Annotated in this window: 93 protein-coding genes and 1 tRNA gene (2 of these 94 cut by a window edge); 35 read left to right on the forward strand and 59 right to left on the reverse strand. The window is 64.6% G+C overall.

Annotated features, from left to right (window positions below; genetic code table 11):
- The 5 genes from nusA to AC07WS_RS16095 form a co-directional block, all read right to left on the reverse strand.
- A protein-coding gene (nusA, locus tag AC07WS_RS16075; protein WP_494730061.1) for a transcription termination factor NusA crosses the window boundary here: on the reverse strand, positions 1-47 show its start. Its footprint begins 1,519 nt before the window's first position; 47 of the gene's 1,566 nt are visible here — the first part of the coding sequence; it begins with the start codon at positions 45-47; its stop codon lies beyond the left edge, outside the window.
- Positions 44-532 carry a ribosome maturation factor RimP gene (gene rimP, locus AC07WS_RS16080; RefSeq protein WP_117013340.1) on the reverse strand — a complete coding sequence of 163 codons (489 nt, stop codon included), beginning with the start codon at positions 530-532 and terminating at the stop codon, positions 44-46. The genes nusA and rimP overlap by 4 nt, the downstream gene beginning before the upstream one ends.
- Positions 533-885: 353 nt before the next feature.
- Entirely contained in the window at positions 886-3,087 is a 2,202-nt protein-coding gene (locus AC07WS_RS16085; RefSeq protein ID WP_494730062.1) for a pseudouridine synthase, read from the reverse strand.
- Positions 3,074-3,853, reverse strand: coding sequence for an SMC-Scp complex subunit ScpB (gene scpB, locus AC07WS_RS16090; protein WP_494730063.1), 780 nt, complete (start codon positions 3,851-3,853; stop codon positions 3,074-3,076). The genes AC07WS_RS16085 and scpB overlap by 14 nt, the downstream gene beginning before the upstream one ends.
- A gap of 320 nt (positions 3,854-4,173) precedes the next feature.
- Complete coding sequence (locus AC07WS_RS16095; protein WP_494730064.1) at positions 4,174-5,199, reverse strand: glucokinase; 1,026 nt, start codon at positions 5,197-5,199, stop codon at positions 4,174-4,176.
- Positions 5,200-5,461: 262 nt separating this feature from the next.
- Between AC07WS_RS16095 and AC07WS_RS16100 the strand changes: the two genes are divergently transcribed.
- Positions 5,462-5,935, forward strand: coding sequence for a hypothetical protein (locus AC07WS_RS16100; RefSeq protein ID WP_494730065.1), 474 nt, complete (start codon positions 5,462-5,464; stop codon positions 5,933-5,935).
- Here the strand turns inward: AC07WS_RS16100 and AC07WS_RS16105 are convergent.
- The 5 genes from AC07WS_RS16105 to AC07WS_RS16125 are packed head-to-tail and all read right to left on the reverse strand — an operon-like array spanning position 5,932 to position 12,463.
- Entirely contained in the window at positions 5,932-6,888 is a 957-nt protein-coding gene (locus AC07WS_RS16105; protein ID WP_494730066.1) for a VTT domain-containing protein, read from the reverse strand. The two genes, AC07WS_RS16100 and AC07WS_RS16105, sit on opposite strands and share 4 nt — an antisense overlap.
- 25 nt (positions 6,889-6,913) lie before the next feature.
- Positions 6,914-8,641, reverse strand: a complete 1,728-nt coding sequence (locus AC07WS_RS16110) for an ABC transporter ATP-binding protein (RefSeq protein ID WP_494730067.1) — start codon at positions 8,639-8,641, stop codon at positions 6,914-6,916.
- Entirely contained in the window at positions 8,641-9,747 is a 1,107-nt protein-coding gene (locus AC07WS_RS16115) for an ABC transporter permease (RefSeq protein ID WP_494730068.1), read from the reverse strand. Before AC07WS_RS16115 ends, AC07WS_RS16110 begins: the two co-directional genes overlap by 1 nt.
- Complete coding sequence (locus AC07WS_RS16120; RefSeq protein ID WP_494730069.1) at positions 9,744-10,682, reverse strand: ABC transporter permease; 939 nt, start codon at positions 10,680-10,682, stop codon at positions 9,744-9,746. The genes AC07WS_RS16115 and AC07WS_RS16120 overlap by 4 nt, the downstream gene beginning before the upstream one ends.
- A gap of 2 nt (positions 10,683-10,684) precedes the next feature.
- On the reverse strand, positions 10,685-12,463 hold the full coding sequence (locus AC07WS_RS16125; RefSeq protein WP_494730070.1) for an ABC transporter substrate-binding protein: 1,779 nt from the start codon (positions 12,461-12,463) through the stop codon (positions 10,685-10,687).
- A 520-nt stretch (positions 12,464-12,983) separates the two neighbouring features.
- On the opposite strand from AC07WS_RS16125, the gene AC07WS_RS16130 reads away from it, so the two are divergent.
- Both AC07WS_RS16130 and AC07WS_RS16135 read left to right on the forward strand, forming a co-directional pair.
- The gene (locus AC07WS_RS16130; protein ID WP_494730071.1) at positions 12,984-15,809 is read left to right on the forward strand and encodes a TonB-dependent receptor domain-containing protein; all 2,826 of its coding nucleotides are present in this window, start codon (positions 12,984-12,986) and stop codon (positions 15,807-15,809) included.
- Between the two features lie 438 nt (positions 15,810-16,247).
- Entirely contained in the window at positions 16,248-18,917 is a 2,670-nt protein-coding gene (locus AC07WS_RS16135) for a TonB-dependent receptor (RefSeq protein WP_494730072.1), read from the forward strand.
- A 67-nt stretch (positions 18,918-18,984) separates the two neighbouring features.
- On the opposite strand, the gene AC07WS_RS16140 is transcribed toward AC07WS_RS16135, so the two are convergent.
- From AC07WS_RS16140 to AC07WS_RS16160, 5 genes are all read right to left on the reverse strand, one after another.
- Positions 18,985-21,906: a TonB-dependent receptor domain-containing protein gene (locus AC07WS_RS16140; protein WP_494730073.1), complete on the reverse strand. Its 2,922-nt coding sequence runs from the start codon at positions 21,904-21,906 to the stop codon at positions 18,985-18,987.
- 268 nt (positions 21,907-22,174) lie between these two features.
- Complete coding sequence (aroG, locus tag AC07WS_RS16145; RefSeq protein WP_494730074.1) at positions 22,175-23,254, reverse strand: 3-deoxy-7-phosphoheptulonate synthase AroG; 1,080 nt, start codon at positions 23,252-23,254, stop codon at positions 22,175-22,177.
- Between the two features lie 252 nt (positions 23,255-23,506).
- The gene (tldD, locus tag AC07WS_RS16150; RefSeq protein ID WP_494730075.1) at positions 23,507-24,967 is read right to left on the reverse strand and encodes a metalloprotease TldD; all 1,461 of its coding nucleotides are present in this window, start codon (positions 24,965-24,967) and stop codon (positions 23,507-23,509) included.
- Positions 24,968-24,997: 30 nt separating this feature from the next.
- Entirely contained in the window at positions 24,998-25,795 is a 798-nt protein-coding gene (locus tag AC07WS_RS16155; RefSeq protein WP_494730076.1) for a carbon-nitrogen hydrolase family protein, read from the reverse strand.
- A 23-nt stretch (positions 25,796-25,818) separates the two neighbouring features.
- A complete protein-coding gene (locus AC07WS_RS16160) occupies positions 25,819-30,012 on the reverse strand; it encodes a YhdP family protein (protein ID WP_494730077.1) in 4,194 nt (1,397 codons plus the stop codon).
- Between the two features lie 197 nt (positions 30,013-30,209).
- On the opposite strand from AC07WS_RS16160, the gene glnE reads away from it, so the two are divergent.
- The 3 genes from glnE (at position 30,210) to AC07WS_RS16175 (ending at position 36,654) form a co-directional block, all read left to right on the forward strand.
- Positions 30,210-32,957 (forward strand): bifunctional [glutamate--ammonia ligase]-adenylyl-L-tyrosine phosphorylase/[glutamate--ammonia-ligase] adenylyltransferase, encoded by a 2,748-nt coding sequence (gene glnE, locus AC07WS_RS16165; RefSeq protein ID WP_494730078.1) that lies wholly within the window; start codon positions 30,210-30,212, stop codon positions 32,955-32,957.
- 121 nt (positions 32,958-33,078) lie between these two features.
- Positions 33,079-33,540, forward strand: coding sequence for a cache domain-containing protein (locus tag AC07WS_RS16170; protein ID WP_494730079.1), 462 nt, complete (start codon positions 33,079-33,081; stop codon positions 33,538-33,540).
- Positions 33,541-33,834: 294 nt separating this feature from the next.
- Entirely contained in the window at positions 33,835-36,654 is a 2,820-nt protein-coding gene (locus tag AC07WS_RS16175) for a TonB-dependent receptor domain-containing protein (RefSeq protein ID WP_494730334.1), read from the forward strand.
- 76 nt (positions 36,655-36,730) lie between these two features.
- On the opposite strand, the gene gap is transcribed toward AC07WS_RS16175, so the two are convergent.
- Entirely contained in the window at positions 36,731-37,741 is a 1,011-nt protein-coding gene (gene gap / locus AC07WS_RS16180) for a type I glyceraldehyde-3-phosphate dehydrogenase (protein WP_116993371.1), read from the reverse strand.
- A 48-nt stretch (positions 37,742-37,789) separates the two neighbouring features.
- A complete protein-coding gene (gene tkt, locus AC07WS_RS16185; RefSeq protein ID WP_494730080.1) occupies positions 37,790-39,784 on the reverse strand; it encodes a transketolase in 1,995 nt (664 codons plus the stop codon).
- 154 nt (positions 39,785-39,938) lie between these two features.
- Between tkt and AC07WS_RS16190 the strand changes: the two genes are divergently transcribed.
- The 4 genes from AC07WS_RS16190 to AC07WS_RS16205 all read left to right on the forward strand — a co-directional run bounded on the left by AC07WS_RS16190 (position 39,939) and on the right by AC07WS_RS16205 (position 48,972).
- Entirely contained in the window at positions 39,939-40,673 is a 735-nt protein-coding gene (locus tag AC07WS_RS16190) for a 16S rRNA (uracil(1498)-N(3))-methyltransferase (protein WP_494730081.1), read from the forward strand.
- Between the two features lie 516 nt (positions 40,674-41,189).
- On the forward strand, positions 41,190-44,000 hold the full coding sequence (locus AC07WS_RS16195) for a TonB-dependent receptor domain-containing protein (protein ID WP_494730082.1): 2,811 nt from the start codon (positions 41,190-41,192) through the stop codon (positions 43,998-44,000).
- A 192-nt stretch (positions 44,001-44,192) separates the two neighbouring features.
- On the forward strand, positions 44,193-45,833 hold the full coding sequence (locus AC07WS_RS16200; protein ID WP_494730083.1) for an NAD(P)/FAD-dependent oxidoreductase: 1,641 nt from the start codon (positions 44,193-44,195) through the stop codon (positions 45,831-45,833).
- 379 nt (positions 45,834-46,212) lie between these two features.
- Positions 46,213-48,972, forward strand: a complete 2,760-nt coding sequence (locus tag AC07WS_RS16205; RefSeq protein WP_494730084.1) for a TonB-dependent receptor — start codon at positions 46,213-46,215, stop codon at positions 48,970-48,972.
- 46 nt (positions 48,973-49,018) lie between these two features.
- On the opposite strand, the gene corA is transcribed toward AC07WS_RS16205, so the two are convergent.
- The 5 genes from corA to glnA all read right to left on the reverse strand — a co-directional run bounded on the left by corA (position 49,019) and on the right by glnA (position 54,777).
- Positions 49,019-49,987, reverse strand: a complete 969-nt coding sequence (gene corA / locus AC07WS_RS16210; protein WP_494730085.1) for a magnesium/cobalt transporter CorA — start codon at positions 49,985-49,987, stop codon at positions 49,019-49,021.
- 91 nt (positions 49,988-50,078) lie between these two features.
- On the reverse strand, positions 50,079-51,578 hold the full coding sequence (gene ntrC, locus AC07WS_RS16215; protein ID WP_494730086.1) for a nitrogen regulation protein NR(I): 1,500 nt from the start codon (positions 51,576-51,578) through the stop codon (positions 50,079-50,081).
- Between the two features lie 69 nt (positions 51,579-51,647).
- Positions 51,648-52,754 (reverse strand): nitrogen regulation protein NR(II), encoded by a 1,107-nt coding sequence (gene glnL, locus AC07WS_RS16220; protein ID WP_494730087.1) that lies wholly within the window; start codon positions 52,752-52,754, stop codon positions 51,648-51,650.
- Entirely contained in the window at positions 52,751-53,236 is a 486-nt protein-coding gene (locus AC07WS_RS16225) for a DUF4124 domain-containing protein (RefSeq protein WP_494730088.1), read from the reverse strand. Before AC07WS_RS16225 ends, glnL begins: the two co-directional genes overlap by 4 nt.
- 125 nt (positions 53,237-53,361) lie before the next feature.
- On the reverse strand, positions 53,362-54,777 hold the full coding sequence (glnA, locus tag AC07WS_RS16230) for a type I glutamate--ammonia ligase (protein ID WP_494730089.1): 1,416 nt from the start codon (positions 54,775-54,777) through the stop codon (positions 53,362-53,364).
- A gap of 311 nt (positions 54,778-55,088) precedes the next feature.
- Between glnA and AC07WS_RS16235 the strand changes: the two genes are divergently transcribed.
- Positions 55,089-55,547, forward strand: coding sequence for a rhodanese-like domain-containing protein (locus AC07WS_RS16235; RefSeq protein ID WP_176361104.1), 459 nt, complete (start codon positions 55,089-55,091; stop codon positions 55,545-55,547).
- Here AC07WS_RS16235 and AC07WS_RS16240 read toward each other — a convergent pair.
- The 7 genes from AC07WS_RS16240 to AC07WS_RS16270 all read right to left on the reverse strand — a co-directional run bounded on the left by AC07WS_RS16240 (position 55,544) and on the right by AC07WS_RS16270 (position 65,213).
- Complete coding sequence (locus tag AC07WS_RS16240; RefSeq protein WP_494730335.1) at positions 55,544-56,908, reverse strand: TAXI family TRAP transporter solute-binding subunit; 1,365 nt, start codon at positions 56,906-56,908, stop codon at positions 55,544-55,546. The genes AC07WS_RS16235 and AC07WS_RS16240 overlap by 4 nt on opposite strands.
- A 161-nt stretch (positions 56,909-57,069) precedes the next feature.
- Entirely contained in the window at positions 57,070-60,189 is a 3,120-nt protein-coding gene (locus tag AC07WS_RS16245) for a transglycosylase domain-containing protein (RefSeq protein WP_494730336.1), read from the reverse strand.
- Between the two features lie 365 nt (positions 60,190-60,554).
- The gene (locus tag AC07WS_RS16250) at positions 60,555-61,340 is read right to left on the reverse strand and encodes a competence/damage-inducible protein A (RefSeq protein ID WP_494730090.1); all 786 of its coding nucleotides are present in this window, start codon (positions 61,338-61,340) and stop codon (positions 60,555-60,557) included.
- A 15-nt stretch (positions 61,341-61,355) separates the two neighbouring features.
- Positions 61,356-62,171, reverse strand: a complete 816-nt coding sequence (locus AC07WS_RS16255) for an EI24 domain-containing protein (RefSeq protein ID WP_494730091.1) — start codon at positions 62,169-62,171, stop codon at positions 61,356-61,358.
- Entirely contained in the window at positions 62,171-63,178 is a 1,008-nt protein-coding gene (locus AC07WS_RS16260) for a sterol desaturase family protein (RefSeq protein ID WP_494730092.1), read from the reverse strand. Before AC07WS_RS16260 ends, AC07WS_RS16255 begins: the two co-directional genes overlap by 1 nt.
- Positions 63,175-63,963, reverse strand: a complete 789-nt coding sequence (locus AC07WS_RS16265; protein ID WP_494730337.1) for a polysaccharide deacetylase family protein — start codon at positions 63,961-63,963, stop codon at positions 63,175-63,177. The genes AC07WS_RS16260 and AC07WS_RS16265 overlap by 4 nt, the downstream gene beginning before the upstream one ends.
- A 278-nt stretch (positions 63,964-64,241) precedes the next feature.
- Positions 64,242-65,213, reverse strand: coding sequence for a YVTN family beta-propeller repeat protein (locus AC07WS_RS16270; protein ID WP_494730093.1), 972 nt, complete (start codon positions 65,211-65,213; stop codon positions 64,242-64,244).
- Positions 65,214-65,353: 140 nt separating this feature from the next.
- Here AC07WS_RS16270 and AC07WS_RS16275 point away from each other — a divergent pair, with 140 nt between their 5' ends.
- Positions 65,354-65,710: an FKBP-type peptidyl-prolyl cis-trans isomerase gene (locus AC07WS_RS16275; RefSeq protein WP_494730094.1), complete on the forward strand. Its 357-nt coding sequence runs from the start codon at positions 65,354-65,356 to the stop codon at positions 65,708-65,710.
- Positions 65,711-65,720: 10 nt separating this feature from the next.
- Here the strand turns inward: AC07WS_RS16275 and AC07WS_RS16280 are convergent, their stop codons facing one another.
- A complete protein-coding gene (locus tag AC07WS_RS16280; protein ID WP_494730095.1) occupies positions 65,721-66,479 on the reverse strand; it encodes a hypothetical protein in 759 nt (252 codons plus the stop codon).
- Between the two features lie 204 nt (positions 66,480-66,683).
- Between AC07WS_RS16280 and AC07WS_RS16285 the strand changes: the two genes are divergently transcribed.
- Positions 66,684-66,971 (forward strand): HU family DNA-binding protein, encoded by a 288-nt coding sequence (locus AC07WS_RS16285; protein ID WP_008445676.1) that lies wholly within the window; start codon positions 66,684-66,686, stop codon positions 66,969-66,971.
- A 184-nt stretch (positions 66,972-67,155) separates the two neighbouring features.
- Positions 67,156-67,407 (forward strand): acyl-CoA-binding protein, encoded by a 252-nt coding sequence (locus AC07WS_RS16290; protein ID WP_494730096.1) that lies wholly within the window; start codon positions 67,156-67,158, stop codon positions 67,405-67,407.
- Between the two features lie 27 nt (positions 67,408-67,434).
- Here AC07WS_RS16290 and AC07WS_RS16295 read toward each other — a convergent pair whose 3' ends face one another.
- Positions 67,435-67,716 carry a polyhydroxyalkanoic acid system family protein gene (locus AC07WS_RS16295; RefSeq protein WP_494730097.1) on the reverse strand — a complete coding sequence of 94 codons (282 nt, stop codon included), beginning with the start codon at positions 67,714-67,716 and terminating at the stop codon, positions 67,435-67,437.
- 263 nt (positions 67,717-67,979) lie between these two features.
- On the opposite strand from AC07WS_RS16295, the gene fdxA reads away from it, so the two are divergent.
- From fdxA to nth, 7 genes are all read left to right on the forward strand, one after another.
- Positions 67,980-68,303, forward strand: a complete 324-nt coding sequence (gene fdxA, locus AC07WS_RS16300) for a ferredoxin FdxA (protein WP_494730098.1) — start codon at positions 67,980-67,982, stop codon at positions 68,301-68,303.
- A gap of 111 nt (positions 68,304-68,414) precedes the next feature.
- Positions 68,415-69,482 (forward strand): NAD(P)/FAD-dependent oxidoreductase, encoded by a 1,068-nt coding sequence (locus AC07WS_RS16305; RefSeq protein WP_494730099.1) that lies wholly within the window; start codon positions 68,415-68,417, stop codon positions 69,480-69,482.
- A gap of 217 nt (positions 69,483-69,699) precedes the next feature.
- Positions 69,700-70,935: a polyhydroxyalkanoate depolymerase gene (locus tag AC07WS_RS16310; protein WP_494730100.1), complete on the forward strand. Its 1,236-nt coding sequence runs from the start codon at positions 69,700-69,702 to the stop codon at positions 70,933-70,935.
- A 116-nt stretch (positions 70,936-71,051) separates the two neighbouring features.
- On the forward strand, positions 71,052-71,480 hold the full coding sequence (locus tag AC07WS_RS16315) for a MarR family winged helix-turn-helix transcriptional regulator (protein ID WP_494730101.1): 429 nt from the start codon (positions 71,052-71,054) through the stop codon (positions 71,478-71,480).
- The gene (locus AC07WS_RS16320; protein WP_494730102.1) at positions 71,470-73,233 is read left to right on the forward strand and encodes a chloride channel protein; all 1,764 of its coding nucleotides are present in this window, start codon (positions 71,470-71,472) and stop codon (positions 73,231-73,233) included. The genes AC07WS_RS16315 and AC07WS_RS16320 overlap by 11 nt, the downstream gene beginning before the upstream one ends.
- Positions 73,234-73,298: 65 nt before the next feature.
- Positions 73,299-73,982: an electron transport complex subunit RsxB gene (rsxB, locus tag AC07WS_RS16325; RefSeq protein ID WP_494730103.1), complete on the forward strand. Its 684-nt coding sequence runs from the start codon at positions 73,299-73,301 to the stop codon at positions 73,980-73,982.
- Positions 73,979-74,626: an endonuclease III gene (gene nth / locus AC07WS_RS16330; RefSeq protein WP_494730104.1), complete on the forward strand. Its 648-nt coding sequence runs from the start codon at positions 73,979-73,981 to the stop codon at positions 74,624-74,626. Before rsxB ends, nth begins: the two co-directional genes overlap by 4 nt.
- 99 nt (positions 74,627-74,725) lie before the next feature.
- On the opposite strand, the gene proB is transcribed toward nth, so the two are convergent.
- The 4 genes from proB to rplU form a co-directional block, all read right to left on the reverse strand.
- The gene (proB, locus tag AC07WS_RS16335; RefSeq protein ID WP_494730105.1) at positions 74,726-75,844 is read right to left on the reverse strand and encodes a glutamate 5-kinase; all 1,119 of its coding nucleotides are present in this window, start codon (positions 75,842-75,844) and stop codon (positions 74,726-74,728) included.
- Between the two features lie 181 nt (positions 75,845-76,025).
- A complete protein-coding gene (gene obgE / locus AC07WS_RS16340) occupies positions 76,026-77,135 on the reverse strand; it encodes a GTPase ObgE (RefSeq protein WP_161092578.1) in 1,110 nt (369 codons plus the stop codon).
- A 112-nt stretch (positions 77,136-77,247) separates the two neighbouring features.
- Positions 77,248-77,505 (reverse strand): 50S ribosomal protein L27, encoded by a 258-nt coding sequence (rpmA, locus tag AC07WS_RS16345; protein ID WP_008445659.1) that lies wholly within the window; start codon positions 77,503-77,505, stop codon positions 77,248-77,250.
- A 39-nt stretch (positions 77,506-77,544) separates the two neighbouring features.
- Positions 77,545-77,856: a 50S ribosomal protein L21 gene (rplU, locus tag AC07WS_RS16350; RefSeq protein WP_008445658.1), complete on the reverse strand. Its 312-nt coding sequence runs from the start codon at positions 77,854-77,856 to the stop codon at positions 77,545-77,547.
- A gap of 272 nt (positions 77,857-78,128) precedes the next feature.
- Here rplU and ispB point away from each other — a divergent pair, with 272 nt between their 5' ends.
- Positions 78,129-79,118, forward strand: coding sequence for an octaprenyl diphosphate synthase (gene ispB, locus AC07WS_RS16355; protein ID WP_494730106.1), 990 nt, complete (start codon positions 78,129-78,131; stop codon positions 79,116-79,118).
- A 76-nt stretch (positions 79,119-79,194) separates the two neighbouring features.
- Here the strand turns inward: ispB and arsC are convergent, their stop codons facing one another.
- Both arsC and AC07WS_RS16365 read right to left on the reverse strand, forming a co-directional pair.
- Entirely contained in the window at positions 79,195-79,542 is a 348-nt protein-coding gene (arsC, locus tag AC07WS_RS16360; protein WP_494730107.1) for an arsenate reductase (glutaredoxin), read from the reverse strand.
- Positions 79,543-79,583: 41 nt separating this feature from the next.
- On the reverse strand, positions 79,584-81,920 hold the full coding sequence (locus AC07WS_RS16365; RefSeq protein WP_494730108.1) for a TonB-dependent receptor: 2,337 nt from the start codon (positions 81,918-81,920) through the stop codon (positions 79,584-79,586).
- Between the two features lie 206 nt (positions 81,921-82,126).
- On the opposite strand from AC07WS_RS16365, the gene AC07WS_RS16370 reads away from it, so the two are divergent.
- Positions 82,127-82,203 (forward strand) — tRNA-Pro (locus AC07WS_RS16370).
- A gap of 15 nt (positions 82,204-82,218) precedes the next feature.
- Here AC07WS_RS16370 and AC07WS_RS16375 read toward each other — a convergent pair.
- The gene (locus tag AC07WS_RS16375; RefSeq protein WP_494730109.1) at positions 82,219-83,808 is read right to left on the reverse strand and encodes a methyl-accepting chemotaxis protein; all 1,590 of its coding nucleotides are present in this window, start codon (positions 83,806-83,808) and stop codon (positions 82,219-82,221) included.
- Between the two features lie 252 nt (positions 83,809-84,060).
- On the opposite strand from AC07WS_RS16375, the gene AC07WS_RS16380 reads away from it, so the two are divergent.
- From AC07WS_RS16380 to AC07WS_RS16390, 3 genes are read left to right on the forward strand one after another with little or no spacing between them, the layout of a single operon-like run.
- Positions 84,061-84,741 (forward strand): gluconate 2-dehydrogenase subunit 3 family protein, encoded by a 681-nt coding sequence (locus AC07WS_RS16380; protein ID WP_494730110.1) that lies wholly within the window; start codon positions 84,061-84,063, stop codon positions 84,739-84,741.
- Between the two features lie 11 nt (positions 84,742-84,752).
- Positions 84,753-86,519 (forward strand): GMC family oxidoreductase, encoded by a 1,767-nt coding sequence (locus AC07WS_RS16385; protein ID WP_494730111.1) that lies wholly within the window; start codon positions 84,753-84,755, stop codon positions 86,517-86,519.
- Entirely contained in the window at positions 86,512-86,871 is a 360-nt protein-coding gene (locus AC07WS_RS16390; protein WP_494730112.1) for a c-type cytochrome, read from the forward strand. Before AC07WS_RS16385 ends, AC07WS_RS16390 begins: the two co-directional genes overlap by 8 nt.
- Before the next feature lie 31 nt (positions 86,872-86,902).
- Here AC07WS_RS16390 and AC07WS_RS16395 read toward each other — a convergent pair whose 3' ends face one another.
- Positions 86,903-87,793 carry a LysR family transcriptional regulator gene (locus tag AC07WS_RS16395; RefSeq protein ID WP_494730113.1) on the reverse strand — a complete coding sequence of 297 codons (891 nt, stop codon included), beginning with the start codon at positions 87,791-87,793 and terminating at the stop codon, positions 86,903-86,905.
- A 107-nt stretch (positions 87,794-87,900) separates the two neighbouring features.
- Between AC07WS_RS16395 and AC07WS_RS16400 the strand changes: the two genes are divergently transcribed.
- Complete coding sequence (locus AC07WS_RS16400; RefSeq protein ID WP_494730114.1) at positions 87,901-88,230, forward strand: NIPSNAP family protein; 330 nt, start codon at positions 87,901-87,903, stop codon at positions 88,228-88,230.
- Between the two features lie 182 nt (positions 88,231-88,412).
- The gene (locus AC07WS_RS16405; protein ID WP_494730115.1) at positions 88,413-89,096 is read left to right on the forward strand and encodes a hypothetical protein; all 684 of its coding nucleotides are present in this window, start codon (positions 88,413-88,415) and stop codon (positions 89,094-89,096) included.
- 40 nt (positions 89,097-89,136) lie between these two features.
- Here the strand turns inward: AC07WS_RS16405 and AC07WS_RS16410 are convergent, their stop codons facing one another.
- Both AC07WS_RS16410 and AC07WS_RS16415 read right to left on the reverse strand, forming a co-directional pair.
- Positions 89,137-90,663, reverse strand: a complete 1,527-nt coding sequence (locus tag AC07WS_RS16410) for a tryptophan halogenase family protein (protein WP_494730116.1) — start codon at positions 90,661-90,663, stop codon at positions 89,137-89,139.
- A gap of 102 nt (positions 90,664-90,765) precedes the next feature.
- The gene (locus AC07WS_RS16415; RefSeq protein WP_494730117.1) at positions 90,766-93,888 is read right to left on the reverse strand and encodes a TonB-dependent receptor; all 3,123 of its coding nucleotides are present in this window, start codon (positions 93,886-93,888) and stop codon (positions 90,766-90,768) included.
- A gap of 410 nt (positions 93,889-94,298) precedes the next feature.
- On the opposite strand from AC07WS_RS16415, the gene AC07WS_RS16420 reads away from it, so the two are divergent.
- Positions 94,299-95,609, forward strand: coding sequence for a TonB family protein (locus tag AC07WS_RS16420; RefSeq protein WP_494730118.1), 1,311 nt, complete (start codon positions 94,299-94,301; stop codon positions 95,607-95,609).
- On the opposite strand, the gene AC07WS_RS16425 is transcribed toward AC07WS_RS16420, so the two are convergent.
- From AC07WS_RS16425 to AC07WS_RS16450, 6 genes are all read right to left on the reverse strand, one after another.
- Complete coding sequence (locus tag AC07WS_RS16425) at positions 95,588-96,043, reverse strand: DUF6691 family protein (RefSeq protein WP_494730119.1); 456 nt, start codon at positions 96,041-96,043, stop codon at positions 95,588-95,590. The two genes, AC07WS_RS16420 and AC07WS_RS16425, sit on opposite strands and share 22 nt — an antisense overlap.
- A 10-nt stretch (positions 96,044-96,053) precedes the next feature.
- Positions 96,054-96,485: a YeeE/YedE family protein gene (locus tag AC07WS_RS16430; protein WP_494730120.1), complete on the reverse strand. Its 432-nt coding sequence runs from the start codon at positions 96,483-96,485 to the stop codon at positions 96,054-96,056.
- Between the two features lie 25 nt (positions 96,486-96,510).
- On the reverse strand, positions 96,511-96,867 hold the full coding sequence (locus AC07WS_RS16435; RefSeq protein WP_494730121.1) for a carboxymuconolactone decarboxylase family protein: 357 nt from the start codon (positions 96,865-96,867) through the stop codon (positions 96,511-96,513).
- Between the two features lie 12 nt (positions 96,868-96,879).
- A complete protein-coding gene (locus AC07WS_RS16440) occupies positions 96,880-97,071 on the reverse strand; it encodes a YgaP family membrane protein (RefSeq protein WP_494730122.1) in 192 nt (63 codons plus the stop codon).
- Positions 97,072-97,236: 165 nt separating this feature from the next.
- Entirely contained in the window at positions 97,237-98,562 is a 1,326-nt protein-coding gene (locus AC07WS_RS16445) for a sigma-54 interaction domain-containing protein (protein ID WP_494730123.1), read from the reverse strand.
- 3 nt (positions 98,563-98,565) lie between these two features.
- On the reverse strand, positions 98,566-100,158 hold the full coding sequence (locus AC07WS_RS16450; RefSeq protein ID WP_494730124.1) for a methyl-accepting chemotaxis protein: 1,593 nt from the start codon (positions 100,156-100,158) through the stop codon (positions 98,566-98,568).
- A gap of 185 nt (positions 100,159-100,343) precedes the next feature.
- On the opposite strand from AC07WS_RS16450, the gene AC07WS_RS16455 reads away from it, so the two are divergent.
- A complete protein-coding gene (locus AC07WS_RS16455; RefSeq protein ID WP_494730125.1) occupies positions 100,344-101,156 on the forward strand; it encodes a hypothetical protein in 813 nt (270 codons plus the stop codon).
- On the opposite strand, the gene AC07WS_RS16460 is transcribed toward AC07WS_RS16455, so the two are convergent.
- Positions 101,148-102,038, reverse strand: a complete 891-nt coding sequence (locus AC07WS_RS16460) for a LysR family transcriptional regulator (protein ID WP_494730126.1) — start codon at positions 102,036-102,038, stop codon at positions 101,148-101,150. The genes AC07WS_RS16455 and AC07WS_RS16460 overlap by 9 nt on opposite strands.
- 105 nt (positions 102,039-102,143) lie before the next feature.
- Between AC07WS_RS16460 and AC07WS_RS16465 the strand changes: the two genes are divergently transcribed.
- Positions 102,144-102,956 (forward strand): pirin family protein, encoded by an 813-nt coding sequence (locus tag AC07WS_RS16465; RefSeq protein WP_494730127.1) that lies wholly within the window; start codon positions 102,144-102,146, stop codon positions 102,954-102,956.
- 24 nt (positions 102,957-102,980) lie between these two features.
- Positions 102,981-103,397 (forward strand): DoxX family protein, encoded by a 417-nt coding sequence (locus tag AC07WS_RS16470; RefSeq protein ID WP_494730128.1) that lies wholly within the window; start codon positions 102,981-102,983, stop codon positions 103,395-103,397.
- Here the strand turns inward: AC07WS_RS16470 and AC07WS_RS16475 are convergent.
- Both AC07WS_RS16475 and AC07WS_RS16480 read right to left on the reverse strand, forming a co-directional pair.
- Positions 103,372-103,545, reverse strand: coding sequence for a hypothetical protein (locus tag AC07WS_RS16475; RefSeq protein WP_494730129.1), 174 nt, complete (start codon positions 103,543-103,545; stop codon positions 103,372-103,374). The genes AC07WS_RS16470 and AC07WS_RS16475 overlap by 26 nt on opposite strands.
- Before the next feature lie 81 nt (positions 103,546-103,626).
- The gene (locus tag AC07WS_RS16480) at positions 103,627-103,980 is read right to left on the reverse strand and encodes a winged helix-turn-helix domain-containing protein (RefSeq protein WP_494730130.1); all 354 of its coding nucleotides are present in this window, start codon (positions 103,978-103,980) and stop codon (positions 103,627-103,629) included.
- 64 nt (positions 103,981-104,044) lie between these two features.
- Here AC07WS_RS16480 and AC07WS_RS16485 point away from each other — a divergent pair, with 64 nt between their 5' ends.
- Positions 104,045-104,599, forward strand: a complete 555-nt coding sequence (locus AC07WS_RS16485) for a hypothetical protein (protein WP_494730131.1) — start codon at positions 104,045-104,047, stop codon at positions 104,597-104,599.
- Here AC07WS_RS16485 and AC07WS_RS16490 read toward each other — a convergent pair.
- From AC07WS_RS16490 to AC07WS_RS16505, 4 genes are read right to left on the reverse strand one after another with little or no spacing between them, the layout of a single operon-like run.
- Positions 104,580-105,380, reverse strand: coding sequence for an isocitrate lyase/PEP mutase family protein (locus AC07WS_RS16490; RefSeq protein WP_494730132.1), 801 nt, complete (start codon positions 105,378-105,380; stop codon positions 104,580-104,582). The two genes, AC07WS_RS16485 and AC07WS_RS16490, sit on opposite strands and share 20 nt — an antisense overlap.
- A 12-nt stretch (positions 105,381-105,392) precedes the next feature.
- Positions 105,393-107,765 carry a DNA polymerase II gene (locus AC07WS_RS16495; protein ID WP_494730133.1) on the reverse strand — a complete coding sequence of 791 codons (2,373 nt, stop codon included), beginning with the start codon at positions 107,763-107,765 and terminating at the stop codon, positions 105,393-105,395.
- Between the two features lie 52 nt (positions 107,766-107,817).
- Positions 107,818-109,050, reverse strand: a complete 1,233-nt coding sequence (locus tag AC07WS_RS16500) for an acyl-CoA dehydrogenase family protein (protein ID WP_494730134.1) — start codon at positions 109,048-109,050, stop codon at positions 107,818-107,820.
- Positions 109,051-109,060: 10 nt separating this feature from the next.
- On the reverse strand, positions 109,061-109,765 hold the full coding sequence (locus AC07WS_RS16505) for a histidine phosphatase family protein (protein ID WP_494730135.1): 705 nt from the start codon (positions 109,763-109,765) through the stop codon (positions 109,061-109,063).
- A gap of 92 nt (positions 109,766-109,857) precedes the next feature.
- Between AC07WS_RS16505 and AC07WS_RS16510 the strand changes: the two genes are divergently transcribed.
- On the forward strand, positions 109,858-110,766 hold the full coding sequence (locus AC07WS_RS16510) for a LysR family transcriptional regulator (protein ID WP_494730136.1): 909 nt from the start codon (positions 109,858-109,860) through the stop codon (positions 110,764-110,766).
- Between the two features lies 1 nt (position 110,767).
- Here the strand turns inward: AC07WS_RS16510 and AC07WS_RS16515 are convergent, their stop codons facing one another.
- The 5 genes from AC07WS_RS16515 to AC07WS_RS16535 form a co-directional block, all read right to left on the reverse strand.
- Positions 110,768-111,172 carry a type II toxin-antitoxin system VapC family toxin gene (locus AC07WS_RS16515; protein WP_494730137.1) on the reverse strand — a complete coding sequence of 135 codons (405 nt, stop codon included), beginning with the start codon at positions 111,170-111,172 and terminating at the stop codon, positions 110,768-110,770.
- Entirely contained in the window at positions 111,169-111,432 is a 264-nt protein-coding gene (locus AC07WS_RS16520; RefSeq protein ID WP_117013127.1) for an antitoxin, read from the reverse strand. The genes AC07WS_RS16515 and AC07WS_RS16520 overlap by 4 nt, the downstream gene beginning before the upstream one ends.
- A 102-nt stretch (positions 111,433-111,534) precedes the next feature.
- Positions 111,535-112,134, reverse strand: a complete 600-nt coding sequence (locus tag AC07WS_RS16525) for a PqiC family protein (protein WP_494730138.1) — start codon at positions 112,132-112,134, stop codon at positions 111,535-111,537.
- Positions 112,131-113,762 carry a PqiB family protein gene (locus AC07WS_RS16530; RefSeq protein ID WP_494730139.1) on the reverse strand — a complete coding sequence of 544 codons (1,632 nt, stop codon included), beginning with the start codon at positions 113,760-113,762 and terminating at the stop codon, positions 112,131-112,133. Before AC07WS_RS16530 ends, AC07WS_RS16525 begins: the two co-directional genes overlap by 4 nt.
- Complete coding sequence (locus AC07WS_RS16535; RefSeq protein ID WP_494730140.1) at positions 113,755-115,011, reverse strand: paraquat-inducible protein A; 1,257 nt, start codon at positions 115,009-115,011, stop codon at positions 113,755-113,757. Before AC07WS_RS16535 ends, AC07WS_RS16530 begins: the two co-directional genes overlap by 8 nt.
- A gap of 85 nt (positions 115,012-115,096) precedes the next feature.
- Here AC07WS_RS16535 and AC07WS_RS16540 point away from each other — a divergent pair, with 85 nt between their 5' ends.
- A protein-coding gene (locus tag AC07WS_RS16540) for a substrate-binding periplasmic protein (RefSeq protein WP_494730141.1) crosses the window boundary here: on the forward strand, positions 115,097-115,343 show its beginning. It continues 479 nt past the right edge of the window; the window shows 247 of its 726 coding nt (coding positions 1-247); the start codon lies at positions 115,097-115,099; its stop codon lies beyond the right edge, outside the window.

A 115,343-nucleotide genomic window follows, 5' to 3' on the forward strand; every position in this document is an offset into this window, starting at 1 on the left:
TTTTCACGCGCCAGCGCGTCTACCAATAACAAAACTTCGCGACTCATGCTTTGCGTCCCTTAAAATCCACCTGTGGCACCAAGCGTGCCTTATCCACATCGGCGAGCGTAAACTCCAACAGCGCCGGACCATCATTGCTTTCAAATTCCAACGACAAATTGTCGCCCTGGGGTTCTTGCAGAACGCCCTGGAACGACTTCCGGTTGTTCGTACCCGGCATTGCGGTGCGCAGCTTGACGATTGCTTCGCAACCGGCAAAACGCACGAAATCTTCCAGCTTGCGCACCGGGCGATCTAGCCCTGGCGACGAGATTTCGAGACGCTCATAGTTCACGTTCTCGACCGTCAGCACGTGCGACAGCTGGTGGCTGACCGTAGCGCAATCCTCTACGGTAATCGGGCCTTTTTCCTCGGCGTCGGCTGCGCTGAAATCGATAAAGACGCGCAGCAGTCCGCGCTCGGCCCGTTCGACATCAACCAGCTCATAGCCCAGACCGGTAACGGTCTTTTCAATTAATTCCGGCAGCTGCAAGAAATTCTCCAGATCAAGGCCTGTTTCCACTTATTAAAAACAGACCGTTCAAAACGGTTCACCAAAAAAAAAATGGGCATCTGCCCATCTTCTTGTAATACCTAGCCAGATGAAAGCATTCTCAGGGGACTACCCCGTGAAGAACTTTTACTAGGCTGGTTATTATAACCTTATATGGACTGCGCTGCAATGCCGCATGGCGCGGATAAGCAGGCTTACAACAGTTCATAAAAGGCCAGAAGCCCCGGAAACAGGGGCGATGCACTGCCTTAACCCGCACTGCGACAGAGGGATCTGACCCCGTACAGGGTCAGACCCCGCGGCGTCGTTGCCGTGCGGGGTGAGGCATGCAATTAACCCTTGCGGCGGCGCGGCATGCCATGGTCGATGGCGCCGCCGCGCGGCGGCTGGTTGCGGCGCGGCGCGCTGGCGTTGCCGAAACCGAAAGTGGTCTGCAGCGGATCGGGCTGGCGCGGACCACGGCTAGGCCCTTTGGCCGACTGGCCGCCGCCCTGCCCTTGCCCGCCCTGGCCGCGCCCCTGGCCTTGCGGACGCGGACCCTGGCCTTGCGGACGCGCCGGGCCTTCGCCCAGCGGACGGCCGCCGGCGTAACCGCCGATGCCTTGCGGACGACCGCCGGGACGGCCCGAAGTCTGCGCGCCACCGGCCGGACGGCCCTGGCCGTTGCCGCCTGGACGGCCGCTCCCCTGGGCGCCGCCCGGACGTCCCTGGCCATTGCCGCCTGGACGACCCTGGCCGCCGCCGAAACCGCCCTGGCCACGGCCGTTGCCGCGCGGGGATTTTGCGAACGGCATCACGTTGTCATTGCTGACGTCGGCGCGGTTGAAGTTCGGTTCGTCGTGATCGTCCTCATCATCGTCGTCGAAGTCGCGGTCGTCGCCGCGGCCGCGCTGCGGACGCTTTTCCGGCCCCTTGTTCTGGGCCGGCTTGGCTTGCTGCGCTTGCGGACCCTTGCCGCGCGGCGCAGGCGCGTCGCCACCCTTTTTCTCGACACCGTAGGCGCTCATCATGTCGCGCACGGTGTTCTCTTCCAGCTCCTCCCAACGGCCGCGCTTCAGGTTGCTTGGCAGCGTCATCGCGCCGTAGCGGGTACGGATCAGGCGCGACACGGTCAGGCCGATCGCCTCGAACATGCGGCGCACCTCGCGGTTGCGGCCTTCGCCGATGATCACGCGGTACCACTTGTTGATGCCCTCGCCGCCGCCGTCGGCGATCTTGGAGAACTGCGCCAGGCCGTCTTCCAGCTCGACGCCGGCCAGCAGCTTCTGGCGCATGCCCTCTTCCAGCACGCCCAGCGTGCGCACGGCGTACTCGCGGTCGATGTGATAGCGCGGGTGCATCAGACGGTTGGCCAGGTCGCCGGAGGTGGTGAACAGCAGCAGGCCTTCGGTGTTGAAGTCCAGGCGGCCGACGGCCAGCCATTTGCCGGCCTTCATGGTCGGCAGGCGGTCGAACACCGACGGACGGCCTTCCGGATCGTCCATCGAGACGATTTCGCCGGCCGGCTTGTGGTACACCAGCACGCGCGGCGGTTTCTTGCTCACGCGGCGCTGGATCAGTTTGCCGTTCAGGCGCACCGCGTCGGTCGGCAGGATGCGCTGGCCGATGTGGGCCGGCTCACCGTTGACCGACACGCGGCCGGCAACGATCAGGTCTTCCATGTCGCGGCGCGAGCCCAGGCCAGCTTCGGCCAGGACCTTGTGCAGCTTGGGCGCGTCGTCGTCCGAGGTCAGGTCGCGGCGCACCACTTTCGGCGCGGCGTGGCGGCCCTTGGCCGGCTCGTCGCTGTCGAAGGCGTCCGAGGTGACGTAGGAAAACGCGGCGTCCGCATCGCTGAGCTTGGCGCCGCCGGCGTTCTGGCCGCCGCGCTGCTTGCCGTTCTTGCCTTTGCCGCCGGCGGCATGCGCCGGCTTGCCGTTGCGCTGGCCGTCCGGACGCGGGCCGCGCTCGTGACGTGGCTTGCCGCCTTCGACTGGCGCTGCGCCGTCCACTGCCGGGGCGGCTTCGCCTTCGGCCGCCGCGACAGGCTCGGGACGCGGCATCATCGCTTCACGCACGGCGCGCTGTTCGCGCATCTGGCGCGGGCCACGCGGACCACGCGGGCCGCGCGCTGCGCGCTCGCCGTCGGCAGGAGCGGCTTGCGCTTCGACTGCCGGGGCGGCAACTGCGTCCGGGGCGACCTGCACTGCCGGCGTGGCCTCCGCGGCGACCGGCTTCTTGGCGCGCGGCGCCTTGGCCGGCGCTTCAACCGGCGCTGGCGCGGCAGCCTGCGGCGCGGCCTCGGCGGCATCGGCGGACTTGGCGGCCGGCTTGGCGCGCGGCTTCTTCACCGGGGCCGGCGCATCGGCGGCGGCTTCTACATCGGCCTTGGTCTTGCGCTTGGCCTTGGCGGCGACTGGCGCGTCGCCGGCTGCGCTCGGCGCATCCGCCTTGCCTTCGGCTTCGATCTGGGCTTTGGTACGGCGTTTAGGCTTGGCGCTTACTTCTGCCGGCACCACGTCGTTGACTGCATCTGGGGAATTAGGATTGTTCATTATTCGTTTCTTGGTTGTGCTCAGCGTCAACCGTTACATCGGGCGCGGATTGTGTTTGTGCTTCTTGGCCGGCTTCCGGGCTAGTCGCGGCTTCTGCTTCGGCCACTGGCAACTCGCTCTCCGTACCATCTGGTTGTTGCGCGGCTTGGTGCGCCGCTTTGTCAAAGTTTTCCTGCAGGGCCGCTTCCAGCGCTTCCATGTCTGGTCCGCCGCCCTGCGAGTCGCTGATTTGCTGCAAAGGAGGCAGCTGGGACAACGAATTCAAGCCCAAATCATCCAAAAACTGCTTGGTCGTGCCCAGCAATGCCGGGCGGCCGACGACGTCGCGGTAACCGATGGCGTCTACCCAACCGCGGTCTTCCAGCATCTTGATCGTCTGCGAATTGACGGCTACGCCGCGTATCTCTTCAATATCGCCCCGGGTGACCGGTTGCCGGTAGGCGATGATCGCCAGTGTTTCCAGCGTCGCCCGCGAGTACCTGGGCGGCTTTTCCGGGTTCAGACGGTCGAGATACAACTTCATCTCGGGGCGGCTCTGGAAGCGCCAGCCGGTCGACAGGCTGATCACTTCCACACCCTTGCCGGCCCAGTCCAGCCTTAATTCTTCGAGCAATTCCTTGATCGTATCGGAACCGACTCCGGGACCGCGCGGCCGGTCTTGATCGTCCACTTCGACAAACAGCTTCTTCAGACTGTGGATCGACAATGGCTCACGAGCGCATAGCAAAGCGGTTTCGAGGACTCTTTTAGCCTCAGCTGTATCCATAGCAATCTTGTGGTTGCATTTTTATGCAAGAAAGAATTCAATCACATTCAGTGAGGCAATGGCCAGCACCCATGGCGCTGACAGCTGGAATACTCGCTGAAGCTGTTTTTCCGACGCCCGGGCCGATGCGCGCCAGGCGGGAGAGAGGGACATGCCGGCAATGGCCGAGGCCCTTGCTTTCTACGTAAAACGTACTCGGGAAGCGCAGTTTTCGGGCGAAAACATACGTGACCGATCAGAGACGTTTCATCCAACAAGCCGAATTGTACCCGATAAAACGGTAAAAAGCGCATTTCGACTTCATCGAAATGTAACTAGCCTTACGCCGCAGCAAGTCTTTCCGACAAGATTGCGGAAACGCCTACAAACGCCGGGTATTCTGCCGTGATCACCCAGGTCGGCACGGCGGACAGGTATTGGTTGAAGCGGCCCTTGGATTCGAAGCGGGCGCGGAAGCCGGAGCGGTCGAAACGCTCGCCCAGGCGCGGAACGATGCCGCCGCCGATATAAATGCCGCCCTGCGCGCCGAGCGTGACGGCGACGTTGCCGGCAATGGTGCCCAACATGCAGCAGAAAGCCTCGATGACTTCGTCGCACAGCGTGCACTCGCCGGCCAGCGCGCGGCGCGAGATTTCTGCGGCGCTCAGCTTTTCGGCCGGCATGTCGGTGTGGTGGGCCAGCGCGCGGTAGATCAACTCGATGCCGGCGCCGGACATCAGGCGCTCGGCCGAAACGTGCTCGAATTCCTTCCATGCATATTGCAGGATGGCGACTTCAGTGGGATTGGCCGGCGAGAAGGTGACGTGGCCGCCTTCGCTCAGCAGCGCGGTCCAGCCATCCTTGCCCGGGATCAGGCCGGAAACGCCGAGGCCGGTGCCGGCGCCGATCAGGCCCAGCGGCGTGCCGGCGATGGCCGTGCCGCCGCCGACCTGATGTTTCTGCGCGGCCGACAACTGCGGCAGCGAACTGGCCAGCGCGGTGAAGTCGTTGACGACGACCAGCGTGTCGAAATTGACTTCGCGGCGCAGCGCCTCGATCGAGAATTCCCAGTGGTGGTTGGTCATGCGCACCATGTCGCCGGTGACCGGATTGGCGATAGCGATCGCGCCATTCCGGATGCCGGTGACGCCGGCCTGGGCGACGGTCGGCGAGGCCAGGTAGGCGACCAAGGCGGCGGCCAAGGTCGGATACGCGGCGCAAGCCAGCACTTCGATCGCCTCAATCTTGCCCGCGGCGGTTTCCAGCGCAAACCGCGCGTTGGTGCCGCCGATGTCCGCCAGCAGACGCGGGCCACCCGGGAATGCAGTGGTCAGGGAGGGAGGCGTTTGGAGGGACTGAGCTGTCATGATAGATCGAAAATAGTTGAGGCCTAAGCTTAAGGTATTTTCACTATCCGAAGCAAGCGAAGTTTGTAGTTTTAGTACACATGCAGCAGCTTTGCCACATGAAATTACAATGTGGAATATTTTTTGCGTAGTATGACTACGGTTTTAGCAAGCCATATCGGCAGAAACAGAGCGGTTGCGCGGGCTCAAAACCGACGCGGAAAAACGCATGCAATCTTGAACTTGCACTGTTTTTCAGGACCGCGAAGACTCCACACCAGCCATGAAACCTTCGTTTTTCCTCACAACGATGCTTGTCCTCTGTTCCGCTATCGGAGCGGCGAAGCCCGAATCATTGTCATTTTCCCGGTTCCACACCAACGAGCACTACCTTGGCCCTGTCGCAAAACCTGTGTTCCGCACCGAGATGGACCGGGAATTTCACAGCAGGCTCAGTGCAGCGGCTAAGCAGCGGGTTAATTTTGCCGGGCACTATGTGCTGAGCGCCTGGGGCTGCGGGGCGCAATGCTTGATGGGGGCAATACTGGATGCGCGTAGCGGCAAGGTCGCCTGGCTACCATTTACCGTTTGCTGCGGCCTGGATAACGACGCGGAACCTATCGAATTCCGGCCCGACAGTACGCTGCTCATTATCCGAGGAATGCGCAACGAGCAGGAGCCGAACGGCACGTTCTACTATCAATACGACCATGACAGCCTGAAGCTGATAGAACAGCAGCTTCCCGCCAAAGACTAGCCCACTGACGCGGCGTTGCCCTCGTCCACCTCGCGGGGCGTGCCGAAGGCGGCGTTCCAGGCGTCGAGGCCGCCGTGCAGGGGCTGGGCGCGGGTGTAGCCGTGGCTGATCAGCTCCTTCGCCACGTGGGCGGCGGTGACGTCGTTCGGGCAGCTGCAGTAGACGATGATGTGGTGATTCTTGTCCAGCGCGATCAGCTCGGGAATCGGCTCGCCGCCGTTGAACAGCAGCGCGCCCGGCACCGCCGGCTCCAGCATCTGCGCCGTCGTGCTGCGGGCGTCGATCAGCACCGGCTGCTTGCCCTGCTCCAGCAGCTTCTTCAGGTCGTCGATGGTGATGCGCTCGATTTCCACCGACTGGCGGAAGCGCTTGCGCTCGACATATTTGAACGCGACGAACAGCAGCAACAATACGCCCAGCACGATCAGCGCGGTGGTGCCCATGGTGCTCAGGATGTCCAGCACCTGGTCGATCTGGGTGTGGAAGCCGGCGCCGATGGCGATGCCGGTGCCGCTCCAGACGATGGCGCCGGCGATGCTGAAGCCGAGGAAGGTGGCGTTGGTGGTGCCCAGGGCGCCCGCCAGCGGCGGCGCGATGGTGTTGAATCCGGGAATGAACTTGGCCACCACCAGCGCCTTCGGGCCCCAGCGGTTGAAGTTGTCCTCGGTCTGGCTGACGCAGTAGTCCGGCGACAGCGAAATCTTGCACAACAGGCGCAGGATGCGCTTGCCGTAGTAGCGGCCGGCGCGGAACCAGAAATAGTCGCTGATCAGGCAGGCGATCACGCTCACCGTCAGCACGGCCAGCCAGTTGCTGTCGCCGTTGACCGTCAGGGCGCCGGCCACGATCAGCAGCGGGAACGCGGGAATCGGCAAGCCGATCTGCTCGACCAGGACCACGGCGAACACGATCAGTACGCCATATTCTTGCAATAAAAGGATTAAGTTCGCCATTCGGATATCTTATCTTAAAAAACGCTTAACCGTGCCGTGGTATGGCCGCCAGCAGCGCGCGCGTGTAGGGGTGCGCGGGATTGCGGTACAGCTGGTCCGAATCGGCCAGCTCGACCACCTCGCCACGGTGCATCACCATCACCTGGTCGGCGATGTATTTCACCACCGACAGGTCGTGCGAGATGAAGATGTAGGACAGCCCGAACTCGTCCTGCAGGTCCTGCAGCAGGTTCAGCACCTGCGCCTGCACCGAGACGTCCAGCGCCGACACCGATTCGTCGCACACCAGGATCTCCGGCTTCATCGTCAGGCAGCGGGCGATGGCGATGCGCTGCCGCTGGCCGCCAGAGAATTCGTGCGGATAGCGCTGGAAGGCCGCGGCCGGCAGGCCGACTTTTTCCAGCAGCTCATGCGCGATGGCGGTGCGCTCGCGGTCGTCGGCGCCGATGCGGTGGATGCGCATCGGCTCCAGCAATATCTGCCCCACAGTGAAGCGCGGGTTCAACGAGGCGTACGGGTTCTGGAAGATGATCTGGATACGGCGCTTGTAGGCATGGAATTCGCGCGGCGTCATGGCCAGCAGGTCGCGGCCGTCGAACATGGCGCTGCCGCCGCTGGCCCGGTGCAGCCGCAGCAGGGTCAGGCCGACGGTGGTCTTGCCCGAGCCGGACTCCCCGACCACGCCCAGCGTCCTGCCGCGCGCCAGCGTGAACGACACCTCCTTCACGGCCTGGAACTCGCGCTGGCCGAACCAGCCTTCGCGCACGGTGAAGCTCTTGCTCAGCTTGTTCACGACCAGCACCGGCTGGTCGTCCGGCCGGTAGCCGCGCTGGCGCTCCAGCGGATGCAGCGGCGTCACGCCCTGCCCTTCGGCGATGTCGCCGCCGGCAAAACGCTGGTGTTCGATGTCGGCCAGGTAGTCGGCGATCACCGGCAGGTGCCAGGGCCGCGCGTCCAACGACGGCCGGCAGTGCAGCAAGGCCTTGGTGTAGCCGTCGCGCGGCTGGCCGAGCACCTGCTGCGCGGACCCGGCTTCACGCACTTCTCCGTGGCGCATGACGATCACGTGGTCGGCGATCTCGGCCACCAGCCCCAGGTCGTGGGTGATGAACAGCACCGCCATCGCGTGCCGCTTTTGCAGGCGCGCGATCAGTTCCATGATCTGTTTCTGGATTGTGACGTCCAGCGCGGTGGTGGGCTCGTCGGCGATCAGCAGCTTGGGTTCGCAGGCGATGGCCATGGCGATCATCACGCGCTGCTGCTGGCCGCCGGACATCTGGCTCGGATAGGCGTCGATCCTGGCGGCGGGATCGGGAATGCCGACCTCGTCCAGCAACTCCAGCGCGCGGCGGCGGGCCTGGGCCGCGCTCATGCCCATGTGCAGGCGCAGCACTTCGACGATCTGCGCGCCGACCGTGAACACCGGGTTCAGCGACGACATCGGCTCCTGGAAGATCATCGCGATGTCCTTGCCGCACAGGGCGCGGCGCTGGTCGGCGGACAGCGCCAGCAGGTCGCGGCCGTCGAAGCGGATGCGGCTGGCGGGGTCGATGACCGTGGTGTCCGCCGGCAGCAACCCCATCACGGCGAGCGAGCTGACCGACTTGCCGCTGCCCGATTCGCCCACCAGCGCGACGGTGGCGTTGCGCGGCACCTGGAACGACACGCCCTTGACCGCCTCCACCGTGGTGTGGCGGTCGGCGCGGAAGGCGATGCGCAGGTTGGCGATGTCCAGCAGAGGCGTGTCGTCCATCATTTCACCTTGGGGTCGAGGGCGTCGCGCAGGGCGTCGGTGAACAGCGAGAAGGCCGTCACCAGCAGGGCCATGGCGATGGCGGCGGCGGTCAGCTGCCACCAGCGGCCGAGGATCAGCTCGTTCTGCGCCTCGTTGAGCATGCTGCCCCACGAGACCACGCCGACCGGCACGCCGAAGCCGAGGAAGCTGAGGATGACCTCGGCCTTGATGAAGCCCACCACCAGGATCGACATCTGCACCAGCGCGACGTGGCTGACGTTGGGGAAGATGTGGACGAACATCCGGCGCCAGTGCGAGGCGCCGATGGCGTCGGCGGCCAGCACGTATTCGCGCGCCTTGTGCTTGATGTACTCGGCGCGGATCAGGCGGTAAGGGCCGGTCCAGCCGGTCAGGCCGAGGATGAGCACGATGGTGGCCACGCCCTTCTGCTGCAGCACGGCGGCCACGGCCAGTATCATCAGCACCGAGGGGATGGCGGTGAAGATGCTGTAGAACCAGTTGAAGCAGTCGTCCACCACGCCGCCGAAGTAACCGGACAAGGCGCCGAACAAGGTGCCCAGGCTGACCGCCAGCAGCGCCGCCACCAGGCCGACCACGATCGAGGTCTCGCCGCCCTTGATGGTTTTCTTGACGATGTCGTGGCCCCATTTGTCGGCGCCGAACGGCAGGGTCGGCAGACGGCCAGCGCCAGCCTGGGCCGCCGCCGTATCGCCCCGCGCGCCGCGCAGCTGGGCGAGATCGCCGGCCAGCGGATCGGTCACGCCATACATGTCGACCGCGCCGGCGCCACCGGCGGCAAGCTGCGCGCGCAAGACGCGGATGTCGTCGGCCAGCGGGTCGAAGGGATTGTCCGGCAAGGCTTGCGCGGCCTGCGCGGGCGCTGCCTGCACCGGCTGCGCGGCGCCGACGAAACCGGGCGGCGCATAATTGACGCCGACCTCCCGCTCCCAGTCGGCCACGATCAGGCCGCTGGCCGACAGCGCCAGCATCAGCAGGAAGGCCGCCACCACGGCCAGCGACGCCATCGCCACGCGATCCGCGCGCAGGCGCCGCCAGGCCAGCCGCCACAAGCCGGGCGAGGTGTTGTGCACGATGGCCGTCATGTCAGCTGCACCCGCGGATCGACCGCCTGGTACATCAGGTCCGTCAGCAGGTTGAACACCATGGTGGCCGCCGCCACGTAGACGGTGATCGCCTTGATCACCGGGAAGTCGCTGCGCTCCACGGCCAAAATCACCTCGCGGCCGATGCCGGGGATGCCGAAGAAGCGCTCCAGCAGGAAGGCGCCGATCAGCAGCGCCGGCAGGTTGGCCATCACGTGCGTGATGATGGGGATGGCGGCGTTGCGCAGCACATGCACCCACATCACGCGGCGCTCGCCCAGGCCCTTGGCGCGCGCGGTGCGCACGTAGTCCTGGCCCACCTCGTCCAGCACGAAGCTGCGGTACAGCCGCAGCGTGGGCGCGATCGAGACGGCCAGGCCGATCAGGATGGGCAAGGTGGCGTAGCGCAGCAGGTTCTGCCAGAAGCTCTCGCCCCAGCCCTGCACCGGGAACAGGCCCAGCTTGTACGCCAGCCCGTACTGGAACACGATGATGTACACCAGAATGCTGACCGACATGCCGACGGTGCAGGCGATCATCACCACGCGGTCGGTCAGCGAGCCGCGCACGAAGGCGACGCCCAGCGCCAGCGCGATGCCCAGCAGCGTCTCCAGCAGCGTCAGCGGCAGCAGCACCGTCAACGACGGCCCCAGCCGCGTGGCGATGATGTGCGACACCGGCTCGCCGGTCGCCCAGCTCAGGCCGAAATCGAAGCTGGCGATCTGCTTGACGAAGATCCACAGCTGCACGTAGTAAGGCTGGTCCACGCCCAGCTGGCGGCGGATGTTGGCGATGCTGTCGGCGTTGGCCATCTTGCCGGCCAGGATGAAGGCCGGGTCGCCGCCCACCCAGTTGAACAGCACGAACACCAGCAGCACCACGCCCAGCATGGTCGGCAGCATCTGCCACAGGCGCCGCACTATGTAAGCAAACATTCCTAATCCTTGCGCTCGATATCGATGTACTTCCATTCCTGATGCAGGATGGGATGCTTCTTATACCCCAGCACGGCCGGTTGCGCCAGCATGCTGCGGTAGCGCGAATAGGCCGGCATGGCCGCCGCCTGCACTTCCAGCAGCCGCGCCATCTTGCGGTACAGCGCGTCGCGCTGCGGGCCCGGCGGCATGCCGTGGCTGGCCTCGTACCACTGGTCGAACTGCGCGTCCTGGTAGCAGCCGTTGTTGTTCTGGTTGATGTTCTTCCCGTAGAACAGCTGCATGAAGTTGTCGCCGTCCGGGTAGTCGGCCATCCACTGGTAGGTGCGGGTCTGCAGCTTGCACAGCATCTCGGCCTGCTGGATGTCGCTGAAGATCATGCGCTGGTTTTCCATGCGGATGGCGAGCCGGTTGTAGGTCTTGCGCCACAGCTCGGCCATCAGCACGCCGGCCGCCTCGTTGCGCGAGGTGTAGCGGATCAGCAGCGGCTTGCCGTCCGGCTGGGTGCGCCAGCCGTCCGCGCCCTTCTTGTAGCCGTAGCGGTCCAGCAGCTGGTTGGCCAGCACCGGATCGTAGCGCAGCAGGCCTTGGTAATCCGGGTCGTGGCCGTCCACGCCGGGCGGGATGGGGAACTCCAGCCGCCGCGCCTCGCTGTTGAGCACGAGGCGGATTTCCTCGTCGACGTCGTGCGCCATGGCGATGGCGCGGCGCAGGGCGATCTTCTCCTTGCTGAAGCCGCCCACCACCGGGTCGCGCATATTCCAGTAGTAATAGGTCAGCACCGGATCGACGATGCGCGACAACTGGATGCCGCGCGCCGCCAGCTCCGGCCGCAGCTTGCCGTCCACCAGGCCCTTGGGCGACAGCGGGCCGTCCAGCCAGAACAGGTCGGCCTCGCCGCTGGTGAAGGACAGCCAGCGCGACTGGTCCTCCAGCTGGACGCTGATCTCGATGCGGCCGATCTGCGGGATCTTCTTGCCCTTCATCTGGCGCACGATGCGCTCGTCGTCGGCACGGTCCTCGGCGCTGGGCGCGAAGTCCCAGGTTTCGGCGCGGTGGCCGGTGTTTTCCTCGAGCACGATGCGGCTGCCGCGTATCCATTGGCCCAGGCGGTAGACGCCGGTGCCGACCGGATGGTCCGCCACTTCGCCCTTGCTGTCGCCGTATTTCTCGACCACCTCGCGCGCCACCGCCGCCAGCGGTTCGTAGGCCAGGATCATGCCCAGGCTGAAGTCGGTGTGGGTCAGGTGGATGCGCAGCGTGTAGCGGTCGATCTGTTCCAGGCCTGGCACGTCGGCGTCGTAGTCGAAATGGCCGGTATGTTTGGCCCGCTCGGCCAGCGCGTCCAGACCAACCACCTTGCCCTCCAGCAGCCAGCTGTTGGGCGAGGCCAGCCTGGGGTCGAACAGCCGCTTCCACGAGTACACATAGTCGGCCACGGTCAGCTCGCGCGGTTTGCCGCCGAACGCCGGATCGGGCGTGAAGTGGACGCCGTGCTTCAGGCGGATCAGCCAGGTGCGGCCGTCGGCCGACACTTCCGGCAAGGCGGCCGCGGTCTCCGGCGCCAGCTTGACCGGGCGCGCCAGGTAATCGTAGGTGTACAGGGTTTCGAAGATCGCTTCGGTGATGTGGCCGGTGTACAGATCCCGCCCCAGCGCCGGATCGAAGCTGGCCTCGGCGGCCGGCAGGATGTAGCGCAGGGTTTTGACCGGCGGCGCCGCCCACGCCGCCAGCGCCCAGCACGCGGCAGCCACGGTGGCGGCGAATTTGATGCACTGCATAGACTTCCTCTGGCCGCTGGTAGTGCAGGAACAATACAACAAAACTTCCGCCGCCGGAAAGTGCTCTTAATAGCTATTAACTAAGGTGGTATTGCAGAGCGGCAAGCGGACGCGGGTGGCTTGTCGCATAAATGTAACGCCGCGTTTCAATATGAAGACAGGTTCATAAAATTGCATTGCACCAACTTGTTGCGGCCAACCGACGGATTCACAATATTTTCCCTTCTTTTTTGATAGTAAATCAATGTTACTGGCAGTTTTTTTGCGGGGCGCACCAAATTAGAGCGTTTTTACGGGCATTTTTGGCACATTGTTGCAATGGCGTAAAGAATAGCGTTTAGCTATCGCTTTGAAAGTTTGTCCGTTGACAGTAAATGTCGCCAAGTGATCTGATGACCGGATGAAAAAAACGTTGGCGTTTTTTTCAAACGGCAACGCACCGCCGATCAAAAAAACAAATCACACCCTTGTGTTTATCGTTTTCAATTGGGAGCAAAAAATAATGATGGTTGAAACTGTATTGTCCCGCTCAGTACGCCTGATCTGCGCCAGTGGCCTGGCGCTCGGCATGCAAGCGGCTGTGGCACAGACCGCGCCGGACGCACCGATCCAGCGCGTAGAGATCACCGGCTCCAGCATCAAGCGCATCTCCGCCGAAGGCGCGTTGCCGGTCCAGACCCTGTCCAAGCTGCAGATCGAGCAGAGCGGCGCCAGCAGCGTGGCCGACCTGATCGCGACCCTGCCTTCGATGCAAGGTTTCACCACCTCCTCGATGTCGGTCAACGGCGGCGGCGGCGGTATCCAGACCGCGTCGATCCACGCCATCGGCGAAGGCTACACCCTGGTGCTGCTGAACGGCCGCCGCCTGGCGCCCGCCACTTCCGGCTCCACCGTCAACCTGGCCAGCATTCCGCTGGCGGCCGTCGAGCGCGTCGAGATCCTGACCGACGGCGCCAACACCCTGTACGGCTCGGACGCGATCGCCGGCGTGGTCAACTTCATCCTGAAGAAAAACCAGACCGACACCATCATCGAAGGCACGTTCAACACGCCGAAGAGCAGCGGCGGCCAGAGCTCCAACGTTTCGATCTCCAAGGGCTGGGGCGATCTGGACAAGGATGGCTTCAACATCCTGGTGTCGGCCGCGCACGACGAAAGCCGCGCGCTGTACGCCAAGGACCGCGACTTCTCCAAGAGCGGCGTGATCCCGTTCATGGACAACGGCAAGCAATACAATCTGTACCAGCTGAGCTCGAACTCGATTCCGGGCAACGCCACCGTCAGCTATAAGGACGCCACCGGCACCCCCACCAGCAAGGCGTTCGGCCCGAACTTCCTGGAAACCGGCAAGTGCAACGGCCCCAACCTGTTCAACGTCGGCAAGCGCTGCCTGTTCGACTACGCCGCCACCGTGCAGGACACGCCAGGCCTGAAACGCGATTCCGTGTTCGGCTCGCTGAACTACAAGATCAACAACGACACCACCTTCTTCGCCGAAGCGCTGGGTTCGTCGTTCAGCAACACCGCGCAATACGCGCCGCCGGCGCAACCGCTGGGCATCCCAGTCGGCAGCGCGCTGTACAATAAATCCATCCTGCCTTACCTGGCCCGCCTAGGCATCGATCCGGCATCGGTCACCAGCGCCAAGATGAACCTGCGCCTGGTCGATGCCGGCGGCCGCGCCGACGAATACAAGACCGAGGCCCGCCACTTGGCCTTCGGTGTCGACGGCTCGTTCAAGGGCTTCGACTACCGCGCCGCCTTCACCCATTCGGAAAACACCCAGAAGGACACGGCCGCCGGCGGCTACATGAGCCTGAACGCCTTCGACGCGCTGGTCAACTCCGGCAAGTTCGATCCGTTCGCGCCGTCGGGCACCTCGCAAAGCGTGCTGGCCCCGGCCGTGCTGCACAATATGCTGAGCGAAACCAAGTCGAAGATCGACGTGCTGCAAGTCAGCGGTTCGACCGAGCTGTTCAAGATGCCGGCCGGCGTGGCCCAGCTGGCCGTTGGCGGCGACTACACCAAGCAGCACTACACCGAAGCCCCGGACGCCTACTCGCAAGGCCAGAACAAGCAGCAGCCTGACTTCACCGACGCCATCGTCGGCGGCGGCGCCGGCGCGCTGCCGATCGACGCCACCCGCAAGAACTGGGGCGCGTACGCCGAGCTGCTGCTGCCGGTGCTGAAGAACATGGACCTGACCGCGTCGACCCGTTACGACGATTTCAGCGCCGTGACCAACGACAAGAACTTCGACACCGCGGGCAACCTGATCGCTCCGGGCAAGCAGGGCGAGAGCGCCAGCAAGGCCACCTACAAGCTGGCGCTGCGCTGGAATCCGGTCGAGTCGCTGCTGATCCGCGGTTCCTACGGCACCGGCTTCAAGGCGCCGACGCTGACCAACATCGTCAAGCCACTGGTCAACGGCGGTTCGTCGCAGTTCCACGCCTGCCCGATCACCGCGCCTAGCGATCCACGCTTCCCGCTGTGCAACCCGGGTTCGTCGGAATACGGCCTGCTGACCGGCGGTAACGGCGCGACCGGCGCCGGCTCGCTCAAGCCTGAGGAATCCAAGCAGTTCACCGCCGGCTTCCGCCTGGAGCCGATGCCTAGCCTGTCGATCGGCTTCGACCTGTGGGACGTCAAGCTGACCAACCAGATCCAGACCCTGTCGGAAGACACCGTGTTCGGCAGCCCGAAGGTCTACGACAGCCTGCTGCGCACCTACTTCGACCCGATCCAGAAGCAGAACGTGCTGGTCGCGGCGCTGACCCCGTTCAACCTGGCCAGCTCGCACTACCAGGGTATCGACTGGGATCACACCTACAAGACCGCCACCCCGTTCGGCAAGCTGAACGTGCAGTGGACCGGTACCTTCATGACCAAGGCTGAGCAGGAAACCCCTGAAAGCGGCGTCGAGAAGAACATCGGCCGCTTCAACTCCTACTCGGACGTGACCTTCCGCTGGATCTCGAAGCTGACCGCGTCGCTGCGCGTGAACGACCGCTACACCCACGCGCTGACCGCCAACTACCACTCGGGCTACACCGACCAGGTGTACACCGCGGACGACAGCGTGGTCAACGTGCTCAACGCCGACGGCACCCAGGGCGCCACCGTGCCGTTCAAGCGCCAGGTATCGTCGTACACCACCTTCGACTGGCAGAGCAAGATCGGGTTCAGCAAGAAGTTCACGCTGACCGCCGGTATCAAGAACCTGTTTGATATCGCGCCGCCGTTCACCATCCGCAACGCCGGTGGCGGCAACCAGGCCGGTTACGACGGCCGTTACGCCGACGCGCTGGGCCGCCAGTTCTACCTGGTCGGTTCCTACAAGTTCTAAGCCCCCGGTCGTCGGCTGAACGCTGACGATCTTCCAGCCCCGTCTTTTTCGGAAGACGGGGCTTTCTGCGTTTAAGCGCTCCCGACTGTCGCATTAATGTAACGGCCGCTCGTCCCGCCGCAGCAGAGTTACCCTCCTCCCCGCGCACCAGCGTGTTGCACGCCGGCTACGCCCGCACCATACTTTCCCTTCTTTTAGCTATTTAAACAATGTTTTGTGTACTGAGAAGCGTTTCGCACCGAATTAGAGCGTTTTTTCGCCCCATTTTGGGGCGTCGCAGATCCGCGTCGTGACAGGGCAATTTTATTCATTCATAAATGTTTGCTCGTTGACAGTAAAGACGGACGGATGCTCTTATGAAGAAGCGAAGAACACTTGGTTCTTTGCAAAAGACCTAAAACCTGCACTTATTCTGCACTTATTCGGGAGAGAGAAATAATGATGGTTGAAACAGTATTGGCGCGCTCCGTGCGTCTGGTATGCGCCGGCGGATTGCTGGGCCTGGGCCTGATCGCGCCACTGGCGCAAGCCCAAACCACCGACCAGCCTATGCAGCGCGTCGAAGTGACCGGATCGTCGATCAAGCGCCTGGTATCGGAAACGGCCAACCCGCTGACCGTGTTCAAATCGGACGACTTCGTCAAGCAAGGCTTGACCACGGCCCAGGAAGTGCTGGACCGGATTCCGTCGAACAGCTCCAGCTTCAGCTCCGGCAACGTGGTCGGCGGCAACAGCAGCGGCCTGCCGACCGGCGGCCAGGCCAGCGCCGACTTGCGCGGCCTGGGCGGCGACAAGACCCTGGTGCTGCTCAACGGCCGCCGCATCGCCAACCACCCGTATGACGGCGCCAGCGTCGACCTGAACATCATTCCGGTGTCGGCCCTGGAGCGCGTCGAAGTGCTGCGCGACGGCGCCTCGGCGATCTACGGCACCGACGCCATCGGCGGCGTGATCAACTTCATCACCAAGCGCTCGGTCAAGACCACCACCATCACGGCCGAAGGAGTCGCGCCACGCAAGAGCGGCGCGGATGAAAAGCGCGTCAACCTGTCGACCGGCTACGGCGACCTGGACGCCGACGGCTTCAATGTGTTCGGCGTGTTCGACTACCACAAGCTCGACATCCTGACCTCGCAGCAGCGCGACTTTTCCAAGACCGGCATCATTCCCGAGCGCGGCTTGAACCTGACCTCGGGCACCACCTATCCCGGCAACTACTTCGATCCGACCTCGGGCGCCACCGGCAACCCCGGCTTCGCCAAGGGTTGCGACGCGCCGCTGTCGGTGCCGCGCGCCAGCAACGGCACCTGCCGCGAAGACTACACCCGCATGATCGACGACCTGCCGGAGCAAAAGCAGACCGCCTTCTTCGGCAAGGCCACCTTTAAGATCAACAACGACCACCAGGCGTCGATCGAATACCTGCACGCGGAAAACGATGTGATCTCGCACACGGCGCCGCCGCCGCAGACCGGCCTGATCCTGCCGAAGTCGAGCAAATACTATCCGGGCAACTCGGGCGGCGTGCCGGCCATGCCCGGCCTGTCCGGCGACCCGCTGTCGGTCAACTGGCGTCCGACCGAAGCGGGCCAGCGCACCATCAATTCCAAGGGCGCGGCCGACCGCCTGAGCATCGCGGCCGAGGGCCTGTACAAGGACTGGGACTACAAGGCCGGCTTCACGCTGTCGGAGAGCCGCTCAGCCGAGTACTTCACCGGCGGCTATGTGCGTGACGACAGTTTCGCCGCCGGCGTGCGCAACGGCATCCTGAACCCGTTCGGGCCGCAGGACGCGACCGGCAAGACCTATCTGGAAAGCACCGCGCTGCGCGGCCAGGTCCAGAACGGCAAGACCCGCAACACCGGCATCGACGCCAAGGCCAGCCGCGAGCTGATGGACCTGGCCGGCGGCAAGATGGCGGTCGCCGTGGGCGCCGAACTGCGCCGCGAAGAGGCGGACTTCTTCGTCAACCGCGACATCGCCGGCCAGGCCGCCAGCTCCGGCCTGTCCGGTTCGCAGTCGACCTCGGGCGACCGCACCATCAAGGCCATCTTCGGCGAACTGAATATGCCGCTGATCAAGGACCTGGAAGTGCAGTTCGCGGCCCGCTACGACAACTACAGCGACGTCGGCAGCACCACCAACCCGAAACTGGGCGTGCGCTACCAGCCGACCAAGCAGGTGCTGTTGCGCGGTTCGGCCTCGACCGGTTTCCGCGCGCCGACGCTGTTCGAGAAGAACGCGCCGCGCTCGAAGAACGACACCAACAACTCGTACAACGATCCTATCCTGTGCCCAGGCGGCGTGCTGTCGTCCAATCCGATCGCCAATCCGCTGCGCGACTGCGACCTGCAGCAGTTCAAGCTGCAGGGCGGCAATGCTAACCTGAGCCCGGAAAAATCCAAGACCTTCTCGATGGGCATCGTGCTCGAGCCCATCCCGCAGGCGACGCTGGCCCTGGACTACTGGAACATCAAGCTCAAGGACAAGATCAACGCGCTGCCGGAAGAAGCCATCTACGGCGACTACGCCAAGTACAAGGAGCGCTTCCTGCGCAATCCCGACGGCTCGCCGTACGCCATCCTTGACCTGAAGGAAAACCTGGGCAAGGTCAACACCGACGGCGTCGACATGAGCCTGACGCTGCGTTCCGGCACCTCCGACTACGGCAATTTCACGCTGACCGTGGACGGCACCTATGTCCACAAGTACGAGTACCAGGACGAGCGCGACGGCCCGTTCATCCAGAACGTCGGACGCTACGCCGCCAACAACCCGGTCTTCCGCTGGAAGCACAACGCCGCGCTGAACTGGCGCCTGGGCAACTGGAGCGCGACGCTGGCGCAATCGTACAAGTCCGGCTACACCGACCAGAACCTGGACCTGGCGCCGAAGTTCCTCAACAACGTGCCCTCGTATTCGCTGTGGAACCTGTCGGGCACCTACACCGGCTTCAAGGGCGTGAGCCTGACCGCCGGCGTGAAGAACCTGCTGGACAAGGAACCGCCGTTCTCGAACCAGGGTACGCTGTTCCAGAAGGGTTACGATCCGCGCTATACCGACCCGGTCGGCCGCGCCCTGTACGCCCGCGCCAGCTACACCTTCTAAGCTAGCTTAGTACCTCGCCCGATGGCGATGCCCGGCTCCGGCCGCGCATCGCCATTTTTTTTGGCGCTCAGAACTTGTAGTTGCCGGTCAGGTAGAACGCGCGCCCGGCCGGATCGGTGTAGCGGCCGTCGTAGCCGAGCTGGTTGCCGCCGCCGGCGTTCTGCAGGGTCAGCGGCGGATTGCGGTCGAACAAGTTCTTGATGCCGGCCGTCAGCGTGAAGCGGCCGAAGTCATACTTGCCCTGCCAGTCGAAGGTGGTGTACGACGGCGTCCACAGGCCGCCGAAGGCCAGCGAATCGCCCACGCTGCCGTCCGGGTTGACCGCGAAGATGGCGGTGTCGACCGGATAGGCCTGGTCGTGGTAGCCCGACTTGTAGTGCGCCGTCAGCGTGTTGGTCAGCTTGCCGTTGGTCAGGCTCAGCGCCAGGTTGCTCTGCACGCGGAACACCACCGCGTTGTCCGGCCCGAAGCGGCCGAGGTCGGACTGGATGTCGCCGCCGGCGATGGTGGTGTAGTTCTGCTTGATCATATACGTGCCGGTCCAGGCCGCCTTCCAGTCGCCGAACGGCGACTTGTTGCGGTAGCTGAAGTCCCAGTCCACGCCGCGGTAGTTGGCCACGCCGCCGTTGATCGGCGCCTGGATGTAGCCGATGGTGGTGTAGCCGGCCGGGTCGGGATAGGGATTGACGAACAGGCGCTGGTACTGCTGCGGATTGGCGAAGCCGACCTGCTCCGGCACGCCGGCCGACAGCACCTGGTTGCGGATCTGCACATTCCACAGGTCCAGGCCCAGCGACAGGCCGCGCAGCGCCTCGACGCGCCCGCCCAGGGTCCACTGCTTGGATTTTTCCGGCTGCAGGCCCTCGCTGCCGCTGGCGCCGTTCGGGCCGGTCAGCAGGTCGTACTGCGCCTGGCCGACCAGGCAGCCGGGCGAGCCGGGGAACGGGCAGGCATAGCTGCCGGCGGTGCTGCCGGAGAAGGTCGGCGCGCCGGCGATGTCGCTGATGTTGGGCGTCTTGAAGCCGGTGCCGTAGGCGGCGCGCAGCAGCACCGTCTCGACCGGGGTCCAGCGCGCGCTGACCTTGTAGGTGCCGGCGCTGAACGAGTTGCCCACCTCGCCCGACGGCAGCTGCGGACGCAGGCCGCTGGCGTCGGCCAGCTTGGCGAAGATGTAGTCGCTGCGGGTCTTGTCGTAGCTGTCGTAGCGGCCGGAGACGGTGGCCTCGAAGGTCTTGGCCAGCGGCAGCAGCACCTCGGCGTACATGCCCCAGTTGTCGCGGCGGGCGTCGAACGGCACCTGGCCGTAGTTGCCGCCCACCGGGTAGTCGGCCGAGGCCGGCTGGGTCGCATAGCCGGAGTTGGCCAGGATGGTCGGGTGGTAGGCGATCTGGTAGCGGGTCTTGGAATAGTCGCCGCCCAGCGAGACGATGGAGGTGCCGCCCGGCAGTTCGAACAGGTCGTGCTGCGCGCCCGCGTGCAGCGTGTTCAGCTTGGAGGTGTTGGTCGAGAAGACGGTGCCGTTGACCAGCGCGCCGCGCAGCTGGTCGGCGCCGGTGCCCATCACCGGATCGTAGGCGCCGGAGGCGACCAGCGCGTTGAGCTGGTCGAAGTCCGAATAACCGCCGGCGGCCTTGTCCTTGATCTTGCTCTCGGAGAGGATCAGGCTGGCGTTGTAGGTCCAGCCCCAGGCGTTGCCGTCGATGCCGAGCGCGAAGTGGCGGGCGTCGGTGACGTACTCGTCGGTGCGGCCGCCGATCAGCACCGAGCGGTAGCCCAGCGTGCCGTCGCCGGTCGGGTTCTCCAGGTTGTTGGCGTCCAGGTAGGGCTGGATGTAGCGCGCGTACAGCTGCGGGAAGCGGTCGCTGGAGTTCACGCCCATCGGCTGCGCGGACGGCGCGTATTGCGCGGTCATCGAATAGCTCGACAGCACCAGCTCGCCCCACAGCCTGGTGTCGCCGTTGAGCTGCCAGGTGCCTTTGAGCAGGCCGCTGTCGCGCCGCGAGCCGGGCACGTCCTCGACGGTGGCGCCGTAGTTGAAGCGGCATTGCGTGTCCAGCGGCCCGGCCAGCGGGCCGCCGCAATTGCCCTTGGCCGCCAGGTAGGGATTGATCGCCACGCCGGTGGTCTCGACCGTGTCGGCCGAGCCGCGCGGGCGCACATTGAAGGTGATGTTGGCCGGTTCGGTGTTGCCGGTGCGCTGGTCGAAGTAGTACTGCTTGCCGCCGCTGTTGAACTTGAAGAAGGCGCCCGGCGCCGAGAAGCTGCGCTGCAGGGCCGTCAGGCGCTGCTGCTCGTCGTGGCTGTACGAGAACAGGAGGTTGAACTTGTCGGTGTCGAGATCGCCCCAGCCCTTGGTCAGGCCGGCGCTGGACCAGCGCCCGCCTGACTTGCTCGGCTGGCCGTAGGTGGCATAGGCCTCGCCCTTGGTCATGTTCTTTTTCAGGATGAAGTTGACCACGCCGGCGATCGCGTCCGAGCCGTACAGCGCGGAGGCGCCGTCGCCGAGGATCTCGACCCGCTCCACCGCCTCCAGCGGAATGCTCTCGATGTTGACGGCGTAGCCGCCGCCCTGCCCGGTGCCCAGCAGGCTGGGGGCGACGCGCTGGCCGTCCAGCAGCACCAGCGTGTACTTGGACGGCAGCGAGTGCAGCGCGGCCGTGGTGACGCCGGCGCCGCCGCCGTTGACCGAGCTGGACGAGGGCACGAAGCCCTGCATCGACGGCAGCATCTGGATCAGGTCGGTGGCCGAGGTGGCGCCGCTCTGCTTGATGTCGGCGCTGGTGAGCACCTGCACCGGCAGCGCGCCCTCCTTGGCGATGCGCTTGATCGCCGAGCCGGTGATCTCGACCCGCTGGATCGGCTGCGCGGACTGGCCGCCGGCCGGCGCCTCCTGCGCCATCGCCGGCAAGGCCAGCAAGCCCAGGCCGGCCAGGGCGCCGCCCGAGTACATCCGACGCATCGAACGCGCCAACACTGTTTCTCGCATCATGACTAACCTCCGCTGTTATTTTTGGATGCACCGATCCAACGCCCGCTGCCGGAATGGCAACAGGTCGCACGCTTGCATTGGACTGGTGAGCTAACGTAGGAAGGTGTTCCGGGACACCACCCATGCTTTACATAAAAGCATGCGAGGAAAGCAAGGTCAATCGAACTCGTACAGTGTTCGGTGTTCTTACAACAGTATTGCAAGCCCGGCGCAAAAACCAAGGGCCCCATATCACCATTGGGGCCCTTGGTGTAGCGCCGGCGCTACGTTACTTGGAGGCAGCCTCTGCTGCCTGGGTGGCAAGGCGGCGCTGGCGCACGGCGGCGGCCAGATCCTGCAGCACTTGCACGCTGCTGTCCCAATCGATGCAACCGTCGGTGACCGACTGGCCGTAGGTCAGTTCCTTGCCCGGCACCAGGTCCTGGCGGCCCGCCACCAGGTGCGATTCCACCATCACGCCGACGATGCGGCTGTCGCCGCCGGCCACCTGGCGGCCGATGTCGGCGCACACCGGCACCTGGTTCTCCGGCTTCTTCGAGCTGTTGGCGTGCGAGGCGTCGATCATCAGGCGCGCCGCCAGGCCCTGGGCCGCGATGGCCTTGCAGGCCTCGTCGACGCTGGCCGCGTCGTAGTTGGGTGTTTTGCCGCCGCGCAGGATGATGTGGCAATCCTCGTTGCCGTTGGTGGAGACGATGGCCGAGTGGCCGCCCTTGGTCACCGACAGGAAGTGGTGCGGCTGCGAGGCGGCCTTGATCGCCTCGACCGCGATGCGGACGTTGCCGTCGGTGCCGTTCTTGAAGCCGACCGGGCACGACAGGCCGGAGGCCAGCTCGCGGTGCACCTGCGATTCGGTGGTGCGGGCGCCGATCGCGCCCCAGCTGATCAGATCGGCGATGTATTGCGGGCTGATCACGTCCAGGTATTCGGTGCCGGCCGGCAGGCCCAGCTCGTTGATGTCGCGCAGCAGCTGGCGCGCCATGCGCAGGCCGTCGTTGATGCGGAAGCTGCTGTCCATGTACGGGTCGTTGATCATGCCCTTCCAGCCGACCGTGGTGCGCGGCTTCTCGAAGTAGACCCGCATGACGATCTCCAGATCGGCCGCCAGTTCGCGCCGCAGCACCACCAGGCGGCGCGCGTATTCCATCGCCGCCTTCGGATCGTGGATCGAGCACGGGCCGATCACCACCATCAGGCGGTCGTCCTGGCCGTGCAGGATGCGGTGCAGCGCGACGCGGGCGTCGGCCGCGGTCTGCTCGGCTTGTTCGGTGCATGCGAATTCGCGTATCAGGTGGGACGGCGGCGTCAATTCCTTCATTTCGCGGATGCGCAAATCATCGGTACGGGGCATGCTGTTCTCCAATTGATCTAAGGGTGAAAGTTCAAAAAAAACGTCAAAAAAAAACCGCCTCGGAAGGCGGTTTTTCAGGAATTTGCAGGAACTCGTTTTTGCTTCTACGTGTACCGGCCGCTACTCCACCGCCTTGGGGCTGGAATTGCTAAAGTAAAAATGGCCGGTAAAGAAGAAGCGGGTCATGAACGGGTTTCCGTGTGGTGTTTAAACCACTATAACGCTATTGTTCTCGGGTTGGCAAGCAATTTATCAGGCCGTGCCGCCGACGGTCACGCCGTCGATGCGCAGGGTCGGCTGGCCAACGCCCACCGGCACGCTCTGGCCCTCCTTGCCGCACACGCCCACGCCCGGGTCCAGCCGCATGTCGTTGCCGATCATGGAAACGCGGTTGAGCACCTCGGGACCGTTGCCGATCAAGGTGGCGCCCTTGACCGGGTAGGTCACCTTGCCGTCCTCGATCATGTAGGCCTCGCTGGCCGAGAACACGAACTTGCCGTTGGTGATGTCGACCTGGCCGCCGCCGAAGTTGACCGCGTACAGGCCGTTCTTGACCGAGGCCAGGATTTCCGCCGGGTCCTTGTCGCCGCCCAGCATGTAGGTGTTGGTCATGCGCGGCATCGGCAGGTGGGCGAACGATTCGCGCCGGGCGTTGCCGGTCACCGGCATCTTCATCAGGCGCGCGTTCATGGTGTCCTGGATGTAGCCCTTCAGGATGCCGTCCTCGATCAGCGTGGTGCACTGGGTCGGGTTGCCCTCGTCGTCGATGTTGAGCGAGCCGCGGCGGTCGGCCAGCGTGCCGTCGTCCACCACCGTCACGCCCTTGGCCGCCACGCGCTCGCCGATGCGGCCGGAGAAGGTCGACGAACCCTTGCGGTTGAAGTCGCCCTCCAGGCCGTGGCCGATCGCCTCGTGCAGCAGGATGCCGGGCCAGCCCGGTCCCAGCACGACGGTCATCGGGCCGGCCGGGGCCGGACGCGCGTCCAGGTTGACCACCGCCGAGCTGACGGCGTCGGCCGCGTACTGCTCCAGCAGCGCGTCGCTGAAGTAGCCGTAGTCGTAGCGGCCGCCGCCGCCGGACGAGCCCATCTCGCGCCGGCCGTTCTGCTCGACGATCACCGTCAGCGACACGCGCACCAGCGGGCGGATGTCGGCCGCCAGCACGCCGTCGCTGCGCACCACCAGCACCACGTCGTATTCGCCGGCCAGGCTGGCCATCACCTGCACCACGCGCGGATCCCTGGCGCGCGCCATTTTTTCAACGCGCTCGAGCAGCTTGACCTTGGCGGTCGCGTCCAGCGAGGCCAGCGGATCGTTGGGCAGGTACAGCGAGCGGCCGCCGGTCGGCGTCATGGCGCCGGCCACCTTGATCTTGCCGGCGCCGGCGCGGGCGATGGTGCGCGTGGCCGAGGCCGCGTCCATCAGGGCCGCTTCGGAGATGTCGTCCGAGTAGGCGAAGGCGGTCTTGTCGCCCGACACGGCGCGCACGCCGACGCCCTGGTCGATCGAGAAACTGCCGGTCTTGACGATGCCCTCTTCCAGGCTCCAGCCCTCGTTCTTGGTGAACTGGAAATACAGGTCGGCGTAGTCGACCTTGTGCGTGAACATCGAGCCCAGCGTCTTGAGCAGCTTGGCTTCGTCCAGTCCGAACGGCGTCAGCAGGATGTCGCGCGCCACGGCAAGGGTGGACAGATTCGGTTCAAATGGCTTCATGATGGTGTCTTCTAAGAGTGTGGTGCAATTTTACATGGTCCGGTGCTTGAGCGCCGGCAGGCTCTGGCGCACGCTGTCCATGAACATCAGGTCGATGTCGCCGTGGACCACGCCCTCGCCCTCGGCCAGCACGGCCTTGACCGCGCCCCAGGGGTCGATCAGCATGCTGTGGCCCCAGGTGCGGCGCCCGTTAGCATGGTTGCCGCCCTGCGCCGCCGCCAGCACATAGCACTGGTTCTCGATGGCGCGCGCGCGCAGCAGGATTTCCCAGTGCGCGTGGCCGGTGGTGTAGGTGAACGCGGCCGGCACGACGATCAGCGCCACCGGCCCCATGGCGCGGTACAGCTCGGGGAAGCGCAGGTCATAGCAGACCGACATGCCGACCTTGCCGAACGGCGCCTCGAACACGCCGACATGCTTGCCCGGCACGATGGTCTTGGCTTCGTCGTACGACTCCGTGCCCTTGCTGAAGCCGAACAGGTGGATCTTGTCGTAGCGGCCCACGTGCTCGCCCTGCGGGTTGTAGACCAGCGTGGTGTTGATGACTTTTTCCGGATCGCCTGAGGCCAGCGGCAGGGTGCCGCCGATCAGCCAGATTTCCAGCTCCCTGGCCAGCGCGGACATGAAGTCCTGGATGGTCCCCTGGCCCAGCGGCTCGGCCACGGCCACCTTGTCGCTGTCGCTCAGGCCCATGATGGCCCAGTATTCCGGCAGCAGCACCAGCGTGGCGCCGGCCTCGGCGGCCTGGGTGACCAGGCGGCGCGCGGTGGCGATATTGTCCGTCACGGACGGCGAGGAAATCATTTGTACTGCGGCGACTGTGTTCATCGTGGTCCCGTTCAACGAGTTGATCAATGCATGCCCTTGGCGGCAGGCGCTTCCACTTTGGATGCGTCGAGCTTGGTCACCACCGGCGCCTTCCACGGCCCGGTGACCTGCATATGATAGGTCAAGGCCTTCATCACCGGCGCACTCAGGAACAGCTGCGCCAGGAAGCTGCCCAGGCCGATCACCGGATTGACCGCCAGCGCGTACACCAGCGGCGCCGTGCCCAGGTTCACCTCGGGGATCACCACCACGTGCAGGTTGGTCGTCTCGTTGGCGATGTCGGCGCTGCCGTCCATCAGCACGGTGGCGGCCACGCCGTGCATCTTCAGGTTGTCGGTCTTGGCGATGCCGCGGTTGATGGCGGCGTTGGCGGTGATGCCGTCGAACGCCAGCCCCTCCGAGAAGACGTCGTGGAAGTCCAGCTTGAGCAGGCGCGGCAGCGCTTGCAGGCTGAGCACGCCGAGCAGCTTGGCGGCGCCCGGGTCCTGCTTGAGGAACTGGCCCTTCTCCACGTTCAGCTTGATGTCGCCGGACAGGCTGGGCAGGTCGAGCGAATACGGCAGGCCCTTCCAGGCGATGTCGCCGTTGAGCGTGCCCTTGCCGTTCTTCAGCGTGCCGGCGAAGCCGAAGCGGTCCAGCAGCTTGCCGGCGTCGGCGATGTCGAGATTGAAGTTCAGGCTGGTGGTGTGCACGCCGTCCTTGGTGACCCACTTGCCGGTGCCCTTGAGCTCGCCGTCCGGGTTGGCCAGCGCCAGCTTGCCGATGCGCCATTCGCGGGCGTTCTGCAATTGCGCATTGCTCGCCTGCAGTTCCAGCCGGCCCAGCGGCTTGTTGAACAATTCAAAGCGCTCGACCACCACGTCCAGCGCCGGGATGGTGGCGGCCGCGCTCTTGCCGTCCAGCAGATCCTGCACGTCCTTCGAGGCCGAGTCCTGGATCACCAGCGACGACAGGCGCGCCGTCACCTTGCCCAGGCCCTGGCCGATGGACGGCTCGCTCCACGTCACGTAGCCGTTGGCCTGGGTGGAATCGACGCTGGCCTGCCACACGGTCTTCTGGCGGCTGACGCCGAGCACCACGTTCTCCAGCTTGCGGTCGCCGATCACCAGTTCGCTGGCGCGCGCGGCGATGGTGTCCGGCATCACGTACTGGGCGATGTCGGCGCCGTCGGCGGAGGACGGCGCGGCGTCGGCCTTGCCGGCGACCTCGTTGCCGAAGTCCAGCCACGCGTCGACGTTCAGGGCGCGCAGGCTGATGTTGAAGGCCATGCCGCTGTCGGGCTCGGGCGCCGGCGTGTTGATGCCGATGCCGCCGCGCACCAGCTTCCACGGCGCCTTGCCGAACTTTTGGCGCTGGTAGCGCGCCGAGATGTTGTTGCCCAGGCCGATGCGCATGTCGTCGTGGATGGCGCCGGCGGCGTCCGGCGTGAGCGCGCTGGCCAGCACGAAGCGCACCGGCATCGCCTCCGGCGCGGCCTTCCTGACCGGCGCCGGCAAGTCGATGCCGAGGCCGCTCAAGGTGGAGTCGACCGCCACCACCACCTGGTGGTCGCGCGCCGTGACCGTGCCGCTGTAGCGCGTGGCGCCCGAGAAGTGGCTGGCCAGGCGCTGCATGGCCGGCATCGGATAGGTCTTGCGGAAGCCGTCGGCCGTCATCATGCCGCCCAGCTTGACGACGATGGCGTTGTCCTTCTGGCTGCCGCCGGTGATGCTGACCGGCCCGCCCAGGAAGGCGCCCGACAGCTGGTTCAGGTTGACGCCGTGCTCGTTGAACTCGATCTTGCCCTGCGAGGCCAGCACCGGCGGCAGGTCGTTCATCAGCGTGATGTCGTTGTTCATCAGTTGCAGCGCGCCCTGCACCTTGGCGTCGATCAGGTGCGACAGCGGCAGGCGCAGGCTCAGCGCCAGCTTGGCGTTGCCGCTGGCCTGGGTTTCGTCGGTGAAGTGCGAGATCCATTCCAGCACCGGGCTGACGGCCACGTACTTGAGGAACTCCTGCATCGGCCCGGCGGCGTTGCCGTCGATTTCCAGCATCGAATCGTGGATCATCAGGTCGGGGATCACCGCCTTCACGCTCGACAGCGCGACGCCGCCGGTGGTGGCGGTGTCGCCGCGGATTTCCATGCGGGCGCGGTCGAACACGAAGCTGCCCTTGATGTGCTCGGCCTGCGGCCACAGCGGCAGCGGCTTGCCGTCCCTGCCCAATTCCTTGCCGTCGTGCAGGAAGTGGCTAGGCGAATAATTGAGCTTGCCCTCGGTCAGCTTGCCGGCCACGCGGAACTCGCCGCGCGCCTTGTCGGCGGCGCTGTCGCCGTGGAAGGGGAAATGCGACAGGTCGCCGCGCAGGCGCAGCGTGACGTCGCTGGCCACGCCGCCTTCGAGCGCGCCAGTCAGCCAGGCGCGCAGGTCGTGCGGGGTCTGCATCGGCAGGTAGTTGTCGATGCGGTCGAGCTGGAAGCCGTTCAGGGTGCCGGTCAGGTCGACGTTGCCGACGCCCTTGCCGCCCAGCGGTATCCGGTGCGAGCCCTGCAGCGTGCCGCTCAGGCCCTGCTGCAGGAAGTCCATGCTGTCGATCTGGAACAGCAGCTGGTTGTCCGGCTCGAACGACCAGCGCGCCTTCAGGTTCAGGTGGTCGAACGGCATCGACGGTTCGGCGAAATAGTCCGGCATCTGCAGCACCAGCTGCTGCGAGGCCAGGCTGAAGCTGCCGCCCTTCTCGGTGGCGTCGATGGCGCCGCTCAGGTTGTCGAAGCCGGGGATGGCGGGCATGCCGGCGATGGCCGGCGACTTGGCGGTCTTGGGCTGCGCCAGGCGCGGCGGCTGCGGCTTCAGGCCCAGCCCGACCAGGTCGCCCTTGAGGCGGTAGGTCTGCAGGGCCGGGAAGGCGCCCTGCCATTCGGCGGAAAAATTCTGCAGCAGGCCGCGCGGCGCGAAGTCGGCCAGCAGCTTGCGCTGGTGCTCGGTCAGCGGCAATCGCTCGGCCAGGCCGGCCATGGTCTGCAGGTCCAGCTGGCGGGCACGGATCTCATAGCGCTCCGGCTTGGCGCCGGCGGCCGGCGCGTAATGCTCGGACAGCGAGGTGGGCGCCATCACCAGGCCGTCGCTGGTGGTCAAGGTCAGGTTGCTCAGCTCGATGCTGTGGCCCAGCGCGCCGAAGCGCGGCCGCTCGCCGCCCTTGCGCACCAGCGGCGCGGTGGCCGGGATGTCTTCGCGCGCGGCCATGCGGCCGGTCAGCTGGCGCAGGTCCAGCAGCGGCAGGTCCTTGCCCAGCACGGCGGAGACGTCGCGCAGGCCGACGTCGGCGGTGAACGAGGTCAGGCGCGACTGGTCGATGCCTATCCAGGCGCGCAGCGAACCGCCGCCGCTGTTCAGTTCGAACGGGAAGTCCAGCCACGGCTTCCAGGCCGGCAGGTCGGTGTCGCGGATGTCGGCGTACACCTCGCCCTTCCACATCGACACGTTGGACACGCGCGCGCCGAAGGCCGGATGGGTGAAGTCGGCCCGCAGGTCGAGCGGCGCGGCCAGCGCGGCCGGCGGGGTCGCCTTCAGCGCCAGCTGGTGGTGCAGCCACTGGTTGCGCAGCGCGATGTTGACGCCTTCCAGCGCCAGCGGCGGCGCGTTGCGCTGCAGGTCGGTCCAGCGCAGGCGGCCCTCGCGGATGACGATCTCGCGCTGCGACAGCAGCCAGTCGGCGCCCCGGCCGTCGCTCGGCTTGTGCAGGTCGATGTAGATGCCGGCCACATACAGGCGGCCGTCCGCCTCGCGCCGCACGTCCAGCTCGGGACGCACCAGCTCCAGCGATTCGAAGCGCACGGCGCCGGCCAGCACGCTCCACCACGAGACCGTGGCCGACACGCTCGGCAGGGCCAGCGCCTGCTTGCCCAGCTGGTCGTGCAGCACCACGTCGCCCAGGAACAGGCTGGGACGCAGGCCGTGCCAGGAAGCGTAGATGCGGGAAATGGTGACGGGATTGCCCACCGCGTTGCTGGCGACGCGTTCGATGTCGCCCTTGTAATGGTCGATATTCGGCAGCACCGCGTAGCGCAGCGTCAGGAACAGGATGGCGAAGGCGAAATACAGCAGCAGGAACAGCTTCAGCGTGAAGCCGAGCACGTGATGGGTGGCCAGGTTGCAGAAACGATAGGCGGCACGCAGCCGGTGCCAGCGCGCAGCCAAAGGGCCCTCGCCTGTCACAGTCTCCTCTTCTGGTTTTTGCATCAATAAGCTAATAAATCAGGCCATGCGTCAAATAAATCGCTAAACTCGGTTTCAAGCTTTTATGCCTGCATAGCAATTCTACCGCATCACCTCTGCGCACCAGCGCCACTTAGGGCCGATACGCACCGGTTTTACATGCTTTACAGAGCGTTACTTCGCCTTTACCGATCAACTTTGCATCAGGAAACACGTTGCCCATGATTGCACCAACCGTCTCACGTTTTTACCAGCGCTGGCTGGCCGCCGCTCCCGACCGCGCCGCCAAAGCTGATGATTTAGCGCAATTATCGCTTGCCCAGATCAATCTTGCTGACTATTTAGCAAAAGAATCCTCCGCAGTGCCCGAAGGCGCCCCGCCGCTGCCGCTGATGCGCGCCATGCGCCGGCTGCGCAACCTGCTGGTGTGCGTGCTGATCCGCCGCGACCTGGAAGGCAGGGCCAATCTGGCCGAGGTGGTGGAAACCATGACCCGCTTCGCCGATTTCGCCATCCAGCGGCACATGGAAGAGATTTACGCGGAAATGGTGGCCGCGCACGGCACGCCGATAGGCCGCGATTCCGGCCAGCAGCAGGAGTTGATCGTGCTCGGCATGGGCAAGCAGGGCGGCGGCGAGCTGAACGTGTCGTCCGATATCGACCTGATCTTCGTCTACCCGGAAGACGGCGACACCGTTGCCGGGCCGGGCCAGCGCAGCCTGTCCAACCACGAATTCTTTGTACGCCTGGGCAAGAAGCTGATCGCGGCTTTGTCGGAGATCACGGAAGATGGCTACACGTTCCGGGTCGATATGGCTTTGCGGCCGAACGGCGGCTCCGGCCCGCTGGCCGCCAGCCTGAGCATGGTCGAGCAATACCTGATCGTCCAGGGGCGCGAGTGGGAGCGCTATGCCTGGGTCAAGGCGCGCGCCGTGACCGGCCGCAGCGAGGATATCGCCGCGCTGGACGCCATCGTGCGGCCCTTCGTGTTCCGCCGCTACCTGGACTTCGGCGTGATCGACGCCATCCGCAATATGCACGCGCAGATCCGCGCCGAGGTGAACCGCCAGGAGCGGCTGCACCCGGATCGCAGCAACAACGTCAAGCTGGGGCGCGGCGGCATCCGCGAAATCGAGTTCCTGGCGCAAGTGTTCCAGCTGATACGGGGCGGCCGCGACGCCGCCCTGCGCGACCGCTCGACCCGCACCACGCTGCGCATCATCGCCGAAAAGGGCTTGCTAAGCCACGCCATCGTCTATCAACTGCTGGCATCCTACACCTTCCTGCGCAATCTGGAGCACCGCCTGCAATACCTGGACGACGCCCAGACCCACACTTTGCCGGCCAACGACGCCGACCGCCTGCTGGTGGCGCAGATGATGGGCCTGCCCGATACCGCCACCCTGCTGACCCAGCTGGAAGCCCACCGCCAGTTCGTCGCCGGCCAGTTCGACGAGATGTTCTCCGACAAGACCAGCGGCAGCGACGGCGACATCAATCCGCAATCGAGCAACGAGTGCGCCGATCCCGACAACCGCGAAGCCATGGTGGCGCGCTTCGCCGCGCTGGGCTTCGACGATCCCGAGGGCGCGGCCAAGCGCCTGATCTCGACCTGGCAGGCGCCGCGCCTGCAATCGCTGCCCGAAGCAAGCCGCAACCGGCTGCTGGGGCTGGTCAACGCGGCGCTGCCGCTGATCGTGCAGTGCTCGCTGGAGTCGAGCGGCGGCAGCCAGCAGGCCACGCTGGGCCGGCTGCTCGATTTCCTGGAGGCGATCGCGCGCCGTTCGGCCTATCTGTCGCTGCTGACCGAGTATCCGCACACGCTGGCGCGGGTGATCCGCATGGTGCACGCCAGCGGCTGGGCCGCGCAATTCCTCAGCCAGCACCCCATCCTGCTGGACGAACTGCTGGACGACCGGGTGCGCAACGCCGTGTTCGATCCTGTGGCGCTGGCGGCCGACCTGGAAACGCAGCTGGCCTCGGCGCCGGGCGATACCGAGCGGCAAATGGATATCCTGCGCGAAATCCACCACGCCCAGCTGTTCCACCTGCTGGCTCAGGACCTGGCCGGCGACCTGACAGTGGAAAAGCTGGCCGACCACCTGTCGGCGCTGGCCGACACCATCGTGGCCGCCGCCATCAAGGCGATCTGGCAGACGGTGGCCACGCGCCACCGCGAGGTGCCACAGTTCGCGGTGATCGCCTACGGCAAGCTGGGCGGCAAGGAGCTGGGCTATGTGTCCGACCTGGACGTGATCTTCCTGTACGACGACGTCGACCAGGAGGCGCCGGCCCAGTACGCCAAACTGGCGCAGCGCTTCATCACCTGGATGACATCGCACACCTCGGCCGGCATCCTGTTCGACATCGACACCGCGCTGCGCCCGGACGGCGCCAGCGGCATGCTGGTGTCGAGCGTGTCGGCATTTGAAAAATACCAGAGCAGTTCGGCCTGGGTGTGGGAGCACCAGGCGCTGACCCGCGCCCGCTTCTGCGCCGGCGACGCCGCGATCGGCGCCCGCTTCGAGCGGATCCGCGAGGCGGTGCTGCGCAAGGAACGCCCTGCCGACGGCCCGCTGAAGCAGGAAGTGATTGCAATGCGGAAACGCATGGTCGACGCCAAGCCGAATCACAGCGAGCTGTTCGACCTGAAACAGGACCCGGGCGGCATGATCGACATCGAGTTCATCGTCCAATTCCTGGTGCTGCAACACGCCGCGGCCTACCCGCAACTGACCGCTAATTTCGGCAACATTGCGCTTTTGAAAATGTGCGGCGAGCTGGGATTGATCGACGCCGGACTGGCGGCGCGCGTGGCCGACGCCTATCGCCAGTTGCGCAAGCTACAACACCAGCTGCGGCTGCAGGGCCAGGACCTGGCCCGCGTCGATCCGCAATTGGTGGCCGCGCACGCCGCCGATGTAACGGCCTTGTGGCGCACTATCTTCGGTGACAACGTTGCCACATAACAACGATATCTTTGTTACATTGCTTGCGGAGCGATTTAAATTCATTAACTGCAGTAATATTGAAATCCACAAACATTAGAGCGCCCAGCGCCGCTGCAGTTTTACTCAAAGGAGAAGTGATATGAAAGCATTAATCGGTGCCGCAGCACTTAGCTTGAGCATGTTTGCAATGTCATCGACCGCTCTGGCCGCCGACAAGGGAACGCCAGACGAAGCCGTCGCCATGGTTAAAAAGGCGGTCGCCCTGATTAAATCCGATGGCAAGGAAAAAGCCTTCGCCGCCATTTCCGATCCGGCCAATACGACTTTCCATGACCGCGATTTGTATATCTACGTTTATGATTTGAACGGCGTCGCATTAGCCCATGGTAATAATCCCAAGATGGTGGGAAAACCTTTGATAGGCCTCAAGGATAATGAAGGCAAGCCGATGATTAAAGAAATGGTCGACCTCGCCAAATCCAAGGGCAAAGGCTGGGTGGATTTCAAATGGCCGAATCCGGTCACCAAGGCGGTGGAAGCCAAATCCGGCTATATTGAAAAAGTGGACGATATGCTGGTCGGCTCCGGCATCTACAAATAAAAAAGCAGCCGCACGCACCAACGGCCGGGACGATGTCCCGGTTTTTTTTCGCCTTCTCTCTGGAAACACGCTAAAAATTGGCATGTAAATGCCAGAATCGAGCTTGCGGACCTCGGGAACTCTTCGGCAGCCTAGTCAGTCTATACGCGGTGGCATTCAAAAATAACCGCGACACACCCTAGGAGTCGGATAATGAATAATGAAACTTCGATCGCCCGCGCCATACGCCTGCTCTGTCTCGGCGGCCTGGCTTTGGGCACGCAAGCCGCCTTCGGCCAGCAAACCGCCGAGCCCATGCAGAAAGTGCTGATAACCGGCTCCCGCATTGCCTCGCCGGCGGCGGAGTCGCCTTCGCCATTGCAGATATTAAACTCGGCTGATATTGCCGCGTCCGGCGCGACTAATCTGCAGGATTTATTGCAGAAAAACCCGACGATGGGCACGCCGACCATCAGCCGCGCCAATTCCAATTTCCAGACTTCAAGCGCTGGCGTATCGACGGTTAATTTAAGAAACCTCGGCGACTCACGCACTTTGGTATTAATTAATGGCAGGCGATTTGTTTCCGGCGTGCCCGGAGATACTGCCGTCGATCTCAACACTATTCCAACGGATTTTATCGAGAGAGTGGAATTATTAACGGGCGGCGCATCGGCCACTTACGGCTCGGATGCCGTGGCCGGCGTGGTCAATATTATTCTGAAGAAGAACTTCAATGGCCTGTTATTCGATGCGCAAACCGGCCGCAGCAACGAAGGCGACGACTACAAAAAGAAGCTGGCGCTCACGTTCGGCACCACCAGCGCCGACGGCGCCAGCAACGTCATGGGCCATTTCGGCTACTCGAAACAGGGGGCGGTGTACTCGCGCGACCGCCCCGCTTCGGCCATCGACCAGACCTCGGCCATCGCCCAGAAGCATCCGGAACTGGCCTTCGTCGCCAAGCGGCCCAACTTTTCCGGCTACGCGCCGCAGGGACATTTCTTCGGCGACAGCGAGGATTTCACCTATGACGCGAATAACAACATTATTCCATGGAAACAAAATGGCGCACCCGGCAGCGGTGCCGGCGCCACCGGCTTCAACCGCTCGGCCTACCGCCTGATCGCCGTGCCGACCGAGCGCTACCTGTTCGCCACCAACGGCAACTGGGCCTTCAACGAAAATCACAGCGCGTTTTTCGAGGGCACGTATGCCTCGTCCAAGGTCGATACCAATATCGAGCCCTTCCCCCTGGGCTCGGACCAGGTGTACAAGCCCAGTGGCCAGGTGCCGGCCGCCTCCCTCGTCAACGGCGTGCTGGTCAAGAATCCCCTGGTGCCGCAGTATTTATACGACCGCATCAGCGACACCGACGGCGACGGCCTGCCGGACTACTTCTTCACCCGCCGCCTGTCCGAGTTCGGCCCGCGCCATTCGACCGTGGACCGCGACACCTTCCGCCTGGCCACAGGCCTGAAAGGCACGGTGCGCGACTGGAGCTACGAAGCCTATCTCGCCTACGGCAAGACCAAGGAGGCGCAGAATTCCACCGGCCAGGTCAATGTCATGAGCTTGCGCAATGCCTTGGAGGCCATCCCCGGCCCGGACGGCACCCCAGTGTGCCGCGACCCGCACGCGGTGGCCGAGGGTTGCGTGCCGATCAATATTTTCGGTTTCAACAGCATCACGCCGGCCGCGCTCAAATACGTAACCGCGCCCGGCTCGCTGGAAACGGCCATCACCCAGAAACTGGTGGGCAGCTCGGTCACCGGCGAAGTGCCCGGCCTGCCCGCCGGCCGCATCGGCATCGCCGCAGGTTTCGAATGGCGCAGCGAGGATTCCAGCGCGATTCCCGACCCGCTGACCCAATCCGGCCTGAACGCCGGCAACGCCCTGCCGCCCACGTTCGGCAACTTCCTGGTGCGCGAAGTGTTTGTCGAAGCCCGGGTGCCCTTGCTGAAGGACCGGCCGTTCGCCCGCGACCTGAGCTTCCTCGGCACGGTGCGCCACGGCGATTACTCCACCGTCGGCAGCACCAACAGCTGGAACGCCGGCCTGGAATGGGGCCTCACCCCGGACGTCAAGCTGCGCGGCACGCGCGCGCAATCGACGCGGGCGCCCAATATCAACGAGCTGTTCCAGGCGCCCAGCCAGGATTTCCCGACCGGGCTGGTCGATCCCTGCGAAGGCGTGGCGTCGTCCGGGACCAGCGCGCTGGCCGTCAATTGCCGCAATGCGCCGGGAGTTGCAGCCAATATGGCGGCACATGGCGGCATTTTCACGTTAAATCAGGCCGACCAGCAGGGCATCAGCGGCTATAACAGCGGCAACCCCAATCTCAAGGCGGAAAAGGGACGCTCCACCACCATCGGCCTGGTGGTGACGCCGCGTTCGGTTCCCATGCTGCGCCGCTTCACCTTCACGGTCGACTATTTCACCATCAAGATCGCCGGCGCCATCGTCAGCACCGACCGCCAATATGCGCTGGATCAATGTTACAACCAGAACAACCAGGCGTTTTGCGGCTTCATCACGCGCCGCCCGGCGGCCGTGGGCAACCTGAGTTCGGGCTCCATCCAGTACAGCAACATCGCCGCCACCAACAGCGGCGGCTTCGGCACCGAGGGCGTCGACGTCACGGCCTCCTGGTCGGACAAGCTCGGCCCAGGCAAGCTGAGCGGGCGGCTGGCGTGGACCTGGCTGCGCCAGCTGTGGCAGAAGGCCACGCCGGAGGCGGAGAAAAACAGCGACGTCGGCGAAGTCACGGCGGCCAACACCAACGCGCCGCGCAACCGCGCCGGCCTCAACCTGGCCTACAAATGGGGGGCATACGGCATCAACTGGACCGCCACCTATACCGGGCCGGTCTCGCTGGACGACCAGTTCCTGAAAAGCCTGAGCATCGCGCCGGGTACGGTGGGCGTGGGCTCGCGCACCTACAACGATTTCCAGTTCACCTACGATGTGCGGAAGTCCTGGCAACTGTACCTGGGCATCGACAACGCCTTTAACGCCAAGGCGCCGCCCATCATCAGCGGCCTACCGGGCAGTGTTGTCGGCACCGAGACCGACACCTCGACCTACGATGCGATCGGCCGCCGCTACTACCTGGGCCTGCGCGTGTCGCTGTAACGGCGGCGTAAAAAAAACCCCACCGGCCGGAACGCGCTCGTTCCATGCCGATGGGGTTTTCTTGATGTAGGCCGGATTACTTGGCGGTCATCAGTGCGACGGTGGTGTCGAGCATGCGGTTCGAGAAGCCCCACTCGTTGTCGTACCACGACGAGACCTTGACCAGGCGGCCCGACACTTTGGTCAGGGTCGAGTCGAAGTTCGACGAGGCAGGATTGTGGTTGAAGTCGATCGATACCAGCGGTTCGGTCTGGTAGGTCAGCACTTCCTTCAGCGCGCCTTCGGCGGCGGCCTTCATCAGCGCGTTCACTTCGTCCACCGTCGTGTCGCGCTTGGCGATGAAGGACAGGTCGACCAGCGACACGTTGATGGTCGGCACGCGGATCGCGAAACCGTCCAGCTTGCCGTTCAGCTCAGGCAGCACCAGGCCGACCGCGGCGGCGGCGCCGGTCTTGGTCGGGATCATGCTCATGGTGGCCGAACGGGCGCGGCGCAGGTCTTCGTGCATCACGTCGCTCAGCACCTGGTCGTTGGTGTAGGCATGCACGGTGGTCATCAGGCCGGTTTCCACGCCGATGGCGTCGTTAAGCGGCTTGACCAGCGGGGCCAGGCAGTTGGTGGTGCACGACGCGTTCGAGATCACGGTGTCGGTGGCTTTCAGCACATGCTGGTTGACGCCGTACACGATGGTGGCGTCGACGTCCTTGCCGCCAGGTGCCGAGATGATGACTTTCTTGGCGCCGCCCTTCAGGTGGGCCGAAGCCTTCTCTTTGGTGGTGAAGAAGCCGGTGCACTCGAGCACCACGTCCACGCCCAGCTCACCCCATGGGATTTCCGCAGGGTTGCGCTGCGCGAACACGCGGATCACGTCGCCATTCACGATCATGTTGTCGCCGTCCACCGTCACGGTGCCGGGGAACTTGCCATGGGCGGTGTCGTAGCGGGTCAGGTGGGCGTTCGACTTGGCATCGCCCAGGTCGTTGATGGCAACGATCTGGATGTCTTGTTTCTTGCCGCCTTCGTAGAAAGCGCGCAGCACATTGCGGCCGATGCGGCCGTAGCCGTTGATTGCAACTTTGATCGTCATACTATGCTCCTGATTAGAAAAATAGGTAATGCAACAAGCAATTATAGATTATGCAATGACAGATTTGACTTTCGCCACGACGTTTTCCACCGTGAAGCCGAAGTGCTTGAACAGCACGCCTGCCGGGGCCGATTCACCGAAGGTATCGATGCCAACCACCGCGCCTTCCAGACCGACGTATTTGTACCAGAAATCGGTCACGCCGGCTTCGATGGCCACACGCGGCAAGCCTTTGGTCAACACGCTGGCCTTGTAGGCGGCGTCCTGACGGTCAAATACATCGGTCGACGGCATCGACACCACGCGCGCGGCGATGCCCTCGCCGGCCAGCGCGGCCGCGGCGGCCACGGCCAGTTCGACTTCGGAACCGGTGGCGATCAGCGTGACCTTGGCGTCGGCCACCTCGCTCAGCACGTAGCCGCCGCGGGCGACGTCGGCGATCTGCTGGGCGCTGCGCTCCTGGTACGGCAGGTTCTGGCGCGAGAAGATCAGCGTCGAAGGACCGGCCTTGCGCTTGACCGCCTCGCCCCACGCCACCATCGATTCGACGGTGTCGCACGGACGCCAGTTGTCCAGGTTGGGGATCAGGCGCATCGACGAGATGTGCTCGACCGACTGGTGGGTCGGGCCGTCTTCGCCCAGGCCGATCGAATCGTGGGTGAACACGAAGATCGAGCGCAGCTTCATCAGCGCGGCCATGCGCAGCGCGTTGCGGCTGTAGTCGGAGAAGGTCAGGAAGGTGGCGCCGAACGGGATGTAGCCGCCGTGCAACGTAATGCCGTTCATGATGGCCGACATGCCGAATTCGCGCACGCCATAATTGATGTGGTTGCCTGGTTTGCCGGAACGCAGCGCCACGCACTCTTTCCAGTTGGTCAGGTTGGAGCCGGTCAGGTCGGCCGAGCCGCCCAGGAATTCCGGCAGCACCGGCGCCAGCGCCTGGATGGCGTTCTGGCTGGCCTTGCGGGTGGCGATGTTTTCTTTCTTGTCGACGCAGGCGGCGATGCCGGCGGCCAGGGTGGCGTCGAAGGCGGCAGGCAGCTCGCCGGCCATGCGGCGGCTCAGCTCGGCCGCTTCGGCCGGGAACTGGGCGCTGTACTGGGCAAACTTGGCGCTCCAGGCGGCTTCGCGCTCGGCGCCGGCAGCCTTGGCGTCCCAGGCGGCGTAGACGTCGGCCGGGATCTCGAACGGCGCGGCGCTCCAGCCGATGTATTCACGCACGGCAGCCACTTCCTTGTCGCCCAGCGCGGCGCCGTGCACCTTGTCGCCGCCCTGCAGGTTGGGCGAGCCCTTGCCGATGATGGTCTTGCAGCAGATCAGGGTCGGCTTGCTGGCGGTCTTGGCGGCGGCGATGGCGGCCGAGACGGCGGCCACGTCGTGGCCGTCGACCGCGCGGATCACGTTCCAGCCGTAGGCTTCGAAGCGGGCCGGGGTGTCGTCGGTGAACCAGCCCTCGACCTTGCCGTCGATCGAGATGCCGTTGTCGTCATACAGCGCGATCAGCTTGTTCAGGCCCAGGGTGCCGGCCAGCGCGCACACCTCGTGCGAGATGCCTTCCATCAGGCAGCCGTCGCCGACGAAGGCGTAGGTGTAGTGGTCGACGATGTCCAGGCCCGGCTTGTTGAACTCGGCCGCCAGCAGGTACTCGGACAGCGCCATGCCGACCGCGTTGGCGATGCCCTGGCCCAGCGGGCCGGTGGTCGTTTCCACGCCCGGCGTGACGTCCACTTCCGGGTGGCCCGGGGTTTTCGAATGCATCTGGCGGAAGGACTTGATGTCGTCCATGGTCACCGCGTAGCCCGACAGGTGCAGCAGCGCGTAGTGCAACATCGAGCCGTGGCCGTTGGACAGCAGGAAGCGGTCGCGGTTCACCCATTTCGGGTTGGCCGGGTTGTGGCTGTAATGGCCACTCCACAGCGCCACGGCGATCTCGGCCATGCCCATCGGCATGCCTGGGTGGCCGGAATTGGCCTTCTGGACGGCGTCCATTGCCAGCGCGCGGATCGCGTTAGCCATTGGGGTGGTAGGAAGCGTAGAAGTCATCGTAGGTCTATCACGAAAGTATGGAAACTGGGGGCAATGGGATGCGGCTGTCGTTGCTACTGTCTGTGCTGCTCACTTGCTGAACCCATTATTTTACCAGACCGAGGCGTCCACCATTTAAAATTGCGGAACTCAAAACCGACCGGATTCGCGCATGCCCCGTTTTTACCTCTCCCAGTCCCTGGCCGTCGGCCAGCTCGTCAGCCTGCCCGAGGCGGTGGCCCACCACATCCTGGTGCTGCGCCTGGCGCCGGGCGCGCTGATCACGCTGTTCAACGGCGACGGCGGCGAATACAGCGCCACGCTCAGCGACATCGGCAAGCGCAGCGTGACGGCCGAGGTCAAGGCGCACAACCCGCGCGATATCGAGCTGCCCTACGCCGTCACGCTGGCGCAATGCCTGCCCGAGGCGAGCAAACTGGACTGGATCATCGAAAAGGCGGTCGAACTGGGCGCCAGCGGCATCGTGCCGCTGGCGGCGCAGCGCTGCGTGGTGCGGCTGTCGGCCGAGCGCGCGGAAAAGAAACGCTCGCACTGGCAGGGCATCATCGAGTCGGCCTCCGAACAAAGCGGCCGCAACCGGCTGGCCCAGCTGGCCGGGGTGCAGGACTACCAACAGTGGATCGGCCAGCAGGACTTGCACAAACGCATCATCCTGACGCCGCGCGCGGAGCAGTCGCTGGCCCACTGGGCGCGCCACCAGCCGCCGCAACCGGTGACGCTGGTGGTCGGCCCGGAGGGCGGCTTGAGCGAGGCGGAAGAACAGCTGGCGATTGCGCGCGGCGCGCTGCCATTGGCGATGGGGCCGCGCATCCTGCGCACCGAAACCGCCGGCCTGGCCGCGCTGGCCATTCTGAGCGCCAGCTGGGGTGGCATGGATAGTTTATAAAATGATATTTATGCCGGTAGCGCAATGAATATCGGCCAGAGCTTGAATAAACTAATTGAATTGCAGGAAGGCGCAGGGGCTGGAAAATCGATGTGGTATTTTTGCATCACATTTTCATAACATTTGTGCATTCCTAGAGATAATATTTTAAATAAAATACTTGCATTCTGCATTGGTGCGCTACAGTCCCCGGCATCCCTCTGCCACGGCCCGTTTGCGCCCCGCCCCGGCCCTCCAGGCGCACCGCGTTCGCGGCAAAAACCCCTCTGCCACGCCCTTGATCCGTTGTATTTTCAATACAGATGTTTGGCTGGCAACAATTTGCCATATTGACAGGAAATACAGGGCGATGGTCTCATAAGGTGGCTGAAATTCATTACTATCCATAATGAACATCTCAGTAACCCGCCCATAAAGCGTAAAAGGCACACATAATTTTCCCGCAGAGGAGTTTGAGCAATGATGAGAGAAACAGTTTTATCGCGTTCGGTACGTCTGATCTTTTCGAGTAGTGTGATGATCGGTATGGGCCTGGCCGCACAATCGGCAATGGCGCAAGAAGCCGGCAGCGACACCATTCAACGAGTAGAAATCACCGGTTCGTCGATCAAACGCATCGCCAAAGAAGGCTCGGTACCGGTTCAGGTCATCACCAGCGCCGACATCGCCAAGAGCGGCGCAAAGAACGTAGAAGATCTGGTTCAGGCATTGCCAGCAATGCAAGGTTTCCTGACCTCTGCGGATTCGGTTAACGGCGGCGGCGGCGGTATCCAGAACGCCTCCATCCACAGTATCGGCGCAGGCTACACCCTGGTGCTGTTGAACGGCCGCCGCATGGCGCCTTACAGCGCAGGCAGCGCGGTCAACCTGGCCAGCATCCCTCTGGCTGCGGTAGAACGCATCGAAGTACTGACCGACGGCGCCTCGGCCCTGTACGGCGCCGACGCGATCGCCGGCGTGGTCAACTTCGTGCTGAAGAAAAACCAGCAGGACTTCAACATTGAAGGCACTTACACCTCGCCGGAAAAAGAAGGCGCGCGCAGCAGCAACGTCGCCCTGTCCAAAGGCTTCGGCGATCTGGAGAAGGATGGCTTCAACATCCTGGCCTCCTACAGCCACGACGAGCAAAAAGAGCTGAACGCTTCGCAGCGCGACTTCGCCAAGAGCGGCCTGGTGCGCTTCGACCACGACGGCAAGCCGTATTCGCTGTACCAGCTGGCCATCAACACCACGCCAGCTTCGGTGACGCTGAACTTCAAGGATGGCAAAGATCCGATGACGTTCTCGCCGAACTACCTGAAGGACGGCAAATGCGCGCCTAACACCGCCTACATCGGCAGCGCCACCGACAAGTCGTGCTGGTTCGACTACTCGGGCACCGTGCAGCTGATTCCGAAATCTAAGCGCGACAGCTTCTTCGTATCGGGCCGCGCCAAGATCAACGCCGACACCACCGCGTTCGCCGAACTGGTCGATTCCAAGTTCACCCAGACCAGCCGCTTCGCGCCGCCAGCGCAGAGCCTGGCGCTGCCGCTGACCGATTCGAAGTATGCCGCCAATGTGTCGCCTTACCTGACGCAACTGGGCATCGATCCAGCGAACGTGAAGAAAGCCACGATGAACCTGCGTCTGGTCGACGCCGGCGGCCGCTCGGAAGAATACATCTCCAAAGCGCTGCACTTCGCCACCGGCATCGAAGGCCGCTACAAGGACTTCGACTACGGCGTATCCTATGTGCACTCGGAAAACACCCGCACCGCCAACTATGTCGGCGGTTTCCTGAGCCGCAACAAGTACAAAACGCTGGCCTTCGACCCGTTCGGCGCGGCCGGCAACTCGGCGGCCCTGCTGGCGCCAGCTGTTTTGCATGAGCTCGACGCCGAAACCAAGACCAAGCTGGACATCCTGAGCGTGCGCGCTTCCGGTGAAGTGTACCAACTGCCGGCAGGTCCGGTGCAGGTCGGCGTCGGTGCCGATACCACCAAGCAGCAATACGCCTATTCGCCTAGCTCGATCACCCAGGGCCCTAACCCGCAACAACCGAACTGGACCGATACCGCACTGGGTAGCGCGCCAGGCGCCCTGCCGATCGATGGTTCGCGTAAGAGCTGGGGTACCTTCGCCGAGTTCCTGGTGCCGGTCATCCAGAACCTGGACGTGACCGCCGCGGTGCGTTACGACAGCTACGACGCCGTCAAGAGCGCCATGGTGTACGACCTGGACTCGAAACTGATCGGTTCGGCGACCCAGGGCAATGATGCCTCGAAGTCGACCTACAAACTGTCGTTCCGCTACAACCCAATCAGCACCGTGCTGCTGCGCGGCTCCTATGGCACCGGCTTCAAGGTCGCCAATCTGGACGACATCATCTCGCCGGTCACCGACGCTGGCGTTACTTCCGGCAAGTATGCCTGCCCTGTGAAGGCACCGGACCCACGCGCGGCTGACTGCGCGGGCACCACCCAGTATGCGCTGACGTCCGGCGGCAACAGCGTGAAGGGCGCCAACGGCCTGAAACCTGAAGAGTCGAAGCAGTACACCCTGGGCATCCGCTTTGAACCTGTCAATGCGCTGTCGCTGGGCTTCGATCTGTGGAACGTCAAGATGAACAACCAGATCGTGGCACTGTCGGAAGGCCTGGTATTCGGCAATCCTGGCGCCTACAACAGCCTGTTCTCGACCGTGTTTGACGCCGGCATCGGCTCCAACAAGCTGGTGACGCTGCTGCCTAACTTCAATCTGGGCAGCTCGCGCTACAAAGGTATCGACTGGGATCACTCCTACCGTCTGAAAACCGGCTACGGCAACCTGTCCCTGAACTGGACCGGTACGTACATGCTGAAGTCGGAGAAAACCCTGCCAGGTACCGATGACAAAGGCAATCCAACCAGCACCACGGAAAGCAGCCTGGGTCGCTTCGACAGCTATAACAACGTCACCGCGCGTGTGATCAGCCGCATCGCAGTTAGCCTGAAAACCCCAGGCATGTTCACGCATACCCTGACGATGAACTATCGTTCCGGCTACCACGACCAAGTGCTGACCCCGGACGATGGCGCAGTCAAGGCCGTCAATCCGGACGGCACCCTGGCCGCTGGCTTCGTCGGCATGGAACGTGACGTCTCGTCGGCTGCCACCTACGACTGGCAGACCCGTGCTGACATCAACAAGACCTACACGGTCACCGCCGGCATCAAGAACCTGTTCGACAAGGATCCATCGTTCTCCAACCGTATCGCCGGTGGCGGTAACCAGGTTGGTTACGACGGTCGTTACAACAGCCCGCTGGGTCGCACGTTCTACGTGACCGCTGCCGCCAAGTTCTAAGCTGATCCGTTCCCGGGCCCAGGCCCGGGATGGTCGCAAGCCCCGTCTGCACTGAGCGCGATCTTGAGCGCGTTCAGGCTGACGGGGCTTTTTTTATGGGCGGGCGCTTGCGGTAAAATAGCGGCTCGCGGGCCGCGCCCGCGTCCCTCCCCGCTAACTACGGGGCCCGGTAATTTTTCGGAACGATCTGCCATGTTGCGACTCAATGAAGTAAAACTCCCCCTGAACCACGCCGAGGCCGACCTGCCGGCCGCCATCCTGGCCCGCCTGGGCATCGCCGCCGACGCCCTGCTCGGCTACACCGTCTTCAAGCGCAGCTACGACGCCCGCAAGAAAACCGCGATCGTGCTGATCTACTCGCTCGACGTCGACGTCAAGGACGAGGCCGAACTGCTCAAGCGCCTGCAGCACGACGCCCACCTGATGCCGTCGCCAGACACGTCCTACAAATTCGTCGCCCGCGGCGAGCAGCTCGCCGGCCACGACCAGAACCCGCGCCCGGTGGTGATCGGCACCGGCCCGTGCGGCCTGTTCGCCGCGCTGATCCTGGCGCAGATGGGCCTGCGCCCCATCATCCTCGAGCGCGGCAAGCAGGTGCGCGAGCGCACCGTCGACACCTTCGGCTTCTGGCGCAAGCGCGAGCTCAACCCCGAGTCGAACGTGCAGTTCGGCGAGGGCGGCGCCGGCACCTTCTCGGACGGCAAGCTGTACAGCCAGATCAAGGACCCCAAGCACTACGGCCGCAAGGTGCTCACCGAGTTCGTCAAGGCCGGCGCGCCGGAGGAGATCATTTACGTCAGCAAGCCGCACATCGGCACCTTCCGCCTGGTGAAGATGGTCGAGCAGATGCGCGCCAACATCGAGCAGATGGGCGGCGAGTACCGCTTCGAGAGCAAGGTGGTCGACATCGACATCGAGCAGGGCCCGGACGGCGGCCAGGTGCGCGGCCTGACGCTGGAGAGCGGCGAGAAGATCGTCACCAACCACGTGGTGCTGGCGATCGGCCACAGCGCGCGCGACACCTTTGAAATGCTGCACCAGCGCGGCGTCTACATCGAGGCCAAGCCGTTCTCGATCGGCTTCCGGGTCGAGCACCCGCAGTCGCTGATCGACGCCTGCCGCTTCGGCCCCAACGCCGGCCACCCGATTCTCGGCGCGGCCGACTACAAGCTGGTGCACCACGCCTCCAACGGCCGCGCCGTGTACAGCTTCTGCATGTGCCCGGGCGGCACGGTGGTGGCGGCCGCGTCCGAACCGGGCCGCGTGGTGACCAACGGCATGAGCCAGTATTCGCGCAACGAACGCAACGCCAACAGCGCCATCGTGGTCAGCATTTCGCCGGAGGTCGACTATCCGGGCCACCCGCTGGCCGGCATCGAGTTCCAGCGCCGGCTGGAGGAAAAGGCCTTCGAGCTGGGCGGCGGCACCTACAACGCGCCGGGCCAGCTGATGGGCGACTTCGTGGCCGGCCGCGCCTCCACCGCATTCGGCAGCGTGGTGCCGTCGTACAAGCCGGGCGTGCACCTGACCGACCTGGCGACCATCCTGCCGGAGTTCGCCGTGACGGCGCTGCGCGAAGCCTTCCCGGCCTTCGACAAGCAGGTCAAGGGCTACTTCAAGCACGACGCCGTGCTGACCGGCCTGGAGACGCGCACCTCGTCGCCGATCCGCATCAAGCGCCGCGACGACACGCTGCAAAGCCTGAACACGCGCGGCCTGTTCCCGGCCGGCGAAGGCGCCGGCTATGCGGGCGGCATCCTGTCGGCCGGCGTCGACGGCATCAAGGTGGCCGAGGCCGTGGCCCTGTCCATGGCCGCCGACCAGCAGCCGTAATTCCCCTCCCCAGACCGGCCGCCGCCCCATGCGCGGCGGCCGGCGCCCCTCCCTGCGCCTGTTATCAGGACGACATCAGTCATCGCACATCACATCGCCCGGCCTGCATGAATATGGTTGCATGTTTCGCGGCGCCCTAGCACCAATCAGCCACAAACAACCAAATACTTTGTATTTTTGTGTAAAAAAATCGCTATTTTTTGAAATAACCGTGAAATCTGTTGTTTATTTCACTGTTGTTACAGACTGATAATTGACCGTGGCCGACTCAAGTGGTCTGATGACCGCCTTGGATAATCTATTGATGGATTATTCATTGTGTAATTTTCAATGACAAAGCAACAAGCAGCAACCTCGCTAGGAGTTCAAAGCAATGATGATGGAAACCGTAATTTCGCGTTCACTGCGCCTGATGTTTTCGGGCAGCGCTGCACTGATCGGTGCAGGCCTGCTGGCCCAGCCAGTATTTGCACAGGATACCCCTGTCATACAACGCGTAGAAATCACCGGCTCGTCGATTAAGCGTGTAGACGCTGAAACCTCGCTGCCGGTACAAGTTGTAACCAAGGCTGACATCGCCCGCACCGGCGCCACCAGCACCGAAGAGCTACTGCAGTCGATCTCGGCCTTCTCCTCGGCTGGCGGCACCAGCAACGCCACCGGCGCCGGCACCTCGACCGGCGGCCTGTCGTCGATCTCGCTGCGCGGCCTGGGCTCGACCCGCACCCTGGTGCTGGTCAACGGCCGCCGCCTGGCAGCGTTTGCCGGCAGCGACGGCGCCTCGGTCAACGTCAACGTCATCCCGCTGGCCGCCATCGAGCGCGTCGAAGTGCTGAAAGACGGCGCGTCCGGCGTGTACGGCAGCGATGCGGTGGCCGGCGTGGTCAACTTCATCCTGGCCAAGCAGACCGACGGCGTGGAAATCACCGGCGGCTACGGTTCCCCATCGCAAAGCGGCGGCGGCCAGAACAGCAAAGCCTCGATCACCGGCGGCTACAACACCGACAAGCTGAACCTGGTTGTTTCGGGCTCCTACGAAAAAGAGAAGGCCTTGTTCGGCCGCGACCGCGACTACGCGTCCACCTCGACCAAGCTGCCTTACTACAACGGCACCGCGACCGGCCTGGGCAACATCCAGGGTTCGTTCACGCCAGGCAAAGGCCCTGACGCCGGCTTCAGCTCGGGCGGTTCCGGCTACGGCAACCCGCTGGCCATCGGCGACAAGTGCAGCACCATCAAGATGGGCACGCTGCAGAACGGCGCCAAGGGTTCGCCTTACTGCTACTACGACAGCGGCCCGGACGTCGGCCTGACGCCTGATCGCGAGCTGTTCAACTTCACCAGCAACCTGACCTATCAGCTCAACGACAAGCACCAGCTGTTCGGCGATGTGCTGTACTCGCAAAGCAAAGTCACCCAGACCTACCAGGCTTCGCCGGCGCGCGCCAGCTTCTTCGAAACCGACGGCGAGTTCGCCAAGCAAGGCGTGGACGCGGCACTGCTGCTCTACCCAAGCAACCCGGCCTACCAGTCGATCGCCGTGCCTTACCTGCAAAGCCGCGGCTACACCTCGCTGATCGGCAAGCCATTGTCGATCACCTCGCGCGTGTTCGATTTCGGCCCACGCCAGAACGTCGATACCGCCAAGCAGGCACGCGTGGTCGTTGGCGCCAAGGGCACCGTCGGCGCGGTCGACTACGAAGTGGCGCTGACCCACAACGAGTCCAAGCTCAACAGCGCTGTCACCACCGGCTACTTCTCGCAGGTGGCCTACGCCAAGATCATCAACAGCAGCAACTGGAATCCATGGGCCGCTGGCGGCGTGCAGACCGGCGCCCTGGCCGACCAGCTGAAGAGCGCGGCCTTCTCCGGCGACTTCCTGTCGGCGAAATCGACCAGCGACTCGTTCGACGCCAAGATCACCGGCGACTTCTGGACCATCGCCGGCATCACCCCGGTCTACGCGCTGGGCGCCCAGTCGCGCAAGGAAAACTACACCACCAATCCTGGCGCGGCTTACCAGTCGGGTGACATCTCCGGCCTGGGCGGTTCGGTCGTGCCTATCGACCGCGACCGTACCGTGAACTCGGCCTTCGGCGAACTGAGCATTCCGCTGACCAAATCGCTGGAAGCCAACCTGTCCGTGCGCGACGACCACTACGACGACGTCGGCAACGCGGCCAACTGGAAGGGCAATGTCCGTTGGCAGCCGACCAAGACCCTGGTGCTGCGCGGTTCGTACGGCACCGGCTTCCGCGCACCGTCGCTGGTCGACCTGTGGACGCCGCAGACCCTGGGCACTTCCGAACAGTTCAACGATCCAGCGACCAAGCAAACCGGTCTGCAGGTCAATGCTCTGTCGGGCGGCAATCCCAACCTGAAGCCAGAGAAGTCCAAGCAGTACTCGTTCGGCGCCGTATGGCAGCCGGTGGCCACCACCAGCATCGGCGTGGACTTCTTCAACATCAACATCCGCGACATCCTGGCGACGCCGTCGGCACAAGAGATCGTGTCGCGCTTCCGCGCCGGCGACCCGGCCTACGCCGGCCTGGTGACCCTGAACGGCAACGACATCGTCAGCATCAAGTCGACGCTGGCCAACACCGGCAACGCCAACGTGCAGGGCCTGGACCTGTTCGCCAACTGGAAGGACAACTTCAGCTTCGGTAAGCTGGAAGCCAACCTGAACGGTACCTACATGGATACCTTCGACCAGACCAGCCCGGGCGGCGACATTTCGCACAAGGTCGGCACCATCGTTGACGGCGCCGGCAATCCGGTGATCGGCGCGCAAAACGGCGGCGTGATCCTGCGTTGGAAGCATCAGCTGGCCGGTACCTGGAGCAAAGGTCCATGGTCGACCACCCTGGTGCAGAACTACCGCAGCGGCTACCAGGTTGGCCACGACTTGAACGACAACAAAGTGTTCATCTCGTCGGAAGCCACCTACGACGCCAACGTCACCTACAAGGGCATCAAGAACGTGACCCTGGCGCTGGGCGTGAAGAACCTGTTCGACAAGCAGCCTGACCCGATTGGCACCGCGGTGACCAACCAGTTCCAGTCCGGCTACGACATCAACCAGTACGATCCACGTGGCCGCTTCATCTACGTGACCGCTGGCTACAAGTTCAAGTAATCGGTAGCACCATTAAGAACGCCCGCTTATGCGGGCGTTTTTTTTACTACAGCCAGCCGGCCTTCCTGAAGCGCCGGTGCAGGTACAGGCACACGCCCACCATCACCGACAGCGCGAACGGATAGCCGTAGGTCCATTCCAGCTCCGGCATGACCTTGAAGTTCATCCCCCACACGCCGGCAAACGCGGTGCAGATCGCGAAGATCGCCGCCCACGCCGCCAGCCGCTTGTTCACTTCGCTCTCCTCGATCGCCACCATCGACAGGTTGACCTGGATCGCCGTGGCGATGGTGTCGCGTATCGTGTCGAGCGCGGAGCTGATGCGGTGCAGGTGGTCGTGCACGTCGCGGAAGTATTCCTGCGTGTCCTGGCACATGGCCGGCACGCGGCCGCCGTGCAGCCGCCCCACCGCCTCCATCAGCGGCGACACCACGTGGCGCACGATGGTCACCTTGCGCTTGAGCTCATACAGGCGCTGGATGTTGTCGCGCTGCTTGCCCTGGCTGAAGATCAGCTCCTCGATTTTTTCCAGCTCCGTCTCCAGCATGTCGAGCACCGGGAAGTAGCGGTCCACCACCGCGTCCATCAGCGCGTACAGCACGAAGGCCGGGCCCAGGCGCAGCATGTGCGGCTCCTTCTCGGCGCGCGCCCGCACGCCGAGGAAGCCCTGCTGGCTGTGGCCGTCGCGCGAGGACAGCACGTAGCTGTCGCCGACGAACATGTCGACCTCGCCGATGGCGACGTCGCCGTCGCGGCACTCGATGGTCTTGACCACCACGAACAGCGAATCGCCGTACTCCTCGATCTTGGGACGCTGGTGGCCGCGCCGCGCATCCTCCACCGCCAGCTCGTGCAGGCCGAACTCCTGCTGCATGACCGCCAGCTCCTCCGGCTGGGCGTCGCGCAGCGCCACCCACACAAAGGTCTCCGGCTTCTCGATGTACTCGCTGATCTCCTCGACCGGGATGTCGTCCAGCTTCTGGCCGTCCTGATAGGCCACACAATTAATCAGCATACAGTTTCCAATAAAAAAAAGCCCCTGGCTTCGTCAGCCAAGAGCTTACCTCAAACCGGCGCGCGGGCGCCGTTCGAAGGCGGCGCCGGGATCAATCGTCCTTGGCGCCGTCGATGCCGAGTTCGGCGATCTTGCGGGTGATGGTGTTGCGGCCTATGCCCAGGCGCACCGCCGCGTCGTTCTTGCGGCCGTGCGTGTGCTTGAGCGCGGTGCGGATCAGCGCCGACTCGAACTGCCGGCCCAGCACCGCCATCACTTCCTGCTGTCCGCCGCTGAGCATGGCGGCGGCCTGCGCCTCCAGCAAGCCCAGCCAGGCGTCCGGCGCGCCGGCCGGGGGCTGGGCGCTGGCGGCCTCGGCCACGGGAACCGACATCACCGTGCCGTGGTGCTGGATCGGCGCGTAGCTTTCGGACGGCGCCGCAGCATGGCCCTGGCCCTGCTCCTGGGTCAGCTCCAGCGGCAGGTCCTTGACTTCCACCGTCTGGCCCGGCGCCATCACGGTGATCCAGTTGCACAGGTTTTCCAGCTGGCGCACATTGCCCGGAAGGTCCAGACCGCTGAGGAACTGCAGCGTGGCGTCGCTCATGCGCTTGGCCTCCACGCCCAGCTGCTTGGCGCTCTGCACCAGGAAGTGGCGCACCAAAATAGGGATGTCCTCGCGCCGCTCCCTCAAACTGGGCAGGCGCAGGCGGATCACGTTCAGGCGGTGGTACAAGTCCTCGCGGAACAAGCCCTCGCGCACGCGCTGTTCAAGATTCTGGTGCGTCGCCGTGATCACGCGCACGTTGGCCTTGAGCGGCTGGTGGCCGCCGACGCGGTAGAAGTGGCCGTCCGACAGCACGCGCAGCAAACGCGTCTGCAGGTCGAAGGGCATGTCGCCGATCTCGTCGAGGAACAGCGTGCCGTTCTCGGCCTGTTCGAAGCGGCCGCGGCGCGTGGTCTGGGCGCCGGTGAAGGCGCCGCGCTCGTGGCCGAACAGTTCGGACTCGAGCAAGTCCTTGGGGATGGCCGCCGTGTTCAAGGCGATGAAGGGCTGCGACGCGCGCGGGCTGTGCTTGTGCAGCGCACGCGCCACCAGCTCCTTGCCCGAGCCCGATTCGCCGGTGATCAGCACCGTCACGTTCGATTGCGACAGGCGGCCGATGGCGCGGAACACCTCCTGCATGGCCGGCGCCTGGCCAAGGATCTCGGGCGTTTCCGACGGCCCCGATTCGACGCTGGTCTCGCGCAGGCTCTCGTCCAGCGCGCGGCGGATCAGCTCGACGGCCTTGTCGATGTCGAACGGCTTGGCCAGGTATTCGAAGGCGCCGCCCTGGAAGGCCGCGACGGCCGAGTCCAGGTCGGAGAAGGCGGTGATGATGATGACCGGCAGGCCGGGGAAGCGCGACTTCACCAGCTGCAGCAGGTCGAGGCCGGAGTCGCCCGGCATGCGGATGTCGGACACCAGCACCTGCGGCGTCTCGAACTCCAGCGCGGCGATGGCGTCGCGCGCGTTGGCAAAACTCTTGGTGGCGAGGTTTTCCCGCGCCAGCGCTTTTTCCAGTACCCAGCGGATCGATTCGTCGTCGTCTACTATCCAGATTGGCTTCATGTGTTGTGTGTATCCCGCAATATGGATCGTCAATCAAGGGACTCGGCACCCGCCCCTGCTTGCCTGGGCTTATGGCAGCGGCAGCAGGATGCGGAAGTCCGTATATCCAGGCCGGCTCTCACACTCGATCACGCCCATGTGCTGCTGCACGAAGGTTTGCGCTAGGGTCAAGCCCAAGCCGCTGCCCCCTTCCCTGCCCGATACCAAGGGGTAGAAAATCCGGTCGCGGATCTGGGGTGCGATACCCGGTCCATTGTCGATGATATGCAAGTCTAATGCCAGCCCGTAGCGGACCTTGGCCAGCGTGACCTGACGCGCCACGCGCGTCTTGAAAACGATCTCCGCGTCGCCCGCCTCGATGCGGCCGGCGAGCGCCTGGGCGGCGTTGTGCGCGATGTTGAGCACGGTCTGGATCAGCTGCTCCTTGTCGCCGCGGAACTCGGGGATGGAGGCGTCGTAGTCGCGCAGGATGGTCAGGCCGGACGGGAACTCGGCCAGCATCAGGCTGCGCACGCGCTCGAGCACCTCGTGGATGTTGACGTCGCCGACAATGTGCGGCCGGCGGTGCGGCGCCAGCAGGCGGTCGACCAGCGTCTGCAGCCGGTCGGCCTCCTTGATGATGACCTGGGTGTACTCGCGCAGCTGGCCGGCATGCAGCGCCGGCAGTTCCATCTCCAGCAGCTGCGCGGCGCCGCGGATGCCGCCCAGCGGGTTCTTGATCTCGTGCGCCAGGTTGCGGATCAGCTCCTTGTTGACCTGGCTCTGGTCGAGGATGCGCTCCTCGCGGTCCAGCTTGAGGTGCTGCAGGTGCTCGCGCAGCTCGATCAGCACGTGGCCGGGCGGGTCTTCCAGCGCCGAGACGATGCTGTGCACATGCAGCGGATCGCGGCCGGCGCGCTCCAGCATCAGGTCCTGGCGCAGGTCGGAGAACTTGTGCTCGCGGGCCTGCGTGCAGATGTTGTCGAGCTCGCAGGGATTGAGGAACTGCGCGCTCAGCGTCTGGCGCGACAGCGCCTTGAGCGAGCTCTCCAGCAAATTCTCGGCGGCCGCGTTGGCGTAGACGAAGCGGCCTTCGGCGTCCAGCAGCACCACGGCCGAAGCCAGCAGCTCCAGGCCGGCCAGGGCCGGCGGCCGGTGCTTGCCGGCGTTGTGACTGATGGGGTTCAAACTGGTCATCGGATATTCGCGATCTCACGTTTTAAGGCTTCGATATTCTTTTCCGAGCGGCTGATGCTGTCGCGCATGCCGGCCACCCGGTCCAGGTATTTGGCGTAGTTGCGCTCGTCGCCGCGCCGTTCCGGCTCGCCGTTGTTGAACTCCTTGCGCAGCTCGGCCAGCTTTTGCGTCTCGCTTTTCAGCTCGTCCTCCAGGATGGCGCGGCGGTCGGCGTCGCGCGCGCGCTGCTCGGCGCTGTCGACGCGGGGAAAGTCGCCCGGCGTGCTGAGCGGCGCCGGCACGCTGCGCGCAGGCGTCCCCTGGCGGCGCGGCGGCGCCGGAATCACGGTGCCCGGCAAGTCCATGGACTTGCAATGGCTGCCGCGGTTGACGTCGGTGTACTCGATGCTGCCGCTGGGCGATACGCATTTGTAGATCTGCGCATGGGCCGCGCCGCAGCCCAGCAGCGCCAGCACTACACATCGTTTGAAACTAGTTGTCATTCGTAATCCGTGGGTGGAACTATCCATCCCGAATATACAACATCCAAAGAAAAACGCGGGGAAAGCGCCGCTCGCCCCGCGTTTTTTGCTTCATCACAGGCGCCGGCGTGGCCGGCGCGCTGCAATTACAGCGAGTAGTACATGTCGAACTCGGCAGGGTGAGTCGTCATGCGCATGCGCTGGACGTCCTGCATTTTCAGTTCGATGTAGGCGTCGATCATGGAGTCGCTGAACACGCCGCCACGGGTCAGGAACTCGCGGTCTTTGTTCAGTGCGTCCAGTGCCTCTTCCAGCGACGAGCACACGGTCGGGATCAGCGCGTCTTCTTCCGGCGGCAGGTGGTACAGATCTTTCGATGCTGCCTCGCCCGGGTGGATCTTGTTGGCGATACCGTCCAGGCCGGCCATCAGCAGCGCGGCGAAGCACAGGTAGACGTTGGCCAGTGGGTCCGGGAAGCGGGTTTCGATGCGGCGGCCCTTAGGATTGGCCACGTGCGGAATACGGATCGAGGCCGAGCGGTTGCGGGCCGAGTAGGCCAGCTTGACCGGTGCCTCGAAGCCTGGAACCAGACGCTTGTACGAGTTGGTGCCTGGGTTGGTGATCGCGTTCAGCGCCTTGGCGTGCTTGATGATGCCGCCGATGTAGAACAGCGCGGTGTCGGACAGGCCGGCATAGCCGTCGCCGGCGAACAGGTTGACGCCGTCTTTCCAGATCGACTGGTGCACGTGCATGCCGGAACCGTTGTCGCCAACGATAGGCTTAGGCATGAAGGTGGCGGTCTTGCCGTAGCTGTGGGCCACGTTCCAGACCACGTATTTCAGGTTCTGGGTCCAGTCGGCGCGCTCGACCAGGGTCGAGAACTTGGTGCCGATTTCGTTCTGGCCGGCGCCGGCCACTTCGTGGTGGTGCACTTCGACCGGGATGCCCAGCGATTCGAGGATCAGGCACATTTCCGAACGCATGTCCTGGAAGCTGTCCACTGGTGGCACTGGGAAGTAGCCGCCCTTGACGGTAGGACGGTGGCCGCTGTTGCCGCCTTCGATTTCCTTGTCGGTCGACCACGAGGCTTCGTCGGAATCGATCTTGACGAAGCAGCCGGACATGTCGATCTTCCAGCGCACGCTGTCGAAGATGAAGAACTCTGGCTCAGGGCCGAAGTAGGCGGTGTCGCCCATGCCGGACGATTTCAGGTAGGCTTCAGCGCGCTTGGCGATGGAGCGTGGATCGCGGTCGTAACCCTTGCCGTCCGACGGTTCGATCACGTCGCACTGCATGAACAGGGTGGTCTCTTCCATGAACGGGTCGATGTTCGCGGTGTTTGGATCTGGCAGCAGAATCATGTCCGAAGCTTCGATGCCTTTCCAGCCGGCGATCGAGGAACCGTCGAAGGCGTGGCCCGATTCGAACTTGTCGATGTCGAAGTGCGACACAGGCACGGTGACGTGCTGTTCTTTACCACGGGTGTCGGCGAAACGGAAATCAACGAATTTGACTTCGTTTTCCTGGACCATTTTCAGAACTTCTGCGGCTGTCATTGCCATGCGTATCTCCTAAAGGAATGTGGGGCTCGTGCGCTCTTGGTAAGCAGTATTCATGCCAGCCTAAAGTTCCGGGGCTTGTGTCGATAGCGTCTTTGAACTCGCCGGCAAATGAATCTAAAATTCACGGGCAAGCCCAGGTGACGCTATTTGAGGCAGCTCAATACCGCACCAACTCAGTGCATATTCGAGATTTTGCACCGTATCTGTGCATTTCGGGGAATTTCCTCAAAATTGCACGGCTTTGGTGCGTCCGCGTGTGGTGCACACGCAGGAAGCCTATAATAAACTCAAACTTATTTCTGGAACATGACATGAGCAAAATAGACGAGATTCTTGCGCTGGCGCGCAGCCGCAGCAAAGACTGGCCCTATGCCGGCGCCGTGACGCCGCAGGAAGCGTATGAACTGGTCAGCGCGGACAACGCGGTCAAGCTGGTCGACGTGCGCACCCATGCGGAGCGCGACTGGGTCGGCCGGGTGGCGATACCGGAGGCCCAACATGGTGCGGTCCAGTGGAACCTGTATCCGGGCGGGATCGCCAACCACGAGTTCATCGAGCAGTTGAATTCGGTGGCGCGCAAGGACCAGGTGATCCTGTTCCTGTGCCGCTCCGGCGTGCGCTCGCGCAGCGCGGCCAAGCTGGCCACCGAGCACGGCTACCAGCACTGCTACGACATCCTCGAGGGCTTCGAGGGCGAGAAGGACGAGCGCGGCCACCGCAAGAACATCAACGGCTGGTGCAAGGCCGACCTGCCCTGGATCGGCGCCTAGACCGCCACAGCCTCATCCGGAGCGGGCGCCGACTCGCCCATCAGGAACTGGATGCGCTTGCGCACGAACTGTATGTGGCTGCGCAAGCCGTACAAGCCGTCCGCGAACGATAGCGGGATCGACACCTGGTTGACCAAGTCTTCGATCTCGTTCAGGCGCAGCAGCTGGCGCTCGTAGACCTGCATGCGGATATCCTCCGGCGCCTCCTCCACCGCCTGCTCCACCGCGCGCAGCTGGCCGTACCAGCGGTACACGCGCGAACGGATGCGCCACACGTACAGCGGCGGCACCACCTTGGACAGCGGCAGCAACAACGCGCCCAGCGCCACCACCACCACCCACATGCGGTCGAGGAAATTGGCCAGCCAGAACGTCATGTAGCGTTGCAGCAGCGGCGGGCCGCTCTTGTAGTACTTGGCCGCCTCGGCGTCGACCGGAATCTCGGTGTACTTGGCCGACGGGAACTGGCCCTGCTGCGAGAACCAGCCCGCGCCGCTGTGGATGCTGGCGGCCGCCTGCACGAACAAATCCACCAGCGCCGGATGCAGGTCGTCGCGCGCCACCAGCGTGGCGGTCGGGGCGATCAGATTGTAGTCCTCGGCCGGGATGTCGCGGCCCAGGTCGACGATCCCCTGCGGCAGCACCACATGGCTCAGGAAGGGCAGCTTGCGCGCGTAGGCTTCCGCCTGGTTGAAGTTGAACAGCTTGATGCCCGGCGTCTGCAGCAGCATCTGGATCAGCGGCGCCTCCGGCGCGGAAGTGAACACCAGGCCGTCGATGCGGCCCTCCAGCAGCTCCACCGTGGCCGGCGTGTTGGCCAGCGAGAAGCGCTCCACCTCACCCTTCTCGACGCCGTTCAGTTCCAGCACCTGGCGGAACAGGCGCGGCGCGCCGGCGCCCTTGGGACCGTAGTTGATCTTCATGCCCCGCAGCTGGGTCAGCTGGGTGATGGGCGGCTTGCCCTTGGTCTCGCGCAGGAACAGCCACAGCGGCTCGACAAACAGGCTGCCCAGCGAGGTCAGGCCCTCGCGCTCGGCGGCCTCCTCGTTGGTGGAGCCGCTCTGCACGAAGGCGATATCGACTTCGCCGGCCTTCAGGCGCCTGAGGTTTTCGCCCGAGCCGGCCGACGGCACCAGCGTCACCTTGACGCCGTGCTTGGCCAGCGCGGCCGCGTACTTCTTGCCGAATTCGGAGTAGGCGCTGTTTTCCTGGCCAGTGGCCAGGCGAACCGTGCGCGGCGGCGCCGGATCGACCAGCCAGTAGGCCAGTGCGCAGATGGCGGCAATCAGGGCGATGGAAGGCGCGGCGGCGACGAACAAGTCCCGCACGGAGAATTGCGTGAACTTGAGGATTTTGGACATGTGGTGACGTATCGGTTTCATGGGCTGATACATTGCCAACAAATGCGCGACTATGCAAGGGAAACGCGAAGCCGCCGGCTGAGCGGCGCTTTACCCCTTTAAGGCCGAGGGTCGGACCCCATGCGGGGTCCGACCCTGGTGTGCCGCCGTGCGGGGTGGAATCAACCGCCGCAGGCTTGCAGCGGCGGCGTCGTGGAGGCGGTGGCGTTGCCGCCGGTTTTGACGATCACCGGCGGCGTCGCCCCCGGCTTGGCGACCGGATGCGGTTCGATCAGCGGCATCAGGTTGGGCGCCAGCACCACCAGCAGCTGCACCGGCAGCGCGCTGGTGAAGTCGTAGTTCTTCGATCCCGGCCCGTGCACATACGCCGTCATCGAGCCGAAGAAGCGCTCGCCGATGTTGAACACGAACGTCGCCGAGCGGTTCACATAGCGCGATTCGATCAGCCGTCCGCCGGCGCCGTACACGTCGAAGCGCTGGTCGCCGGTGCCGGTCTTGCCGCCGACCGGTATCACCTTGCCGTCCGAACCGACGAAGGCCATGCGCGCCCGCTTGGCCGTGCCGTCCGACACCACGCCGCGAATCGCGTCGGCCACCACGCGCGCCACCTCCGGCGACAGCACCTGTTCGTTGGCGGTCGGTTTGCCCTTGGTGACCAGGGTCTCGTACGGCGTGCCTTCGGCGAAGTGCAGCGCGCTGATACGCTGGCTGCTCTTGCGCACGCCGCCGTTGACGATAATCCCCATCAGCTCGGCCAGCGCGGCCGGACGGTCGGCCGACGCGCCCAAGGTGGTCGCATACGACGGCACCAGCGATTCAAACGGATAGCCCATCTTCTTCCACTGCTTGTGGATTTCCATGAAGCCTTCCACCTCGATCAGCCCGGCGATGCGCTTGTCCTGCGCGTGCTTGTGGTGGGTCTTGAACAGCCACTGGTAGACTTCCTGCCGCTCCTTCTCGCTGGCGGCCGTCATCTGCGACAGCGTCGCGCCCGGATGCAAGCGCATGTAGGCCGCCATCCACAGCTCCAGCGGGTGCACGCTGGCCAGGTAGCCGCGGTCGGCCAGCGACCACTTGTCGATCGCGTACTGCTCGTACAGCTTGGCCACGCGGTCTTCCGGCACTTCGTTCTGCGACGGCAGGTTGTCCTTCAGGAAGGCGGCGAACTGCTGCTGGCTGGCCAGCGGATACACGGTGCGGTGGATCACCGCCAGCCGCACCGGCGTGCTGCGGATGTTGGCCAGCAGGATCTTGTCGAGCTCGGACTCCGGCTTACCCTTGTACTTGGCGTAGAAGCGCGCCAGGAATTCCTTGCCCTCCTTGTCGGCGAAGCGCGCCAGGTATTGCGCGCGGCGCGGATCGTCCGAGTCGGCCAGCAGCGAGGCCGACGAACCCGGCGTCTGGAACATGTAGTACTTGGCCACGTCGCGCATCAGACGCACGAACACCAGGTTGGTGGAGTGGCGCAGCGCCTCGGTCACGGTCAGGATCTTGCCGTTGTCTTCCTTGGAGAAGTTGCCGAAGTGGTGCAGGCCGCCGCCGGTGAAGAAGCCCTCGCCCGGATTGCCGGAATACTTGCGCTCCATGGCCGCGTTGAGCATCGGCGTCAGCTCGCGTCCGCCCTTCTCCAGCGGCAGCGCCTTGAAATACTCCAGCGCCCATTGCGACAGCTTGTCCTGCGGATCGACCGTCACCTTGCCCAGCGCGGCCGCGTCCATGCCGCCAAACTTCTTGTGCAGCTGGTCGACGATGTCCAGATAGGTCACCAGCGTGCGCAGCTTGGCGGTCGAGCCCAGGTCCAGCTTGGCGCCTTCGTTGATGTCGAGCGGCTGGTCGAAGTTGTCGGTCTGCAGGCGCAGCAGGTTGTTCTGCTCGCCCTTCTCCAGCAAGGTGAAGCTGTACACCACGTTGGCCGGATCGCCGTTGCCCAGCATGCCCTTGCCGGTCAGGCCGGCGGCCTTGGCCTTCTCCGGATCGCGCAGGTCGCGCAGCACCTGCGTGACGGCGGTCTGCGCCTGCGCGTCCAGCGTGCTGGTCACGCTCAGGTCGAGGCGGTCCAGGTTGTACATGCGGTTGTCGCCCAGCAGGTTGGCCAGGTGGTTGCGGATCGCGTTCGAGGCCTTGCGCGACACGAAGGTCATGGCCGGCGCCGACTCCACGCCGCTGCCGGTGGCCGGATGCAGCTTCTGCTGCAAGGCCAGGTCGCGCATGGCCGGCGTGATGATGCCGTCCTGCGCGAGGATGCGCAGGTGGCTGTTGGCCAGCACTTCCAGGTCGGCCGCGCCGTTGCCCAGGTAGTAGCTGGGGCGGCGCTGCGCGATCATCAGGCTCAGCGCTTCCTTGTAGGTCAGCGCGGTTTCCGCGTCGGGATTGTCGAGCTTGCCGCCCAGCAGGCGGTTGAAGTCGGCGAAGCCGCGGCCGTACCACACCCACATGCCGTCGCCGATGCCGTTCACCTCGCCGTAGCCGGGCTTGGCCGACAGCGGCACCGTGTTCAGGTAGTCGATCACGATGCGGCGCCGCGCCTTGGTGGTGTCCGGCCCGTCCTGGTAGGAGCGCAGGCTGGCCGAGACCATCTGCTGCAGCTTGTCCTTCATCGAACCGGTGCGGCCTTCCGGCGAGTGGCGGTACTTTTCGATCTGCGTGGCCAGCGTGCTGCCGCCGGCCGCGCGGTGTCCGCCGGCCACCGAGCTGACGCTCTTCTCGATCACGGCCTTGCCCAGCCGGTCCCACTCGACGGCCGGATTGCGGGTTGGATATTTGGTGTCGAGCAGCTCGCGGTTCTCGATGAACAGCAGGCTGTTGATCAGCGCCATCGGCGCCTGCTCGAACTTGTTGTAGACCCGCTCGGGATAGCTGGCGGCGAACAGCTGCTGCGCGCGGCAGTCGTAGATCGTCAGGCCGGTCTTGGTCTTCTCGCGGTAGGTGGCGAACACGCCCATGTCGGCCAGCTCGGCCATCTTGGGCGAGATGCGCACCTGCGCGCTGACCTGGTAGTCGCGCGCGCTCAGCTTGCCCAGGTAGTCCGGCAGGCCGGCGTAGCCGAGCCGTTCGTCGTACGGGCTGTCTTTCGGGAAGCGGATAGCCTTGCTGGCGCCCGGCTCCATCTTGTACGTCATCTTGCCGATCAGGTCGGTGAAGATGCGCGCCTGCATGCTGGAGGTGCGGGTTTCCTGGATGCCCCAGTACACCGCGAACGACAGGCCGACCAGCAACACCAGCAGGAAGGCGTTGCGCGAGCGCTTGCTCTTCGGCGGTATGGTGGGCGGCGGCGCGTCCATCTGGGCCTGGGCCAGATGCGCCTCGGTCTGCTCGGGTGTGGGGTCGGGCACGACACGCAAGTGCCGTGGACGGCGATAGCCAAACGCTGCGGCGCCTGCGCGCAATTTGCGCACTGCGCGGACAACAAGACGGGGCCGGCGGAAACGACGATTGCTTAACATATGATTCAAACCGGTCAGCTGTTTCAGTAAAACTTACTCGAATGTAGAGCTACATTGCTAGCTTCCATTGCACCACATCGGCGGCGTGCGAACCGGCGTGGAGGCAGAATAATTTTACTGCGCCGTTTGTTTTTCGCAAAAAAACAACGGCGCTCTCTCCGAGGAAAGAACGCCGTCCCGACCCGTCTGATAGCAGTGTGATATTAAGTGTTGCTGAACTCTACATGAAGCTTCTTGAGCTCCGCGCATAAATGCAGAAACGCTGTGGCCGTCTGGGCCGCTTCGCCTTTGACGCCCAGCTCGATATGCCGGCGCGTGTTGGCGTCGCCCACGCTCGGCAGGCTGAACACCTTCACGCGCGGGAACTGCGCCTCGATCGCCACCATCAGCGGCGTCAGCGCCGATTCGGCCGCCTCGTACACCAGCACCGACTGCTCCAGGCGCGGCTCGCGGTTGAACAGGTCGGCGTAGTGGTTGTCCAGCACCCACTCGATCATCGGCCAGGCCATCACCGGGAAGCCCGGCACGAAGTAATGCTTGCGCAGCGCGAAACCGGCAATGTTGTTGTATGGATTAGGAATCAGCGCCGCGCCTTGCGCGAACTCGGCCATCTTCAAACGGTGCAGGTTCTCGGCCGAGTTCAGGTCGACCTGCTGGCCGGCGTCCTGGCCCATTTGCAGGATGCGTTGCTGGATGTTGATCTTGCCCTGCTCGTGCATGACCAGCGGCAGGCCCAGCGCGTTGGCCGCGGCCAGGCGCGTGTGGTCGTCCGGCGTGGCGCCGATGCCGCCGCAGCAGAACACGATGTCGTCGCTGGCGAAGGTGCGCTTGAGCGTGGCCGTGATGCGCTCGGGATCGTCGGCCAGGATCTCGGCCCAGTTCAGCTGCAGGCCGCGCGCCGCCAGCATCTGCACGACCTTGGGGAAATGCTGGTCGACGCGCCTGCCGGACAGGATTTCGTCGCCGATGATGATGAGACCGATCGCCATGCTTGCCTGCTTTCTTTAAGGGGTGGTAACCAGCGCCGCGGCGCGCATGCGCGCCAGAGCATCGAGACAATAATACGCAAACCACAAGCCGGTGAAAATAAACACCAGCACATACAGCCAGATCGAGGCGGCCGCCAGGAAGGGGAAGAACACCACCGCCAGCACCGTGCCGCCCAGCCAGATCGCGCCCGGCAAGGCGCCGGCAAGGCCGGACACCACGCCGATCGCCAGCAGGCGCCAGCGGTGCTCGGCCAGGATCTGGCGGCGTTCCTCGGCCGAAGCGTAGTCGGCCAGCGCATCATAGACCATCACGCGGCAGGTCAGCCAGCCCCACAGCAGCGCCTGCACCACCACCGCCAGCGGCGGGAAGAAGTACAGCGGCAGCGTCAGTATCCACAGGCCGATGAAGATCGCCATGCCGCCCAGCGCGGTGACGGCGCTGCCCACCAGGCTGCCGCCCTTGCGCTGCTCCAGCTGCGGGTAGTGGCGCAGGCCGACGTGGCGGCCGATCAGCGGCATCGCGATCACGCCGATGAAGATCAGCGCGGTCAGTATCATCAGCGGCAGGAACAGCAGCATGGCGATCAGCGGCGGCATCACGGTCTTCAGGAAGGCCAGGCCCAGCGAAGTGAGCAGGTTGCCGGCCGGCGTGAACAGGTTATGCTCGGCGAACTGCGCGTGCACGTAGTCGATCAACGGTTGCAGGCAGAAGTACAGGGTCACGGCCCACACGCCGACCGCCAGCAGGAAGGGTGCCAGGCTCATCGCCAGCATCTTGCCGTGCCACTGCGACAGGAAGGCGCGGCCCCAGGAGCGGATTACATTCGTCATCAGACCACATCCTTGCGTGCGTATTCAACCATGCGCTTCAGGCCCAGCCATTGCTGCGACCAGAAGCCCCTGCCGTACTCGCGTCCCGGCGTGACCACGCCCTGCGCGTCGGTCTGCGGCAACTGGTCGCGGATGCCGGTGGCGGCAAAGGCCGGCGTGAAATTGGCGGTGCCGAAGAGGATGTCCCAGACCGGCAGCAGCACGGCGAAGTTGCAGCCGCCCAGCGTGCCCTGGTCGGCCGCTTCGTGGCCGACGCCGATCGCGTGGTGCATGCGGTGGTAGCGCGGCGACACCAGCAGCCGTTCGCCGACGCGGCCGAAGTGGATGCGCACATTGGCGTGCTGCAGGCTCTGCAGGATGCGCGAGACCGACACCAGCATCACGTACTGCGCCGGCTCGACGCCGATGCACAGCGCGATCACGCCCATGTAGACGTCGCGCAGCAGGTCGTCGAGCAGGTGGTTGCGGTTGTCGCTCCACAGGTTCATGTTCCGCTGGCTGTGGTGCAGGCCGTGCAGGCCCCACCACCAGTTGAACTGGTGCGAGGCGCGGTGGTACCAGTAGTCGAAGAAATCCAGCACGACGAAGTACACCAGGAAGCTGCCCAGCGGACCAAGGGGGGGCCACTGAGCAGGCCACAGCGATTCCAGGTTGAGCGGCTGGAAGCTTTCGAAGCGCAGCATGGCGGCCACGCTGTCCATCAGCGGATCGAGCGTGAAGAAGATCAGCACCGAGAACAGGCCGATGCGGTGCAGCACGGTGTAAACGAAGTCGTTCCGGCGCGCGCGCGGATCGGTGATCTTGTGGACCGGGATCATCGTCTCCAGCGGACGCAGCACCAGGAACAGCAGGGTCAGCTCCAACACGCCGATCAACAGCCATTCGGTGCCCTCGAACGCTTCCTCGACGAATTCGCCGAAGCCGAGCTGGAACACCAGCGGCTGGATCACCGTCTCGAACAACCAGCCTTGGGCGGCGCCCAGCCAGTCGGAAAATAATTGCATCATGGGTGTTTCGAACTCGGCTTGAACTGTGAAAGATAGTCGGGGTGCTCGCGCAGCGTGGCGAAGCAGTAGCCCTTCTGTTCCAGGCCGCTGATCAGCGGCTCCAGGTTGGCCGGCGCCCACGCATCCTTGCGCGACCAGATGCCCATGTGGGCGATGAAGATGTCGCCATCCCGCAAATCGCGCAGGGACTTCTGCAACAATACCGCATTCGGGTAGGCCGTGCTGGAGAGCTCGTCGCCGGCGAAGCCGGCCGGCGCCCAGCCCACGTGGGCGTAGCCGCAGGCCTGCGCCGCCGCCAGCGCGCGCGGCGTGGTGCGGCCGGCCGGCGCGCGCCAGATCGGGTCCAGGTGCTTGCCGGTCAGTTCGACGAAGCGCTGGTCGACGCGTTTGATTTCCTCGCAATACTGCGCCGGCGTCAAGGTCCGCAGCTTGCCGGCGTACTCGCCGAAGCCGGGCTTGACCTGCAGGGCGCCGCCGGCGCCATCCTTGACCAGCACGTCGTGGTCGAAGGTGTGGGAGCCGATCGCATGGCCCTCGGCCACGCGCGCCTTCCAGTAGGCTGCCCAGCTTGGGTCCAGCGAATAATCGCCGTTGACGGTTTTCTCGTTGGCCAGGAAGAAGGTGGCCTTGATCTGGTGGCGCTTGAGCGTGTCCGCGATCAGCGCGGCCTGCGACTGGCTGCCGGTGTCGAAGGTCAGGTAGATGGTGCCCTTGCAGGCGCTGTGGCGCAGCAGCGCCGCCTGCGGCTTGGCGCCTGTGGTGGCCGTGGCCGACGCGGCCGTCACGGCCGCCGCCGCGGGCGCCGACGATGCTGCCGGCGCCGCGGATTCTGCGGGCTCTGCCGGCGCGGCGGCCAGCGCGGCGGCGATGCCGGCGGCCTTGGCTTCGGCCGCGCGCCGCGCCGGGCCATTGAGGCTGCGCGCGTGGGCGTTGGCGGCGCGGGCGGCGTCGTTCAGATCGCGCGCGTCGCTGTTGGCCGCGCTGGCCGTCCGGGCGTTGTCGGCGGCCTGCGACGCAGGCGTAGCCGCCAGCGCCAGCATGGTCAGGGCGGCGGCGGCTTTCATTACATGCGCTGGGCGGAGTTGAAGAAGAACACGCCGTGCGGCGAGCGTCCCACCGGAATCAGCTTGCTGACCTTGCGGCTGGCCAGGTCGATCACGGCCACTTTCTTGATCCAGCGTAGCGTGACCCACATGGTCTTGCCGTCGGCGGTCACTTCCATGCAGTCCGGGCCGCCGGGCACATTGATCTGGCCGACGTTTTCCAGCGTCTTCTGGTCGATGATGTTGATCGAGTTCGACACCCGGTTCGACACGAAGATGTTGCGGCCGTCGCCGGCCGCGCGGAAGTTGTGCGCGCCCTGCCCGGTCTTGATGCGCTTGACGGTCTTCTGGGTTTTCCAGTCGATCACCTCGACGTAGTCGCTGCCCATGATGCCGACCAGCAGATACTTGTCGTCCGGCGTCATGGCGATACCGGCCGGCAGCTTACCGACCGACATGGTCCACTTCAGCGTCTGCGTGCTCAGGTCGATGGCGCTGACCTGGTCGCTGCCCTGCTGGGTGATGAACACCATGTTGCTGGCGGCGTTGAAGGCCATGTGGCTGGGCAGCTTGGCCAGCGGGATGCGCTTGGCCAGCGCCAGGCTGGCGCCGTCGTACTTGTACAGGTCGACGCGGTCCAGGCGCAGCGAGTTCGACACGAACCACTTCTGGTCCGGCGAGAAGCCGATCTGGTACGGGTCGAGGATGTCCTTGATGGTGCGCTGGATCTGCCCGCTCTTCGGATCGAGGAAGATCAGTTCGTTGCCCACCGAGCTGGCGACGATCAGGGACTTGTTGTCCGGGGTGGACATCAGGTGGTGCGGTTCTTTGCCGACCGGGAAAGTGGACAGGTCTTTGTAGGTTTCCTGGTCCAGCAGCTGCACGGTGGCGTCGCGCGAGTTGAGCACAACCACCACGTTCGCCTGCGCGCTGCCGAGGGCAGTGGCGGCGCAGACACAGGAAAGCACGATACGGCGGAAACTACGGAGCATGTAAAAATCGCTTGAAAGACCAAAACGTTTATTTTACGTGCAAACTGCGCCGTGACGAGACAAAAGCCGCAATTATTCCTGGTCGCGGACGCCCTGCTACAATTCGCGATTGTCTTTAACGTTCACATAGAAGGAAAATCATGTCCACCATCACCACCGACTCCGGCCTGCAATACATCGAACTGACCGTGGGCGAAGGCGACGTCGCCAAAGCCGGCCAGAACGTCACCGTGCACTACACCGGCTGGCTGCGCAACGACGACGGCACCAAGGGTCCGAAGTTCGACTCCAGCAAAGACCGCAACGATCCATTCGAATTCGCGCTGGGCGCCGGCATGGTCATCCGCGGCTGGGACGAAGGCGTGCAAGGCATGAAGGTCGGCGGCGTGCGCCAGCTGATCATCCCGGCCGACCTGGGCTACGGTTCGCGCGGCGCCGGCGGCGTGATCCCGCCGAACGCCACCCTGATTTTTGACGTGGAACTGCTGGGCGTTTAATCCCCGCCCGCTAGCGCTGCCAGTTGCGGCGTAAAGCCTCCAACTCCGCTCGCGTGTCGAGCATGCCGCCGACGATGCGCTGGTCGATCGCTTCCAGCAGCGCCGTCGGCATCTCGCTGCCGGCCATCCGGTAGCTGGCCGGCGCCGGCAACGGCCGCGCATTCTGCACCAACACCGGTATCCGCCATTCATCGCTGCTGCGGCAGGCAATCCCAACCAGATCCTGGCTCAGGCCCACCAGCGTAAAGCTGCGGCAATAGCCGCCCTCGTTCGACAGAAAACTCAAGCCCACCCGCACATCGCCCTCGGAGGGCGCGGCGCCGCCCATCTGCATGGTCAAGGCATGGTCCAGCCGGCCCTGCGCGATCAGCATGCCGTTGCGGCTGAAGACGGTGGTGGGCGCGGCGGCCGGTTCACCGAACCAGCCCGGCTGCCAGCGCGCCAGCCCGAACTTGCCGGCCGCCAGTCCCAGCACCATGACCAGCCCCAGCGCGCTCCATTCCAGCCAGCCCCACTGGCGCTTGGCGGCCTTGCGCGCGGCCAGCTGCTGCGCGGCGCGTTGCGCGCGCACGGCCGCCAGCTGCACCACGTTGGCGTGGCGCGGATGCGGCGCCTGGTCCGCGTAGCGCTCGTCGCGCGCGGCGCGCAGGCGCGCCACGCGGCGGCCGATGCTGCTGTCGCGGCGCATGGCCGATTCAACGGCGCGGCGGGTGGCGTCGTCCAGATCGCCGTCGGCGTAAGCAATCAGTGTCTCGTCTGAAAAGGTCATGATTCCCGTCCTGGATCGTTCCATCATAAACCTTTTTGCAGCGCGATGCGGCGCCGCGCGCACCGCGTAAGGCCAGTAAACACGGGGGTTTTATTGCACTGCAGCGTGGCGCGGCAGCTACTGCAAGGGCTACTTCGTACAGAAACCATTACATTTGACAATATTTATGCTAATCTGCGCGCTCTAATAACCAAGGAGGTAGTAATGAAAAAAGGCGAATTGATTGCAGAATTTGCGAAACGCACTGAAGTGTCCGCTGCTGCCGCCAACGGTGCAGTGAATACTCTGATCGCCATCATCACCGAGCGTCTGAAAAAAGGCGACACGGTAGGCATCACCGGCTTCGGCACCTTCTCCGTAGCGAAACGCGCTGCCCGTAAAGGCCGCAATCCTGCAACCGGCGAAGCGATCAAGATCGCCGCGTCGAAAACTCCAAAATTCTCGGCTGGCGCGACCCTGAAGTCGGCAGTCAACCCGACGAAGAAGAAGTAAGCGCAGGCTAGCATGCGGCGTTCGCGCCGCAGTGTCAGTGCCCGCGAGGGCACCGGAAACGGCGGCACATGCCAGGTCTTGCGACCGGCCTGTCCGCCGTTCTGTTTTTGAGGAGACCCTCTAGCGGTTTTGGCCGCGGCTGCGGGTATGATGGCGCGTACCCCATACCTACCGAGGAGAAGTGATGAGTTTAGAAGAGCAATTCGCGCAAGCCCAGCTCGATTCCAAGAACCTGCCTGAGCGCCCGGACAACATGACGCTGCTGAAGATCTACGCGCTGTTCAAGCAGGGTTCGGCGGGCGACGCCAGCGGCGACCGTCCCGGCATGACCGACTTCGTCGGCCGCGCCAAGTTCGACGCTTGGGCCGCCCTGAAAGGCACCTCGCTGGACGAGGCCAAGCAGCAGTACATCGACCTGATCGAAGGTCTCAAATAAGCAGAACCCGGCCTGAGCCGGGTTTTTTTATGCGGCGGAGAACACCCGGCGCATCTTGTCGGCCACCTTGGCCTCGATCTGCGACGAGAAGGCGCTGAACAGGAAGCCCAGCGCGATATGCAGCCTGGCCTGGTCGGGCATCAGGCTCAGCGATCCGCTGACGCCGCTGCGCTCGAAGCGCAACACATCGCCGTCCCAGGCGCATTCCAGTTCGAATTGTTCGGCCAGCTTGTCGGCCACTTGTTGGGCGGCCGCGCGGGCCTGCTCAGGCGCCAGGTGGTGCGCCTGGACGATGTTGATGTCAGCCATCCGGCATCCTCGGTCAATTAAGAAGGCGACATGATGCCAGTTGCGCCGCGGCCGCGCCAGCGCCGGCCGAAACTTGTTCGACATCAAATTGCTGTCGATCTCTTCCCTCCCATGCTCCCGGAACGCATTTGCTTATAGGTATTGTATATAAGCGCAGTTTGTGAGAAATAGCGAATTACCTTAAAATACAGTGCTTTGCTGAGGTTAGCCGGGCCATCCCACCGCCGCCGACGCCGCTGCACACCAACATTGATAGGACTGTTATGACTCACGTTGTCACCGAATCTTGCATCAGCTGCCGCTACACGGACTGCGTCGATGTTTGCCCGGTAGATTGTTTCCGCCAAGGCCCGAACTTCCTCGCCATCGATCCCGACGAGTGCATCGATTGCGCCGTGTGCGTGGCCGAATGCCCGGTCAACGCGATTTTCGCCGAGGAAGACGTGCCGGGCGACCAGCAGCAATTCATCAAGATCAACGTCGACCTGGCCCGCCACTGGCCGTCGATCACCAAGACCATTCCGCCCCTGCCGGAAGCGGAGCAGTTCAAGGACGTCAAGGAAAAGCTGCACCTGCTGGTACGCTAAGACCGCGCGTCTGGCCAGGCAGCCCAGGGCAGCGCCTTCCGCGGACGCTGGCAACAGCCGCCGCGCAGCCCAGTGTTGCCTAACCATTATCGAAATAACAGGAAACCACGTATGAATAGCACTGTCACTCCTCCTGGCGTCATCGAAGCCGATGCCGTCATCATCGGCGCCGGCCCGGTCGGCCTGTTCCAGGTCTTCGAACTCGGCCTGCTGGAAATCAAAGCCCACGTGATCGATTCGCTGGGCGCGGTGGGCGGACAGTGCGTGGAACTGTATCCCGACAAGCCGATCTACGACATCCCCGCCGTGCCCTCGTGCACCGGCCAGGAGCTGACCGACAACCTGCTCAAGCAGATCGAGCCGTTCGAGCCGACCTTCCACCTGGGCCAGGAAGTGACCCGCGTCGCGCGCCGCGACGACGGCCGCTTCGACGTCGAAACCAGCACCGGCACCCAGTTCATCACCAAGACCATCTTCATCGCGGCCGGCGTCGGCTCGTTCCAGGCGCGCACGCTGAAGGTGGACGGCATCGAAGTGTTCGAAGGCACGCAGCTGCACTACAAGGTCAAGGACCCTTCCCTGTTCGAAGGCAAGAACCTGGTCATCTGCGGCGGCGGCGACTCCGCGCTGGACTGGGCGCTGAACTTCGTCGGCAAGGCCGAATCGGTCGTATTGCTGCACCGCCGCGAAGACTTCCGCGCCGCGCCGGCGTCGGTCGCCAAGATGAAAGCCTTGTGCGATGAATACGAGATGCAGCTGATCATCGGCCAGGCCACCGGCTACGAAGCCGGCGACGACGGCAAGCTGTCGCAGCTGAAAGTAACCGGCGCCGACGGCGTCACCCGCCGCGTGCCGCTGGACATGCTGCTGGTGTTCTTCGGCCTGTCGCCGAAGCTCGGCCCGATCGCCGAATGGGGCCTGGACATCGAACGCCGCCAGCTGAAAGTGCAAAACACCGAGAAGTTCGAGACCAACGTGCCGGGCATCTTCGCGGTGGGCGACATCAACACCTATCCGGGCAAGAAAAAGCTGATCCTGTCGGGCTTCCACGAAGCCGCGCTGGCCGCCTTCGGCGCCGCGCCGTACATCTTCCCGGACAAGAAGATCCACATGCAATACACCACCACCTCGCCGAAGCTGCACAAGGTGCTGGGCGTCGAAACCCCGGTCTTCGACTAAGCATTGCTAGCAGTTGTCCTACACGAAAGCAGCGGAAACGCTGCTTTTTTTTTGGCCCGGCGGTATTATTATTTGACCATGCCAACATTGTGGATACTACGTAGGCTTGCCCGGCAGTATTTTGGAATGCTTTACGTCACGAACAAATATTCTATAATTTGGCTTATGATGTATGGTATTGGTGCATCGCACCAAGCTCTTGATCCCAGGAATACATATGCTCTACCACCTGCACGAAATGCAACGCTCGTTCCTGACCCCGCTGATGCAATGGGCAGACGCGTCGTCCAAGATGTTCACCAATCCGGTGTCGCCGCTGGCACACACGCCGTTTTCACAACGCATCGCCGCCGGTTACGAGTTGATGTACCGGCTGGGCAAGGATTACGAGAAGCCTGCGTTTGAAATCGACAGCACCGAAGTCAAGGGTGAAACGGTCGGCATCATCGAGCAGGTGGTGTCGCACAAGCCCTTCTGCCGCCTGATCCACTTCAAGAAAGACCTGGACGACAAGAAGATCAAGGCGCTCAAACAGCCGACCGTGCTGCTGGTGGCGCCGCTGTCGGGCCACCATTCGACGCTGCTGCGCGACACCGTGCGCGGCCTGTTGCACGACCACGACGTCTACATCACCGACTGGACCGACGCCCGCATGGTGCCGATGTCGGAAGGCGCGTTCCACCTGGACGACTACATTTTCTACGTGCAGGACTTCATCCGCCTGCTGGGCCCGGACGTGCACGTGATTTCGGTCTGCCAGCCGACCGTGCCGGTGCTGGCCGCGATCTCGCTGATGGCCACCGCCAAGGATCCGAAGCTGCCCAAGACCATGACCATGATGGGCGGCCCGATCGACCCGCGCCGCTCGCCGACGCAGGTCAACAACCTGGCCACCGAAAAGAAATTCTCGTGGTTTGAAAACACCGTGATCTACTCGGTGCCGCCCAACTATCCGGGCTTCGGCCGCAAGGTGTATCCGGGCTTCCTGCAGCACGCCGGATTCATCGCCATGAACCCGGGCCGCCACGCGCAGAGCCACCGCGAGTTCTACATGCACCTGGTCGAGGGCGACGACGAGCCGGCCGACAGCCACCGCAAGTTCTACGACGAATACAATGCCGTGCTGGACATGCCGGCCGAGTACTACCTGGACACCATCAAGACCGTGTTCCAGGACTTCGCGCTGCCCAAGGGCACGTGGACGGTCGGCGGCAAGCCGGTGCGTCCGCAGGACATCACCACGGTGGCGCTGTTCACCGTCGAGGGCGAGCTGGACGACATCTCCGGCGCCGGCCAGACCCAGGCCGCGCACGACCTGTGCAGCGGCATCCCGGCCGACATGCAACAGGACTTCGTGGCGCCGCAGGCCGGCCACTACGGCATCTTCTCCGGCCGCCGCTGGCGCGAAGTGGTGTGCCCGAAGATCACCGAGTTCATCAAAAAACACGGCTAAGGCCGGCACTCGAACCCATCCCCGCCCGCGCGGGGATTTTTTTTGTCCGGACAATTTACATCATGGCGTGATATATTTGGCGCTTTCGAACCCAGCGCCAACTCGGCGCCAACGCCATGCCCGCACGCCACCCGCCCCTCGACAAGGCCGACTTCGCCGCCCTGTCCGAATTCCGCTACCAGATGCGGCGCTTCGAGCGCTTCTCCGAGGACGTGGTGCAGGCCAAGGGCATCACGCCGCTGCAATACCTGCTGCTGCTGCACCTGAAGGGCTATCCCGGCCGCGACTGGGCCACCGTGGGCGAGCTCGCCGAGCGGCTGCAGGCCAAGCCGCACGGCGTGGTGGCGCTGGTGTCGCGCTGCGAGGCCGGCGGGCTGGTCGAGCGGCGAATCAGCGACACCGACCGCCGCCGGGTCGAAGTCCATTTGCTGCCGGACGGCGAGGCCATGCTCGGCCAGCTGGCCGAGCTGCACCGCGCCGAACTGCTGTCGCTCGACGGCGTGTTCACCATCCCCAAACTGGACCGGGACGATCATGCAGAATAACTACGACAAGCGCCGCGACTTCGACGGCAACGCCCGGCTGGTGCTGATCGCCGCCATCGCCGCCGTGGTCGGCGCGCTCAGCACGCTGACCGCCGACCTGCTGCTGCACGCGATCAGCTTCTTCACCAACCTGTTCTTCTACCAGCGGCTCTCGACCGTGGCGGTCTCGCCGGCCGCGCACACGCTGGGCGCCTGGGTGATCGCGGTGCCGGTGCTGGGCGGCCTGGTGATCGGCCTGATCGCGCGCTACGGGTCCGAACAGATCCGCGGCCACGGCATCCCGGAAGCGATCGAAGCGATCCTGTTCAAGAACAGCAGCATGTCGCCCAAGGTGGCCGTGCTCAAGCCGCTGGCGTCCGGCATCGCCATCGGCAGCGGCGGCCCGTTCGGCGCCGAGGGCCCGATCATCATGACCGGCGGCGCGCTCGGCTCGCTGATCGCCCAGCACTTCCACCTCAGCGGCGCCGAGCGCAAGGCCCTGCTGGTGGCCGGCGCCGTGGCCGGCATGACGGCCATCTTCGGCACGCCCATCGCCGCGCTGCTGCTGGCGCTGGAGCTGCTGCTGTTCGAACTGCGTCCGCGCAGCCTGGCGCCGGTGGCCGTGGCCTGCGCGGTGGCCGGCTTCCTGCGCCCGCTGCTGCTCGACAGCGGCCCGCTGTTCCCGCTGCAGACCCCGGAGCTGCCGCCGTCGGCGCTGCTGTCCTGCCTGATCGCCGGCGTGCTGTGCGGCGCGCTGGCCTGGCTGCTGTCGAGCGCGCTGTACCGCGTCGAGGACGGCTTCCACAAGCTGCCGCTGCACTGGATGTGGTGGCCCGCGCTGGGCGGGCTGGCGGTCGGCATCGGCGGCTATTTGCAGCCGCGCGCGCTGGGCGTCGGCTACGACGTCATCGGCGACCTGCTCAACAACCACCTGGCCGCCAGCGCCATCGCCGCGCTGCTGCTGGTCAAGGCCGTGATCTGGCTGCTGGCGCTGGGATCGGGCACCTCCGGCGGCGTGCTGGCGCCGCTGCTGATGCTGGGCGCCGGCCTGGGCGCGCTGCTCGGCCCCTACCTGCCCGGCCACGCGCCGGCCGTGTGGCCGCTGGTGTTCATGGCCGCCACGCTGGGCGGCATGATGCGCGCGCCGGTGATGGCGGTGGTGTTCGCCTTCGAGCTCACGCACGACATCAACGCCGTGCTGCCGGTGCTGGCCGCGTCCACCGTGGCCTACGCCTTCACGGTGATCACCATGCACCGCTCCATCCTGACCGAAAAGATCGCCCGCCGCGGCCACCACATCTACCGCGAATACGGCATCGATCCGATGGAGCGCCACAGCGTGGCCGAGGTGATGACGTCCGCACCCGACAGCATCGACGCGCAGCGCCCGGTCGCCGAGGTGCTGCACAGCCACTTCGGCGCGGCGCAGCGCCACCGCGCCTTCCCGGTCACGCGCGACGGCGCGCTGCTCGGCATGCTGGACCGCGCCGCGCTCGGCAGCGAGCGGGCAGCCGGCGCCGTCACCGTGGGCGAGCTGTTCGGCGTCAACGTGCCGATCTTCGCGCTGGCCGACGAAACCTGCCGCGCGCTGGCGACCCGGCTGGCCGTGCACCAGCTGGAACGGCTGCCGGTGGTCAGCGACGCGCACACGCGCCGGCTGATCGGCGTCGTCAGCCGCAGCGACTTGATCAAGCCGGCGCTGAGCCTGCACGCCGAAGAATTGGAACGGCAGACCGTGCGCCGCATGTGGCCGCCGAAAACACGCGCCGAATAAAAGGTTTTTTGGCGCCGGGCGGCGCAGATATCGGATAATGGCGTTTTAACGCAACGAGTTTCGCCGTGCAGCCCACCGCCCCCCTCACCCTCGCCGACCGCATCGAAAACGTCCTGCCGCAAACGCAGTGCACCAAGTGCGGCTATGACGGCTGCCGTCCGTACGCCGAAGCGATCGCCGCCGGCCAGGCCGGCATCAACCAGTGCCCGCCCGGCGGCGCGGAAGGCATCGCCAGGCTGTCGGCGGTCACCGGCTACCCGGTCATCCCGCTCAACCCCGTCAACGGCCTGGAGCGGCCGCGCGCGGTGGCCTACATCGACGAAGCGCTGTGCATCGGCTGCACGCTGTGCATCCAGGCCTGCCCGGTGGACGCCATCGTCGGCGCGGCCAAGCTGATGCACACGGTGGTGCCCGAGCTGTGCACCGGCTGCGACCTGTGCGTCAACCCCTGCCCGGTCGACTGCATCGTCATGTACCCGGTCACCGAGACCACCGGCTGGGACGCCTGGCGCCAGGCCGACGCCGACGCCGCGCGCGAACGGCACGACTTCCGCGCCATGCGTCTGCGGCGCGAGCGCGACGAGAACGACGCCCGCCTGGCCGCCAAGGCGGTGGCCAAGATGGCGGCGGTGCACGCGCTCGATCCGGCCGACGCCGCCGGCGAGGCGGAGAAGGAACGCAAGCGCGCCATCATCGCCGCCGCGATGGAGCGGGCGCGCCTGAAAAAGGAACAAGACAAACAACAATGAATCAAGCCAAACGCTACGAAATGTTCGTGCGCTTCCGCGCAGCCAATCCCAAGCCTGAAACCGAACTGGAATACACGACGCCGTTTGAACTGCTGATCGCCGTGCTGTTGTCGGCGCAGGCCACCGACGTCGGCGTCAACAAGGCCACGCGCAAGCTGTACCCGGTGGCCAACACGCCGCAGGCGATACTGGACCTGGGTGAAGAGGAACTGAAGACCTACATCCAGACCATCGGCCTGTACAAGACCAAGGCCAAGAACGTCATCGCGACGTGCAGGATGCTGGTGGAGCTGCATGGCGGCGAGGTGCCGCGCGACCGCGAGTCGCTGGAGGCCCTGCCGGGCGTGGGCCGCAAGACCGCCAACGTGGTGATGAACACCGCCTTCGGCGAGCCGACGATGGCGGTGGACACGCACATCTTCCGCGTTGCCAACCGCACCGGCCTGGCGCCGGGCAAGAACGTCGACATCGTCGAACAGAAGCTGCTGAAGTTCGTGCCGAAGGAATTTCTGCAGGACGCCCACCACTGGCTGATCCTGCACGGCCGCTACACCTGCAAGGCGCGCAAGCCCGAATGCTGGAACTGCATGCAGCAAGACCTGTGCGACTACCGCAGCAAAACCCCCGCCCCCGACGGCCTCTAAAAGGTGGGGTCAAGTCTGACATTCGGACACGAGCTCTGCCGTAGCGCGCGCACTACGGCAGAGCTCGTGTCCGAATGTCAGACTTGACCCCAATTTTATTTAGACCAGCACCAGGTTGTCGCGGTGGATCAGCTCCTGGCCTTCGACGAAGCCGAGGATGGCTTCGATCTCGCTCGACGGCTTGCGCATGATGCGGCGCGTTTCGGCGCTGGTGTAGTTCGACAGCCCACGCGCCACCGGCGCGCCGTCCGCGCCGACGCAGGTGATCACCGCGCCGCGCCCGAACTCGCCCTTCACCCCCACCACGCCGATCGGCAGCAGCGACTTGCCTTCCTTGCTCAGCTTCTGCACCGCGCCCGCGTCCAGCACCACCTGGCCCGCCGTGTGCAGATGATCGGCCATCCACTGCTTGCGCGCCGTCAGGTGGCCGGTCTGCGCGGCCAGCTCCGTGCCGATGGCCTCGCCGCCGGCCAGACGCTCCAGCACGTCGTGCTCGCGGCCGTAGGCGATCACCGTGTGTGCGCCCGACTTGGCGGCGCGCTTGGCGGCCAGGATCTTGGTCAGCATGCCGCCGCGCCCCAAGCTGCTGCCGGCGCCGCCGGCCATCGCCTCCAGCGCCAGGTCGCCGGCGCGGCCCTGCTGGATCAGCACGGCCGACGGGTCCTTGCGCGGATCGGCGCTGTACAGGCCTTGCTGGTCGGTCAGGATGATCAGCGCGTCGGCCTCGATCAGGTTGGCCACCAGCGCGCCCAGCGTGTCGTTGTCGCCGAACTTGATCTCGTCGGTGACGACGGTGTCGTTCTCGTTGATGATCGGTACCACGCCCAGGCGCAGCAAGGTGGTCAGCGTCGAGCGCGCGTTCAGGTAGCGTTCGCGGTCGGCCAGGTCGGCGTGGGTCAGCAGCACTTGCGCCGTGCCCAGCTGGTGCGCGCGGAAGCTGGTCTCGTAGATCTGCGCCAGGCCCATCTGGCCGACCGCCGCGCAGGCCTGCAATTCGTGGATGTCGGTGGGACGCTGCTCAAAGCCCAGCCGCAGCATGCCCTCGGCGATGGCGCCGGACGACACCAGCACCACTTCCTTGCCCAGGGCGCGCAAGGCGGCGATCTGCGCGGCCCAGCGCGCGATGGCGGCGTGATCCAGCCCGCGTCCGTCGTTGGTGACCAGCGACGAGCCGACCTTGATGATGATGCGGGTGGCTTTTTGGATGACAGAATTCATGGGGACGACAATTCTCAAAACAAGCGGATGAAAGAAGGTTCAATGCTGTGATTTGGCGGGCGGTTTGCCCGGCTTTGCCGATAACGGTCGCCGCCCCGAGGTGACGGGACGGGCGCCGAGATGGAAAGGCATAATCAGCTGATAACAGATTATGCCGGTAATGCAGAGGATACGTCGAGGATTAGTCGAGGATCTTGAAACGGGGATCGTCCGGATCGATGGACGAGATGCCGCGCGCCTCTTCCGTCATCTGGGTTTCTTCCGCGCGCTGCTCGCTGTGGCGCTTCGCTTCCAGGTGCTTCTGGATGGCGTTGACCAGCTCCTGCGTGCCGTCGTGGCTCAGCGCGGAGATCTCGAACACCGGGCCCTTGAAGCCGAACTTCTTGACGAAGTCCTTGACGCGCTTGACGCGCTCTTCTTCCGGCACCATGTCCAGCTTGTTCAACACCAGCCAGCGCGGCTTGTCCACCAGCGCCTCGTCGTACTTCTTCAGTTCGTTGACCAGGGCCTTGGCTTCCTTGACCGGATCGACGTTGGTCTCGAACGGCGCCAGGTCGACGATGTGCAGCAGCAGGCCGGTGCGCTGCAGATGGCGCAGGAACTGGTGGCCCAGGCCGGCGCCTTCGGAAGCGCCTTCGATCAAGCCGGGAATGTCGGCGATCACAAAGCTCTTCTCGTGCGACACGCGGACCACGCCCAGGTTGGGGTGCAGCGTTGTGAACGGGTAGTCGGCGATCTTCGGGCGCGCGTTCGACACGGCCGAAATAAAGGTCGACTTGCCGGCGTTCGGCATGCCCAGCAGGCCGACGTCGGCCAGCACCTTCAGTTCCAGGCGGATCTCGCGGCGTTCGCCTTCCTTGCCTTCGGTCTTTTGACGCGGGGCGCGGTTGGTCGAGGTCTTGAAGTGGATGTTGCCCCAGCCGCCCTCGCCGCCCTTGGCCAGCAGTTCCATCTGGCCGTGCTCGGTCAGATCGGCCAGGATTTCGCCGGAGGCGTCGTCGATGATCAGCGTGCCGACCGGCATGCGCAGGTGGATGTCGTCCGCGCCCTTGCCGTAGCAATCGGCGCCGCGGCCTGGCTCGCCGTCTTTACCGCGGTGCATCTTGGAGAAGCGGAAATCGACCAAGGTGTTGATGTTACGGTCCGCTACGGCCCAGATCGAGCCACCCTTGCCGCCGTCGCCGCCGTCAGGGCCGCCGAACGGGCGGAATTTTTCGCGGCAAAAGGAGGCGCAACCATTGCCGCCGTCACCACCGATTACTTCAATTTTTGCTTCGTCGATAAACTTCATGATGTACCGCCATAAAACTAAAAAGGCTCTACCGTGGGCAGAGCCTTTCGATTGAAGGCTTGCGCCTTACAAAACAGCCCGTGCGGCTAGCGCACCAGGCCGGTAGCGTTATTTACGCTGGAACGACGGTCACGAATTGCTTCGAACCTTCGCCCTTGACTACGAACTTGACCTTGCCGTCCACCAGAGCGAACAGGGTGTGGTCTTTGCCCATGCCAACACCTTCGCCGGCGCGCACTGGCGTGCCGCGTTGACGAATGATGATGCCACCAGCATTGATCGATTGACCGCCATAAACCTTAACGCCCAGGCGTTTTGATTCTGAGTCACGACCGTTTCGCGTTGTGCCGCCGCCTTTTTTGTGTGCCATTTAAGACTCCTTGGATACTAATTCTCGGGCAAACGGCGATTAGCCGTTGATCGATACGATTTGGATTTCGGTGTAATTTTGGCGATGGCCTTGATGCTTCTGGTAGTGCTTACGACGACGCATCTTGAAAATCTTCACTTTATCGTGACGACCGTGTGCCACAACAGTAACCAGTACCTTTGCACCCTCAACCAGAGGAGCACCAAATTTGATGCTCTCGCCTTCGCCAACGGCGAGGACCTGATCGATGGTGAGTTCGGAACCAATGTCTGCCGGTATCTGTTCTACTTTAAGTTTTTCGCCAGCGACAACTTTGTATTGTTTGCCACCGGTTTTTATGACCGCGTACATGATTTGAAACCTCATCAAATGTTAAGAAAATTCCGTCCGGCGCCGGCACAACTGCATGCATGGAAACCGGGGAACCGCTGATTATACATGGGATGGGATTTCGCGTCAAAAACTATTCACAAATGCCGGCGGGCGTGGTATGTCGACAATTTTGCGGCCGTCTTCGCGTTACATATTTGGCAAACATGTTGCCTGGAACAGGGGTCTATGCCCCTGTCGGCGGGGGCATGACGTATAATCGCGGCACCAATAGTCTACCGCACAGGTTCGCCTTGTCTGCCGCTACCCAAAACGCCACTCAAAACAACATCGCCCACACGATCGCCGCCGACATGGACGCGGTCAACACGGTGATCCGCCAGAAACTGCATTCCGAGGTCAGCCTCGTCAATCAGATTGCTGAATACATCATCAGCGCCGGCGGCAAACGCATCCGGCCGGTGCTGGTCCTGCTGGTGGCCAACGCTTATTCCTACCAGGGCGCCGCGCACCACGAGCTGGCTGCGGTGGTGGAATTCATCCACACCGCAACCCTGCTGCACGACGACGTGGTCGACGAATCGTCGCTGCGCCGCGGCCGCGCCACCGCCAACGCCCTGTTCGGCAACGCCGCCTCGGTGCTGGTGGGCGACTTCCTGTACTCGCGCGCCTTCCAGATGATGGTCGGCCTGAACAATATGCGCGTGATGCAGATCCTGTCCGACGCCACCAACGTCATCGCCGAGGGCGAAGTGCTGCAGCTGCTGAACATGCACGATCCGGACGTGAGCCAGGAACGCTATCTGCAGGTGATCCGCTCCAAGACCGCCAAGCTGTTCGAAGCGGCGGCCGAGCTGGGTGCGCTGATCTCCGGTTGCAACGACACGCAGATCGAGGCGGCCGGCGAATACGGCCGCTCGCTGGGCACGGCCTTCCAGCTGATCGACGACGTGCTGGACTACGCCGGCGACGCCAACGAGATCGGCAAGAACGTCGGCGACGACCTGCGCGAAGGCAAGCCGACCTTGCCGCTGATCTACCTGATGGAAAACGGCACGCCGGAACAGCGCGAGCTGGTGCGCAGCTGCATCGAACAGGGCGACGAGCAGCACTTCGACACCATCCTGGCCGCGATCACCACCAGCGGCGCGCTGGACTACACGCGCCAGCAGGCCGTGACGGCGGCCGAACGCGCCGCCGCCGCGATCGCCGACCTGCCCGACAGCGTCTACAAGGAATCGCTGCTGCAGCTGGCCCACTTCTCGGTCAACCGCACGCACTAAACGACAACGGCGCCTCGGGCGCCGTTGTTGTTTGCGCCGGACGTCAAATCCCAGCCGTCCGGCATCGCACGCATCATTACAACAGTTCCAGCACCAGCTCGGACGGACGGCACAGGCGCACGCCCTTGTCGGTCACCACGAACGGGCGGTTGATCAGGATGGGATGGGCCATCATCGCGTCCAGCAGCGCGTCGTCCGACAGCGAGGCGTCGGCCAGGCCGAGCTCCTCATACAAGTCGCCCTTGTCGCGCATCGCGGCGCGCGCGGTCAGGCCGGCCTTGGCGATCATCGCCTTCAAGGCCTCGCGCGACGGCGGGTTCTTGACGTAGTCGACGATCTCCGGCTCGACGCCGGTGGCGCGTATCGCCTCCAGCGTCTTGCGCGAGGTGCCGCAGGCGTTGTTGTGATAAATCGTGATGCTCATGATGCTGCCTTTGCGTGTCAATTCAAAGGCAGCATTATCGCTTAAAACTTCGCCGCCACGCTCACGCCTATGCTGCGCGGCGCCAGCCGGTAGCCCTGCACAATGGACGCCACCTGCGGATGCTGGATCACAGTGTCCGTGTCGAAGGCGTTCTTGACGAACACGCTGACGTTGTAGCGGTCGAAGGACATGCCGGCGCTGAAGTCGGTGCTGTGGTAGGCCGGACGGTTGTAGTCGGTCTGGTCGGGATTGAGCGAACCCTTGCTGGCGCCCACCCACTGCATGCCGCCCATCACGTAGGCGCTCTTGTCGCCGAAGGCCGCGAAGTTGTAGGTCGCATTGATGGCCGCGTTATATTTCGGCACGCCCTGCACCTGCGCGCCGGCCACCGCGCCCACCACGCCGTTGCGCGAGCCCTCGTCGTTCGACAGCTCGGCCTTCACATAGCCGGCCGAGGCGGTCAGCGTCAGGCCGGAAACCGGCTTGGCCTTGATGTCGAACTCGAAGCCCTTGCTGGTGGCGTCGCCCGCGTTGGCGTTGTAGGTGTAGGCGCAGGTCGGCAGGTACACGCCCTGCTGGATGTTCTTCCACTTCACGTAGAACACGTCGGCGTTGACCGACACGCGGTTGTTGAGGAAGCGCGACTTGCTGCCCACCTCGTAGCTCCACAGGCTGTCGGCCGAATACGAATCCGGTCCCTTGCTCAGGCCGTTCGCCGCCAGATCCTGCGCGCAGGTGGTGGGCGGCACATAGATGTTGTTGCCGCCCAGGCGGAAGCCCTTGGCCACACTGGTGTAGACCGTGTTGGTCGGATTGACTTCCCACGTCAGCGCGTACTTCGGCGTGAACGCCTTCGACGACGAGGCCGCGCTGCTGTTGTTGCCGGCGCCGGCCAGGTAGTTGCCGTTGCGCTGGTCCAGCGTCGAGTCGGCCTTCAGGTAGCGCGCGCCCACGGTGGCGTGCACGGTCGGCGTGAAGTAGTAGTTGGCCTCGCCGAAGACCGAGCTCTGCTTCTCACGGAAGTGGAAGGCGCCGGCGAACGAGTTATCGTTCGGGAACTGGCCGGGGCGCGCGCCCGGCAGCAGGTCCGGATCGGCGATGTCGAAGCCGAAGCTCTTGAAGGTGTCGGTCACGCCGAAGATCGGATCGTTCTCGATGATGTTGGTATGCTGGTTGGAGAAGTAGGTGCCGGCCAGCCAGGTCCACGGCGACACGTTCGCGTCGTAGGGATGCGAGGCGAGACGGAACTCCTGCGACACCTGGCGCACCTGGTTGTTCAGGTAGACCGCCGACGGCAGGCCGGCGATGGCCGCGATCAGTTCGGGCGGCGCCTTGCCGCCGTCATCGGTCGAGGTCAGGAAGGTCGACAGCGAATAGCTGTTGTAGGCCGAGCCGTTCTGCGTGCGGTCGAACTTGCGCTCGAAGTAGCTGGTGGCCGAGGTCAGGTCCATCGTGCCCATGTCCCAGTTGACGGTCACGCTGGGCGTGAGCAGCGTATCCTTGGACGGCTCGCGCACCTGCTTCTGCGCCTGGTAGTAAGGCCGGTCCAGGTTGAAGGCCGCGATGTCCTTGGCGTCCACCTTCTGGTAGTAGACCGACGGCGTGACGGTCACCGAGCGGATCGGCTTCCACTTCAACGCCACGCGCAGCTCCTGGTCGCTGAGCTTGTTGATGTCGTGGGCCAGCACATTGCCGTCGCCGTCGACCTGGTTGATGTAGCCGCCCGTGTGCTGGGCCTGCACGCCGATGCGCAGCGCCAGCTCGTCCTTGATCAGCGGGAAGTTGGCCACCATATTGGCCGCGTAGTTGCCGCTGCCGCCCTTGGTGTTGGACAGCTCGCCATAGGTGGTGAACTCGCGCTCCTTCAAGTCCGGCTCGTTCGGCACGAACTTGATGGTGCCGCCCATCGAACTGGCGCCGTACAACGTGGCCTGCGGGCCGCGCAGCACCTCGACGCGGTCGATGTCGAAGAACTTGGGCTCCACCGTGCCCATGGTGTAGACGTTGCCGACCGTGATGGAGACATCGCCCAGGTAGATGCCGACGGTGGCCGCGCCGGCCGTCGAGCTGATGCCGCGGATCTCGATGTTCTCGGTGCCGGGACCGGCGCCGCCGTTGCCGCTGGCGGCGGTGAAGGAGATGTTGGGCACCACGCGGGTCAGGTCGGTGAAGTCGTTGACGTGTTCGGCCTGCAGCTGGGTGCCGGTGACGGCGGTGATGCTCATCGCCACCTTGGCCGGATCTTCCTTGCGCTTCTGCGCCGTCACCTTGACCACTTCGATCTCGTCGGACGGCTTGGTTTGCGCCCAAGCCGGGCCAGCCATCGCCACCATCGCCGCAGCGACCGCGCTGCACATCAATTTTTGCCGTGTTTTCATGCCAGACCTTCCCTTGTCAGTGAGGGCGCCGCCCCAAATTAATGCGTATTGGTATATTTAACCATATTAATCATCTTGATCTTTTTGCAAAGCAAGAAACCTGCCATTCCCGGGGCGGGCGTTGGCATTTAGTCACACATTGGGAGGTCAGGCGGGGAAGCGGCAGTTGAAAAAACCGCAAAATCCTGATGTAATTAGGATGTAATCGGGGTGTGGCTCAGCCTGGTAGAGCGCTGCGTTCGGGACGCAGAGGCCGGAGGTTCGAATCCTCTCACCCCGACCAGGCCCTTACGATTGTTCAGCGCAAGGCCAACTGGCGACTTCCGCCGTGCCCAGGGCGGCCGGTGGTGCGGAACGCGCTGACGGCCTTGCTCAAGCGAGTGGCCTCGTCCTGCATGCTCATCGCGGCGGCGGACGCCTCCTCGACCATGGCCGCGTTCATGCGGGTCGAGTTGTCCATCTCGGCAATGACCTGGTTGATACTGCTTAGACCGGTAGTCTGCTCGCGCGTGGCGGCCGTAATTTCGGTCATGATCTGCGCCACTTCCTTGATCGACTTGACGATGTCGGTCATGGTTTCGCCGGCGTCGTCGACCAGCTTGCTGCCGGTGTTGACCTTCTCGACCGAATCACTGATCAACACGCTGATTTCCTTGGCCGCCGCCGCCGAGCGCTGGGCCAGGTTGCGCACCTCGGATGCGACCACCGCAAAGCCCCGGCCCTGCTCGCCGGCGCGCGCCGCCTCCACCGCCGCGTTCAGCGCCAGGATGTTGGTCTGGAAAGCGATGCCGTCGATGATGGCCGTGATTTCCGAAATGCGTTGCGAACCCTGCTTGATCTCCGCCATCGTCGCGACCGCTTGACTGACGACGGTGCCGCCCTTGGTCGCCAACGTGGTGGCGCCCAGCGCCAGCTTGTTGGCCTGGCCGGCGTTGTCGGCGTTGTGGGCCACGGTGGCGGTCAGCTCTTCCATCGAACTGGCCGTCTCCTCGATGCTGGCGGCCTGCGATTCGGTGCGGGTGGACAGGTCGGCATTGCCCTGGGCGATCTCGCCGGAGGCGCTGTTGATCGTGTCGGCGCTTTGTATGACTTCCGTGATGAGGCCGCGCAGCGAGGCGTTCATTTCGCTCAAGGCCTGCAGCAACTGGCCTGCCTCGTCGCGTGAATCGACGGTGACATCGGCCGTCAGATCGCCCTTGGCCACGCGGCGCGCCACGCTGATCGCGTAGTGCAGCGGGCCGACGATGCTGCTCTTGAGCGCAGCGCCGCACACCACCACCAGCAGCGACAGGAACACGGTCAGCGCCAGTTGCAGGCTGAAGCTCATGGTGGCGGCGGCGTCGATGTCTTTCGCGCTCTGGTCGATCTGCTCGCGCTCGAAGGCCACCAGGTCGCGCAGGCGCTGCTGGTAGACATCCGCCGCGGGCATGAACTTGCTTGTCAGCACGCCGCTGGCGGTCTCATCATCGTTGGCGGCCTTGGCCTTGGTGACGCTGGCCTTGTACACATTGTAGGTGTCGCGCGCGTCGCTGATGCCCTTGAGCAGCGCGGTCTCCTTCTCCGAGGTCAGCAACACGCCAACCTTCTTCAGCGTTTCACCCGCGTCCTTGGTGCCCTGGGCCGAATCGGCGGCGAAGAAGTCCACCAGCGCGTTGTCGCTGCTCTTGGCGATGGCCAGCGTGCGGCGCGCGCCGGCAAAGATGATGCGGTACCAGTCGCTGACCAGGCGCTCCTTGGCCAGCGACATCTCCAGCAATTCCTTGGTCGACGCGCGCATCTTGCTCAACTGCCACAGGCCAACGCCCGTCGTCAGACTGGAAACGACCAGCACGATGCCGAAGACGATGGTAATTTTCTTACCGATATTGGCGTTTTTCATGAAAACCATGTGGGTACATCCTGAAGAAGAAGGTGGGGCAGTGGCCAGCCGTGCACAGCGGTAAAGCGGGAGAATACGCTCAATATTTCCGGATGGCAATATACTTTTGGTAGATATATTATTTCAGCGTTGAAACAAATTAGATGGAAAATATAGTGTCCAGGCAGAAATTTATACCGTAGGATATGAGTCTTTCAGAATTTCACGAACGGACGCCACACCATGAGCGACACCAGCGATCAGTCACCTCGTCGTGACTTTTTGTTACGTTCCCTGGCCGGCGCAGTCACCGCCGCCACCCTGCCTTTGCCCGCCGCCGCAGCCAGCCCGGCTTCGGCGTCGGCTGCGGCGGCGGTCGAGACGCCGCCCGGCTACCTGTGGCTACGCCCGGACGAGCAAGCCTTTGTCGAAGCGCTGGTCAATCACATGTGCCCGGCCGATCCCTTGACGCCGAACGGCGTAGACATGGGCCTGAACATCTTTTACGACCGCGCGCTGGGCGGCAACTGGGGCCAGGGCGACCGCCTTTACCTGCAGGGACCGTTCAAGAACGGCACCGCCAACCAGGGCTACCAGCTGGGCATGACGCCGGCGCAGCTGTTCCGCACCGGCTCCGAGGGCCTGGCCAGCTACTGCGCCGCGACCTACAACAAACCGTTCGACCGGCTGCCTGCCGATGCCAAGGAAGCCGTACTCAAGGGTCTGCAAGGCGGCAAGATCGAACTGCCCAACGGCGTGCCGGCCGCCACCTATTTCGCGCAACTGCTGCAAATGTTTTACGAAGCGATGTTTGCCGATCCCATTTACGGCGGCAACAAGAACAAGCTGGGCTGGAAGATGGTCGGCTACCCGGGCGTCAACACGGCGAACAAGGTCAACATCGTCAAGTTCTCCAACAAACCGTACCGGCCCGAGCCGGCCAGCATCGCCGACTTGAGCTGATAGGAACACCGATGAAGAGATACAAGGAAGTGGATGTGGTGCTGGTCGGCGGCGGCTGGACGGGCGGCATCCTGGGCAAGGAGTTCTCCGAGGCCGGCATGACCGTGGTCTGCCTGGAACGCGGCGGCCCGCACACACCGGACGATTTCAGCGTGCCGCGCATGCGCGACGAACTGGCCGTCGGCCAGCGCATGTCGATGATGGTCAACACGACCGACAATACGGAGACCGTGCGCAACAAGCGCTCGGAAACCGCGCTCCCCTATCGCCGGCTCGGCTCCTACTTGATGGGCACCGGCGTCGGCGGCGCCAGCACACACTGGAACGGCCATACCTGGCGCTGGAACGACAACGATTTCAAGATCCGCAGCAACTACGAAGCCAGGTACGGCAAGAAGTACATCCCGGAAGACATGACGATCCAGGACTGGGGCGTGACCTACCAGGAGCTGGAAAAGTATTACGACAAGTTCGAGAAGGTGGCCGGGATCTCGGCCAAGGCCGGCAACATCAAGGGCCGCAAGATCGCCGGCGGCAATGTGTTCGAGGCGCCGCGCAGCAACGAGTATCCGATGCCGCCGCTGATCTACGGCCACGCGGGTGAGCTGTTCGCGGAATCGGCCACCAGGATGGGCTACCATCCGTTCCCACGCCCCACCGCCAACGCGTCGGTGCCGTACACCAATCCGGACGGTGTCAAGTTCGGCGAATGCCAATACTGCGGTCACTGCGAACGCTTCGGCTGCGAGGCCAACGCCAAGGGCGGCGCGCAAATGACGGTGATCCCGGCGGCGCTGCGGCAAAACACCTTCGAGCTGCGCACCTATTCGTGGGTGACCAAAGTCGAGCGCGACGCATCGGGCAAGAAGGCCACCGGCGTCACCTACACCAACACCGTCACCGGCGAGGAATGCTTCCAGCCGGCCAAGCTGGTGGTGCTCTGCGCGTTCGGCTTGAACAACGTCCACCTGATGATGTTGTCGGGCATAGGCGAGATCTACGATCCCGCGTCCGGCCAGGGCCTGCTGGGCAAGAACTACTGCTACCAGACCGGCAGTGCCGCGATGCTGTTCTTCGAGGACCGCTATTTTCATCCGTACATGGCGACCGCCGGCATCGGCGCCATCATGGACGATTTCCACGGCAACTGGGACTTCGACCGCGCGCCGTTCGGCTTTGTCGGCGGCTCGACCGTCGGCACGGCCATGTACGGCGGCCGTCCCATCCAGTGGCATCCGACGCCGGGCGGCGTGCCGGCCTGGGGCAGCGCATGGAAGCAGGAAACGGCCAAGTGGTACGACCGCAGCATGAACATCACCGCCACCGGCACCGTGATGCCGAACCGCGGCAATTTCCTCGATCTCGATCCGACCTACCGCAACCGCTTCGGCGCGCCGCTGATGCGCATGACCTTCGATTACCAGGACAACGAGCGCAAGATATCGGCGCACTCGGCCGACATCATCAACCGCATCGCCGCCTCGCTCAATCCGACGCACCTGAGCAAGGCCACCGAACGCAAGTCGTGGAGCAGCGTGCCCTACCAGAGCACGCACAACACCGGCGGGACCATCATGGGCACCCATCCGGGCAATTCGGTGACCAATAAATACGGGCAGGTGTGGGAGGTCGACAACCTGTTCATCATGGGCGCGTCGCTGTTCCCGCACAACTCGGCCTACAACCCGACCGGCCCGGTGGCGGCCATCGCCTACATGGCGGCCGACATCATCAAGAACGTCTATGTCAAGAGCCCTGGGAAACTGATCCATGCATAAATCACTGATTGCCGGACTGCTGTGCCTGACCGCCCTCGGCAGCGTCCATGCCGAAGACCTGGGCAAGAAAGCCTTCGAACAATGCATCGCCTGTCATTCGCTGAAGGCCGGCGAGAACGGGGTCGGCCCGACCCTGCACGGCCTGCTGGGCAGCACGGCCGGCATGGTCGAGGGCTTCCGCTTTTCCGGGCCGATGAAGCGCAGCGGCATAGTCTGGGACGAGAAGAACCTGGCCGAGTTCCTGCGCAATCCGCAGGCCGTGGTGCCCAACACCCGCATGCCGTTTTCCGGCATGAGCGATGAGGCCGCACTAAAAGCGCTGGTGGGCTACCTGGCTGCGGCGACCAAATAAGCTGGTCATGGCGCGCCCGCCCTCCAGGCGCTCAGCTCACCAAATGGTCAATCAAGGCGCGCACTTTTTTCGGCAAGTGGCGCGTCGGCGGATAGACCGCGTAGATCATCCGCTCGGCGTAGGCGCCGCTCAGCGTCCAGTCGGCGAACAGGCGCACCAGCGCGCCCGAGGCCACGCCCGGGGCGGCGATAAAGTCCGGCACGATGCCGATGCCAACCCCGCCTTCCACCACGGCGAGCCGCGCCATGCTGCTGTTGACCTTGAGCGGGCCGTCGATCTCCACCACCAGCTCCTCGCCAGCGCGGCGCATGCCCAGCTGGCCGCGCAGTGCGCCGAATCCCAGGTGGATGCAGCGGTGGGCCGCCAGCTGCTGCGGCCGATCCGGCGTGCCGTGCTGGCGCAGATAGGCCGGCGTGGCGACGATCACATACGCCATGGCGCGCAGCGGCCGCGCCACCATGCCCGGCGCCAGCGTCCCCGGCACCGCCACGCGGATCGCCAGGTCCATCCCCTCCTCCACCAGATCCACCAGCCGGTCGCTCAATTCGATTTCGATTTTCACGTCCGGCCACTGGATCAAGAACGAGGACAATTGGCGCGCCAGCCAGATGTCGCCGTACACCATCGGCGCGGTGATGCGCAGGGTGCCGGTGGGATGGCTGGCGTAGCGCCCGGCCTGGGCTTCGATATCGCGTGCCGCGTTGACGATGCGGGCGCAATCGGCGTACACCTCGGCGCCCGGCTCGGTCAGCGACAGCGAGCGCGTGGTGCGGTTGAGCAGACGCACGCCCAGATGCGCCTCCAGCCGGCCGACGCAACGGCTGACCGCCGACGCGGTCATGCCCAGCTGCCGCCCGGCCGCCGCGAAGCCGCTGTGGTCGACGACTTTGGCAAACACCACCATTTCAGGAAGCAGTTTCACGGTCGATTGATGAATATTGGGAAGTAGTGCATGTCCATGGACGCCGATTGTTACCCGGCGCGAATGATTCTAACATTAACTTACTGACATCTCACAAGGATCACACCATGGTCACGATCTACCTCCGCTACGTCATCGATCCCTACAAGCTGGCCGAGTTCGAGCACTACGGCAAGCTGTGGATTCCCCTGGTCAATCGCATGGGCGGCCAGCACCACGGCTACTTCATGCCGTCCGAAGGCGCGAACAATATCGCGCTGGCCCTGTTCAGCTTCCCGACGCTGGCCGCGTATGAACAATACCGCAGCGCCAGCCAGAGCGATGCCGAGTGCCAGGCGGCCTTCCGCTACGCCGACGACACCCGCTGCATCGTCAGCTACGAGCGCAGTTTTTTCAGGCCGGTATTGGAGGGATCGTCACCGGAGAACGCGCCATGAAATGGATAGCCTTAATCCGCAAGATACTCAGGCTGACGCAGGCAACGCCGGCCAGCCCGCACCAGCCCGGCACCCGCCCCAGGCTGGTCAACTTGCGCTAACGCGCTGCGGCCTTCCCCAATTCACATAAAACTAGTTACACTAAGTTTTCCACATGGAATTCTTCGAGAAAGGGGGGAGGAATGTACGTAAAGAAATCAGCACCTTCAACGTCGGCGTTCGTTAATAGCGCCGTGCTGGCCCTGGGCCTGTTCTGTTCCGGTCTGGCCGCGGCGGACGAGCATGCCCCGGTCGCGGCCCCGAAGATCTCGGTGGGCGATAGCTGGACCTACCAGCTCACCGATCTCTGGAAGAATGAGCCCGGCGATCTGAACCGCACGGAAGTCACCGTTGTCAACGAAAGCGATATCCTGGCCGACATCAAGCACGCGGCCACCGGAGCGCTGGTTGCTCAAACGCGCTTCACCCGGGAAATGAATCCGTTCGACCTCGGCAAGACGCACCTCGATCAAGCCTTGGTCCGCTACGCTTTTCCACTCGAAGTGGGGAAGGAATGGAAAAGCACCGCCAGCGGGGACAATGCAGCGGCCGGCAAGCGCTGGCGTTACCAGTTCGAGGGCAAGGTCGTGGGCTGGGAAAAGGTCAAAGTGCCAGCCGGCGAATTCGATGCGTTGAAGATCGCTTTGGTGGGGTATTTCCAGGGAGAGCAAGTAAGCCGTCGTGGCGGTAGCGGGCAGTTGAACGAAACCGTGTGGTATGCGCCGGCCGTCAACAACTACGTCAAGCTGGAGTACAACGACACGAACTTGCAAGGCCATCCCCACAACCGGCACCTTTGGGAACTGACGGACTACGCCAGAAAATAAGGCCCAGCCGCCATTGAAATGAAATGGAGCGCCCTCCCCGTTATGACGCGGGCGCCTTCCAATACCGGTCGATCCACTCCCCGTGCGTCGGCATCGACGCGACCGCGTGCGCCAGCGTCGCGCGCATGTCCTCGACGTAGCCGGCCAGCTTGTCCTCCGGCATATCGTCGACGATCGGGTGGTAACCTCGTGGCATGATGCGCTGGCCCAGCATCACCTGCACCCAGCTCGGCAGCGCGAAGAAATCCTCGCCGTTGCGGAAGTAGCGCCCGTCGCTGCGGAACAATTCCAGCGCCTCGCGCAGACTGTCCGGAATCGACATGGTGCGGCAGTAATCCCAGAACGGCGTATCGTCGCGCTCGGTCGCGTGGTAGTGCAGGATCAGGAAATCGCGCACCCGCTCGTATTCGAACGCGGACTCGCGGTTGAACCGCTCCGCCAGCAAGGGATTGAAATCAGCGCCGGGGAACAGCGCCAGCAAGCGGCTGATGCCCGACTGGACCAGATAGATGCTGGTCGACTCCAGCGGCTCCAGAAAGCCGCTGGCCAATCCCAGCGCCACCACGTTCTTGTTCCAGAATTTCTTGCGCATGCCGGGTGTGAAGCGCAGCTGACGCGGGTCGGCCAGCGGCTTGCCGTCGAGGTTGGCCAGCAGCATGGCGGCGGCCTCGTCGTCGCCGATGTGGCGGCTCGAATACACGTAGCCGTTGCCGGTGCGGTGCTGCAGCGGAATGCGCCACTGCCAGCCCGCCGCACGCGCGGTGGCGCGCGTGTACGGCGTGAGCGGTTCGACGCGTTCGCACGGCACGGCCAGCGCGCTGTCGCACGGCAGCCAGTGCGACCAGTCCACATAGCCGGTCTTGAGCGCCTGCTCGATCAGCAGCCCGCGGAAGCCCGAGCAATCGATGAACAATTCGCCTTCGATCGCCTGGCCGCTTTCCAGCGTCACCGATTCGACATGGCCGTCCTCTGCGCGCAGCTTGACGCCGGCGATCTTGCCCTCGGTGCGCACCACGCCCCGGCTTTCCGACAGCTCGCGCAGGAAGCGCGCGTACAGGCCGGCGTCGAAGTGGTAGGCGTAGGCGATGTCGGCCAGCGGCGAGCCGGCCGCCGCGTTGCCGTCGCCGCGCGCGAACCTGCCCTGCGGCGCCATCACGGTCTGCGGCGAATACTCGCCGATCGGCGCGGCACGCCCGGACTGGAACAGCTTGAGCCAGAACTGGTGGAACGGCAGCGGCCCCAGCGAACGGCCGATGACGCCGAAGCCGTGGATGTAGCTGTCGCCGATGCGCGACCAGTCCTGGAACTGGATGCCGAGCTTGACCGTGCCCTGCGTGCGCTTGACGAACTCGGCCTCGTCGATGCCCAGCATCTGCGCGTTGAACATGCGGATGTGCGGCACGCTGGCCTCGCCCACGCCGACGATGCCGATTTCTTCGGACTCGATCAGGCGCACCGAGGCCTGCTTGCCGAGATAGGTGGCCAGGGCCGCGGCCGCCATCCAGCCGGCGCTGCCGCCGCCGACCACGACCACGCGCTTGATACGGTTGTTTGGGTTGGAATTCATCGATCGCTTCCTCATGCAAAAAAGTCGGCAGGCGCCAGAACTGGCGACGGCCGACGTGAGGCTCTCCCCCGCGCCGGCGGGCGCGAAGGAGCGGGGAGTACATCAGAACTTGTAGTTCGCGCCGAAGTACGCGATGCGGCCGGTGTAACCGTTGGAGTAGAAACGGTCCTTGGTGTCGCTGCCCAGGTGCGAGCTGGCCTCTTGCCTGGTCAGGTTCAGCACCGAAGCGGTCAGGCTCAGCTGCTTGGTCAGGTTGTACGCCACGTTGACGTCGACCTGGCTGTACGGATCCTGGTAAACGTTCAAGCCGTTGACCAGGCCGCCCACCACTTCGCCGCGGCGGTTGTACGAGGCGCGCAGCAGGTACTGGTCGGTCTCGTAGAACACGGTGACGTTGGCCTGGTTCTTCGCGCTGCCGACCAGCTGCGACTTGCCGATCTCCGTGCCGTCGCCAAGCGTGATGGCGGCCTGGTTGGTCTTGTTGTACGTGTAGTTGACCTGGAAGCCGAGGCCGGAAGCGAGCGTGTGCTGGGCGTACATCTCGATACCCTGCGACACGCCGTTGCGGCCGCCGGCGGAGGTCGAGTAGTTCTGCACGGTCACGCTCTTGCCGCCGATGTCCATGGTCACGTCGCGCACCACCGGCACCGCGAAGTTGCTGACGTTCTTGCGGAACAGGTCGGCGCCGAGCACCGCGCCGCGCTGGTAGTACCACTCCAGGCCGACGTCGAACTGGTTGGCCTTGTACGGCTCCAGTTGCTTGTTGCTGCCCTCGCCGAACCAGCCCTGCTTGTCGCCGCCGCCGATCAGCCGGCGGTCGTTGACGTATTCCTGGCTGTAGTACTGCAGGCCGCCCGGCGAAGCGATGTCGCTGTAGCTCGGCCGCGACACCACCTTCGAAGCCGCCACGCGCAGCAGCAGGTCCGGACGCAGGTCGTAGGCCAGGTTCAGGCTCGGCAGCACGTCGGTGTAGCTGCGGTCGAGCGAGCTGACCACGAACGACGAGGTGCGCGCGGTGCTGTCCGGCAGCCGGGTGAAGCCGCTGGTGCAGCCGGAGCCGGCGGGCGCGCCGGCCGCCGGCAGGCCGCCCGCCTGGCAAGGCGCCGGAGCGCCGTTGGGGCCGTTGAAGAAGTAGTCGTTGTAGTTGTCGACGCGGTCGGTCGAGTCGGCGTGCTGGCGGGTGCGCACCACGCGCAGGCCGACGTTGCCGCGCAGGCGGTCGGTCTTGATGTTGGCCTGCAGGTAGCTCGACGCGATCTTCTCGTTGACGTTGTAGACGAAGTTGTCCTCGTTGCGGGTCTGCATCGCGCCGTAGGTCTGGTTCAGGTAGGCGATGTAGGCCGGGTAGTTAATCGCCGGGAAGGCGCTGGCGCTGATGCCGCCCGCCAGGTTGCCCAGCGATTCGCTGTACAGGAACTGCGGCTGGAACTTGTTGGCGGTGGCGTCGCAGCCGGCCTGGTAGCGCTTGTCGTAGTCGGCCGGATTGGCGCCCTTGCACACCCAGTAGTTGTTGCCGGTGCTGCGGCTGGTGCCGCCGTCGCGGTACTTGCCGCCGAACTGCAGCGAGTCCAGCCACTTGCTGTCGCTGTGCCAGGTGAAGTCGCCCTGGGCGTACTTCTGCTGGGTGCTGTTGCGGGTCCACGAGGACGAGGTCGAACCGAGGTCGATCTCGCCTATGCCCTTCTGCAGATTGGCCATCAGCTCCGGCGAGAACGTCATGGTGGGCTTGCCGGCCGTGCTCCAGGCGCTGGCGTAGTTGCCCAGGGTCCAGCTGCCGTCGGCGTTCTGCAGGCGCGGCTTGATCGGCATGCCGAATTGCAGCTCGGGGCCGCCGCCGGCCCAGGTGCGGCCGGCCTTGAAGCTGGCGTCCAGCGACTCGCCGTGCCATTCGGCTTCGATGTCGGCGGTCTGCGACAGCGCCTTCTCGCGGTTGTAGCTGCCGGTGATCTGCGGCGTCGGAATGGTGCAGTCGTCCGGGCCGAAGCCGCCGGTGTTGGCCAGGCCGCCGGCCTTGGCCTGGTCGCCGCTGCAATAGTAGGTCTTGCCTGGGTGCGCGCTGTACTTCGCGCCGGTGACGATGGTGCCGCTGCGGTCGAAGGTCAGGCCGTCGAGCATGCGCCCGCCCGGCCAGTTGCCGTCGCCGTCGTAGCGCGCCAGGTTCCATTCCGGGATCTTCAGCGTGTTGGTCTGCGAGTTCTGCGACAGGTCGAAGCGGAAGTAGTTGCCGGTCAGGGTCAGGTTGCGGATCGGCTTAGCTTGCAGCGTCAGCTGGCCGCCCTTGCGCTCGCGGTCCTCGGTCTTGACGTCGAAGTTGACCGAGGTCGGCATCATGAAGTTGGTGTAGTACTTGCCGGCCTGGTCGTAGAAGCCGGACTGGCCCCACCAGTAGCTGTTCATGTCCGACGGCTTGCCGTTGACGTCGGTCGCCGGATGGGTCTTGTAGTTGTCGCCGTACCACTGCCAGTTTTCGGTGCTGGCGCCCATGGTGCGCGTGGTGCGCTTCTGCTGGGTGTAGCCGACCAGCACGCCGAAACGGTTGCTCTCGTCGTGCCAGGCGTACTGGCCGGAGAACTGGCCGTCGGTTTTCTTGCTGGTGTCGGCCCAGGTGCCTTCGGCGGCGACGAAGCCGCTGCCGGATTTCACCTCCAGCGGACGGCGCGTGTGCAGGATCACCGTGCCGCCGATGCCGCCTTCGTCGATGCGCGCTTCCGGTGTCTTGAACAGCTCGGCGCTGGACAGCATGTTGGCCGGCATCAGCATGTAGTTGAAGGAGCGGGTCGGGTCGCCGTTGGACTCGGCCGTGGCGATGTAGTTGCCGTTCAACTGGGTCAGGGTCAGCTCCGACGACAGGCCGCGGACGCTGACGTTCTTGCCCTCGCCGCCGCTGCGGTCGATGATCACGCCCGGCACGCGCTGCAGCGCGTCGGCCACGTTCTTGTCGGGGAACTTGCCGATGTCCTCGGCGGTGACGACGTCGACGATGGCGTTGGCGTTGCGCTTCTGGTCGAGGCTTTTCTCGATCGCATAGCGGTAGCCGACCACCACGACCGAATCGAGCGGCTTGGCGTCGGCGTTCTTGGCGGCCGCCTTGTCGTCCGGTTTGTCGGCGGTTGCGGTTTGGGCGTGGGCGCTGGCCAGCGCCAGCAGTCCGAGGCTCAACGCCGTGGCGATCGGCGTTTTGCGCCAGCGGTGCTGCCGTGTGGTGTGATGGTTTTTACGTGTCATGTGCTATCTCCAGGTCGTGCCCGATGTTGGGCTTTATTATGTGTCGGTCGCCGGGCGCCATCGCCGATGGAACTGGAATTTCCTAAACGGCTAGATTTACTGCTTGTATGTCGATGGGCATAGCATTCCAACCAGAAAGATTTATACAGAAGAAGCCACGGCCTCTCTACAAACTTTCAAAGTTGGCATGAAGTTTAGTGTTGTTTACGAAACGCGGGTGAGGCGGCCTGGCGCGGCGCGGCCGGGGGTGTGGATGCGATTACTGTTGTATTTAAGTCATTTTTTCAAAACCGCAGCGCAGAACAGCGTCCCAAAACATGATTTCAATATAGTATCTTGCGTTGCTGAACAAAATTGCAAGTTCCTAGCCGTTTGGGGGCGCCAGAAACCAATCGCTGTAGTTATATCCAATGACAAAATTCCACAGCCATTACGAAAGTCTCAACGTCACGCGCGACGCTCCCCCCGAGGTGATCCGCGCAGCCTATCGTTCGCTATCGCAAAAACATCACCCGGATAAAAACCGCGGGGACGACGAAGCCGCGCGGCTGATGGCGCGCCTGAACGCCGCCTACAGCGTGTTGTCCGATGCGGAGCAGAGGGAACTGTACGATTTGCAGATCCAGAGCGAGCAGCAGCGCATCCGCGAGCCGTTCTACGGTTTTCAAACCTCGGTCGACGACGGCAACTCCACCGTTCCCTACACGCCCTTTACGGCCGACAAGGCGGGGCGCGCCCGGCATCCGGCCGCGGAAACGCCGGAGGGGAAAGCCGGGAAGAAACCGGAATCCCTGTTCCAGCATCTGGGCAACTACGCGAAAGGCCGCGAAGTGCGCATCGCCGCCGCGGCGTTCGCTCTCTTTTCCGCTGCGATATTGGCGGTCCTCTGGTTTATCTGGAAGGACAATCAATCGATGCTGCGCCTTGAACAGGCGGCCGTGTACGCTCCCGGCATGGCTGACGCCACGCCAGAAGAGCCGGCCAAAGCCAAGCCTTCAGGCGTCGGCGTGATCCAGATTTCGGGACCGTCGGGCCTGGATGCCAGCACCACGGAGCTGTCCAAGCCCGCCGCCGCGCCGAAGGCGCCGGCCGCGCCCAGCGCGGCCGCCAAGCTCTCGGATTACGAGCGCCTGACCGCCATGTTGAAGAATATGGGACTGGGCCTGCACAAGCTCGACCTGCCCGGGACCGCCCCGAACGCCAAGCAAGCGCCCGCGCCCGCGAAGGCGGCCGAGCCGGCGAAAGCGAGTGCCGCGCAGCCTCCGGTGCAAGCCGCCAGGACCGGCGCAGCGCCCGAGGCCAGCCGTGCGCGCGAGGAGAACGAGCGGCCGGCGGCCCCCGAACCCGCGCGCAGCGAAACGAAATCCGTGGCCGAAGCGAGCCGGGCAAGCGCGCCGGCCGTCGCCAGCGCGACCGCGGCTGCGGCCAGCGCCAGCCGCGCGCCGCGCAGCGCCGTGGTGGTGGACGCCCGCGCCTGCCCCACGCCCAAATACCCGCCCAATTCCTACTACAACGGCGAGAGCGGCTCGGTATTGTTGGCGCTGTTGGTGGGCAGCGATGGCAAGGTCATCGAGTCGAAGGTGCAAAAGTCCAGCGGCTTCCCCGAGCTCGACAGGGCCGCGCGCCGGGCGCTGGCGCAGTGCAAGTTTCAAGCGGCAAGCGGTGACGGCCAAGGCGAACCGGTCTGGACGAACTTGACCTATGTGTGGTCCATCGACTGAGCGGATCGCCGCCGCAGCCGGGCCGACAGGCGCTCGGCAAGCAGGTACAAGCCCATGCCGGCCAGCATCGCAACGAAAAAGATGAAGGGTTTCATGCCCCCGCCCGCCAGCGTCGCCAGCGCCGGGCCGGGGCAGTAGCCCGCCAGCCCCCAGCCGACGCCGAACGCCAGGCTGCCCAGCAGCAGGCGCCGGTCGATCTGCCGGGCGCTCGGCCAGCGCATCGCTTCGCCCAGCATCGACCGCTCGCGCCGGCCCGCCAGGCGAAACGCCACCAGGCCCACCGCGATCGCTCCCGCCATGACCAGGCCCAGCGACGGATCCCAGCGCCCCGCCAGATCAAGAAAACCCTGCACTTTTGACGGATTGGTCATGCCCGACAGGATCAGCCCGATCCCGAAGAGCAGGCCCACCAGCAACGCCAGCAAGTTGTGCACGATGCGCCTCCTAAGCCAGAATGTGGCGGACGACAAAGACGGTGGCGAAGCCGGCCAGCATGAACGACAGCGTCGCCGCCAGCGAACGCGGCGACAGCCGCGACAGGCCGCACACGCCATGGCCGCTGGTGCAGCCCGAGGCGTACCGCGTCCCGACGCCGACCAGCAGGCCGGCGGCGATCAAGGTCGGCACGCCGGCGTCGATCCGCACCGGCGGCAGCGCCGCGACCAGGCCGTATGCGACGGGCGCGGCAAGCAGGCCGGCCAGGAAGGCCAGCCGCCACGCGATGTCGCCGCGAGGCCATTCCAGCAAGCCGCCCAGGATGCCGCTGATGCCCGCGATGCGCCCGTTAAACAAGACAAACACGGCGGCCGACAGGCCGATCAGCACCCCGCCCGCCAGCGACGCCCATGGCGTGAAATTGGTCCAATCGATCAGCACTGCACTGCTCCCTTGCTTGCCCGACTCAGGCGGCTGCGGAAAATTCCTCGAAAGCGGCCAGCGCGTTGGCGGAGTACATCGCCGACGGCCCGCCGCCCATGTAGATGGCCATGCCCAGGGTTTCCTCCAGTTCCGCCTTGGTCACGCCCAGCTTGACCAGGGCCTGGACATGGAAGCCGATGCAGGCATCGCAGTGGGCCGCAACGCCCAGGGCCAGCGCGATGAGCTCCTTGGTTTTCTTGTCCAGCGCGCCGTCGCGCGTTGCAGCGCGCGCCAGGTCGCCAAAACCTTTCATCACGTCGGGCAGGTCGGCCCGCAAGGTCGCCAGCTGCTGCGAAATGGCGCCGGTCAGGGCGCGATAGCCCGTGGTATCGATGGTCATGCGGATTCCCCCTTATTTTTTCATCGCACAGGTGCTGATGCCGAACGGCAGATACGCGGGACAGAACCCGAACAGACCGGTCGCCAGCGGAACGAGGCCGAGCCAGCCCCAGGCGCCAATGACGCCGGTCAGCGCTCCAGCTATCAAACCCAGGCCGCATACGATGCGGATGGCGCGATCTATATTTCCTACGTTGGCATTCATGATGTGGCTCCCTGGTCGAATGGTTCGGCAACTGCCCCATCCCTGCTTACGCAGGTTCTGTGCCAAATGAAAATGACAACAGGGATTTATTTAAAACAAGGACTTACGCGGCGGCGGCGTTCTGCCAGTCAGGCGCGTGGCACTGCCACACTGCCATTTGGCAGTCTAAGCCAGCCCTTCTTCCTTGAGGCGGCGATACAGCGTCCGTTCGCTGATGCCCAGATAGGCGGCCAGTTCCTTGCGCGTGCCGCTGAAACCGGGCACCACCTCGGCCAGCGAGGCGCTGGCGGCAGGCGCCGGCCGCATGGCCAGCCGGCCCGCGCCGGCCGGCGCGGCAGGCAGGTGCTCGGCGCGGATCACGCCGTCGTCGGCGAACAGGATCGCCCGCTCCAGAACGTTGCGCAATTCGCGCACATTGCCGGGCCACGGACGCCGCTGCAACAGCGTCAGCGCTTCGCCGTCCACCGTCAGCCGGCGCTTGCCGGCGCTGGCGCGCCGTAAAAAGGAATGCACCAGCAGCGCGATGTCTTCCGCCCGCCCGCGCAAGGGCGGCAAGACGATGGGAAACGCGCTGATGCGGTAGTACAGGTCCTGGCGGAACTCGCCGCGCGCCATCATCTGCTCCAGCGGCTTGTGGGTCGCCGCCACCAGCCGGAACGCCGCATGCTGGGTCTCGACGCTGCCCACGCGCCGGTAGGCCCCCGATTCGATCAGCCGCAACAACTTGACCTGCATGGCGAGCGGCACGTCGCCTATCTCGTCCAGAAACAAGGTGCCGCCCTGGGCCGTATCCACCAGGCCGGGCTTGCGCGACGTGGCGCCGGTGAACGCGCCCTTCTCATGGCCGAACAGTTCGCTTTCGAACAGGGTTTCCGTCAAGCCCGAACAATCGACCACGACAAACGGGCCGGCCGCGCGCGCGCTGGCCTCGTGCACGGCGCGCGCGAACAGTTCCTTGCCGGTGCCGGACTCGCCCAGCAGCAGCACCGGCAGCGTCGACGGCGCCACCCGCCGCAGCTCGGCCAGCGCCTGCCCGAACGCGGGCGAGCAGCCGACCAGGCCTTCGTCGCTGGGACGGGCCGCGGCGCTGCGCACCACCTCGAGCCGCTCGACGTAGGCGCTGATGGCGCCGTCCTCGTCGAAGATGGGACGCAGCTCGACGGCCACATGTTCCGGGCCGCGCGGCGTGTGATGGATGTGCAGCACCCGATCCGGCCCTCTGAGTTCCTGCGCCTTTTTCATCGGACAGTGTTCGCCCGCCTGATCGCAGGGCACGTCGTAATGGTGCGAAATCCGATAGCATTTTTCGCCGATGAAGGAGCGCCCGCCGCTGCCGAATTGGCGCCGGTAGGCGAGGTTCGCGGCGACGATGTTGTAGCCCGGATCGAGCACGATCATCGGCTGAGGTTCGTGCTCCAGAAAGGAAATCAAGGATTGCACCATCGGATGGTGCGCGGCCGGCTTGCGGCCGCTGTCGGGTGGCGTGGGCATGGGCTACGCGGCCGCCCAGCCGGCGCCATGCCGGTCGCCGGCGATCTTGAAGACGCTCACCGCCGCCGCCAGGTCCAGCGCCTGCTGCTGCATGGCTTCGGCCGCCGCGGCGGCCTGCTCCACCAGCGCGGCGTTCTGCTGGGTCACGCTGTCCATCTGGGCGATGGCGACATTGACCTGGTCGATGCCCTCGTTCTGCGTGCCGCTGGCGACCGCGATCTCGCTGATGATGGTGCTCACGCTGCGCACGCTGGCGACCACGTCGTCCATGGTGCTGCCGGCCTGGCCCACCAGCCTGCTGCCGGTCTCGACCTTGGCCACCGAATCGCTGATCAGCTCCTTGATTTCCCTGGCCGCCGCCGCCGAACGCTGGGCCAGGTTGCGCACCTCCGAGGCCACCACCGCGAAGCCGCGTCCCTGCTCGCCGGCGCGCGCCGCCTCCACGGCCGCGTTCAGCGCCAGGATGTTGGTCTGGAAGGCGATGCCGTCGATCACGCCGATGATGTCGACGATCTTCTTGGACGACTCGTTGATCGAGCCCATGGTGTCGATCACCTGCGCCACCGCCTCGCCGCCGCGCACCGCCACCTGCGAGGCGTTGCCGGCCAGGTGGCTGGCCTGGTTGGCGCTCTCGCCGTTCTGCTTGACGGTGGCGGTCAGCTGCCCCATCGACGCAGCGGTCTCGCTCAGCGAACTGGCCTGCTCTTCGGTGCGCGACGACAGGTCGAGGTTGCCGCTGGCGATTTCCTGCGAGGCGTTGGCGATCGCCTCGGTGCCGGCGCGCACCTTGCCGACGATGCCGGCCAGGCTGTCCTGCATGTGCTTGAGCGCGTCCAGCAAGGTGCCGATTTCGTCGCTGCCGGCCACCCGGATCGGCGCGCTGAGGTCGCCGCTGGCGACGGTCTGCGCGACCGCGATGGCGGCGTTGAGCGGACTGGTGATGCTGCGCGCCAGCCAGGCGACGGCCAAGCCGCCGCCCACCAGCGTCACGGCGACCACGCCGAACAGCGTGAACGCCGAGCGGCGCTGGGCCGTTTCGCGTTCCTCCGCCATGCCGGCCAACAAGCGGTGCGACTCGCCCTCGATGTAGACGACGATGTCGTCCATCTTCTTGGTCGGCGCCCGGTCTATGCTGCGCACCGATTCGTCGACCGCGCGCGCGCTGGCGGGCGAGTCGGGCTGGTAGGGCGCCAGCGCCTGCAGGAACTTGCTGCTCATTTCCTGATGCGCCTGGATGGTGTCGTCGACCATGGCGGTGTTGACGCCCACCTTGGCCATCAATTCCTTGGCCTTGCCCAGTTCGGCATCGGTGATGGCGGCGGACTTCTTGAACGCGGCGGTGTACTTCTCCGCTTCCGCGCCCCGTATCAGGATGTTCTTGAAGGCCTGGACCTGGTTCTTGAATTCCACCTGCGCGCTGCGGGTGGTGTCGATGGCGTCGCTGAGGTTGGAGGCGCGCTCCAGCGCGGCGGCGCTGCGGGCGTTGCCGGACGCAATCGCGGTCCAGCCGCCCAGGCCCACCGCCACCAGCGCCAGGAAGACCAATCCACCCAGTATGCCCAGCCGCACCGCGATCCTCAGATTCGCCAGATTCATCGCCAACTCCTTTATGATCGAGCTAGCAATCATGCGCCGCCGCATGGCGATTGCCAAGCCATGCTAGTTGTATGATAGCAACGACTGCCGGCCAAGGGCGATACCTGCGCACGCCAGCGGCGGGCGCCGAGCGACTGCAACAAGCTACTGGCATAATGCGCCGACCAATCAACTCTGGACGATTCATGAGATTCGGCATTTTTACGGTTGCATGCGCCCTTGCCGCGGCTTGGGGCGATGGTGCGGCGGCCTGCGAGCCGATACGGATAGGCTATCTGGACCAGGAAAGGCCGCCCTACTGGCTGGGCACCGGCGTGGACGTGCCGGCCAAGCCGGGCGCCTCGGCCGAGCTGGTGCAACGCTTCGCCGCCAGCGCCGGCTGCGAGGCCAACCTGAAACGCCTGCCGGTCATGCGCATCCGCCCGGCCCTGGCGGCCGGCGAGCTGGACTTCGCGCCCATGGACGCCAACGCCAGCAACACGGCCGGCATCGTCTTCCCGCTCGATAAAAACCACCAGCCCGACATCGCGCGCGCCCTGCCGCTGAACATCGTCGTGTTTGTTCGAGGCGCCGACCAGATACCGCCCACGACCGAACCGGCCAAGTACTTCCGGGACCGGCTGCTGGGCATCACGCTGGGCGCCAGCTACAAGCCGCGCCTGCAGAACCTGGGCCTGAACGTCGACAGCGGCGCGGTCGACATCGCCCGCAACCTGGAGAAGCTGCGGCTCCACCGCATCGACGGCTTCGCGGTCTCGGTCACCTTCCCCGCCGACATGGACGCCTACGTCGCCCGCAAATACAAGGGCGCCGTGGTCAGGCTGCCGCTGCCGATATTCACCGACCACATCTGGCTGGCCGCCAGCGAAGGCTACTATGCAGCGCATCCGGCCCAGGTGGAAAAGATGTGGACCTGGCTGGCCTCGACCGGCATGCGGGAATACGCCGCGCTGCTCAAAGAATATTCGGACCTGCGCCCGCAGGACAAGCTACCCTAGCTTGAGCCGGTTGACGAACCAGCGCCCCGCCGGGCCGGGCGGATGGTCGCGCATGTGGATGGCGTGCATCGAGAAGCCCGGCCCCAGCGGCGCGTGCGCCTCTAGCGCGATGCGCACCAGCCGGCCGGTGCGCAGATCGTCCTCCACCATGTGCAGCGGCATGTAACCCCAGCCCAGCCCAGCGCGCAGGAAGGCGTGCTTGGCGCCCAGGTCGGCCAGGCGCCATGTCTGCGCCGCCACCACGCCGAAGTTGCGGCCCGCCGTCAGCGTCGAGCGGTCGGTCAGCACCAGCTGCACGTGCTGCGCGGCCTGCGCCTGCGGCACCTGGCCCGGCGCCGCCGCCAGCGGATGGCAGGGCGCCACCACGCACACCGCCGTCACGCTGAGCAGAAACTCGGACGCGCAACCGGGCGGTATCTCCGGCAGCGAGCCGATGATCGCCACCCGGCAGTTGCCCTCCACCAGCGGCTGCACCACCGCGCCCAGCGCCTCCACGTACAGCCGCAGCGGCGTGGTCGGGAAGGCCGCCTTGAACGCCCGCACCGCCGTGGTCAGCGTGTCGATCGGGAACATCACATCGACCGCCACCGCCAGTTCCGGCTCCAGCCCCTCGGCCAGCGTGCGCGCCCTGGCCTTGAACGCGTCCATGCCGCCGACCGCGGCGCGCGCCTGCTCCAGCAGCGCCCTACCCGCCTCCGTCAGCTGCGGATAGCGGCCGGTGCGCTCGAACAGCGCCAAGCCCACCTGCTGCTCCAGGTTGGCCAGCGTGGTGCTGACCACCGACTGCGCGCGCCGCAGCTTGCGGCCGGCGGCGGAAAAACTTCCCTCGTCCGCAGCGGCGATGAAGGTGCGCAGCTGGTCCAGCGACATGGCGTCAAGCATGTATCTACTCCTTGGATACTAACCATCCAATTATATAGGCTATTCAGATGGATAGCGCCGACCTAAGATGCTCTCCATGCACTGCAATCAACAAGGAGCAAGCAAATGAAACGCAACATCGCATTCCGCAGCAAAGGCAGCACCCGTGGCCCCATCACGCGCCTGGTCAGCCCCGGCGACGTGGGCCAGCTGATCAAACCGTTCGTGTTCCTCGACCGCTTCCGCATGGAGGCCGGACGCGGCGGCAAGATGGGCATGCATCCGCACTCCGGCATCGCCACCACCACCGTGATCATGGAGGGCGCGATGGCCTACCGCGAAACCACCGGCAGCGAAGGCGTGCTGCACGCCGGCGGCGTCGAGTGGATGAACGCGGGCAATGGCGTCTGGCACGACGGCGGTCCCGCCGAAGGCCAGCCGGCGCACGGCTTCCAGCTGTGGCTGGCGCTGCCGCCGGAAGATGAAAACGGCCCGGCCCACAGCCAGTATCTGGCGGCGGACCAGGTGCAGAGCGCCGGCCCGGCGCGGGTGATCATCGGCCGCTACGGCGACGCCGCCAGCCGCATCCAGCCGCGCGCATCGATCAACTACCTGCACGTGAAACTGCGCGACGGCGAACGCTGGAGCTACCAGCCGCCGGCCGGGCACAACGTGGCCTGGGTGGCGGTGGCAAGCGGCACGCTGCACGCCGGCGAGGCGGCGCTGGGCCGCGAGGTGGCGGTGTTCGAGGAAGGCGAAGGCGCCATCGGCTTCGTCGCCGAGGGCGAGACGGAATTCGTGCTGGGCTCGGCGGTGAAGCATCCGCACGAGCTGGTCACAGGCTACTACTCGGTACACACCAGCGATGCCGCACTGGCGCAGGGCGAAACAGAAATCGAACGCATCGGCACCCAACTGCGTTCGGCAAATTTGATCTAAACACACTCATTGAAAGGAAAGACCATGAACACCACTAACACTTCTGTTATCCCTGCAATCGGCCGCGTGCTGATGGCCACCATCTTCGTCATGAGCGGCATCGGCAAGCTGTTCGCGCCGGCCGCGACGATGGGCTACATCGCCTCGTCCGGCCTGCCGTTCGCCCCGCTGGCCCTGGCGGTCGCCATCGCCGTTGAACTGGGCGGCGGCCTGCTGCTGGCGCTCGGCATCCGCACCCGCCTGGTGGCGGCGGTGCTGGCGGCGTTCTCCATCGTCACCGGCCTGGCCTTCCACCACGCGGTCGGCGACCAGAACCAGATGATCCACCTGCTGAAGAACATCGCGATGGCGGGCGGCCTGCTGCAAGTGGTGGCCTTCGGCGCCGGTGCCTATAGCTTCGACAACCGCCGCGCCGTCACCGGCGGCCGTCAGCCGGCATAAGGTCCCGCACGGCGGACAGGGGCATCGCTTCGGCGGGGCCCTTGTCCGCTTTTTCGCGGTGCGCGGCAAGCGCGGCCTGGTAGACGCGGAAGGCGCGCAGGGCTGGATCTTCCGCTTCCGCCACAGGATTCTTGCTATCGTCAGACACCGCTTTCTCCCATCGATATAAACCGATACAAAATTTAGAGCAGTTTAACCAGTAAATTTTGAACTTGCAACAAGTCCCGGATCAGATTTTCGCGGCTTTCAGCATGCACTTGGAGAGCTTATCGAAATGCAGCAGCGCGGCCTGGGTCAATTCGATTTGCTTGCGGCGGGCATCCTCGGTATCGGACAGCATGATCCAGCCTTTTTCGCGCATCGACGTCAGGCGGGTATGCAAGGTGGCCGGCGCACCCAGCTCCTTCTTGGCCATCATGTCGCGCACCGACAGCCGTTGCCGGTCTTGCCCGGCCTTGGCGATGATGGTCAGGATGCGCTCCTCCAGCGGATCGAGCGCCGGCAGCGACGGCAAGCCCCGCAACGCCTCGGCCAGTTGCAGAAAGCGCAGGTAGATATCGGCAGGTCGTGTGGGAGCGGTCATACGCGTTATAATCGGAAGCAGTTATGTTCTAAATTTTAACACACACTTTATTTTGATCCGCCCCATGGAGAAACACCGCCTGACCGCCTTGGCTATCATCGGCTCGGCGCTGTTTTACTACCTGCTGGCGCGGGCGCAGGATCTGGTGTTTCCCAACACGGAGTTCATGCGCGGCATCGGCTGGATCTACCTGCCGGCCGGCGCCCGCCTGCTGTGCCCACTGCTGCTGGGCCTGCCGGGCACGGTGGGCGTGGTGCTCGGCTCGTGGATCATCTGCCTGTTCTACCTCTACCCCGACGACCTGGTTCGTTCCATCGCCGGCGGCCTCAGTTCCGGCGTGGCGCCCTATCTGGTGTACGTGCTGGCGATACGCGTGTTCGGCATGCAGCCGTCGCTGGGCAACCTGACGTCGCGACGGCTGCTGCTGATGATCCCCGTGTTCGGCGTGGCCAGCCCGCTGATGCATCACCTGTGGTTCTGGCTGCACGGCGACCGCGTCGATCTGGCGCAGGGTTTGGCGGTGATGGCGGTCGGCGATATGGCGGGCGCGCTGGTGGTGATCTATGCGCTCAAGTTCGCGCTCGCCATCTTCATGCCGGCTACTGGCGCGCGCCGGTAAACAGCTTTTGCAGCTCGCCGTATGGCATCGCCTTTTCGATCAGCGGACCTGCGCTGCCGCTGGCCAGGAAGTCCCTGCCCATGTCGGCGGCCACCGCCCACAAGGCCTGCGGAATGCCGGAGCCGGCGCTCAGGCGGCGCACGCCCAGCTTGTGCAGTTCGTCGGCGGACGGCAGACCCGGCCAGTCCATCACGTTGACCGGCAAGCCGGCGCCGGCCACCACCGCCTTGATCTCGTCCACCTTGCAGATGCCCGGCACGAACAGGCTGTCCGCGCCGGCCTCCTTGTAGAGCGCCGCGCGCTTCAGCACCTCGGCCACGCGCTCGCCCTCGGGCGCCAGGCCCCTCAGGTAGACGTCGGTGCGGGTGTTGATGAAGATGTCCCGGCCCGACTGCGCCGCCAGCTTCTTGATGGCGGCGATCTTCGCGGCCAACAGCTGCGGCGTGCCGCCGCCGTCCTCCAGGTTGATGCCGGCCACACCGACGCCGATCAGGCGCAGCACGTTTTGCGCGACCACGTTGGCGTCGTCCGAATAGCCGTTCTCAAAATCCACCGACAGCGGCACCGTCAGCACGCGCGCGATGCTGGCGGCGATGTTGACCGCCACGTCGACCGGCATGTTGTCGCCATCGGCATAGCCGGCGGCCCAGGCCACGCCGGCGCTGGTGGTGGCGATGGCCGGCGCGCCCAGGCTTTCGAACAGTCTTGCGCTGCCCGCGTCCCAGGCGTTGGGCAGGTGTAGCAGCTTGCTTCCATCGTGCAGTTTTTTGAATTCGCTCATGCTGTCTCCATTTTAGAAAAGGCTGGCTTGCGCCGTGGTCAGGCTGGTGAAACTGTCATGCATCGGCAACAGGATCGAATCGGCGATCGGCTGCAACTGCTTGGTCAGATAATGTTCGTAGTCGATATTCGAGCGCGTGGCTTCAGTCGGTTCGGGGCCGCTGGTGGTCATCACGTAGCTGATCCAGCCGCCGTTCTGGTAGCGCAGCGGGCGGCGCTGCGCCTGATTGTACTCGTCCGCCAAACGCGCGGCGCGCACTTGCGGCGGCACGTTGACCTTGTATTCGTCCAGCCGGTGGCGCAGTCGCTTGCGGTACACCAGCAGCTCGTCATAGTCGCCGGACAGCGTCTTGCGCGCATAGTCGCGCACGAACTCCTGATATGGCTCGTCCTTGAAGATGCGCTTGAACAGGCCTTGCTGGAACTGCTGCGCCAACGGCGTCCAGTCGCTGCGCGCCACCTCCAGGCCGCGATAGATGACCTCCTCCTCGCCCCTGGCGTTGATGGTCAGGCCGGCGTAGCGCTTTTTGCTGCCCAGTTCTGTGCCGCGTATGGTGGGCATGAAGAACTTCTGGTAGTGCGTGTCGAACTCGATTTCGAGGTGGCATTCCAGGCCGTGTTTTTTCATCAGCATGGTGCGCCACCATTCGTTGATCCTGGCGGCCAGGCCTTCGCCGATGGCCAGCGCCTCGCCGTTCTCGTATTCCTTTTTGAGCCAGATGAAGATGGAATCGGTGTCGCCGTAGATCACGTCGTAGCCTTCCGCCTCCACCAGTTCGCGGGTCTGCTTCATCATCTGGTGGCCGCGCAGCGTGACCGAGGAGACCAGCCGCGGATTGAAGAAACGGCATTCAGTCGCACCCAGCACGCCGCAGAAGGAATTCATCAGCAGCTTGAGTGCCTGCGACAGCGGCTCGTTCTTCGCGCGCTTGGCGGCGTCGCGCTGCTTCCAGATTTGCGTGGTGATCTCCGGCAGGCAGTGCCGCGTGCGCGAGAACACGGTGCCGTTGACGCCCTCCACCACCGTCGATTGGTCATCGGCGATTTCACCTTCGATCAGGCCGACCGGATCGACCAGGAAGGTGCGGATGATCGACGGATACAGGCTTTTATAATCGAGCACCACGACCGAGTCGTACAGGCCGGGCTTGGACTCCATGACGAAGCCTCCCGGCGAGGCGCCGCCGGAAATGTCGCCGACGCTGGGCGCGACATAGCCTTCGCGGTGCATGCGCGGGAGGTAGTGGTGGCCGAAGGCGGCGATCGACCCGCCCAGGTGATCGGCCTGCAGGCCCGTCACCGTGGCGCGTTCGATCATGAAGGCCAGCAGGTTGGCCTTGTCGAAGATGCGCGTGACCAGTTCGCAGTCCTTCAGGTTGTAATGGGCCAGCGCCGGCTTGTCTTCGCGGAAGCGGCGTTCGATTTCGGCCATCTTGTCGTAGACGTCGCCGATGTCCTTGCCCTCGCCCAGCATGGCCTGCGCCACGTTCTCCAGGCTGAAGGACGGGAAGGTCCACGACGCCGCCTTGAGCGCATCGATGCCGTCGAGGACAATGCGGCCAACCACCGGCGCGAACATGTAGCCCTGCTTGCCCGGATGCTCGCGCCATTCGATGGTCTTGCCCTCGCGGCCCAGCGCCAGCGGGATCTTGTGCTTGTCCGCGTTCTTCTGCAGCACGCGCAGGTCGAACTGCACCACGTTCCAGCCGACCAGCACATCGGGATCGTGGCGCGCGATCCAGGCGTTGAGCTTTTCGATCAGCTGGCGCGGCGTGGCGCAGTATTCAAGGTCGAAGTCGATCTGCTGCGACGAAAGCTGCGGCTCGCCCAGCATGTAGACCTGGCGTTGACCGCAGCCTTCCAGCGCGATCGAATACAAGTCCTCGAAGGCGCTGGTCTCGATATCGAGCGACACCATCTTCAGCGAGGGACGGTACTCGGGCGCGGGCTTGAGCTTGCAGTTGTGGATGACGCCTGCGCCTTCCGCGCACCCACCTTCGAACTGCACGGCGGCGGTGATGAAGCGCTCCATCAGATAGCGCTCGGGCGGGCGGATGTCGGCCTCGAACATCTTGATGCCGTGTTCGCGCAGGGTGCGCTCCAGCGCCGTCAGCTGCTTGTAGCGCGAGGCGTAGACGCCGACGACCGGCTCCTGCTGGAAGGTCTTCAGTTCCAGCTCGCGCAGGTCGATGCCGGCCTTGGCGTCGAGCAGCGCCTCGATGGCCGGGCGCTGCTTCGCCTCGGCGAAAGCCACCGAAGTCTGCGCGGTCAGGCGGATCTTTTTCGGGCCGTCGTCGGTCGCCAGCCAGAACTCGATCTCCGTCCCATTGGCCGCGTCCCGCCAGTGGCGGGTCAGGATAAAGCCATGTTGGGCGGTATGCGTCATGCCAGAATTATACTGTATGCACATACAGCCCGCTAGCCGGGCGCGGATCGCCCTATTTGGCCGCGCGCGGCGCCTTGTAGCGCGCCAGTTCCATCTTGCCGATCTGGCTGCGATGGACCTCGTCCGGGCCGTCGGCCAGCCGCAGCGAGCGCGCGCCAGCGTAGGCCGAGGCCAGGAAAGGATCGGCCATGCCGCCGCCGCCCTGCACCTGGATCGCCCAGTCGATCACCTTGCACGCCATGGTCGGCGCGGCCACCTTGATCATGGCGATCTCCTTGGCCGCCACCTTGTTGCCGACCGTGTCCATCATGTGGGCCGCGTTGAGCACCAGCAGGCGCGCCTGGTCGATCATGATGCGCGACTCGGCGATGCGTTCCAGCGTCACGCCCTGCTCGGCCACCGGCTTGCCGAAGGCGACGCGGCTCAAGCTGCGCTTACACATCTGCTCCAGCGCGCGCTCGGCCAGGCCGATCAAACGCATGCAGTGGTGGATGCGGCCCGGCCCGAGGCGGCCCTGGGCGATCTCGAAGCCGCGGCCCTCGCCCAGCAGCAGGTTGGAGGCCGGCACGCGCACGTTCTCGAACAGGATTTCGGCGTGGCCGTGCGGCGCGTCGTCGAAGCCGAATACCGGCAGGTGGCGCAGCACCGTCACGCCGGGCGTATCGCGCGGCACCAGTATCATCGACTGCTGGATGTGGCGGTTGGGATTATCGGGATCGCTCTTGCCCATGAAGATGAAGACCTTGCAGCGCGGGTCGTTGCCGCCGGAGGACCACCACTTGCGGCCATTGATCACGTACTCGTCGCCGTCGCGCACGATGGAGCTGGCGATGTTGGTGGCATCCGACGAGGCCACCGCCGGCTCGGTCATGGCGAAGCAGGAACGGATGCGGCCATCGAGCAGCGGTTCCAGCCACTCGCGCTGCTGGGCTTCGGTGCCGTAGCGGGTCAGCACCTCCATGTTGCCGGTGTCCGGCGCCGAGCAGTTGAACACCTCCGGCGCCCACACGGTGCGGCCCATGATCTCGCACAGCGGCGCGTATTCCAGGTTGGTCAGGCCGGCGCCGTGCTGCGAATCGGGCAGGAACAAATTCCACAGCCCCGCCTCGCGCGCCTTGAGCTTGAGTTCTTCCATCACCTTGGTCGGTATCCAGGCATCGCCGGCGGCGCGGTTGGCGTCGATCTCGGCGTGGAAGCGCGCTTCGTTCGGATAGATATGCTCTTCCATGAAGGCCGTCAGGCGGGCCTGGAGCTGCTTTACTTTCGGGCTGTAGTCGAAATCCATGATGCGGTCCTTATCGGTAGGTGACGGCGCCGGGTTGCCCCAGCCATTCCAGGTGCGAGTAGTTGTTGAGGTAACTGAGCGTGAACTGGCCGGGACGCTGCAGCAGCTTGGTCACCGCGCAATTGGCCAGGGTCCAGCTCAACTCCATCACCTGGTAGTCCTGCAGGCCAAGCAGGTGCTGCATCAACGTGGCGATCACGCCGCCGGAGGTGAAGACGATGGTGGCCTGCTTGCTGCTGTCGGTGTCGAGCCGCTCCAGCGCGGCCACGCAGCGGCGGCGGAACTCCGGCCACGTTTCGGTGTACTCATCGTCGTGCCAGCCGCTCATCCAGCGCTGCATGGCGGCGCGGAACAGATGCTCCAGCGCGCGCTGCGGCTCCTCGTGCTGCGCCAGCAGCTGCTGGAAGGCGGCGGCGTCGCTGGCCTCCGGGCAGTGGCGCCGCAGCACCTCGTGGTGGTCGAACTCGGCGAAGCCGGCATCGGTGAGCCATTCGGTGTCGGCCAGCTGCGCCTTGGGCAGCTCGGCCAGGCAGGTGTCGGCGGTCTGGCGATGGCGCGCCATGCCGCCCACCACCACGCGGTGGAAGGGCTGGCGGCTGTTGGCATACCACTGCCCCAGCAAGCGCGCCTGCTCGTATCCCAGCGTCGACAGCTGGTCGTAATTGGCGCTGCCGAACGAGGCCTGCCCGTGGCGCACCAGATAAATTTGTCCCATTTGCTCGCGGCTCCAGATCAAAACAGGCACCAGCTTAACGTCCGGCCTATAATTCATCAAATGAATAGTTTTAATTTGGCCGAATAAACCTCATGCATATATCCAAGGTCGATCTCAACCTGTTCATCGTCTTCGAGGCGATTTACGCGGAAGGCAGCATCACGCGCGCGAGCCTGAAGATGAATCTGACGCAGCCGGCCATCAGCCATGCGTTGAACCGGCTGCGCGTGCTGTTCGAAGATCCGCTGTTCGAACGCCAGGGCCACGTGATGGTGCCAACGCCGCTGTCCCGCTCCATCATCGACGGCGTGCGGCAATCACTGCGCGGCTTTGAGGTGACGCTGAACGGCGCCGGGCATTTCGACGCCGCCACCAGCGAGCGCACCTTCTCGCTGGCGCTGCGCGATGTGCTGGAGGCCAGTGTGCTGCCGCCGCTGATGGCGCGCGTGGCGCAGGATGCGCCGACGGTGGGCCTGAACACTCTGCAGGTGGGCCGGCGCGAACTGGAAAGCGAACTGGCGGCAGGCTCTCTGGACGCGGCGATCGACATCCTGCTGCCGCTGTCGAACGACATCCGCCGCACGCTGCTGGCCACCGACAGCACGGTGGTGCTGGTGCGGCGCGACCACCCGCTGGTGAGCGGCGCGCTTGACCTGGATGGGTATCTGAAACTGGAGCACATCCAAACCAGCTCGCGCCGGCGCGGGCCGGGGCTGGAGGATTTTGAACTGAGCCGGATGGGATTGCAGCGGCGCGTGCGGCTGCGCTGCCAGCACTACTTCGCCGCCTGCCGCGCGGTGAGCCAGACCGACCTGGCGCTGACGATGCCCGAACGGCTGGCGCGCGTGGTCAACCAGCAGTTCGGCAACCAGATCCTGCCCTTCCCTTTGCAGATGCCATCGCTGGACATCTACCTGTACTGGCACGCCAACATCGACCACGACCCCGCCGGCGTGTGGCTGCGCGAGCAAATCAAGCAAGCCATGCTGGCGGCGGACTAAGTCATTTGCTCCAGTCTTCGAGGATCAAACCAGAGGGCTGAAAACTGAAGGCGGTGTCGCTGGTGACAAGCGTAGCGCCGACAGCCTTGGCGTGGGCCGCGATCAGCATATCCATCGGCGCCAGAGTGACGCCGGCCGCTTCTCGCAGCACACGTAAATCCGCATATGACGACACAACATCGCTAGTCCACGGCAATACCCTTACAAGCCGTAGAAACTTATCAACGCGCGTCTTTAGGCCGGGGGCACCTCCGCGCTTGGCCACGCCATACCGCAGCTCGGCCTCGGTCATTACTGAAACGGCCACACTGCCGCGTGGAACGTTCCGCAATCGCTGAGTTACCAGAGGATGGTCATCCCGGATTGCATAGCTAGCGATATTGGTATCCAGCATATAGATACTCATACATCCACGCCCGCAAACGGATCGCGCTCCTGCACTCCTTGCTGACGGTCTGCTGCATTCATAAAGTCTGCGGGTACGACTTTCGACGCGTCTTCTGCAAAGAACTCAGCCCAGGACAACGGTGGCTTACTCGATAAGATGACGTCGCCGGATGCGGGGTCGCGATGGACATAAACCTCGCTTCCCTCAAACTGGCAATCACGAGGCAGACGAACCATTTGAAGGTCGCCAGCCATCGACAATTGAACTTTTTCACACATATTGCCCTCCCCGCTCTCAATACGGCATCCCCTCAATATATGCCGTGGCTGAAAGAGATCAAGCCATCAAAGCCAAGCTCCTTGATCCGGGTTAAAACAAATTCAGCAGCCGGCGTTGGCGCCGGAGGCCAGGGTGCGGACGGCTTTGGAGATGTCGGCGGCAATGCGGGTGACGGCGCGGCGGTGGCCGGCCACCAGCGCGTCGTAGCCGCCGCTCACCGTTTCGTTGGCGACGCTGCGGCAGGTCAGCACCTTGGTGCTGCCGACCAGCCGCACGCTCCACACCGCGTCGATCAGCGCGTACTTGCCAGGCGCGGATTCGAAGCGCTGCACGTTGGTGCTGATGCGGTAGACCGGCGCACCGTCCGCAGTCGGCGTGCGGAACACGTCCACCGTCCCCAGCTCGCCGGTGATCGCCAGCGACAGCGCCTGGCCGATCTCCGACGCCGGCATCGCCGACCAGCGCTCGTGCTCCAGCAGGTCCACGCGCCCCGCTTCGCTGCTGACCACCAATTGGTAACGCGCCACCTGCTGCGGCACCGTCACCGCAGGCAGCTCGATGTAGTAGCCGGGCGACGCGGCCACAGTCGCCGGCACGCCCATGCCGTTACTCAGGCTGTAGAAATTCTCCGGCGGCGCGGCGGCGCAGCCGGCCAGCAGCAGCGCGGCCGCCATGGCCAGCGCGGTTGGATAGCGCATCATTTCGGTTCTCCCTTGGTATCCTGCTTGCTCGTCTTCCCGCGCAACAGCGATTCGGGATGACGCTCCACATAATCCGACAGCGCGTTCAACGATTGCAGCGTTTGCGTCAACTGCTGCAAGGCCTCGCGCAGGTCGGACTGCACCGGCGAATCCTTCTGCAGCAGCTGGTTGGCTTCGCCGAAGGTCTTGCGGGCCGCGCCCAGCGTGTCCTTCATCTCCGGCACTACCTGCGCATCGAGCTGCTTGAACAGCACGTTGGCGCTCTTCAGCGTGTCGCGCAGGTTGTTGCCGATCTCGCCGAACGGCACCTGATCCAGCTTGCGCGCGATGCTGGCGATCTGCGTCTGCAGCTCGTCAAGGCTGTTCGGCACCGTCGGCACCTCCAGCGGATACTGCGCCACATCCAGCTTGGCCGGCGGCGCATTCGGGAAGAAGTCCAGCGCCACGTACAGCTGACCGGTGAGCAGGTTCCCGGTGCGCAGCTGGCCGCGCAGGCCGCGCGCAACCAGGCGCTCCAGCACTATCGGCCCGGCGTTGCGATCCTGGTCGCTGGCGACGGACTGCTGGAAGCTGCGGCCCAGGCGTGCCGGGTACATGTCCACCGTCACCGGCATGCGGAAGGTCTTCTTCACCGGATCGAACTCCACCCCGACCGAGCGCACTTCGCCGAGCACGATGCCACGGAAGTCCACCGGCGCCCCGGGCGACAGGCCGCGCAGCGACTGGTCGAAGTACAGCACCGTGGTGATCGGCACGCCGTCCGGCTCGCGCAGCGCGTTGGACTGGTCGGAGGCCAGCGGGAAGTCGGTGCCGGGGGCCGCCTGCTGGTCCGGTTTCTGGCCGCTCATGGTCTCGAAGGCGATGCCGCCCACCAGCAAGGCCGCCAGCGACTGCGTGTTGACCTTGAAGCCGTTCGAATCGAGCCGCACGTCGACGCCGCTGGCATGCCACCAGCGCGTGTTCTTGCCGACATACTGGTCGTACGGCGCGCTGACGAACACGGTCATCTTCACGCCGCGTCCCTTCTCGTCCAGATCGAAGCCGACCACCTGCCCGACCTGGATGCGGCGGTAGAAGATCGGCGAGCCGACGTCGATGGAGCCGAGGCTCTCGCCGTGCAGCGTGAACTTGGTGCCCTTTTCATCGCCGGCCACCTGCGGCGGCTTTTCCAGTCCGGTGAACTCTTCCTTCACTTCCGCCGACTTGCCGGCGTCGACGCCAATGTAGGCGCCCGACAGCAAGGTGCTCAGGCCGGAGACGCCGCTCGCGCCCACACGCGGACGCACCACCCAGAACCGCGTATCGGCGGCGGTGAAGCGCTTGGCCTCCTTGCTCATGTCGATCATGACCAGCACCTTGGACAGATCGCGCGACAGCGTGATCGTGCGCACCAGCCCTATGTCCACGTCCTTGTATTTGACCTTGGTCTTGCCCGGCTCCAGCCCGTCCGCGCTGCGGAAGCTCACCGTCACCGTCGGCCCCTGGTCCATCACCGACTTGGCCACCAGCGCCAGGCCGATCAACGCCGCCAGCAAAGGGATCAGCCACACCAGCGAAGGTAGCCAGCGATTGGCCTTCTCCACTCTCGGCTCGGGCAACGGCGGTGCGCCGCTTTCGTTTTCAGGCATGGTTCTCTCCATTTGAATCGATCGGATCCCAGATCAGGCGCGGGTCGAACTGCATCGACGCCAGCATCGTCAGCACCACCACCGCGCAAAACGCCAGCGCGCCGGGACCGGCGGTGATGGTGGCCAGCGACTGGAAGCGCACCAGCGCCACCGTCAGGGTGATCACAAAAATATCAAGCATCGACCAGCGGCCGACGAACTCCACGATCCGGTACAACATCGTGCGCTGCAAGGGGCGCCAGCGCGAGCGCCGCTGCGCCGTCAACGCCAGCAGCGACAGCGCCGCCAGCTTCAGCACCGGCACCACGATGCTGGCGATGAAGATGATCGCCGCCAGCGCCGGCGAGCCGCTGGTCCAGAAGTAGACCACGCCGCTGATGATGGTGTCGTCCTCCTTGCCGAACAGCGAGTGCGTGTACATCACCGGCAGCAGGTTGGCGGGAATATAGAGGATGGTGGCCGCCAGCAGGAAGGCCCAGGTGCGGCCCACGCTGTCGGGACGGCGCCGGTGCAGCGCGGCGCCGCAGCGCGCGCAATGCTGGTGCGTGGCCGCCTGGTGCTGCGCCACCAGGCCGCAGCTGTGGCAGGCGGCAAGGCGTGCATGCGGCGTGTAGCGGAACTCCGCCTGCGCGGGACGGCGTGGCCCCGGCAGGTGCTCGCCGATATTCCACAACATCTGCGGATCGAAGGACGTGACGATGGCCAGCATCAGCGTCAACGCGCCGAACGCGAACAGGCCCGGTTGCACCACCACCTGCGCCAGGCTGGTCATCTTGACGATGGTGATCAGGATGCCGATCATCAGCACCTCCGTCATGCCCCAGCGGCGCGCAGCGGCGACCGCGCGCAGCAGATGGTCGAAGCCGTGCGGACGCACGCCGCTGCGCAGCGCCAGCGTTACGTACAGCAGCGCGCCCAGTTCCACCGCCGGCAGCACCACCGTGAACAGGCTCACGATCACCGCCACCACCTGCATCTGCTCCGTCCACAGCACGCGGATCGCGCCGGACAAGGTGGCGCTGGATGTGTAGCCGCCCACGGCCAGTTCAACGATGGGGCAAAACTGGGCAATCAGGAAGGTGAAGATGGCGCACAGGGTGATGGCCGCCATGCGGTTGACGTCCGAATGGATGCCGCGATAGAGGATGGACCGGCAGCGCACACATCGCGCCTTCTCGCGCGGCAGCACCGGACGGCGGCGATGCAGCACGCCGCAATCGTGACAGCTGATCAAATCGTATCGATGCACAGGGTGGCCGTTTGGTCAATAATGGCCATATCATACGACAATCCACCACTGCCGCGTGGCGGCGCGCATCGGCTATGATGGAGCCATGTTTCGCCTCCAGTCCACCATCCTGATCGCCGCAACGCTGGCCGTAGCAGGGAACGCGCACGCGCAGGCCGGCGCGGAGCTGGTATTCGGCACCTCGCACGACGAGAATTCGCCGCTCTTCCTTTACGCCAGCGCATACCTCCAGGAGTTGTGCACCGAAGGCGGACAACGCTGCACGTTACAACGCCTGCCAGGACGCCGCGCGGAAACGATGCTCGCCGCCGGCAGCATCGTCGGAGAAATAG

It is taken from the genome of Duganella sp. GW821-FHT01E12, from assembly GCF_059422325.1.

What these genes read in the sequence shown, in the direction of transcription:
- AC07WS_RS16400 (WP_494730114.1), top strand. Translation starts at nt 87,901, where the DNA reads ATGGTCACGATCTACCTCCGCTACGTCATCGATCCCTACAAGCTGGCC.
- nth (WP_494730104.1), top strand. Translation starts at nt 73,979, where the DNA reads ATGAATCAAGCCAAACGCTACGAAATGTTCGTGCGCTTCCGCGCAGCC.
- fdxA (WP_494730098.1), top strand. Translation starts at nt 67,980, where the DNA reads ATGACTCACGTTGTCACCGAATCTTGCATCAGCTGCCGCTACACGGAC.
- AC07WS_RS16245 (WP_494730336.1), bottom strand. Translation starts at nt 60,189, where the DNA reads ATGGACGCGCCGCCGCCCACCATACCGCCGAAGAGCAAGCGCTCGCGC.
- corA (WP_494730085.1), bottom strand. Translation starts at nt 49,987, where the DNA reads ATGCTGATTAATTGTGTGGCCTATCAGGACGGCCAGAAGCTGGACGAC.
- AC07WS_RS16500 (WP_494730134.1), bottom strand. Translation starts at nt 109,050, where the DNA reads ATGGATTTCGACTACAGCCCGAAAGTAAAGCAGCTCCAGGCCCGCCTG.
- AC07WS_RS16250 (WP_494730090.1), bottom strand. Translation starts at nt 61,340, where the DNA reads ATGGCGATCGGTCTCATCATCATCGGCGACGAAATCCTGTCCGGCAGG.
- AC07WS_RS16235 (WP_176361104.1), top strand. Translation starts at nt 55,089, where the DNA reads ATGAGCAAAATAGACGAGATTCTTGCGCTGGCGCGCAGCCGCAGCAAA.
- ntrC (WP_494730086.1), bottom strand. Translation starts at nt 51,578, where the DNA reads ATGAAGCCAATCTGGATAGTAGACGACGACGAATCGATCCGCTGGGTA.
- AC07WS_RS16520 (WP_117013127.1), bottom strand. Translation starts at nt 111,432, where the DNA reads ATGTGTGAAAAAGTTCAATTGTCGATGGCTGGCGACCTTCAAATGGTT.
- AC07WS_RS16450 (WP_494730124.1), bottom strand. Translation starts at nt 100,158, where the DNA reads ATGAATCTGGCGAATCTGAGGATCGCGGTGCGGCTGGGCATACTGGGT.
- AC07WS_RS16260 (WP_494730092.1), bottom strand. Translation starts at nt 63,178, where the DNA reads ATGATGCAATTATTTTCCGACTGGCTGGGCGCCGCCCAAGGCTGGTTG.
- AC07WS_RS16170 (WP_494730079.1), top strand. Translation starts at nt 33,079, where the DNA reads ATGAAAGCATTAATCGGTGCCGCAGCACTTAGCTTGAGCATGTTTGCA.
- AC07WS_RS16390 (WP_494730112.1), top strand. Translation starts at nt 86,512, where the DNA reads ATGCATAAATCACTGATTGCCGGACTGCTGTGCCTGACCGCCCTCGGC.
- gap (WP_116993371.1), bottom strand. Translation starts at nt 37,741, where the DNA reads ATGACGATCAAAGTTGCAATCAACGGCTACGGCCGCATCGGCCGCAAT.
- AC07WS_RS16435 (WP_494730121.1), bottom strand. Translation starts at nt 96,867, where the DNA reads ATGACCATCGATACCACGGGCTATCGCGCCCTGACCGGCGCCATTTCG.
- glnE (WP_494730078.1), top strand. Translation starts at nt 30,210, where the DNA reads ATGATTGCACCAACCGTCTCACGTTTTTACCAGCGCTGGCTGGCCGCC.
- AC07WS_RS16455 (WP_494730125.1), top strand. Translation starts at nt 100,344, where the DNA reads ATGAGATTCGGCATTTTTACGGTTGCATGCGCCCTTGCCGCGGCTTGG.
- AC07WS_RS16365 (WP_494730108.1), bottom strand. Translation starts at nt 81,920, where the DNA reads ATGAAAACACGGCAAAAATTGATGTGCAGCGCGGTCGCTGCGGCGATG.
- AC07WS_RS16460 (WP_494730126.1), bottom strand. Translation starts at nt 102,038, where the DNA reads ATGCTTGACGCCATGTCGCTGGACCAGCTGCGCACCTTCATCGCCGCT.
- AC07WS_RS16225 (WP_494730088.1), bottom strand. Translation starts at nt 53,236, where the DNA reads ATGACAACTAGTTTCAAACGATGTGTAGTGCTGGCGCTGCTGGGCTGC.
- AC07WS_RS16375 (WP_494730109.1), bottom strand. Translation starts at nt 83,808, where the DNA reads ATGGTTTTCATGAAAAACGCCAATATCGGTAAGAAAATTACCATCGTC.
- AC07WS_RS16530 (WP_494730139.1), bottom strand. Translation starts at nt 113,762, where the DNA reads ATGCCTGAAAACGAAAGCGGCGCACCGCCGTTGCCCGAGCCGAGAGTG.
- AC07WS_RS16200 (WP_494730083.1), top strand. Translation starts at nt 44,193, where the DNA reads ATGTTGCGACTCAATGAAGTAAAACTCCCCCTGAACCACGCCGAGGCC.
- AC07WS_RS16480 (WP_494730130.1), bottom strand. Translation starts at nt 103,980, where the DNA reads ATGACCGCTCCCACACGACCTGCCGATATCTACCTGCGCTTTCTGCAA.
- glnA (WP_494730089.1), bottom strand. Translation starts at nt 54,777, where the DNA reads ATGGCAATGACAGCCGCAGAAGTTCTGAAAATGGTCCAGGAAAACGAA.
- aroG (WP_494730074.1), bottom strand. Translation starts at nt 23,254, where the DNA reads ATGCCCCGTACCGATGATTTGCGCATCCGCGAAATGAAGGAATTGACG.
- AC07WS_RS16415 (WP_494730117.1), bottom strand. Translation starts at nt 93,888, where the DNA reads ATGACACGTAAAAACCATCACACCACACGGCAGCACCGCTGGCGCAAA.
- rpmA (WP_008445659.1), bottom strand. Translation starts at nt 77,505, where the DNA reads ATGGCACACAAAAAAGGCGGCGGCACAACGCGAAACGGTCGTGACTCA.
- AC07WS_RS16320 (WP_494730102.1), top strand. Translation starts at nt 71,470, where the DNA reads ATGCAGAATAACTACGACAAGCGCCGCGACTTCGACGGCAACGCCCGG.
- AC07WS_RS16295 (WP_494730097.1), bottom strand. Translation starts at nt 67,716, where the DNA reads ATGGCTGACATCAACATCGTCCAGGCGCACCACCTGGCGCCTGAGCAG.
- AC07WS_RS16285 (WP_008445676.1), top strand. Translation starts at nt 66,684, where the DNA reads ATGAAAAAAGGCGAATTGATTGCAGAATTTGCGAAACGCACTGAAGTG.
- AC07WS_RS16470 (WP_494730128.1), top strand. Translation starts at nt 102,981, where the DNA reads ATGAACACCACTAACACTTCTGTTATCCCTGCAATCGGCCGCGTGCTG.
- obgE (WP_161092578.1), bottom strand. Translation starts at nt 77,135, where the DNA reads ATGAAGTTTATCGACGAAGCAAAAATTGAAGTAATCGGTGGTGACGGC.
- AC07WS_RS16105 (WP_494730066.1), bottom strand. Translation starts at nt 6,888, where the DNA reads ATGGCGAACTTAATCCTTTTATTGCAAGAATATGGCGTACTGATCGTG.
- AC07WS_RS16420 (WP_494730118.1), top strand. Translation starts at nt 94,299, where the DNA reads ATGACAAAATTCCACAGCCATTACGAAAGTCTCAACGTCACGCGCGAC.
- arsC (WP_494730107.1), bottom strand. Translation starts at nt 79,542, where the DNA reads ATGAGCATCACGATTTATCACAACAACGCCTGCGGCACCTCGCGCAAG.
- AC07WS_RS16525 (WP_494730138.1), bottom strand. Translation starts at nt 112,134, where the DNA reads ATGATGCGCTATCCAACCGCGCTGGCCATGGCGGCCGCGCTGCTGCTG.
- AC07WS_RS16310 (WP_494730100.1), top strand. Translation starts at nt 69,700, where the DNA reads ATGCTCTACCACCTGCACGAAATGCAACGCTCGTTCCTGACCCCGCTG.
- AC07WS_RS16190 (WP_494730081.1), top strand. Translation starts at nt 39,939, where the DNA reads ATGCCCCGTTTTTACCTCTCCCAGTCCCTGGCCGTCGGCCAGCTCGTC.
- AC07WS_RS16195 (WP_494730082.1), top strand. Translation starts at nt 41,190, where the DNA reads ATGATCGGTATGGGCCTGGCCGCACAATCGGCAATGGCGCAAGAAGCC.
- AC07WS_RS16085 (WP_494730062.1), bottom strand. Translation starts at nt 3,087, where the DNA reads ATGAACAATCCTAATTCCCCAGATGCAGTCAACGACGTGGTGCCGGCA.
- AC07WS_RS16515 (WP_494730137.1), bottom strand. Translation starts at nt 111,172, where the DNA reads ATGAGTATCTATATGCTGGATACCAATATCGCTAGCTATGCAATCCGG.
- AC07WS_RS16485 (WP_494730131.1), top strand. Translation starts at nt 104,045, where the DNA reads ATGGAGAAACACCGCCTGACCGCCTTGGCTATCATCGGCTCGGCGCTG.
- AC07WS_RS16465 (WP_494730127.1), top strand. Translation starts at nt 102,144, where the DNA reads ATGAAACGCAACATCGCATTCCGCAGCAAAGGCAGCACCCGTGGCCCC.
- scpB (WP_494730063.1), bottom strand. Translation starts at nt 3,853, where the DNA reads ATGGATACAGCTGAGGCTAAAAGAGTCCTCGAAACCGCTTTGCTATGC.
- AC07WS_RS16240 (WP_494730335.1), bottom strand. Translation starts at nt 56,908, where the DNA reads ATGTCCAAAATCCTCAAGTTCACGCAATTCTCCGTGCGGGACTTGTTC.
- AC07WS_RS16115 (WP_494730068.1), bottom strand. Translation starts at nt 9,747, where the DNA reads ATGACGGCCATCGTGCACAACACCTCGCCCGGCTTGTGGCGGCTGGCC.
- tkt (WP_494730080.1), bottom strand. Translation starts at nt 39,784, where the DNA reads ATGACTTCTACGCTTCCTACCACCCCAATGGCTAACGCGATCCGCGCG.
- AC07WS_RS16445 (WP_494730123.1), bottom strand. Translation starts at nt 98,562, where the DNA reads ATGCCCACGCCACCCGACAGCGGCCGCAAGCCGGCCGCGCACCATCCG.
- AC07WS_RS16175 (WP_494730334.1), top strand. Translation starts at nt 33,835, where the DNA reads ATGCAGAAAGTGCTGATAACCGGCTCCCGCATTGCCTCGCCGGCGGCG.
- AC07WS_RS16095 (WP_494730064.1), bottom strand. Translation starts at nt 5,199, where the DNA reads ATGACAGCTCAGTCCCTCCAAACGCCTCCCTCCCTGACCACTGCATTC.
- AC07WS_RS16160 (WP_494730077.1), bottom strand. Translation starts at nt 30,012, where the DNA reads ATGCAAAAACCAGAAGAGGAGACTGTGACAGGCGAGGGCCCTTTGGCT.
- AC07WS_RS16385 (WP_494730111.1), top strand. Translation starts at nt 84,753, where the DNA reads ATGAAGAGATACAAGGAAGTGGATGTGGTGCTGGTCGGCGGCGGCTGG.
- AC07WS_RS16100 (WP_494730065.1), top strand. Translation starts at nt 5,462, where the DNA reads ATGAAACCTTCGTTTTTCCTCACAACGATGCTTGTCCTCTGTTCCGCT.
- AC07WS_RS16270 (WP_494730093.1), bottom strand. Translation starts at nt 65,213, where the DNA reads ATGCTCCGTAGTTTCCGCCGTATCGTGCTTTCCTGTGTCTGCGCCGCC.
- AC07WS_RS16280 (WP_494730095.1), bottom strand. Translation starts at nt 66,479, where the DNA reads ATGACCTTTTCAGACGAGACACTGATTGCTTACGCCGACGGCGATCTG.
- AC07WS_RS16510 (WP_494730136.1), top strand. Translation starts at nt 109,858, where the DNA reads ATGCATATATCCAAGGTCGATCTCAACCTGTTCATCGTCTTCGAGGCG.
- AC07WS_RS16305 (WP_494730099.1), top strand. Translation starts at nt 68,415, where the DNA reads ATGAATAGCACTGTCACTCCTCCTGGCGTCATCGAAGCCGATGCCGTC.
- AC07WS_RS16205 (WP_494730084.1), top strand. Translation starts at nt 46,213, where the DNA reads ATGGAAACCGTAATTTCGCGTTCACTGCGCCTGATGTTTTCGGGCAGC.
- AC07WS_RS16315 (WP_494730101.1), top strand. Translation starts at nt 71,052, where the DNA reads ATGCCCGCACGCCACCCGCCCCTCGACAAGGCCGACTTCGCCGCCCTG.
- AC07WS_RS16120 (WP_494730069.1), bottom strand. Translation starts at nt 10,682, where the DNA reads ATGTTTGCTTACATAGTGCGGCGCCTGTGGCAGATGCTGCCGACCATG.
- AC07WS_RS16255 (WP_494730091.1), bottom strand. Translation starts at nt 62,171, where the DNA reads ATGACGAATGTAATCCGCTCCTGGGGCCGCGCCTTCCTGTCGCAGTGG.
- glnL (WP_494730087.1), bottom strand. Translation starts at nt 52,754, where the DNA reads ATGACCAGTTTGAACCCCATCAGTCACAACGCCGGCAAGCACCGGCCG.
- rplU (WP_008445658.1), bottom strand. Translation starts at nt 77,856, where the DNA reads ATGTACGCGGTCATAAAAACCGGTGGCAAACAATACAAAGTTGTCGCT.
- AC07WS_RS16410 (WP_494730116.1), bottom strand. Translation starts at nt 90,663, where the DNA reads ATGAATTCCAACCCAAACAACCGTATCAAGCGCGTGGTCGTGGTCGGC.
- AC07WS_RS16140 (WP_494730073.1), bottom strand. Translation starts at nt 21,906, where the DNA reads ATGATGCGAGAAACAGTGTTGGCGCGTTCGATGCGTCGGATGTACTCG.
- AC07WS_RS16495 (WP_494730133.1), bottom strand. Translation starts at nt 107,765, where the DNA reads ATGACGCATACCGCCCAACATGGCTTTATCCTGACCCGCCACTGGCGG.
- AC07WS_RS16110 (WP_494730067.1), bottom strand. Translation starts at nt 8,641, where the DNA reads ATGGACGACACGCCTCTGCTGGACATCGCCAACCTGCGCATCGCCTTC.
- AC07WS_RS16125 (WP_494730070.1), bottom strand. Translation starts at nt 12,463, where the DNA reads ATGCAGTGCATCAAATTCGCCGCCACCGTGGCTGCCGCGTGCTGGGCG.
- AC07WS_RS16405 (WP_494730115.1), top strand. Translation starts at nt 88,413, where the DNA reads ATGTACGTAAAGAAATCAGCACCTTCAACGTCGGCGTTCGTTAATAGC.
- AC07WS_RS16155 (WP_494730076.1), bottom strand. Translation starts at nt 25,795, where the DNA reads ATGAACACAGTCGCCGCAGTACAAATGATTTCCTCGCCGTCCGTGACG.
- tldD (WP_494730075.1), bottom strand. Translation starts at nt 24,967, where the DNA reads ATGAAGCCATTTGAACCGAATCTGTCCACCCTTGCCGTGGCGCGCGAC.
- AC07WS_RS16490 (WP_494730132.1), bottom strand. Translation starts at nt 105,380, where the DNA reads ATGAGCGAATTCAAAAAACTGCACGATGGAAGCAAGCTGCTACACCTG.
- AC07WS_RS16440 (WP_494730122.1), bottom strand. Translation starts at nt 97,071, where the DNA reads ATGAATGCCAACGTAGGAAATATAGATCGCGCCATCCGCATCGTATGC.
- AC07WS_RS16275 (WP_494730094.1), top strand. Translation starts at nt 65,354, where the DNA reads ATGTCCACCATCACCACCGACTCCGGCCTGCAATACATCGAACTGACC.
- AC07WS_RS16505 (WP_494730135.1), bottom strand. Translation starts at nt 109,765, where the DNA reads ATGGGACAAATTTATCTGGTGCGCCACGGGCAGGCCTCGTTCGGCAGC.
- AC07WS_RS16135 (WP_494730072.1), top strand. Translation starts at nt 16,248, where the DNA reads ATGATGGTTGAAACAGTATTGGCGCGCTCCGTGCGTCTGGTATGCGCC.
- proB (WP_494730105.1), bottom strand. Translation starts at nt 75,844, where the DNA reads ATGAATTCTGTCATCCAAAAAGCCACCCGCATCATCATCAAGGTCGGC.
- AC07WS_RS16290 (WP_494730096.1), top strand. Translation starts at nt 67,156, where the DNA reads ATGAGTTTAGAAGAGCAATTCGCGCAAGCCCAGCTCGATTCCAAGAAC.